The 115,343-nt window shown below is 42.4% G+C and carries 106 protein-coding genes, 1 other RNA gene and 2 pseudogenes (2 of these 109 cut by a window edge); 42 read left to right on the top strand and 67 right to left on the bottom strand.

Features of this window, described 5'->3' with window-relative positions; all coding sequences use genetic code 11:
- The 4 genes from V7L01_RS33850 to V7L01_RS33835 form a co-directional block, all read right to left on the bottom strand.
- Nucleotides 1–983, bottom strand: the 5' portion of a protein-coding gene (locus V7L01_RS33850; RefSeq protein ID WP_335042685.1) for a peptidoglycan-binding domain-containing protein. Its footprint begins 487 nt before the window's first position; the window shows 983 of its 1,470 coding nt (coding positions 1–983); its start codon is at nucleotides 981–983; its stop codon lies beyond the left edge, outside the window.
- Between the two features lie 119 nt (nucleotides 984–1,102).
- Complete coding sequence (locus V7L01_RS33845; protein ID WP_335042684.1) at nucleotides 1,103–2,290, bottom strand: RNA-guided endonuclease InsQ/TnpB family protein; 1,188 nt, start codon at nucleotides 2,288–2,290, stop codon at nucleotides 1,103–1,105.
- A gap of 210 nt (nucleotides 2,291–2,500) precedes the next feature.
- Nucleotides 2,501–3,049, bottom strand: a complete 549-nt coding sequence (locus V7L01_RS33840; protein ID WP_335042683.1) for an SH3 domain-containing protein — start codon at nucleotides 3,047–3,049, stop codon at nucleotides 2,501–2,503.
- 119 nt (nucleotides 3,050–3,168) lie between these two features.
- The gene (locus V7L01_RS33835; protein WP_335042682.1) at nucleotides 3,169–4,680 is read right to left on the bottom strand and encodes an AAA family ATPase; all 1,512 of its coding nucleotides are present in this window, start codon (nucleotides 4,678–4,680) and stop codon (nucleotides 3,169–3,171) included.
- A gap of 145 nt (nucleotides 4,681–4,825) precedes the next feature.
- On the opposite strand from V7L01_RS33835, the pseudogene V7L01_RS33830 reads away from it, so the two are divergent.
- A pseudogene (locus V7L01_RS33830) lies at nucleotides 4,826–5,329 on the top strand (HEAT repeat domain-containing protein); the annotation flags it as partial.
- Between the two features lie 317 nt (nucleotides 5,330–5,646).
- Here the strand turns inward: V7L01_RS33830 and V7L01_RS33825 are convergent.
- From V7L01_RS33825 to V7L01_RS33795, 7 genes are all read right to left on the bottom strand, one after another.
- Entirely contained in the window at nucleotides 5,647–6,174 is a 528-nt protein-coding gene (locus V7L01_RS33825; RefSeq protein ID WP_335042681.1) for a YceD family protein, read from the bottom strand.
- 124 nt (nucleotides 6,175–6,298) lie between these two features.
- A complete protein-coding gene (locus tag V7L01_RS33820; RefSeq protein WP_335042680.1) occupies nucleotides 6,299–6,826 on the bottom strand; it encodes a Jag family protein in 528 nt (175 codons plus the stop codon).
- Nucleotides 6,823–7,974: a membrane protein insertase YidC gene (yidC, locus tag V7L01_RS33815; RefSeq protein WP_335042678.1), complete on the bottom strand. Its 1,152-nt coding sequence runs from the start codon at nucleotides 7,972–7,974 to the stop codon at nucleotides 6,823–6,825. Before yidC ends, V7L01_RS33820 begins: the two co-directional genes overlap by 4 nt.
- Nucleotides 7,975–8,221: 247 nt before the next feature.
- Nucleotides 8,222–8,614: a PH domain-containing protein gene (locus V7L01_RS33810; RefSeq protein ID WP_335042676.1), complete on the bottom strand. Its 393-nt coding sequence runs from the start codon at nucleotides 8,612–8,614 to the stop codon at nucleotides 8,222–8,224.
- The gene (gene rnpA / locus V7L01_RS33805; protein ID WP_335042674.1) at nucleotides 8,601–9,023 is read right to left on the bottom strand and encodes a ribonuclease P protein component; all 423 of its coding nucleotides are present in this window, start codon (nucleotides 9,021–9,023) and stop codon (nucleotides 8,601–8,603) included. The genes V7L01_RS33810 and rnpA overlap by 14 nt, the downstream gene beginning before the upstream one ends.
- A 26-nt stretch (nucleotides 9,024–9,049) precedes the next feature.
- On the bottom strand, nucleotides 9,050–9,184 hold the full coding sequence (rpmH, locus tag V7L01_RS33800; RefSeq protein ID WP_099102484.1) for a 50S ribosomal protein L34: 135 nt from the start codon (nucleotides 9,182–9,184) through the stop codon (nucleotides 9,050–9,052).
- 127 nt (nucleotides 9,185–9,311) lie between these two features.
- Nucleotides 9,312–9,824: a DUF2808 domain-containing protein gene (locus V7L01_RS33795; RefSeq protein WP_335042673.1), complete on the bottom strand. Its 513-nt coding sequence runs from the start codon at nucleotides 9,822–9,824 to the stop codon at nucleotides 9,312–9,314.
- 760 nt (nucleotides 9,825–10,584) lie between these two features.
- Between V7L01_RS33795 and V7L01_RS33790 the strand changes: the two genes are divergently transcribed.
- The 7 genes from V7L01_RS33790 (at nucleotide 10,585) to V7L01_RS33760 (ending at nucleotide 15,601) form a co-directional block, all read left to right on the top strand.
- Nucleotides 10,585–11,751, top strand: coding sequence for a Re/Si-specific NAD(P)(+) transhydrogenase subunit alpha (locus V7L01_RS33790; RefSeq protein WP_335042672.1), 1,167 nt, complete (start codon nucleotides 10,585–10,587; stop codon nucleotides 11,749–11,751).
- A gap of 185 nt (nucleotides 11,752–11,936) precedes the next feature.
- Nucleotides 11,937–12,230 carry an NAD(P) transhydrogenase subunit alpha gene (locus V7L01_RS33785; protein ID WP_012408294.1) on the top strand — a complete coding sequence of 98 codons (294 nt, stop codon included), beginning with the start codon at nucleotides 11,937–11,939 and terminating at the stop codon, nucleotides 12,228–12,230.
- A complete protein-coding gene (locus tag V7L01_RS33780) occupies nucleotides 12,227–13,633 on the top strand; it encodes an NAD(P)(+) transhydrogenase (Re/Si-specific) subunit beta (RefSeq protein ID WP_335042671.1) in 1,407 nt (468 codons plus the stop codon). Before V7L01_RS33785 ends, V7L01_RS33780 begins: the two co-directional genes overlap by 4 nt.
- Nucleotides 13,634–13,864: 231 nt before the next feature.
- A complete protein-coding gene (locus V7L01_RS33775) occupies nucleotides 13,865–14,152 on the top strand; it encodes a hypothetical protein (RefSeq protein WP_335042669.1) in 288 nt (95 codons plus the stop codon).
- Complete coding sequence (locus V7L01_RS33770; RefSeq protein WP_335042668.1) at nucleotides 14,142–14,756, top strand: ankyrin repeat domain-containing protein; 615 nt, start codon at nucleotides 14,142–14,144, stop codon at nucleotides 14,754–14,756. The genes V7L01_RS33775 and V7L01_RS33770 overlap by 11 nt, the downstream gene beginning before the upstream one ends.
- A gap of 409 nt (nucleotides 14,757–15,165) precedes the next feature.
- On the top strand, nucleotides 15,166–15,396 hold the full coding sequence (locus V7L01_RS33765; protein WP_335042726.1) for a type II toxin-antitoxin system HicA family toxin: 231 nt from the start codon (nucleotides 15,166–15,168) through the stop codon (nucleotides 15,394–15,396).
- Nucleotides 15,383–15,601 (top strand): type II toxin-antitoxin system HicB family antitoxin, encoded by a 219-nt coding sequence (locus V7L01_RS33760; RefSeq protein ID WP_335042667.1) that lies wholly within the window; start codon nucleotides 15,383–15,385, stop codon nucleotides 15,599–15,601. Before V7L01_RS33765 ends, V7L01_RS33760 begins: the two co-directional genes overlap by 14 nt.
- A 759-nt stretch (nucleotides 15,602–16,360) precedes the next feature.
- On the opposite strand, the gene V7L01_RS33755 is transcribed toward V7L01_RS33760, so the two are convergent.
- The 3 genes from V7L01_RS33755 to petN all read right to left on the bottom strand — a co-directional run bounded on the left by V7L01_RS33755 (nucleotide 16,361) and on the right by petN (nucleotide 19,922).
- A complete protein-coding gene (locus V7L01_RS33755; protein ID WP_335042665.1) occupies nucleotides 16,361–19,510 on the bottom strand; it encodes a GAF domain-containing protein in 3,150 nt (1,049 codons plus the stop codon).
- Nucleotides 19,511–19,663: 153 nt separating this feature from the next.
- Entirely contained in the window at nucleotides 19,664–19,825 is a 162-nt protein-coding gene (locus tag V7L01_RS33750) for a hypothetical protein (RefSeq protein ID WP_335042664.1), read from the bottom strand.
- 7 nt (nucleotides 19,826–19,832) lie between these two features.
- Nucleotides 19,833–19,922 carry a cytochrome b6-f complex subunit PetN gene (petN, locus tag V7L01_RS33745; protein ID WP_012408302.1) on the bottom strand — a complete coding sequence of 30 codons (90 nt, stop codon included), beginning with the start codon at nucleotides 19,920–19,922 and terminating at the stop codon, nucleotides 19,833–19,835.
- A 459-nt stretch (nucleotides 19,923–20,381) separates the two neighbouring features.
- Between petN and V7L01_RS33740 the strand changes: the two genes are divergently transcribed.
- From V7L01_RS33740 to V7L01_RS33725, 4 genes are all read left to right on the top strand, one after another.
- On the top strand, nucleotides 20,382–22,268 hold the full coding sequence (locus V7L01_RS33740; protein ID WP_335042662.1) for an ATP-binding protein: 1,887 nt from the start codon (nucleotides 20,382–20,384) through the stop codon (nucleotides 22,266–22,268).
- A gap of 30 nt (nucleotides 22,269–22,298) precedes the next feature.
- Nucleotides 22,299–23,573: a sensor histidine kinase gene (locus V7L01_RS33735; RefSeq protein ID WP_335042661.1), complete on the top strand. Its 1,275-nt coding sequence runs from the start codon at nucleotides 22,299–22,301 to the stop codon at nucleotides 23,571–23,573.
- A 112-nt stretch (nucleotides 23,574–23,685) separates the two neighbouring features.
- On the top strand, nucleotides 23,686–24,120 hold the full coding sequence (locus V7L01_RS33730) for a hypothetical protein (protein WP_335042725.1): 435 nt from the start codon (nucleotides 23,686–23,688) through the stop codon (nucleotides 24,118–24,120).
- Nucleotides 24,121–24,367: 247 nt separating this feature from the next.
- The gene (locus V7L01_RS33725; RefSeq protein WP_335042660.1) at nucleotides 24,368–24,931 is read left to right on the top strand and encodes a 3'-5' exonuclease; all 564 of its coding nucleotides are present in this window, start codon (nucleotides 24,368–24,370) and stop codon (nucleotides 24,929–24,931) included.
- Here V7L01_RS33725 and V7L01_RS33720 read toward each other — a convergent pair.
- Nucleotides 24,928–25,317: a hypothetical protein gene (locus V7L01_RS33720; protein WP_335042659.1), complete on the bottom strand. Its 390-nt coding sequence runs from the start codon at nucleotides 25,315–25,317 to the stop codon at nucleotides 24,928–24,930. The two genes, V7L01_RS33725 and V7L01_RS33720, sit on opposite strands and share 4 nt — an antisense overlap.
- 790 nt (nucleotides 25,318–26,107) lie before the next feature.
- Between V7L01_RS33720 and V7L01_RS33715 the strand changes: the two are divergent.
- Nucleotides 26,108–26,625, top strand: a pseudogene (locus tag V7L01_RS33715) (superoxide dismutase); the annotation flags it as partial.
- Between the two features lie 154 nt (nucleotides 26,626–26,779).
- On the opposite strand, the gene V7L01_RS33710 reads toward V7L01_RS33715, so the two are convergent.
- Nucleotides 26,780–28,216, bottom strand: coding sequence for a hypothetical protein (locus V7L01_RS33710; RefSeq protein WP_335042658.1), 1,437 nt, complete (start codon nucleotides 28,214–28,216; stop codon nucleotides 26,780–26,782).
- A 113-nt stretch (nucleotides 28,217–28,329) separates the two neighbouring features.
- Nucleotides 28,330–28,974: a hypothetical protein gene (locus V7L01_RS33705; protein ID WP_335042657.1), complete on the bottom strand. Its 645-nt coding sequence runs from the start codon at nucleotides 28,972–28,974 to the stop codon at nucleotides 28,330–28,332.
- Between the two features lie 1,111 nt (nucleotides 28,975–30,085).
- On the opposite strand from V7L01_RS33705, the gene V7L01_RS33700 reads away from it, so the two are divergent.
- From V7L01_RS33700 to V7L01_RS33670, 7 genes are all read left to right on the top strand, one after another.
- Entirely contained in the window at nucleotides 30,086–30,514 is a 429-nt protein-coding gene (locus V7L01_RS33700) for a hypothetical protein (RefSeq protein WP_335042656.1), read from the top strand.
- Nucleotides 30,515–31,065: 551 nt separating this feature from the next.
- Nucleotides 31,066–32,424 carry an APC family permease gene (locus V7L01_RS33695; RefSeq protein WP_335042655.1) on the top strand — a complete coding sequence of 453 codons (1,359 nt, stop codon included), beginning with the start codon at nucleotides 31,066–31,068 and terminating at the stop codon, nucleotides 32,422–32,424.
- 113 nt (nucleotides 32,425–32,537) lie between these two features.
- Nucleotides 32,538–33,239: a class I SAM-dependent methyltransferase gene (locus V7L01_RS33690; RefSeq protein WP_335042654.1), complete on the top strand. Its 702-nt coding sequence runs from the start codon at nucleotides 32,538–32,540 to the stop codon at nucleotides 33,237–33,239.
- A 355-nt stretch (nucleotides 33,240–33,594) separates the two neighbouring features.
- Nucleotides 33,595–34,404: an SDR family oxidoreductase gene (locus tag V7L01_RS33685; protein ID WP_335042653.1), complete on the top strand. Its 810-nt coding sequence runs from the start codon at nucleotides 33,595–33,597 to the stop codon at nucleotides 34,402–34,404.
- Between the two features lie 331 nt (nucleotides 34,405–34,735).
- Entirely contained in the window at nucleotides 34,736–36,139 is a 1,404-nt protein-coding gene (locus V7L01_RS33680) for a glycoside hydrolase 100 family protein (RefSeq protein WP_335042652.1), read from the top strand.
- Between the two features lie 337 nt (nucleotides 36,140–36,476).
- On the top strand, nucleotides 36,477–36,779 hold the full coding sequence (locus V7L01_RS33675; RefSeq protein ID WP_335042651.1) for a hypothetical protein: 303 nt from the start codon (nucleotides 36,477–36,479) through the stop codon (nucleotides 36,777–36,779).
- Nucleotides 36,780–36,882: 103 nt separating this feature from the next.
- Entirely contained in the window at nucleotides 36,883–37,356 is a 474-nt protein-coding gene (locus V7L01_RS33670) for a hypothetical protein (protein ID WP_335042649.1), read from the top strand.
- Between the two features lie 56 nt (nucleotides 37,357–37,412).
- Here the strand turns inward: V7L01_RS33670 and V7L01_RS33665 are convergent, their stop codons facing one another.
- The 3 genes from V7L01_RS33665 to fxsT form a co-directional block, all read right to left on the bottom strand.
- The gene (locus V7L01_RS33665) at nucleotides 37,413–37,589 is read right to left on the bottom strand and encodes a hypothetical protein (RefSeq protein ID WP_442937065.1); all 177 of its coding nucleotides are present in this window, start codon (nucleotides 37,587–37,589) and stop codon (nucleotides 37,413–37,415) included.
- A gap of 177 nt (nucleotides 37,590–37,766) precedes the next feature.
- A complete protein-coding gene (locus V7L01_RS33660; RefSeq protein ID WP_335042648.1) occupies nucleotides 37,767–40,760 on the bottom strand; it encodes a UPF0182 family protein in 2,994 nt (997 codons plus the stop codon).
- A gap of 275 nt (nucleotides 40,761–41,035) precedes the next feature.
- Entirely contained in the window at nucleotides 41,036–43,549 is a 2,514-nt protein-coding gene (gene fxsT / locus V7L01_RS33655) for an FxSxx-COOH system tetratricopeptide repeat protein (RefSeq protein WP_335042647.1), read from the bottom strand.
- Between the two features lie 134 nt (nucleotides 43,550–43,683).
- Here fxsT and V7L01_RS33650 point away from each other — a divergent pair, with 134 nt between their 5' ends.
- Nucleotides 43,684–43,944 carry a hypothetical protein gene (locus V7L01_RS33650; protein ID WP_335042645.1) on the top strand — a complete coding sequence of 87 codons (261 nt, stop codon included), beginning with the start codon at nucleotides 43,684–43,686 and terminating at the stop codon, nucleotides 43,942–43,944.
- 641 nt (nucleotides 43,945–44,585) lie between these two features.
- On the opposite strand, the gene V7L01_RS33645 is transcribed toward V7L01_RS33650, so the two are convergent.
- The 3 genes from V7L01_RS33645 to nfi all read right to left on the bottom strand — a co-directional run bounded on the left by V7L01_RS33645 (nucleotide 44,586) and on the right by nfi (nucleotide 48,263).
- Nucleotides 44,586–46,544, bottom strand: a complete 1,959-nt coding sequence (locus V7L01_RS33645) for an FHA domain-containing protein (protein WP_335042643.1) — start codon at nucleotides 46,542–46,544, stop codon at nucleotides 44,586–44,588.
- 271 nt (nucleotides 46,545–46,815) lie between these two features.
- Nucleotides 46,816–47,367: an FHA domain-containing protein gene (locus V7L01_RS33640; RefSeq protein ID WP_335042641.1), complete on the bottom strand. Its 552-nt coding sequence runs from the start codon at nucleotides 47,365–47,367 to the stop codon at nucleotides 46,816–46,818.
- Nucleotides 47,368–47,597: 230 nt separating this feature from the next.
- Nucleotides 47,598–48,263 carry a deoxyribonuclease V gene (gene nfi / locus V7L01_RS33635; protein ID WP_335042640.1) on the bottom strand — a complete coding sequence of 222 codons (666 nt, stop codon included), beginning with the start codon at nucleotides 48,261–48,263 and terminating at the stop codon, nucleotides 47,598–47,600.
- Between the two features lie 242 nt (nucleotides 48,264–48,505).
- On the opposite strand from nfi, the gene V7L01_RS33630 reads away from it, so the two are divergent.
- The 5 genes from V7L01_RS33630 (at nucleotide 48,506) to V7L01_RS33610 (ending at nucleotide 51,217) form a co-directional block, all read left to right on the top strand.
- Nucleotides 48,506–49,027, top strand: coding sequence for a hypothetical protein (locus V7L01_RS33630; RefSeq protein WP_335042639.1), 522 nt, complete (start codon nucleotides 48,506–48,508; stop codon nucleotides 49,025–49,027).
- Between the two features lie 251 nt (nucleotides 49,028–49,278).
- A complete protein-coding gene (locus tag V7L01_RS33625; protein WP_335042638.1) occupies nucleotides 49,279–49,419 on the top strand; it encodes a hypothetical protein in 141 nt (46 codons plus the stop codon).
- A 122-nt stretch (nucleotides 49,420–49,541) separates the two neighbouring features.
- Nucleotides 49,542–49,775, top strand: a complete 234-nt coding sequence (locus V7L01_RS33620; RefSeq protein WP_335042637.1) for a hypothetical protein — start codon at nucleotides 49,542–49,544, stop codon at nucleotides 49,773–49,775.
- On the top strand, nucleotides 49,763–50,209 hold the full coding sequence (locus tag V7L01_RS33615; protein WP_335042636.1) for a type II toxin-antitoxin system VapC family toxin: 447 nt from the start codon (nucleotides 49,763–49,765) through the stop codon (nucleotides 50,207–50,209). Before V7L01_RS33620 ends, V7L01_RS33615 begins: the two co-directional genes overlap by 13 nt.
- 42 nt (nucleotides 50,210–50,251) lie before the next feature.
- Nucleotides 50,252–51,217 (top strand): aldo/keto reductase, encoded by a 966-nt coding sequence (locus V7L01_RS33610; RefSeq protein WP_335042635.1) that lies wholly within the window; start codon nucleotides 50,252–50,254, stop codon nucleotides 51,215–51,217.
- Between the two features lie 31 nt (nucleotides 51,218–51,248).
- Here V7L01_RS33610 and V7L01_RS33605 read toward each other — a convergent pair whose 3' ends face one another.
- The 7 genes from V7L01_RS33605 to purC form a co-directional block, all read right to left on the bottom strand.
- Entirely contained in the window at nucleotides 51,249–52,505 is a 1,257-nt protein-coding gene (locus V7L01_RS33605) for a DNA cytosine methyltransferase (protein WP_442937064.1), read from the bottom strand.
- Nucleotide 52,506: 1 nt separating this feature from the next.
- Nucleotides 52,507–53,688 carry a lipid-A-disaccharide synthase gene (lpxB, locus tag V7L01_RS33600; RefSeq protein ID WP_335042633.1) on the bottom strand — a complete coding sequence of 394 codons (1,182 nt, stop codon included), beginning with the start codon at nucleotides 53,686–53,688 and terminating at the stop codon, nucleotides 52,507–52,509.
- A gap of 225 nt (nucleotides 53,689–53,913) precedes the next feature.
- Nucleotides 53,914–54,732, bottom strand: coding sequence for an acyl-ACP--UDP-N-acetylglucosamine O-acyltransferase (gene lpxA, locus V7L01_RS33595; protein WP_335042632.1), 819 nt, complete (start codon nucleotides 54,730–54,732; stop codon nucleotides 53,914–53,916).
- 312 nt (nucleotides 54,733–55,044) lie between these two features.
- On the bottom strand, nucleotides 55,045–55,575 hold the full coding sequence (fabZ, locus tag V7L01_RS33590) for a 3-hydroxyacyl-ACP dehydratase FabZ (protein WP_335042631.1): 531 nt from the start codon (nucleotides 55,573–55,575) through the stop codon (nucleotides 55,045–55,047).
- Nucleotides 55,576–55,674: 99 nt separating this feature from the next.
- A complete protein-coding gene (lpxC, locus tag V7L01_RS33585) occupies nucleotides 55,675–56,523 on the bottom strand; it encodes a UDP-3-O-acyl-N-acetylglucosamine deacetylase (protein ID WP_335042629.1) in 849 nt (282 codons plus the stop codon).
- A gap of 213 nt (nucleotides 56,524–56,736) precedes the next feature.
- Nucleotides 56,737–59,214, bottom strand: a complete 2,478-nt coding sequence (locus V7L01_RS33580; RefSeq protein WP_335042628.1) for a BamA/TamA family outer membrane protein — start codon at nucleotides 59,212–59,214, stop codon at nucleotides 56,737–56,739.
- Between the two features lie 341 nt (nucleotides 59,215–59,555).
- On the bottom strand, nucleotides 59,556–60,293 hold the full coding sequence (gene purC, locus V7L01_RS33575; protein WP_335042724.1) for a phosphoribosylaminoimidazolesuccinocarboxamide synthase: 738 nt from the start codon (nucleotides 60,291–60,293) through the stop codon (nucleotides 59,556–59,558).
- A gap of 655 nt (nucleotides 60,294–60,948) precedes the next feature.
- On the opposite strand from purC, the gene V7L01_RS33570 reads away from it, so the two are divergent.
- Nucleotides 60,949–61,224, top strand: a complete 276-nt coding sequence (locus V7L01_RS33570; RefSeq protein WP_335042627.1) for a DUF7219 family protein — start codon at nucleotides 60,949–60,951, stop codon at nucleotides 61,222–61,224.
- A gap of 26 nt (nucleotides 61,225–61,250) precedes the next feature.
- Here V7L01_RS33570 and V7L01_RS33565 read toward each other — a convergent pair whose 3' ends face one another.
- From V7L01_RS33565 to V7L01_RS33545, 5 genes are all read right to left on the bottom strand, one after another.
- A complete protein-coding gene (locus V7L01_RS33565) occupies nucleotides 61,251–63,848 on the bottom strand; it encodes a GAF domain-containing protein (protein WP_335042626.1) in 2,598 nt (865 codons plus the stop codon).
- A gap of 188 nt (nucleotides 63,849–64,036) precedes the next feature.
- The gene (locus V7L01_RS33560) at nucleotides 64,037–65,167 is read right to left on the bottom strand and encodes a glycosyltransferase family 4 protein (RefSeq protein ID WP_335042625.1); all 1,131 of its coding nucleotides are present in this window, start codon (nucleotides 65,165–65,167) and stop codon (nucleotides 64,037–64,039) included.
- 6 nt (nucleotides 65,168–65,173) lie between these two features.
- Nucleotides 65,174–65,818 (bottom strand): DUF4291 domain-containing protein, encoded by a 645-nt coding sequence (locus V7L01_RS33555; RefSeq protein WP_335042624.1) that lies wholly within the window; start codon nucleotides 65,816–65,818, stop codon nucleotides 65,174–65,176.
- Between the two features lie 12 nt (nucleotides 65,819–65,830).
- Nucleotides 65,831–66,985, bottom strand: coding sequence for an NAD-dependent epimerase/dehydratase family protein (locus V7L01_RS33550; RefSeq protein WP_335042723.1), 1,155 nt, complete (start codon nucleotides 66,983–66,985; stop codon nucleotides 65,831–65,833).
- Between the two features lie 227 nt (nucleotides 66,986–67,212).
- Nucleotides 67,213–67,743: a hypothetical protein gene (locus V7L01_RS33545; RefSeq protein ID WP_335042622.1), complete on the bottom strand. Its 531-nt coding sequence runs from the start codon at nucleotides 67,741–67,743 to the stop codon at nucleotides 67,213–67,215.
- 400 nt (nucleotides 67,744–68,143) lie between these two features.
- On the opposite strand from V7L01_RS33545, the gene V7L01_RS33540 reads away from it, so the two are divergent.
- From V7L01_RS33540 to V7L01_RS33520, 5 genes are all read left to right on the top strand, one after another.
- The gene (locus V7L01_RS33540; RefSeq protein WP_335042621.1) at nucleotides 68,144–68,953 is read left to right on the top strand and encodes an FHA domain-containing protein; all 810 of its coding nucleotides are present in this window, start codon (nucleotides 68,144–68,146) and stop codon (nucleotides 68,951–68,953) included.
- Nucleotides 68,954–69,179: 226 nt separating this feature from the next.
- Entirely contained in the window at nucleotides 69,180–69,533 is a 354-nt protein-coding gene (locus V7L01_RS33535; protein ID WP_335042619.1) for a hypothetical protein, read from the top strand.
- 96 nt (nucleotides 69,534–69,629) lie between these two features.
- The gene (gene ycf46 / locus V7L01_RS33530) at nucleotides 69,630–71,141 is read left to right on the top strand and encodes a stress-responsive protein Ycf46 (RefSeq protein ID WP_335042618.1); all 1,512 of its coding nucleotides are present in this window, start codon (nucleotides 69,630–69,632) and stop codon (nucleotides 71,139–71,141) included.
- A gap of 142 nt (nucleotides 71,142–71,283) precedes the next feature.
- Nucleotides 71,284–71,634 (top strand): DUF1257 domain-containing protein, encoded by a 351-nt coding sequence (locus V7L01_RS33525; RefSeq protein ID WP_012407317.1) that lies wholly within the window; start codon nucleotides 71,284–71,286, stop codon nucleotides 71,632–71,634.
- 137 nt (nucleotides 71,635–71,771) lie between these two features.
- Nucleotides 71,772–73,352, top strand: coding sequence for an endonuclease NucS domain-containing protein (locus tag V7L01_RS33520; RefSeq protein WP_335042616.1), 1,581 nt, complete (start codon nucleotides 71,772–71,774; stop codon nucleotides 73,350–73,352).
- Nucleotides 73,353–73,523: 171 nt separating this feature from the next.
- On the opposite strand, the gene V7L01_RS33515 is transcribed toward V7L01_RS33520, so the two are convergent.
- The 6 genes from V7L01_RS33515 to thrB form a co-directional block, all read right to left on the bottom strand.
- Entirely contained in the window at nucleotides 73,524–73,859 is a 336-nt protein-coding gene (locus tag V7L01_RS33515) for a XisI protein (protein WP_190913376.1), read from the bottom strand.
- Nucleotides 73,847–74,263, bottom strand: a complete 417-nt coding sequence (locus V7L01_RS33510; RefSeq protein ID WP_335042615.1) for a XisH family protein — start codon at nucleotides 74,261–74,263, stop codon at nucleotides 73,847–73,849. The genes V7L01_RS33515 and V7L01_RS33510 overlap by 13 nt, the downstream gene beginning before the upstream one ends.
- 46 nt (nucleotides 74,264–74,309) lie before the next feature.
- A complete protein-coding gene (locus V7L01_RS33505) occupies nucleotides 74,310–74,915 on the bottom strand; it encodes a Uma2 family endonuclease (RefSeq protein ID WP_335042613.1) in 606 nt (201 codons plus the stop codon).
- 131 nt (nucleotides 74,916–75,046) lie between these two features.
- Nucleotides 75,047–76,660 (bottom strand): NAD(P)H-quinone oxidoreductase subunit 4, encoded by a 1,614-nt coding sequence (locus tag V7L01_RS33500; RefSeq protein ID WP_335042611.1) that lies wholly within the window; start codon nucleotides 76,658–76,660, stop codon nucleotides 75,047–75,049.
- 416 nt (nucleotides 76,661–77,076) lie between these two features.
- Nucleotides 77,077–77,586 carry a hypothetical protein gene (locus V7L01_RS33495; protein WP_335042610.1) on the bottom strand — a complete coding sequence of 170 codons (510 nt, stop codon included), beginning with the start codon at nucleotides 77,584–77,586 and terminating at the stop codon, nucleotides 77,077–77,079.
- Nucleotides 77,587–77,628: 42 nt separating this feature from the next.
- Complete coding sequence (gene thrB / locus V7L01_RS33490; protein ID WP_335042609.1) at nucleotides 77,629–78,543, bottom strand: homoserine kinase; 915 nt, start codon at nucleotides 78,541–78,543, stop codon at nucleotides 77,629–77,631.
- A 198-nt stretch (nucleotides 78,544–78,741) separates the two neighbouring features.
- On the opposite strand from thrB, the gene V7L01_RS33485 reads away from it, so the two are divergent.
- Together V7L01_RS33485 and V7L01_RS33480 are read left to right on the top strand one after the other, a co-directional pair.
- Nucleotides 78,742–79,113 carry a hypothetical protein gene (locus V7L01_RS33485; protein WP_335042608.1) on the top strand — a complete coding sequence of 124 codons (372 nt, stop codon included), beginning with the start codon at nucleotides 78,742–78,744 and terminating at the stop codon, nucleotides 79,111–79,113.
- A 60-nt stretch (nucleotides 79,114–79,173) separates the two neighbouring features.
- Nucleotides 79,174–79,413, top strand: a complete 240-nt coding sequence (locus V7L01_RS33480) for a hypothetical protein (RefSeq protein WP_094342344.1) — start codon at nucleotides 79,174–79,176, stop codon at nucleotides 79,411–79,413.
- A gap of 115 nt (nucleotides 79,414–79,528) precedes the next feature.
- Here the strand turns inward: V7L01_RS33480 and V7L01_RS33475 are convergent, their stop codons facing one another.
- Nucleotides 79,529–81,217 (bottom strand): NAD(P)H-quinone oxidoreductase subunit 4, encoded by a 1,689-nt coding sequence (locus V7L01_RS33475; RefSeq protein ID WP_335042607.1) that lies wholly within the window; start codon nucleotides 81,215–81,217, stop codon nucleotides 79,529–79,531.
- Between the two features lie 181 nt (nucleotides 81,218–81,398).
- Nucleotides 81,399–82,118, bottom strand: coding sequence for a response regulator transcription factor (locus V7L01_RS33470; RefSeq protein ID WP_335042606.1), 720 nt, complete (start codon nucleotides 82,116–82,118; stop codon nucleotides 81,399–81,401).
- Nucleotides 82,119–82,488: 370 nt separating this feature from the next.
- On the opposite strand from V7L01_RS33470, the gene V7L01_RS33465 reads away from it, so the two are divergent.
- Nucleotides 82,489–83,583: a hybrid sensor histidine kinase/response regulator gene (locus V7L01_RS33465; RefSeq protein WP_335042605.1), complete on the top strand. Its 1,095-nt coding sequence runs from the start codon at nucleotides 82,489–82,491 to the stop codon at nucleotides 83,581–83,583.
- A 249-nt stretch (nucleotides 83,584–83,832) separates the two neighbouring features.
- Here the strand turns inward: V7L01_RS33465 and psb35 are convergent, their stop codons facing one another.
- The 5 genes from psb35 to V7L01_RS33440 form a co-directional block, all read right to left on the bottom strand.
- A complete protein-coding gene (psb35, locus tag V7L01_RS33460) occupies nucleotides 83,833–84,042 on the bottom strand; it encodes a photosystem II assembly protein Psb35 (protein ID WP_335042603.1) in 210 nt (69 codons plus the stop codon).
- Nucleotides 84,043–84,200: 158 nt separating this feature from the next.
- Entirely contained in the window at nucleotides 84,201–84,383 is a 183-nt protein-coding gene (locus tag V7L01_RS33455) for a CsbD family protein (RefSeq protein WP_322675236.1), read from the bottom strand.
- Nucleotides 84,384–85,061: 678 nt separating this feature from the next.
- Complete coding sequence (locus V7L01_RS33450) at nucleotides 85,062–86,021, bottom strand: glycosyltransferase family 2 protein (protein ID WP_442937066.1); 960 nt, start codon at nucleotides 86,019–86,021, stop codon at nucleotides 85,062–85,064.
- 360 nt (nucleotides 86,022–86,381) lie between these two features.
- Complete coding sequence (locus tag V7L01_RS33445; protein ID WP_335042601.1) at nucleotides 86,382–87,101, bottom strand: hypothetical protein; 720 nt, start codon at nucleotides 87,099–87,101, stop codon at nucleotides 86,382–86,384.
- A 39-nt stretch (nucleotides 87,102–87,140) separates the two neighbouring features.
- Nucleotides 87,141–87,263 carry a hypothetical protein gene (locus V7L01_RS33440; RefSeq protein WP_335042600.1) on the bottom strand — a complete coding sequence of 41 codons (123 nt, stop codon included), beginning with the start codon at nucleotides 87,261–87,263 and terminating at the stop codon, nucleotides 87,141–87,143.
- A 410-nt stretch (nucleotides 87,264–87,673) separates the two neighbouring features.
- Between V7L01_RS33440 and V7L01_RS33435 the strand changes: the two genes are divergently transcribed.
- On the top strand, nucleotides 87,674–89,992 hold the full coding sequence (locus V7L01_RS33435) for a PhoX family protein (protein WP_335042599.1): 2,319 nt from the start codon (nucleotides 87,674–87,676) through the stop codon (nucleotides 89,990–89,992).
- A 194-nt stretch (nucleotides 89,993–90,186) separates the two neighbouring features.
- Here the strand turns inward: V7L01_RS33435 and V7L01_RS33430 are convergent, their stop codons facing one another.
- Nucleotides 90,187–90,732, bottom strand: a complete 546-nt coding sequence (locus V7L01_RS33430; protein ID WP_335042598.1) for a PEP-CTERM sorting domain-containing protein — start codon at nucleotides 90,730–90,732, stop codon at nucleotides 90,187–90,189.
- A 549-nt stretch (nucleotides 90,733–91,281) separates the two neighbouring features.
- Here V7L01_RS33430 and V7L01_RS33425 point away from each other — a divergent pair.
- Nucleotides 91,282–92,484, top strand: coding sequence for an argininosuccinate synthase (locus V7L01_RS33425; RefSeq protein ID WP_335042597.1), 1,203 nt, complete (start codon nucleotides 91,282–91,284; stop codon nucleotides 92,482–92,484).
- Nucleotides 92,485–92,572: 88 nt separating this feature from the next.
- Here V7L01_RS33425 and V7L01_RS33420 read toward each other — a convergent pair whose 3' ends face one another.
- Nucleotides 92,573–93,205: a DedA family protein gene (locus tag V7L01_RS33420; RefSeq protein WP_335042596.1), complete on the bottom strand. Its 633-nt coding sequence runs from the start codon at nucleotides 93,203–93,205 to the stop codon at nucleotides 92,573–92,575.
- A gap of 499 nt (nucleotides 93,206–93,704) precedes the next feature.
- On the opposite strand from V7L01_RS33420, the gene V7L01_RS33415 reads away from it, so the two are divergent.
- Entirely contained in the window at nucleotides 93,705–94,058 is a 354-nt protein-coding gene (locus tag V7L01_RS33415; RefSeq protein WP_335042595.1) for an STAS domain-containing protein, read from the top strand.
- 715 nt (nucleotides 94,059–94,773) lie between these two features.
- On the opposite strand, the gene V7L01_RS33410 is transcribed toward V7L01_RS33415, so the two are convergent.
- The gene (locus V7L01_RS33410) at nucleotides 94,774–96,486 is read right to left on the bottom strand and encodes a diflavin flavoprotein (protein WP_335042594.1); all 1,713 of its coding nucleotides are present in this window, start codon (nucleotides 96,484–96,486) and stop codon (nucleotides 94,774–94,776) included.
- A 120-nt stretch (nucleotides 96,487–96,606) separates the two neighbouring features.
- A complete protein-coding gene (locus V7L01_RS33405) occupies nucleotides 96,607–98,325 on the bottom strand; it encodes a diflavin flavoprotein (RefSeq protein ID WP_335042593.1) in 1,719 nt (572 codons plus the stop codon).
- Between the two features lie 1,181 nt (nucleotides 98,326–99,506).
- Here V7L01_RS33405 and V7L01_RS33400 point away from each other — a divergent pair.
- On the top strand, nucleotides 99,507–99,962 hold the full coding sequence (locus tag V7L01_RS33400; protein ID WP_335042592.1) for a helix-turn-helix domain-containing protein: 456 nt from the start codon (nucleotides 99,507–99,509) through the stop codon (nucleotides 99,960–99,962).
- A 92-nt stretch (nucleotides 99,963–100,054) separates the two neighbouring features.
- Here the strand turns inward: V7L01_RS33400 and ssrA are convergent.
- The 12 genes from ssrA to V7L01_RS33340 all read right to left on the bottom strand — a co-directional run bounded on the left by ssrA (nucleotide 100,055) and on the right by V7L01_RS33340 (nucleotide 109,550).
- Nucleotides 100,055–100,445: a transfer-messenger RNA gene (gene ssrA / locus V7L01_RS33395) on the bottom strand.
- A 156-nt stretch (nucleotides 100,446–100,601) separates the two neighbouring features.
- Nucleotides 100,602–101,549 carry a F0F1 ATP synthase subunit gamma gene (locus V7L01_RS33390; protein ID WP_335042591.1) on the bottom strand — a complete coding sequence of 316 codons (948 nt, stop codon included), beginning with the start codon at nucleotides 101,547–101,549 and terminating at the stop codon, nucleotides 100,602–100,604.
- A 167-nt stretch (nucleotides 101,550–101,716) separates the two neighbouring features.
- On the bottom strand, nucleotides 101,717–103,237 hold the full coding sequence (atpA, locus tag V7L01_RS33385) for a F0F1 ATP synthase subunit alpha (RefSeq protein WP_335042590.1): 1,521 nt from the start codon (nucleotides 103,235–103,237) through the stop codon (nucleotides 101,717–101,719).
- A gap of 208 nt (nucleotides 103,238–103,445) precedes the next feature.
- Nucleotides 103,446–104,000 carry an ATP synthase F1 subunit delta gene (atpH, locus tag V7L01_RS33380; RefSeq protein ID WP_163936145.1) on the bottom strand — a complete coding sequence of 185 codons (555 nt, stop codon included), beginning with the start codon at nucleotides 103,998–104,000 and terminating at the stop codon, nucleotides 103,446–103,448.
- Nucleotides 103,997–104,569 carry a F0F1 ATP synthase subunit B gene (locus V7L01_RS33375; RefSeq protein ID WP_174712790.1) on the bottom strand — a complete coding sequence of 191 codons (573 nt, stop codon included), beginning with the start codon at nucleotides 104,567–104,569 and terminating at the stop codon, nucleotides 103,997–103,999. Before V7L01_RS33375 ends, atpH begins: the two co-directional genes overlap by 4 nt.
- A gap of 194 nt (nucleotides 104,570–104,763) precedes the next feature.
- Nucleotides 104,764–105,195, bottom strand: coding sequence for a F0F1 ATP synthase subunit B' (locus tag V7L01_RS33370; RefSeq protein WP_118167294.1), 432 nt, complete (start codon nucleotides 105,193–105,195; stop codon nucleotides 104,764–104,766).
- Nucleotides 105,196–105,375: 180 nt separating this feature from the next.
- On the bottom strand, nucleotides 105,376–105,621 hold the full coding sequence (gene atpE / locus V7L01_RS33365) for an ATP synthase F0 subunit C (protein ID WP_013192016.1): 246 nt from the start codon (nucleotides 105,619–105,621) through the stop codon (nucleotides 105,376–105,378).
- A gap of 149 nt (nucleotides 105,622–105,770) precedes the next feature.
- Complete coding sequence (gene atpB, locus V7L01_RS33360; protein WP_335042588.1) at nucleotides 105,771–106,532, bottom strand: F0F1 ATP synthase subunit A; 762 nt, start codon at nucleotides 106,530–106,532, stop codon at nucleotides 105,771–105,773.
- A gap of 60 nt (nucleotides 106,533–106,592) precedes the next feature.
- Entirely contained in the window at nucleotides 106,593–107,033 is a 441-nt protein-coding gene (locus V7L01_RS33355) for an ATP synthase subunit I (RefSeq protein WP_335042587.1), read from the bottom strand.
- Between the two features lie 527 nt (nucleotides 107,034–107,560).
- The gene (locus V7L01_RS33350) at nucleotides 107,561–108,742 is read right to left on the bottom strand and encodes a class I SAM-dependent methyltransferase (protein ID WP_335042586.1); all 1,182 of its coding nucleotides are present in this window, start codon (nucleotides 108,740–108,742) and stop codon (nucleotides 107,561–107,563) included.
- 74 nt (nucleotides 108,743–108,816) lie between these two features.
- A complete protein-coding gene (locus V7L01_RS33345; protein ID WP_335042585.1) occupies nucleotides 108,817–109,146 on the bottom strand; it encodes a XisI protein in 330 nt (109 codons plus the stop codon).
- Complete coding sequence (locus V7L01_RS33340; RefSeq protein ID WP_335042584.1) at nucleotides 109,134–109,550, bottom strand: XisH family protein; 417 nt, start codon at nucleotides 109,548–109,550, stop codon at nucleotides 109,134–109,136. The genes V7L01_RS33345 and V7L01_RS33340 overlap by 13 nt, the downstream gene beginning before the upstream one ends.
- Before the next feature lie 271 nt (nucleotides 109,551–109,821).
- Here V7L01_RS33340 and V7L01_RS33335 point away from each other — a divergent pair, with 271 nt between their 5' ends.
- From V7L01_RS33335 to V7L01_RS33325, 3 genes are read left to right on the top strand one after another with little or no spacing between them, the layout of a single operon-like run.
- Complete coding sequence (locus tag V7L01_RS33335) at nucleotides 109,822–110,481, top strand: vWA domain-containing protein (RefSeq protein WP_335042583.1); 660 nt, start codon at nucleotides 109,822–109,824, stop codon at nucleotides 110,479–110,481.
- 10 nt (nucleotides 110,482–110,491) lie between these two features.
- Entirely contained in the window at nucleotides 110,492–111,262 is a 771-nt protein-coding gene (locus tag V7L01_RS33330) for a PP2C family serine/threonine-protein phosphatase (protein ID WP_335042582.1), read from the top strand.
- 6 nt (nucleotides 111,263–111,268) lie between these two features.
- Complete coding sequence (locus V7L01_RS33325; RefSeq protein ID WP_335042581.1) at nucleotides 111,269–114,007, top strand: GUN4 domain-containing protein; 2,739 nt, start codon at nucleotides 111,269–111,271, stop codon at nucleotides 114,005–114,007.
- Nucleotides 114,008–114,136: 129 nt separating this feature from the next.
- Here the strand turns inward: V7L01_RS33325 and V7L01_RS33320 are convergent, their stop codons facing one another.
- The 3 genes from V7L01_RS33320 to V7L01_RS33310 all read right to left on the bottom strand — a co-directional run.
- Nucleotides 114,137–114,580 carry a type II toxin-antitoxin system VapC family toxin gene (locus V7L01_RS33320; protein ID WP_335042580.1) on the bottom strand — a complete coding sequence of 148 codons (444 nt, stop codon included), beginning with the start codon at nucleotides 114,578–114,580 and terminating at the stop codon, nucleotides 114,137–114,139.
- On the bottom strand, nucleotides 114,573–115,031 hold the full coding sequence (locus V7L01_RS33315) for a hypothetical protein (RefSeq protein ID WP_335042579.1): 459 nt from the start codon (nucleotides 115,029–115,031) through the stop codon (nucleotides 114,573–114,575). The genes V7L01_RS33320 and V7L01_RS33315 overlap by 8 nt, the downstream gene beginning before the upstream one ends.
- 88 nt (nucleotides 115,032–115,119) lie before the next feature.
- Nucleotides 115,120–115,343: the 3' portion of a type II toxin-antitoxin system VapC family toxin gene (locus tag V7L01_RS33310; RefSeq protein ID WP_335042578.1), read on the bottom strand. 190 nt of this gene lie beyond the right edge of the window; the window shows 224 of its 414 coding nt (coding positions 191–414); its start codon lies beyond the right edge, outside the window; its stop codon occupies nucleotides 115,120–115,122.

The following is a 115,343-nucleotide window of genomic DNA, read 5'->3' as shown; positions in this document are numbered from 1 at the left end:
TGCGACAAACGCTCTTGAACTAATCTGACATTCTCTCCGCGATCGCCTACAGTCAGATAATTTCTAATTGGTTGTTGAGTAGTAGATCCACCTGTGGAGGCTCTACGCACTGACTCTAAGATTTGGGCATTGGCGATGCCATCAACAGGTAAGCGATAATTTCGCTGGAATTGCATCACAGCTTCTCTAGTCATTGGGCCAACATTCCCAGTGGCATCAGTATTAAAATAACCTAGCTGCCGCAAACGCACTTGGAGTTCTCTCACTTGTTGAGTAGAGAGACTCGATCTGGCTTGAGTCGGAGAGGAACCTACCAGTGCATTCCAAGTTTGTCGATTCACAATCCCGTTAGCAGAAAGACGATACTTTCGCTGGAATGCAATTACAGCATCTTTGGTCATTGGGCCAAAATTCCCAGTAGGATTAGCATTCAAATAGCCTAACTGCCGCAGACGCTGTTGCAATCTTGTCACGGCTGCACCAGTTTTGCCTTGAGAGAGAACAGGATATTGACCACTTGGCGATGCCTGCTGCGGGCTGCGCCTACCCAATGCGCTACTGGTATTTCTACTAGAAGTTTTAGCCTGACATGCTCGTTGCAAGGCTCGTTGCGTATTAGTACCCACAACCCCATCAGCAGGTATTCTTTTGGCTTGCTGGAATTTGATTACAGCATTTTCAGTCAAGCTAGCAAACTTACCACTCACTGGCCCGTTAAAGTAGCCTAACTTTTTTAAACACCTCTGGCTACTGCTAACTTCAGACCCATTACTTCCTATTTTCTGAAGTCCTAAAGCTTGCCCAGCTATACTCAGAAGCCCCATAGTCAGTGCCACAGACAAGAGACGCATCGCTGCACCACTAGATAACTTTTTCCAATTCAAAAATTTGAAATTAGCTACGGTAGGAACAACCTTGACGCTTTCGGATGCCTCATAGACTGAGGCAAGCTTGGTTAAAGAGCTATCTACCCCTGTTTTCACTTGCTTTTTTTCAAGTTATGGCTATACAGAATTATACTGCTTCCTCTGTGTTGTGCTTGTTTTGTGTATGGTTGTTTTTGACATCCTCCCCGCCGTGAACGGTCGGGGATTCCTAAGACTCACGACTTAGGTTTCTGTTTCTTTCCCAAAAGGGTTTTTTGCAACTGCCCTTCAGCCTTAAGGCTGTCAGGTCTTATGTTCGCTCCACAGACTGAAACTGCGAGTCCCGCAGCCAAAATATTCTTACTTGCGTTAATATCCCTATCGTGATGTGTACTGCATTTTGGGCAATCCCACTCTCTGATATTTAAAGGCAGTTTATCTACAATGTGTCCACAATGTCCACATCGCTTAGAACTGGGAAACCATCGATCAATTTTGACGAAAGTACGACCATACCAATCACACTTATATTCAAGCTGCCTAACTAGTTCACCCCAGCTAGCATCACTAATCGAGAGAGCGAGTTTTTTATTTTTTACCATATTCTTCACAGCTAAGTCCTCGACAGCAATCGTTTGGTTTTCACGCACCAATCGAGTCGTTAACTTATGAAGAAAATCGTTTCGGGCATCACTTATTTGGGCATGAACCTTGGCTACTTTCCTACGTGCTTTATGGCGATTCTTAGACCCTTTTTGCTTACGACTTAAGGCTTTTTGCGCTTTACTTAATTTCGCTTTTTTTGCCTTAAAGCTTTTAGGATTAGCAATTTTTTCACCTGTACTCAAGGCAACTAAGCACATGATACCCAAGTCAATGCCAACTTGGGTTAAAGATTCAGGTAATTTTTGAATTTCGACATCTACCAACATTGAAACAGTCCAGCGTCCAGAGGGCGACAGTTTTACCGTAATAGTAGATGGTTCTATACCTTGGGGTAGCTGTCGGCTCCAACGAATGTCTAACGCTGTAGGACTTTTAGCAAGAAATATTTGCCCATCTCTAAATTTAAAAGCTGCCTTGGTAAATTCAGCATTGCCCCCGTTGTGTTTCTTCTTGAAGTTTGGATATTTAGCCCGTCCTGCAAAAAAGTTGCTAAATGCTGTTTGCAGATGTCGCAAGCCCTGCTGTAATGGCACACTACTAACATCATTAAGAAATTGCAAGTCCGAAAGCTTTTTCCAATTAGTCAGCATTGCTGAAGTTTCAATGTAACCAACTCGTTTTTGGTCTTCATACCATGCTTGTGTCCTTGCGGCGAGAGCGCGGTTATAGACTAAACGAGTACATCCCATCGTTTGCCGAAGCAAAGTTTCTTGCTCAGGTGTTGGATAGAATCGGTATTTGAAAGCTTTTTGTGTCATTCTTACATTATATCCGGTATTCTGTAAGAACACACATTAATTAAAGCACTGACCGTAAACGGCGGGGTTTTAAACCCATTTTTCTGATAAGTAATTAACCAGAAGAGGCAGACGGGATTGGGATCTATTCTTGCAAGGGAGAAAGAATCATCAGAGGTATCGTGGTTTCAGAGCAACTAAATTGATTTATGGGAAAGTTGTAAATTATTGTTATTGCTCTGGTTGTTGTGTCTCCTCTGGTTTTTCAGGCTGTTTTTCATCAGCTTTTTCAGTATTACCTGCTTTCACCCAACCTTCTTGTTCGCTATCTTCCAAACGGATCTTTTGCCAGAGTTTGTCGTCGCTTTCTTGCAAAATAATAACTTTTTGATTAAAACCAACCCCACCAATCTTTTCAGCTTCTTGATTTGGTTGCGATCGCAAACTCAAGCCTTCAGCCCAACTAACACGCCCTCGGTAAGCTCCCGATGGCAATGGTTTTGGTGATGGGGTAGCCTTTGGTGATTCTGTGGGAGTAGAGGTTGGGTTTGGAGACGATTCAGCCTTTGTCCCAGGTGTAAGAGTAGGTTTACCTCCGCCAGGCTCAGTTGCTTTGGGAGCTTGGGCTTTCACCGAAGGACTATCGTTGGAAAAAACGGGTTTGGCAGGGGGTATGCCGGTGCGATTCATAAAATAGAGTGCAACTGCAACGCCGCCACCTATTAGCACAGCGATCGCTAAGAAAAACCCAAGTAGAAATTTTGTTACGCCAGACAACATAGTTAAAACCCGATCGCCAGTGGTAAATAGTCAATAGTCAATAGTAATTCATGATTAACTTTTGACTATTGACTAGCAATTATTAACTAATCAATTATTGTAGCTAGTGCTGAATGCGTTCACGTAGTGCGCCGGAGACGTTCGCTCAAAGGACTGTGTTTAGATGCTAAACGCGCTCTCCCAGCAGCAGCCCATTCTTGGAGTTGTTGAATTTGCTCTACAGCAGTTCGCGCCAAGGGGATAATCTGACTGGCTGCTTCTAAAATGTCGTCGGTAGCAAAGTCGCGGTTTTGGCTAAATCCAATATGCATCGCTTCAATTAAAGTTTGCTCAATCTCTGCCCCAGAAAAATCGGGCGTTTCGTATGCTAACCTTTCAATGTCATAACTTTTTAAGTTATGGGGGCGCAATCGGGATAAATGAACATCATAAATTGCTTTTCTCTCTTCTTGGGTGGGCAATCCCACAAAGAAAATTTCATCAAATCGCCCCTTACGGAGCATTTCTGGCGGTAAGGCTTGGATGTCGTTGGCGGTGGCGACGACAAACACGGGTGAGCTTTTTTCGGCTAGCCAGTTTATAAAAGTACCAAACACACGGCTGGCTGTTCCGGCATCACCTTTGCTACCAAGTCCGGCAAAGGCTTTATCTATTTCATCAATCCACAAAATACAGGGAGCGAGGGCTTCAGCAACTTGGATCATTTGCCGAGTCCGAGATTCTGATTCACCCACCAAACCACCAAATAACCTTCCCACATCCAGACGTAGCAAGGGTAAATGCCAGTGATGAGCGATCGCTTTTGCCGTTAACGATTTACCAGTTCCCTGAATACCCACCAACATTAAACCACGGGGGTGCGGTAATCCGTACTGTCGCGCCTTATCAGTAAATGAACCTCCCCGCCGAATCAGCCAGTCTTTCAAGTTATCAAGTCCGCCAATATCAGAAATTTGCTCAGTGGCGGGGTAGAAGTCCAGGATTTGGGTTTGGCGGATAGTTTGGCGCTTTTCTTCCAAAACGAGATCCACGTCTTCTGGTTGCAATTCTCCGTGGGTAGCGATCGCTTTTGCCAAAACCCGGCGAATCCTTTCCATCGAAAGTCCTTGACAAGAGCGCACCAAATCATCTAAAACTTTGCCAGAAAGGGAGTTACCTGTACTTTGCAGTAAGCGTTCCACCTCAGTTTTAATTTCCGGGGCGGCGGGTAAGGGAAACTCGACGACTGTCAGCACTTCGGTTAAATCGTCAGGGATGGCGATGCGCGGCGACAGTAATACAATATTTTTTGGTTGCGACTTGAGGAGTCTGGCGAGATTGCGGAGTTTGCGAGCGATCGCTACATCATCTAAAAAGCGATGATAATCTCGGAGAATCAATACCGCAGGTGCGGAAGCTGGTAATTTTTCGATGAATTCTAAAGCTTGCAACGGGTTACGTCGTCCAAACCCAACATCATTGGGGTTTCCTTGGTAGCCATCGACAAAATCCCAAGTATACACTGGGCGATTACCCTGGTTGGTTGCTTCTTCCCGGATAGCTGCTTCTACCCGTTCTTCCTCATAGGTGGGAATATAAATTAAGGGGTAGCGGGCGCGTAGCAGCAGTTTAAACTCGTCACGGAAGTTCATATATAGCTGTTATTGGTTAGTTTCTCTTGAACGCAATGTACAACTTTCTTGGTTGAGATAGCCAATGAGTAACCAGCAAGAACAAGACAATATTGCTTTTCTCGTTCAGCGGCTAATGACAAGTTAAGATAACGCTGTTCTCAAACAGACTGCTAAACATTTGGGGTTTCTTGGTGTTAATAGCCCAGATACAATAGCTGCCTTGATTCATGTAGTACGTACCACAATTGATGAACCAACACGCTGGGCAGTAATTCAAAGTTTGAGCGAAATTGGTACTGATAATAATGATGTTATCCAAACTCTGATTGAGAAACTCAACACTGCTCGTATACCTACCCGCAGGATAGCAGCTCAAAACTTGGCGAAAATTGCTGTTGGTAATCAATATGCAATTACTAATCTAATAAGTTTGGCACAAATAGCTGAACAAGAACATACTCGCCAGTATGTTGCTTATAGTTTAGGATTTATTGCAAAAGGTAATAGAGAGGCTGTTAATACTTTAATTTATTTAATATATAAAAGTTCAGATGAATATACTCACAACTTGTGCATTGATTCTTTTAGAAATGTTAGTGAGTGGAATAAAAATATAATTAATGCCTTAATATATGTAGACAAAACAAGCTTTAATAGTATTGACTGATAAATTTTTAATTTAAAAACTAAAGACAATCTGACCAATTCTAAATTTAAAAAAGTAGCGATCGCATATAAATAATCAATATTTTTTTATTACACAACAATTAATAAATGGCTGAATTAATATTAATTTTATTTACTGCAACAATTCCCAAATATTTCGGATTTACTTAGCTTTAGGAATTGACAAAATACAACAATTATAGATATTACTTTTAGTTCATAAAATATAAGACAATTAGCCTGCGTGGTGCGGCAAGCGCGATAAGCAGGCTAAGTTCGTGTAGCCGCAGGCTTCAGCGCGACTGAATTAGCAAATTACTACCCCGGAAGTTGCTTTTTCAAAGCTTCCAGAGAAGCCCAACGGTTATCAACTGGAGTATCAGAACTCTCAGAATCATCAGAACTATCAACAGTACTACTTACAGGAATACCTGGACAATTGCGATTGCATAACTGTCGCTGGGGAATTGCCAAGCACATCTGTTCGTACAACCATTCGTTGGGATAAAAATAACCATCGGGCGGTAGGGTTTCAAGCAAATCTTCCATAACTACTTCCCTTTCTAAAGGCAAGTCATTTGGCTGATTTGCACTTTCGTCTAACCAGATGATTTCCTTTGTATCAAGCCCTAAACGCCGATTGTATTGCTGCAAACAGCGGTTGCAGGTACAAGTAATAATTGTTTCTGCCTGACCGGACACTTCCAAGTAATTGCCATGATGTTGTACGCGCACATGACCGCGAACAGGTGTCAACGTTTCCAGACCAGGCAGAAATTCCTGAACCTGAACTTCCTCTGTCCGCTCCGATGCTCTAGTTAGCTGCGGAATATAAATTGCGTCCATAGGATTTGTGAGACATCCTCACTAAAATTTATCTTCATTATCAGCATAATTGCTGATATTACATCTTTATTTTCTCTCTTCAGAACAAGAGAAATTTTGAACTTATATAGTTATGAGTTTTCAATTAACTCCTAACTTCTTCCAACGAAGCTGGCCGCACAACTAGATGACGATGAGGCTCTTTGCCGCGACTGAAGGTTTCCAAATCTCCAAATTCTTTCAAGAATGTATGGATTTGACGCCGTTCAGCAGAACTGAGGGATTTGATTTCCACTTCTCTACCAGAAAAGCGCACTTCATCAGCTGCTGCTTCTGCTAATGCGCGAATTTCGGCTTCTCTTTTGACCCGGTAGCCATTTAACTCAATAGTGTAAGAGGCTTGTTCCTCAGACGGTTGGCTGAGGTTTAAAACCGAATTTGCTAGATACTGAATCGCATCTAACACAGAACCATCGGCACCAATTAATACCTGGATTTGTTCTGATGTCAAGTTGGTTTGGTCAATTGTCAACCAGTAGTTATCTGGTTCTGGAGAATCGCTGTCTTGAGATTGGGCAGTTTCTAAATGACCTTGAATCTCAGCAGGTATTCCAGTGAGTTCCAGCAGTGTTTTTAACCACTGCTGACCTCGCTGCATCGGAATGTTGCTCATGATCCCCCTGCTGCCTTTTTCTTAGAACTTTTTGGTTCAAACGGCAATGCCTTTTGTTCTACGACTGCTGCTTCTTTTTCCTGGGTTTCTACCATTTTTTGTAATTCTTCTGGTAGAGGTTCGCGGGAGAGAAGATAAGTTTGTGCGGTTTGGAAAATATTACCAATCACCATATACATCAGCACCCCAGCTGGTAAGGGGAAGAACAAAAACATCCCAGAAAATATAACTGGCGTGATTTTGTTAACTGTATCCTGGTTCGGATTGCCACCACTAGAATTTTGCCCAGAAAGCATTTGGCTAACATAAAGGCTGATTCCAAAGAAGACTATCATGGCGACGATATCCCAGTGGATTGTGCCATCTGGATCTTGTGCGCCAACCCTGCCTAAGGCATCAATAAATAGAAAGCCTTTTTCTGCTGCTAGTCCAGGAATTGTTCCTTGAATAGTTACTTCTCCAGGCTGCAAGGCTTCTACATTGCCTTGGGCATCGATTTTTACTCTATCTTCCCCTTTGGTGACTTTCCAATCGGGAATGAGCTTATTTTCTGGGTGTTCTGCTAAGAGAACCTGAAATGGTTTGCCGTCAATGGTCTGATACTGTATCTTGGTTTGTTCTCCCACCGCTAGTTTATTTCCGCTGGGAAGGATTGCAGCTACTTTAACGTGTTCCCCATCCGCAACGTAAATATTTTGAGGCGCAGTAGCAAAGGCTTGAGGTTGAATTTGTTCGATTTGTTCTGCGGGAAAAATTTGCAGATTAACGCTGTAGTTTGCACTTGCAAAAGGCGAACCCCGCAAAGTCGCAAACAACGCTAACAAGACTGGCATTTGCACTAGTAATGGAAAACAGCCTGCCAAGGGATTGCCAAATTCTTTTTGGACATTGACCATTTCCTCCTGCTGCTTTTGCGGTTCATCTTTATAGCGCTCTTTGATTTCTGCCATCCGCTTTTGCATCAGAGGTTGTACAATTCGCATTTTCCGCATGTTGCGAATTGAGCCAGCACTCAGGGGATAGAGCGCAAAGCGGACTATCAGTGTCAAAGCAACGATCGCTAATCCGTAGCTAGGCACAATACCATAGAAAAAATCTATGATTGGCAGCATCACGTTGTTCGAGAGAAAGCCGATACCAAAATCCATTATTCTGAATTCAACCTGAGGTACTGTAAACTGACTGAATCTAATTTATCCAAATCATCAATTATCTGCGACTATCCTTCGCTACGGATAGCCGCACATCTCAAAAAAAGGGAGTAGAGAGACGCGATTAATCGCGTCTGTACTGGGGAGTGGTATGTAATTTTGGTAAGTGGGAAGTTCTGAATTTTGTATTTTATTTGAGCAAATTTTGCATTCACTATTCCCTACTCCCTACTTCTTACTCCCATCACTTGTTGGCAGCGCTGCTAAATTCGGGATTTTTCGCAGCAATTTTTTCATTGATGTAGTCATAGACTTCCCGAAATTTGGGAATTGCCCGCAATTCGAGACGACTGCCGTTTTTTAGGGTTATCGCCATATCTCCCCACAAACCAATGCCACGGGGGACTTTGACGATTTTGACAATTTCTGAGTAAATTACGTCGGTGCGATCGCGCCCCTGCCAACCTCCTGTCACGGTAATTCGGCGATCGGTGATGCGGAAACGCAGCCACAATGCCCTGACAATTGCCCCGACTGTTAATGGTATCCCGACAATGGTTAGCCCAATCAGCAGGTTGATAATTAAATCCCCAATATGGGGGCCACCTTCATAATATACGTCTTCACGAATTCCCATCGAACACCTCAGTTTGTGCCAACAACTGCTCTAATTCTTGCAGAAATTGTGGGCTTACGCACTTAGATTCTGCTGCTGTGGGTTTGACAATAAATACTAGCCGCCATCCTGGTGATAATTTTGGCAGCAAGCTGTGCAAAGCAGCAGTAATTTGCCGTTTGATTCGGTTACGAACCACTGCCCTTTTGCTAACTTTTGTGCTAATGGAAATGCCAATTCGCGTGCTGGCAAGATGTACTGAGTTAGTTGCTTGTATATTCTGAGCGGCAGCGTCCAAAGAAGGTTTTGTTGAACACAACGGCTTTAAGGCTCTCAATGTTAAATAAGAGCCATGACGCCGAATTCCTTCCCGGAAAACTGCCTGAAAATCCTTGCGGGATTTTAGCCGATTTGCTTTAGGCAAAGCCACAGATGCTCTTTTAGCTTAAATATGCCCTAAACGCTCAGACGGTGACGTCCCTTTTTTCTCCTAGCGCTAATTACGTTTCTGCCGTCTGGTGTCCGCATCCTGGCGCGAAAACCAGAGGTTCTTTTTCTCTTACGGCTAGTACCGCCCAGTGTTCTTTTCATACTGTTCTCCTCTTAGGTGATTTTTATAAAAACTCACAATCTCTAATTGTATCACTTTACTAGTGAATTGGGAATTGGTTATTATTCTTCTCCCCCTGCCTCCCCTGCTCCCTCATCTCCCCCACTCTTAATTGATGCTCAAAATCCATGTTCCCATGTAGCGCAATAATGGCACATCACCAGGGGAAAGCACTTGACAGTTAAAATAGTAAACTCCGCCGAAGGCTGGGTTTTTCACGTTAGATAACACCACCTCGACTGCGCTACCTGCTGGCACTGGTTCTTGAGGAAAAATATTAATCAGCTTACCTTCTTTGTCCCACTTCACCTCAGAAAGCGGAACTGCTTTGCCTTTGACTCGGACTTCAATTTTTTTCTGGTCAAAAGTTCCTTTGTAGTAATCAGGGTAGTTAATGGCAAATTGACCAACTGCCAATTTCATTCTTTTGGCTGGAATCCTCAATATGTATCGATCCCAACCATTAGCTTGTCCACCAAAATCTAATCGGAAGGGCAGTTGATTTTCGGATTTAACACCACTAAACAGGGTAAATCCTGGTAGGCTATCTGCCCACGTCATAGCTGGAAATCCAGTCAGCAAGCAGCTAGTCACAGCTAAAGCAGAAAGTAAACGTCGCATAATTGAGCCTCCTCTACCAAAATATAAATCAGTTATCTAAAAAACTGTGTGTTAGTATTCGTTACTAAACTTTACTACCGACTTCTTGACAATTGACGTTCAATAACAACAAAAGGTGCCATCTTCCCTGAGTTTTGGGCGACAGCAAAATTACTTAGTTATTAATTTACCATATACGCGATTTAGTTCATTAGCCTTACAGAGTGCTGATTTGATGACTAGCTGGTCAAATTTTGAACTAAATAGAAACACAGTTGGGATTAGATTGTGTTTCTAAATATGTATAAGTGTATCTAAATTTGAGAATTTTGTTATAAAAATTGAGCCGTGCCATCAGCGATCGCCAGTTAATTTGGGCTAAATTGATTAAAATAAGTTGGAATCTAAAGTCGTAATCATTAAAATTTGATTGGGAAATTATAAAGCTTTCAAAATTTGGTCAATATTACTCTATAAGAAAGGAATACCAAAATTTCTCAATCCCGAAAATAAGCTGAAGATAAAGATGCAAAATTTGGGAATCAATTTAGGATGTGCAATACGTAACCCTGTTTGCAACTATCTGAAAATATGACATCTGCGAGCGGCAAAGTGAGGCTTTGCCTGGAGAGCTAAGAGTGGGAGAGGAAAGATTCAAGGTTCAATCTACAAGTAAAATTGATGGCTGATGTTCCTGTCTAAGTACTATGAGTGCGGAACACGCCTCATCTGGACAATTGCTTACTTAGCAGAGATTAGGTATTTATCTTCAGGAGATTTCATGAGAATAGCAGTTGCTAAAGAAATTGAAGTTTGTGAACGTCGTGTGGCATTAATTCCTGACATCGTTGCCCGATTGGTAAAACAAGGTTTGGAAGTGTGGGTAGAAACGGGTGCGGGAGAGCGAGCCTTTTTTGGCGATTCTGACTATGAAGCCGCAGGAGCTACAATAATCAGCGATACTGCCAAATTATGGGGCGAAACAGATATTCTGCTAAAAGTTAGCCCACCGCAAGAACGAGAAGATGGACGCTCAGAAATTGATTTGTTAAAGGAAGGGGCTGTTTTACTCAGTTTTCTCAATCCTTTGGGAAATCCTGTTGTAGCACAGCAACTAGCAAATCGGAAAGTCACAGCCTTGAGTATGGAAATGATTCCCCGTACTACCAGGGCGCAAAGTATGGATGCTTTGTCCTCGCAAGCTTCATTAGCAGGTTACAAAGCAGTATTAATTGCGGCAGCTGCATTACCGAAATATTTCCCGATGTTAACCACAGCCGCAGGTACGATCGCTCCAGCGAAAGTATTTATTATGGGCGCTGGTGTAGCCGGATTGCAAGCGATCGCTACCGCGAGACGTTTGGGCGCAGTGGTAGAAGCCTTTGATATCCGTCCCGCCGTCAAAGAAGAAGTGCAAAGCTTAGGGGCAAAATTCGTTGAAGTCAAATTAGACGAAGAAACCGTTGCTGCTGGCGGTTACGCCAAGGAAATTTCTGAGGCTAGCAAACAACGTACCCAAGAAGTTGTCGCCGAACACGTCAAGAATTCTGATGTGGTAATTACCACCGCCCAAGTTCCTGGGAGACAAGCACCACGGCTGGTTACAGAAGAAATGGTGGCACAAATGAAACCCGGTTCAGTAATTGTAGATTTGGCTGCCGATCAGGGTGGTAACTGCGCCTGCACCGAACCCGGTAAAGATATTGTCTGGAACGGCGTGACAATTATCGGCCCCATCAATCTCCCATCATCGATGCCAATTCACGCCAGCCAATTGTATGCCAAGAACGTCACATCGTTGATGCAATTGCTAATTAAAGACAAAGCTTTGCAGGTGGACTTTAGCGACGACATCGTTGATGCAGCTTGTGTTACCCACGCTGGTGAAATTCGCAATCAACGAGTGCGAGATGCGCTACAAGCTTTGAGCGGCGTTGGAGCAGGTTAGTAGGGGCATAACAAACATGTTCATAAGTGTCAACTTAGAGCCAGGGCGAATGGAATTCGCGGCTACACAAACCAAGCCCACCTCCGTGGGCTAATGAAAAATCAAAAGTTTGAAACCTACGGAGGTAGGTTTTGCCTGTGTAGACGCGGTTTCTAACCGCCCTTTTAACTAGGAGTTTTTCAAGCATGACAGAGGCATTACTTGCTGCTTTGTTTGTATTCGTTTTGGCATCTTTTATCGGCTTTGAAGTCATCAACAAAATCCCACCGACTTTACACACGCCCTTAATGTCAGGCTCAAACGCGATTTCTGGAATTGCAGTACTTGGAGCAATAGTTGCTGCTGGTGCGAGAGATACGAGTGTGTCAGTAATTCTCGGTTTGATTGCTGTAGTATTAGCAACAATTAACGTTGTGGGTGGTTTTTTAGTCACAGACAGAATGTTGCAAATGTTCAAGAAGAAGGAGATTAAGGCGTGAGCGACTTTTTACCAACTGGCATTCAGCTGACGTACTTAGTCGCTGCATCGTTATTTATCTTGGGCTTGAAAAAGCTGGGATCGCCTGCTACTGCGAGAAACGGTAATATCGTAGCGGCTGTGGGGATGCTACTGGCAATTGTGGCAACAATGCTCGATCAACATGTGTTGAACTACGAGATGATATTGTTGGGCTTGGCGATTGGATCGGGAATTGGTGCGATCGTTGCCTACAAAGTCCAAATGACCGAAATGCCCCAAATGGTGGGTTTACTCAACGGTTTGGGCGGTGCAGCTTCGGCATTAGTAGCTGTTGCCGAATTCTGGCGGTTATTAGATAGTTCTCAGCCGATACCCCTAGATGTCAACATTTCCATCTTATTGGACGTGTTAATCGGTGGTATTACCTTCACGGGTAGTTTTTTAGCCTTTGCCAAATTGCAAGGTTTAATCAGCGGTTCCCCGATTACATTTCCTTTCCAGCAACCATTTAACCTTTTGCTTCTGGGTGCTTATATAGTAGGTAGTGCCTATTTAATCATCACACCAGATAGCTTACCCATATTCTTGGGAGTGGTTGGCGTTTCATTGCTGCTGGGCGTGATGTTCGTCCTCCCCATTGGTGGCGGCGATATGCCAGTGGTAATCTCGCTGTTGAACTCGTTGTCAGGTGTGGCGGCGGCGGCGGCTGGGTTCGTGGTGATGAACAATATGTTAATCATCGCTGGTGCTTTGGTAGGAGCATCTGGCTTAATCCTTACCGAAATTATGTGTAAGGCGATGAACCGCTCCTTATTTAGTGTGCTGTTCAGCGCTTTTGGTACAGGATCTAGTTCTGGTGGTGCTGCTGCTAGTGGTGGTGCGATCGATCAAACCGTCCGCAGTATCGATCCTGAAGAAGGGGCGATGATGTTGGGTTATGCCCGTTCTGTGGTAATCGTACCTGGTTATGGTATGGCAGTTGCCCAAGCGCAACATAGCGTTCGGGAATTGTCGGATCAGTTAGAAAAAATGGGCGTTGATGTCAAGTATGCCATTCACCCTGTTGCTGGTAGAATGCCGGGACACATGAATGTGTTACTTGCAGAGGCAAATGTGCCTTATACCCAGTTGTATGACATGGATGATATTAATCCCCAGTTCGATCAAGCGGATGTGGCTTTAGTAATTGGGGCAAATGATGTGGTAAATCCGGCGGCGCGGAGTGATACAAATAGCCCGATTTATGGTATGCCGATTTTGGAAGTAGATCGGGCGAAGCAGACGATTGTAATTAAGCGCGGGATGAGTACGGGTTTTGCCGGTGTAGATAATGAGTTGTTCTACAAGGATAAAACTACGATGCTTTTTGGTAGCGCGAAGGATATGGTGGCGAAGTTGGTTTCGGAAGTGAAGCAACTGTAAAAGATTGGAGAATCCCGACTTCTTCAATAAGTCGGGATTCTCATATTAGGGAATAGTATTATTTAATTAATTTCAATATTGCGCTTTGAATCCAGTTAATACACAGTGTTAGCTGGTTTTTTAATTTGGGAATAATAGAAAAAATAGGTTTTGATTTAGATGTTTGCTCGTGCCATAGGTAACGAGTGAATTTGTCTTAAAAAGTTTTGTAATCCAAGATTTGCAGTAATTATGAGCGGAACAACACAGGTGCAGAAACAAGGGGTTATTGATTTTCTGAGTATGATTTATAATGGACACCCCGAATATTCGCTGTTTGCTGTAAAAGCACCAATTGATGAAGTTGTGCAAGCGTGGATGGAATTACGCCAAGGTTTATCCAAGCGTGATAGACGCGATTATCAGACAATGAAATACAAAGAATATCGCGTCAAAAATCGCCAGATGCAATGGGAGAAAAATATTTTGCTGAAGTTTGTTAAACCCTCTAGAGAACTAAATTATTCAATTGTTAGTTGATGCAGGATGCAACGTTAACACAAGAAAACTTGGTCAAGACACACCTTTAACAGCAGCATGTCGAATTGCCCATGTTAAAAATGTCCAAGCATTAATTAGCGCAGGTGCTAATGTTAACAAAGTTGGAAGGCATGACATGGCTCCACTTGTTACCGTTTTCCTTTCATCACGAATGAATACAGCTTTAGCGGAACATGGACTTGCAGAAAAAGAAAATAATATCGTTTCTAAAATTACACAAATTGTTCAAGCATTAACCGAGGCAGGTGCAGATTTAAACGTTTATGAAGTTAACGGCAAAACAGCACTTATGCTCGCTGGTGAACAGAGTTATTTCGATATTGTCAAAATGCTGATTGTCGGAGGAGCAAATATTAATGCATTAATGCAACCTGACGAGCAAAGTATCTTTGTTCGAGGAAGAAATATTGTTTGTAAAACAGCTTTACATTTAGCAGTGGAAGCGGAAAATATTCAAGCAATCAAAATGTTGTTGGAAGCTGGTGCAAATGTCAATATTCCCGACAGCGAAGGGAAAACACCACTTGATATTGCGATTGAGAAGAATTTGACAGAAATAGTCGAGCTTATTACTTATAAGTAGGTTGCAAAATGCAATCGCCTAATTGCACCTTCCAAAAGCGATCGCCTGTAAAATCTCTATTGTGCGATCGCCTCTTCTTCCTCTGTGTTCTCTGCGCCTCTGTGGTTCTTTAAAAAGAGCGATCGCCTAGCAAAATCTCCAGCGTGCATAGGCGTTCTAGATTTTTCCAGTGAAGCTGATTTAGTGGTTTGATTGCAACAGCAGTAATAAGATATGTATTCCACAATGTGAGCGATCGCCCTTTCTTTTCTCTGCGCCTATGTGGTTCATTAAAAAAGAGCGATCGCCTGCAAAATCTTCACCGTCTTCATTGGAAATGCGATCGCCCTGGACTCATCTTGGAGTATTGCATTCTCCAATTTGCTGTAAGTGCGATATTTTGGGATTAATTAAGCGTTTAGACCTGACAATGCCCAAGAAAATCAGGGAACTCAAACAAATGTTGCTAAGAGCGAATTTTACAGAAATCCCAGGTAAAGGAAGTCATACAAACTGGATACATCCATTTTATGCAGGAAAACTCACGGTTTCTGGTAAAGACAGTTCAGACGCAAAACGCTATCAAGAGAAAGATGTTCAACAAGCAATTCAAGAAGTAGAAAAAAAACAGCAAGAGAATCAAGAAGATGAGCAAATTTAAATATCAAATGCTAATTCAATGGTCTGATGAAGACAACTGCTTTTTAGTCGGATTTCCCGATTTCCCTGGACAGCCTTTTCGGACGCATGGCGACACTTATGAGGAAGCTGTTGCAAATGGTGCTGAAGCGTTGGAGTCACTGATAATGGCTTATGAAGCCACCGGAGAAGCACTTCCAAAACCGACCGTTTGTAAGATAGCTTAAATGGGTAGCGCGTTGACAAAGTGACTCGCTTCTTCTGTATAGGCTAACCTGGCTTTATAAGCTTGGATAGCCGCAAAAGCCTTCTCCCTCTAAGTCAAAAAATATATCTAATTCACTACCAGGTGCATAATCTGTAATAGCAGTGATTGCAGCTAGTGCTAATTGACGTTTTTGCTCATCTTTTGTAAGTGAGTTTTTTTTCTTGAAGAACCAATTGCAGAGCTGATTCAGCTATTTTCAGGCGATCGCTTATGCTCAGGTTTGGGAGTGCTTGAAGAATTTCTTTAGTTTCCATATTAATTCATATAGCAACTTATATTACTAATGCTAGTGAAATTATAATAAGCGATCGCCTAAATATCTCCACAGTGCGTAGGCAAAGCCCACCTAAGGCATCGCTCTCTTTTTCCTCTGTGTTCTCTGCGCCTCTGTGGTTTGTTAAAAAGAGCGCTCACCTGCAAAACCTTCAGCGTGCGATCGCTCGGTTTATTTTCTAAATTTCTTGCCATTCTCTAGCATCAATAAAAATAGATAGATGTTTTTTATTGCTTGTGGCAATAATAACCTCATGCCCATAAATAGCAACTAAAATCGAGTGTGCCTATTGCGTGACATAAAAAAGCGATCGCTCTCTTTTTGCTCTGTGTCCTCTGCGCCTCTGTGGTTTGTTGAAAAAAGCGTAGACAGATGGCGTAGCCTCTCCAAGAGTTGCCCATCGTTCGCGTAGCGTCTCGTAGAGAAAGCACCGCCCATTTTTTATTAACTAACTGTCCGTTTTAGCGGGATTTCTATCCATAACTCACAGCCTTTACCAGGTTCAGAAACACACTTGATATTACCGCCGTGTTTTTCCACAATAATTTGGTAGCTAATAGATAATCCTAAGCCAGTACCTTGGCCTGGTTGTTTGGTGGTAAAGAAAGGTTCAAAAATGCGCGATCGCATCATCTCTGGAATTCCACAACCATTATCGGCAATGCAAATCAGAATAGTATTCCCTTCGATGACTTCTGTACGAATCCAAATTTTAGGATTGTCAATGATTTTTCCACTAGTTGCTGAGTGTTCCAGTGCATCGATCGCATTGTTGAGAATATTCATAAATACCTGATTCATCTGCGCTGCATAGCATACTACTAGGGGCAATTCACCATATTGCTTAACTACCTCAATAGCAAAAGAATTAGTCTCTGGTTGCAGTCGATGTTGTAAAATTAGCAAAGTACTGTCGATACCTTCATGAAGGTCAATGGGCTTCATTCCTGCTTGGTCAAGTCGAGAAAAAATTCGTAACGACAAAACTAATTGAGAGATCCGCTCTGCCCCCATCTTCATTGAAATAAGAATTTTGGGCAAGTCGTCACTAATGAAATCTATATCCACTCCTGATGCTTGCTTTTGAATTTCCCCTGTTGCCTTAGGATACTGTTTCTGATAAACGCGCAGTAATTTAAATAAATTTTCGGTATGTTCCGTAACATAAGTGATGTTGCCATAAATGAAACTAATCGGGTTGTTAATTTCATGTGCTACACCAGCAACTAACTGCCCTAAGCCTGCCATTTTCTCACTTTGAATCAACTGGCTCTGAGTGTGCTGTAATTCTTTAAGAGTCTGGGCAATCTCTTGTTTTTGACGTTGAGTTTGTTCGAGTAATTCTGCTTGCTGAAGCCCTACTCCTAACTGAGTACCAATCTGCATCAGCAAATCTACCTCATCTTCTTGCCAATCACGGGGTTTGATATTTTGATAAGCTGCTAGTAATCCCCAGAGTTTCTTACCTTGAAAAATTGGCACAATTATATATGCTCTAGCCTCCATTAGCTCAAGCAGGGCAATATGAGAGATAGAATAATTGGCGCTGTAAATATCTTTAATGACAATACTTTTACCATTAGCAAAGTTTCTGCTTTGGGTTTTTTGCAAGTAATCATCTGCGTAGGCGTAGCCCGTCGTAGACATCGCAGGTACAATTTCCCTTATTGGTTTCCAACCTTGGGCTAACGACTCAGCAACAAATTCGCCACTCCAATCAGTCCGAAATCGATAGATTGTCACTCTTTCAACTTCCAATAGCCGCCGGACTTCTTCTGTACTGGTGGCAAAGATGGTGTCAATATCAAGAGACTGGCGAATTTTCTCCACCGTTGCGGCTAGGGCCTTCTCTCTTTCGGCTGCTTTCCGTTCTCGTTCGGCGGCTTGAGCTAGTTTCTGGGCTTGCACCTGCATCTGTTTCAATGACTCAGCTTGCTGTAATGCTACCCCCAATTGGACGCCAACTTGTGCTAGCAAATTGATTTCCTCATCTTGCCAATAACGGGGCTGGGAGTTTTGATAAGCTACTAGCAATCCCCACAGCTTCTCGCCTTGAGAAATTGGTACAAAAACTTCATTACGTGCATACTTACCCGCTTGCTTTTCTTGTACAAGCAGGCGTTCCGTCACAGGCTGCGGCTTAACCATTGGTGTCCAGCCATCAACAATGGAGTCAGCCACAAATTCGCCACTCCAGTCAGGATAGAAGCGGTAAATTGCGACTCGTTCTACTTCTAATAGCCGACGAACTTCTTGAGTTGTGGTTTTAAAGATGGCTTCAATTTCCAGTGACTGACGAATTTTTTCTACGGTGTTCGCCAACGCCCTTTGCCTTTCAGCAGCTTTGCCGATCTCTGCTGCTTGGATTTGCATTTGTTGGATAAATTCGGCTTGCTGCAAAGCTACACCTAATTGGGTGCCCACTTGAGTAAGCAAGTAAACCTCATCTTTTTGCCAATCACGGGTTCTGGCGTTCTGGTACACTGCTAGCAAGCCCCAGAGCTTCTGACCGTGGTAAATGGCAATAATCGCATAGGCTCTTGCCTGATAAATCTCTAAGATTTTAATGTAGCAGTCGCTAAAGCCGGAATTGTAAATATCATTACAAACCCGATAGACTTCACACCGACTGAAGCTACCACCCTCTGTATCTTGTAAGTAGGTATCAGCGACTGGAGGTGTAGCTAAATCTTTGGCGCTACATTCACTGACGTTTTCACTCAATTCCGGCCGCTGCGACTGTTCGTGGATGAGAGAAGTCCAACCTTCTGCCACTGATTCAAACACGAATTCACCACTCCAATCGTGATTGAAGCGATAAATAGCCACGCGATCGGCATTTAGCAGCTGCCTAAGTTCTGCGGTGGTTGTGCGGAAAATGCTTTCCAGGTCTAGAAATTGACGAATTTTCTCAATGGTTATGGCTATAGTTCTTTGCCATTGGGCTGCTTTTTCTCTGGCTTTTGCTTGTGCTAGTTCTGCCGATTGGAGTTTTACTTGTTCCAGGTAATCTGCTTGCTGTAAAGCAACTGCTAGATGTTCGGCGATTAATTGCACAAACTCAATTTCTGATGCTTCCCATTGCCGAGGATTACTACACTGATGAATACACAGCAATCCCCATAAATCTTTACCCTTTATTAAAGGGGCAGTTATGTTGGCACGGACTTGGAATCTTTCTAGCATTTGGACGTGGCAATCACTGACACCAGCTTGATATATATCGGACATTGCTTTAATCCGACCTTGCTGATACAATCCTGCAAACTCCGCAGCAAAGCAGCGATCGTGCAGTTTGGCTGCTAATGCCGAACCCCATTCTGCTGCCACATCTTCATAGATAAATTCCCCTTCCCATCCCAATTGGGGATAAAAACGAAACACACTAACCCGATCGGTTTTCAGAAGCTGACGTACTTCAGTGACTGTAATTTTGAAGATGGCGTCTGTGTCTAGAGACTCGCGAATGCGGGCAATAACTCCAGACAAGGTTTTTTGTCGATCGTTCTGACCCAGAGAGAATGTCACATCTGAATGAGATTCTTGCTGTTCTGAATTTGGTTGTATGGGTTGAGTAGTAGAGGAGTTTTCCATTCCCAATGGGACTTTAAATATTGAAAGTCTTCTATCTTATGATTCCCCTAGCGATCGCAAAGTTAACAGCTCTTTGCTGGGAATGCCAATAAAATAGTGTAGGGACACGATATTATCATGTCCCTACTAAAACATTTTTCAACCACGATAGAATTATCGCCGCTTGGGAGTGGCGCTGCGGGTGGTGCGCTTTTCTTCATCTCGGCGACGGCGATCGCGCCAGTCTGCCAGCGTTAAATAACCAATACCACCAGTGACTACTACGAGTAGCACCACGGCTACTATTGTTAAAATACTCAAAAATGGACTTTCCACGATGCCTCTACAGTCCGTTACGTCCCCACACTACCATTGCAATTGACCAAGTGAACACAACTAACAATGATACCCAACCTAGTGTCAAAATCTCCATAGTCCCACTTTTCAAATAATTACAAATGGTTTCTAATATTTATCATACAAGGATTGGGGAGGCTCAGATTTTTTTTAGAAATGACATTGTAAGTTTTGCGTGCGATGTCCAGGGCTATTTCGTTCTAGACATAAACCGCCCAGAACTAAAGTTCCGCGGCTCATAGCCCAAGTCCACTAAGCGTGGACTAAAAGCCTTTCTAGTCGTCTTTAGACGAATGAGTGCTATTAGCCTCAGAATAAATTCTGAGGCGGGCTAGATGAGAATGAAATAGCCCTGGTGCGATGTCTACGACGGGCTACGCCTACGCAAAGGAAACACTATATTTTATTGGTACGCTAGTACTTGAAGCAATAATGAAAACTAATATAAAAAATTTGCGATCGCGCTTTCCTACTTAATGCTTTGGGAATACTAGGGTTATGCGTATATATTTCCAATCCAGCAACCGCTAGTATTATGCCGACATTTTTCAACTATCCTTTCCAGTCCAACGGTTTTATTCCCCACGGACATTGTTATCTTTGGCAAACTGGATTAGTTTGGCTGCACATTATTTCTGATGCCACGATCGCTCTTGCCTATTATTCTATTCCCTTCTTACTGATTTACTTCATTTCTAAGCGCAGAGACGTTCCTTTCAATGGAGTCTTTTTGTTATTTGGTGCTTTTATCATTGCCTGCGGTACTGGACATTTGATGGATATTTGGACGCTTTGGCATCCAGACTATTGGGTTGCAGGTGCTTTAAAAGCTGTAACTGCCATTATTTCGATATATACGGCATTTGCGTTATTTTATCTCATGCCTCAAGCTCTAACACTACCTAGCCCTGCCCAGTTAGAAGTTATCAATCGAGTGCTTTCAACTGAAATTGTAGAGCGCAAGCGCATCGAGAAAGAACTACGCTTTGCAGAAGAAGTCGCTCAAAACTCCAGCCAAGCCAAGAGTGAATTTCTCGCCAATATGAGTCATGAACTACGCACACCTCTCAACGGCATCCTGGGCTATACACAAATCCTGCAACGCACAGAATCTTTGACTGAAAAAGGCCGCAAAGGAGTCGGCATCATTTATCAATGTGGTTCCCACCTTTTAACCCTAATTAATGATGTCCTGGATCTCTCCAAAATAGAAGCCCGGAAGTTGGAATTGTATCCTGTTGATTTCTACCTACCTGCCTTTATAGATAGCGTGACTGAAATTTGCCGCATCCGGGCAGAACAAAAGGTCATCGGATTTCACGTAGAACTCGATCCTGATTTGCCAACGGGCATTCATGCTGATGAAAAACGCTTGCGACAAGTACTGATTAACTTGCTTAGTAATGCGATTAAATTTACTAACCAAGGCAGTGTTACCTTCAAAGTTCAGGTCATTGGTCAAGAATTAAACGCCAATGGACAAACTAGCTATAAAATCCGCTTTCAGGTAATAGATACTGGCACGGGTATAAGCCCCGAACAAGCCGACAAAATCTTTCAGCCCTTTGAGCAAGTGGGAAGTCAGAAACGACAAACTGAAGGTACAGGCTTGGGATTAGCAATCAGCCAAAAAATTGTTTTGTTGATGGGTGGTCAAATTCAGGTGGAAAGTAGCTTATCTAAAGGTAGCACTTTCTGGTTTGAGGCAAAATTGCCAGAATCTAAAGACTGGGCAAAGGTTTCTAGAGTGGTTGAGCAGGGAACCATTATTGGTTATCAAGGACAAAGGTGTACCATTTTGATTGCGGATGACAAATGGGAAAACCGATCGGTAATTGTAAATTTACTAGAGCCTGTTGGGTTTACTGTTGTAGAAGCTAATAACGGTCAAGAAGCATGGGAACAGGCTCTAATCTACAAACCAGATATGATTATCACTGACCTAGTGATGCCTATATTGAATGGATTTGAGTTGATCGAACGTTTGCGTCAGTCTGGGCCATTTAAAGAGATTGCTGTCATTGCTTCCTCTGCCAGCGTGTTTGCAATCGACCAGCACAAGAGTATTGATATAGGTGCAGATGCATTTCTACCAAAGCCTATAGAAGCTGAAACACTGCTAGAAATGCTACGACAATTTTTGAAACTGGAATGGATATTTGACATTAAGGTAGAGGCAAATAAAAAAACCTATACAGGTGGTTTGGAACAACCAAATGAAATGATTCCTCCTACGAAAGAGGTTTTACAACAGTTACTAGAACTGACACAAGACGGCGATATTCAAAAAATTTTAGAACTGGCTCAGAAACTTCCTGCATCTGACGAACGCTTAAGCATTTTTACCCTGCAAATCGTTCAGCTTGCTAGTAATTTCCAACTCAAACGTTTGGAAACTTTTATTCAACAATACATCAATTAATTTGAGTTAAATTATAATTTAAAATTCATCATGAGCAAAACTCAAAATAACGGATTTATTTTGATTGTAGATGATAATCCGACAAATTTATCTGTCCTGTGTGAAGCACTCAATAGTGAGGGTTTTCGTTTTCGTGTTGCAGTCGATGGAGAAAGTGCGATCGCTCAAGCCGAACGCAATCAACCAGAGTTGATTTTGCTGGATGTACAAATGCCTGGTATTGACGGATTTGAAACTTGTCGTCGCCTCAAAGCCAATCCTGTTACCCAAAACATTCCGATTATTTTCACGACTGCCTTAGCAGATACGGAAAGCAAAACGAAGGGATTTTCCCTTGGTGCAGTAGACTATATTCCTAAACCGTTTGCACAAGAGGAAGTCATTGCTAGAGTGCGCGTGCATTTACAACTCAAACAATTGACTGAATCTTTGGAACAACAAGTTAGCGATCGCACCAGGGCTTTGCAACAAGCCCAAGTCAAACTGGTACAGCAAGAGAAATTATCAACACTCGGAGAGCTAATCGCTGGTATTGGCCATGAAATCAACAACCCCATCAACTTTATTTCCAGCAATATTCCACCCTTGCAAGAATACATTGCAGGAGTAACCAAGTTGCTCCTACTGTATGAACAAGAGTATCCAAACCCAACAGCCAAAATTACCACTGCTATTGAGGAATTGGATCTAAACTTCGTTCTCGAAGATATGGCAAAAATCTTGAACTCACTCCAGCTAGGAAGCGAACGAATTCGGAACCTTTCTAATTCACTCCGTAGCTTCTGCCGCTCGGATAGCGATGCCAAAATATTTGCTGATTTGCACCAAGGGCTAGATAGTACACTAATGATTTTGCAACACCGCCTCAATGCTAATAGCGATCGTCCCCGCATTGAAGTTATTAAAAACTACGGAGTATTACCACAGGTAAACTGCTATCTAGGGCAGATGAATCAAGTATTTATGAATATTCTAGCAAATGCAGTTGATGCCCTTGATGAAGCTATGATGCTAGGCAAAATGAGCAATCTAATTCCTCAGATTCAAATTGCAACAGAAATAGATTCTAAACAAATGGTTGTAATTCGGATTGCGGACAATGGGATTGGTGTTCCGGAACGGCTCAAAAAACGCTTGTTTGAGCCGTTGTTTACCACAAAAAACGTTGGTAAAGGCACTGGGCTTGGCTTGTCGATCGCCTATGAAATAGTTGTAGAGAAACATGAAGGTGTATTAGATGTAAATTCTCAACCAGGTGCAGGAACCGAGTTTATAATCAAAATTCCCCATGAAAGCAGCATTTAATTAATTACAAAACCGCTCTAGCATTTATCATACTAAAGACAGGAGAAAGATTTTCCCAATACCTAATCCCTAATTTTTATATAGAGTGAATGAAACTTTAGATCCTCAATTAATGGCAGAACGCATAGAATCCCTCAAAGCTGGAATAATTGGGGGATTATCTGTGTGTTTTGCTTTTGCGATCGCTAATCTTTTAAATACTTTAGTACTGGCAAAGTATGTTCAGACACTCGCATGTCTGCAAAATGATGTTAATTGGCACTTGTGGGTGAGTGGTGCAGTTGCTAGTTTTACTGGTTTCCTATTTGGTGTCACCTACCGCTATATCATCCGCTCAGATCAAAATCCCCAGCTCAAAGCCGGTGGTGTGCTCGCCTTTGGCTTGGTGCGGGGATTAACTCAGATAGAAATTGGCTGGAATTCTCACAGCACAATCTGGCCTTTTTTTGTGTTGGCTTTTGAAAGTGTATTGTGGTTTGCGTTGGCTGCGATCGCTCTTAATATCGCGATTCAACTCCGTTGGGTTAAACCTTTTTCATCAATCTAAATTCCCTTTCCCTAAATTCTTGTTTAGTGAAGTGGAGAAAATGACTATAAAATTTGTCTTTTCAGCATAGTAGGGACGCACATTTGTGCGCTTTTATAGAGGGTTGTGGTTCAAATAGATGAAAAAGGCTGTAAGTATTGCGCTTATGTAGTGTAAATGTTACAATATTATTACAAGTTTAATTGAATAAGTGTAAAAATACGTATAAATAATTACTAATACTAATTGCAAATCTCTATTACCTAATATGAAAATTAAAAGATCCCACTATTATCTGATAGTCGATTTGGAGGCTACGTGCTGTGACAGTAAGACTATTCCTCGTCACGAAATGGAAATCATCGAAATTGGTGGGGTGATGCTCAATCGAGCAACATGGGAAATTGATTCTGAGTTTCAGCAATTCATTCAACCTGTGAGACATCCGCAACTGACAGGTTTTTGCACCGAATTGACTAGTATTCGGCAGCAAGATGTTGACGAAGCGCCAAAATTTATAGAGGCAATTTCTCGCTTTAAAGAATGGATTTATTCATTTCCCAATCATATTTTTTGTTCTTGGGGCAATTACGACAAAAAGCAATTTATTCAAGATTGCGCGTTTCATAATTTCCCTTATCCTTTTAGTTCCGAACACATAAATATCAAAGAGGAATTTTCAGAATATCTTGGCGTGTCTAAAAAATTCGGTATGGCACAGGCTCTCAATGAGTTGGGAATAGAATTAAAAGGCACACACCATCGTGGCATTGATGATGCCCGCAATATTGCAGTTATCTACAGACAGATTAAAACTAAAAAAATAAGCTAGTCTAAAGGATTCTTGGAGGGGAGTTTTTTATTGTTGGATGAATATTCAGAGCAATTCATTGCTTCTTCAGTGAGAACAATAGAAGGGTTAACAGCACATTTTAAATAATTATTATTGGAATAAAATTGACAGTTTTTGCAGGGAAGTTTATGTAAGCTTTTACTGGGAAAAACCATCTTTTCATCTAAATATGCCCTGACTTTCCGCAAAATCACTAAAAAAATTAACCAACCACTTATAAAGCCAATAGGAGATAAATATATCGCTATATCAGGAATAGTTGATTCATGCGTTTTTACCTGCTCTTTTTTTACTTCGCTCAGGATTACTTGATGTAAATTATTATTGGCTGCTACAGATTTTTGCAAGTTTTGATCGTGATACATATTATTTACCTTTTACTATTTATATGTCTTTATTATCTTGATTTTTGCTAGTCGCTTAACTAACTATTCATTTGGAAAAAGTTCCGACGTATTCCTGTTTCATCAGATTACGTTGATAATTCTGTTTGATTTGGAATACATAGACAATTTTGAAAAAACTCAGCAATTATTTAGAAATAAGACTTGATTTTCCGTTAATCATAGCAAACTTATAAATTGCCCATATTAGAGATATAGATATTACAGCATCGGATAGAATAAGGGTAATTATGAATTAGGTTTATTTCTCTATATCTTAATAAAATAAAAATAACCGCACAGTCGCCAGCAACTCAAGTTTTAATGTTTACAAGGGTTTAATTATAGGTTTAGCAAAATAAAGCTTTTGCTATATCTGTCAAGGGTTTTGCTTGTAATTTTAAGTTATATACCCAAGGGAATAAATTAGATAATCGGCTTATAAGTAGATACTTTTATGTTAAAATATGCAGCAAGATATTCTTAAAAGTTTCTAGGCATTAAATCTATGTCACTTTGAAGTTATTTTTTTACAAAACTTTTGAATGCAATTATTCTTGAATTGGCAGCTTCTCTAGTAGAGAGTTTTCACTGTAATGGGGATTTTAAAATCCGTTAAGCGGCCCCATGCATTAGCAGAGATTAATTATATTATTTTGAGTATTTTAGCTCGAATTACTTGACAAATAAGATAAAATAGATACTTATTAGCTTGATTGGACTGCAAAATAACAGTACATGCTCGGATTACAAGCCAAATAATATTGATTTTGAGGCTACAATTGACGCCGAAACGATAGAAATTGCATCGCGATGCACACCATGCTATCTACGTCAAGAACTTAAATGATGCATTGAAGCAGTATCCAGATTAGTAAAAAAGAAGTGTTGAAGCTTTACTAGTGGATCTGAACAGCGTACCTGTAGATATTAGGACAAAGGTACGTAATAATGGTGGTTGACACCTCAACCATACGATTTTTTGGCAACTTATGAGTCCTGAAGGTGGTGGACAACCATCGAGAGCGATCGCTCAAAAAATTAATCAAACTTTTGGCAGTTTTAATACCTTTAAAAAACAGTTTAACGCAGCAGGTACCACTCGCTTCGGTAGTGGTTGGGTTTGGCTAGTACGCAATCCTCAAAATCAACTCCAGATTGCGATCGCAGCAAATCAGTATAACCCGATTACGGAAGGTTCATATCCGAATCGTGGGTAACGATCTATGGGAACATGCTTATTACCTGAAATATCGCAACCGTCGTCCTGAATATTTGGCTAATTGGTGAAATGTGGTGAATTGGCCTCAGATTAATAGGCGATCGCAACTTTCATCACAACAGCCTCGGTAGCAATACTATCAGTCAAACCGCTCATATAAAAAAGTCAGAGCGCCGGAAATCGGCGCTCTGACTTTGTGTTAAATACCCCTATGTAACATAATTACGAATTACGGATTTTTAAAGTTCGGTGTTTGTAACGGACTATGGATAGTAAAACAATTAGTAATACAAGCGCTTTGATCGTTGATGGCTCTACTACCTTCTTCACTTCCGTAGGGGTTTTAGGAATAACATTACATGGAACCTCAATGATTTGTGTGTGATTAGAACCATTACCACGGGGAGTCAGATCGCATTCGCCTTTGCTGGTGAGAGACAAAGGTGTAGGAGTATTTCCTGGAGGTGTAGGAGTATTTCCTAAAGGTGTAGGAGTATTTCCTGGAGGTGTAGGAGTATTTCCTAAAGGTGTAAGAGTATTTCCTAAAGGCGTGGGTGTATCTCCTGGAGGTGTAGGAGTATTTCCTGAAGGTGTGGGTGTATCTACTAAAGGTGCAAGTGTATTACCTGAAGAAACAGATGCTTGAGCTGAAGAACTATCCCCACCCAGTAGTAAAAGCAGAAGTAAACCAAGACCTCCAACTCCGATGATTGGCCAGAGTGGAAAGGAATCAGGATTGTCTTGTACCAAAACATCTCCCATAGAGCCAGGGAAACTATCGAGTCCCATAGTTTCTCCCTCCAACGCTATTGGATTGTCACTCAGCAAAATATCTCCTGCGAAATCTTCTCCCAAGAGCTGATTCAATCCCTGTGGAATCGCATTATTGGGGCGTCCGAGTTCCCCACCATCTTCGGAGTATGGAAAGGATAGCACTTCAAAAATCCTCTGTTGGAGTTGGTTCCGATCTCCAGAATCCAACGCATTCAAGCCTGTTGAGATTTTATCTACATAAAAATTCGTCATCTCTGGCGACAGACCTAGAGACTGAATCTGCTCCCTGATGTTAGGAATTTTTGAGGCCTCTTCAAACAGCAGTCGTCCGTATGACAACTTCAAGTCTAGTAATCCATTACGGAGACTGACCGAGTTATTGTCTCCTGAGTATGGTGACCAGTAGAACTGCTTGGTTACGAGTCCGAGTCCTTCTACTGGACTGCGACTAATAGGTTGCCCAAGAAGGTATTGAGATCCATCCATGATTCCGGGGGATTCGTTTCTCCAAAATGAGGCGTAAGGTACCTCAGAAAGATTGGGATTGTTACCGTAAAAGCTAGCGAAATTCTGGAAGTTTTTCTCCCCACCGGCTGCTCGTATCAAGAGGTTTTGATAGCTAGTCCCCTCATTTAAATCCAGTAATCGCTGGATTACCGATCCAGTTTTATTGCAGGTTAGACCAAATCCGACATCACATCCAGGAATGACTCGCATCTGGCTCAGATTCTGGTTATTGATTTGATATTGGAGATACTCATACTCCAGTCCTTGTTGGATACCATAGCGTCCAATATTAAGCTGTGCAAAAGCAGACTGACACGTAGTGAGTACTACTGCAACAGATGAGAATGCGATGGTCGCGAAGCGAGCCGCTTTCGGCATCGTAATTTTTTGAACAATTGATTTAAGCAAGATGCACCTCCACTAGACAACAGCAATGAAATTGAGCATTGGAACAGACGGGAAAGGCTTACTGCGCCTTCCCTCCTGCTCCCTCATCCCCCCTTAGATAAATAAATATTGATTGTGATTCCGGTACCTTTGAGATTTCCTGATGAGAGTGTGTGATATAAGACCAATGCCCGGTTTGGCTGGTCAAAAAGAAACCCGCGACGCGTGGGTTTGATCTTCCCTTGCTTTACTAAGGAAACAAAGGCTTCTAAATACCTACGTATACCTTGACGGTTCTGTGGACTAGTACTCATATGACGTTCAACTAGCATCATAAAGAAGTCCAAGCTACGATTTTCCTGTCCCTGAATCAGACTGCCGTTATCTAGGAAAGAACTTGCTATGAGCCTGCCATCAACTTGTTTAACCTTAAACAAAGTAAAGTAACGCCCTTCTTTTTTAGGATCGTTTGCATAACAGACCCAAGAACCCTCTTTATTCTGTGTAAAACCCTGTTCAGCAAGGTAAGAAAGCAAAGAATTACTTGTCTTTACCTGTGGTGGAGGTAATAAATCCTCAATGGGATCTAAAGAGCAAATCCTCTGCATTGTTTTACGTTGAGAAACAGCAGGAGTCTCCTGGGTATAGACACGTAGAGGCTTGTCATCAGACATTGCCATGCTAGACATCGCAACCAATGCAGATATTTGGAGAACGATCGCTCCAAATGAACGAACAATGATATTCATATTTTTCCTGTTACTCTTGCTTACATTGTTAATAATCGAGTCGTTGCTAAATCGGGATTGATCTAGCAGTCCTAAATCATTTGTTAAATTTAAGAGTTTGCCTCATTTGGTCGAGGTTAGCTTAAGCTTTCACCTATCAAATAGGGCTTGTATATATAGATAACTAAGCACAACGAGAATCAATATCTAAATAAACACAAAATATTGATGTCTTATTGACAATACAAATTGGGCTTTTTGATATTTTATATATACAAAAAACTATTGACATTGTGTCAAAACTTTTCTATTTACTATTGTCTATTTTTTGCCATTGCAAAAGGGTTTTATACCTTTATTGCTGGCTGTCTTGATTCCTCAAAAAGGGTTTTGTTAGTTATTTAGTACCTTATATAGGCAGACTTTCAAAAGCTCTGTGCTTTGCACATTGGCGCTTTTGCTGATTTCCTGGATGGATTGAATAAATTTTTGTTTTTTGGAAGCAGCACACCTAACTAGCTGTTTCAGCATGGTTGCAATTTAATGTATAAAATAATATCTCCTAACAGTAAGATAATATTACCATGAGCTTGATACATGCAACAGCATTGTGGACAGTTATCAAAGTTGTACACAGTGAATTGTAACTACCTCTTCATTAAATTTCATGGCAAATAGCACAGAGGCAAAGTCAATCTATCTACACATCACTAGTATTTGAGAACTTAATACTATTGTTCTTAAATTAAGAGGATAAAGTCTCAAAAATAACTAACTTGAAAATTAAAACACGTACACAAAATCTACTCCGATCGCTAACCCAACTTGCTATTTATGCTACCGAGCGATGTCTACGACGGGCTACGCCTACGCATCAAACAGATATACTAAGTATAGAACGATTTAGCTAGCTGTTGTTGCCACAGCCTAGATTCCCCACTTGTCTAAGTGTTGTGCAGAAATGATTAAGTAGGGCTATTATATATTGTCACGACGAAAGAGTATGTCCTTAAGTTGACCCTGTAGATAGAGAAATATCCTGAGCAAAGCTGGTATATTTAAAAGTTTGAGCAGTTACAATTTTTGACTAAAATTAAGAGATTGACTTGGTATTTTTACAAGCCTTGGCAGTATGAATGTGGAATTTTTTAACCGGATTCCTTTGATGCCTTTAGTGTACCTATTATTGGCTTACACTCTCCTGGGATGGTATCTTGCTGCTAATCATATTATTTGGTTAGCGGGAGCTTTTGTTGCTGCTATGGTTATAGCTGTAGTGCGAAAGAGTATTTCTTGGTTAGAGCGTTTAGTTGAATTTGGCTCTCAAACCTTAGTTGTCATATTATTTTTAAGTGTATCAATTGCTTTAATAGCAGCTTGGTCATTATTATTTAGGCTTTTTCTTATACCCTTAGCAACTACACTTTTAGCTGATTTGGAAATGCGCTTTTCTGGCTTCAACAAGCTAGATTCCTTTTGGGTTTTAACAGTCATAGCAGTATTGGGTTTGGTAATGGGCGAAGTAATAGATATCCTACTTTTTCCTAGTAACAGATACTAAAGGATTACAGATTAACGATAAGAATAGATTTGTCTGATTAGGAATAGGTGCATAGATGTGCTCCATTTTTAATCTGAATTTTTAGGCGATCGCTGTCTCTAGCTGCTCGATAAAATAAAGCACGATTACGCACTATTAGTCAATCATTCTCTAGATTACTATAAATCTCACTCACGGAAGAGGTTTTATTGAATCATATTTTCTAGCCTATTACCAGAATTAAGGCGAGCAATGTAAATACTTCTGAAATAAATCGGAGGCAGATGGCGGTTGGGTCTTAACAGCGAACTAGGACATAGTTTCCTGTTCAAAATTGAGTTGCCATTGTTCTGAAAAACATACATGTTGTCTAGCAAGAGAAATTAAAGCGATCGCTCTAGGGAGATTGCTCTGAATGTGGCGAGATGGATATTACCGTTTGCAGGCATATGACTAAATGATTGTCATTTTTGAGTCACATTTGTTTTGAACCATAGAGATATAGGTAAAACAGTGCAAAAAAAGATGAAACAAAGCGGCGAGTCCACACTCAACACTGATAAGGAAGTAATGTGAGTAGACGTAAAGACTACGATTTGCTTCAGCAGACAGCAACAACTGAAGTAGCAGCACCCAAGCCATCGCTCACATTACCAGACGCAGTGGCTGTTATTGTCGGTATTGTCATCGGGGCGGGGATTTTTGAAACCCCGGCTCTAGTGGCAAATCAAGCAGGTAGCGATCTCGCTGTACTACTTTTTTGGCTAATTGGTGGTGTGGTATCTCTGGTAGGAGCGCTGTGCTATGCAGAGTTGGCGACTGTGTATCCCGACGTTGGTGGTGCTTACTATTATTTGAAACGTGCATTCGGGCGGGGAGTCGCCTTTTTATTTGCCTGGGCGCGGATGACAGTGATTCAAACTGGTTCCATTGCGCTGTTGGCATTTGTTTTTGGCGATTATATTTCTCAGATATGGCGGCTAGGTACATTTTCGTCTTCTATTTATGCAGCCATAGCGATCGCACTTTTAACTGCTTTGAACATCATCGGTTTGCAGCAGGGTAAGTGGACACAAAACTTGCTGAGTGCTGCAAAAGTTCTGGGTTTGTTGCTGGTAGTAATTATTGGGCTTACCGCCATTCCTAATTCTGCCACCCCTGTAGAATCTGCATCATCAGGAACGTGGGGACTGGCGATGGTGTTTGTGCTGCTGTCTTACGGCGGTTGGAATGAAGCGGCTTACATCTCGGCGGAAATTCAAGATGGACGACGTAATATTGTGCGATCGCTAATCTGGAGTATTGGGATCATCACTGCCATTTACTTACTAATCAATCTGGCTTACCTGCGGGGATTGGGATTAGCAAACATGGCCCAGTCAGAAGCAGTAGCCGCAGATTTAATGCGCTCTCTTTGGGGCGCACCAGGAGCCTTGTTCATCAGTGTATTGATTGCGATCGCTACCTTGGGAGCAACCAACGCCACAATTTTTACTGGAGCGCGTACCAATTTCGCACTAGGACAGGATTTTTCGCTATTTGGTTTTATGGGACGCTGGCAACAACGCCCTAGTAGTCCTACCCATGCCTTATTGTTGCAAGCTGCGATCGCCTTAGGGCTGGTGTTTTTAGGCACGCTTACCCGCAAAGGCTTTGAAACAATGGTGGATTATACCGCCCCGATATTTTGGTTCTTCTTTTTGCTTTCCGGCATATCACTGCTAGTGTTGCGAATCCGCGAACCCCACATAGTTCGTCCGTTCCGCGTGCCATTTTATCCTTTCACACCGCTGCTCTTTTGTGCCGTCTGCGGTTACTTGCTTTATTCCAGCTTAGTTTATACAGGTGTAGGGGCAGTTGCAGGTGTTTTGGTTGTGACAGCAGGTATCCCACTATTGTTCTGGAATAACTATCGCCAAGGTAGGACTTAATCCAATTTTGGATTGTGCAACCCAAACCTCACGCTATAAACAATTCAAAATTCCATGACTATCAGTTGTTTTACTAACTACTAACCACAAGTTACTGAATCAAGGAGAAATTCATGAACCTCAAAAAAATTCTGTTTTTACTGGTTACAGGGGTTAGTATTACCAGCTTGGGATTTGCTGGGTGTACGCCACAACAGCCAGACTTAGAAGCCGGGACGCAACCTTCTACTTTGACAGGTCAGACCGAAACCGAAACACCCGCTGCGACAACTCCCAGAACTCAAGCACAAGCCGAAACCCCTGCTGCAACAACTCCCACAACTCAACCACAAGAACGTCCTGGCGATGTTCCCTATGTGCCTACACCACAGCCAGTGGTAGATGCAATGTTGAATGTGGCAAAAGTGGGTAAAAATGATGTGCTTTACGACCTTGGCAGTGGTGATGGGAGAATTGTGAATACTGCGGCGCAAAAATATGGTACGCGCGGCGTTGGCATAGATATTAGCCCCGAACGCATCAAAGAAGCTAATGAGAATGCTAAGAAGGCAGGAGTAAGCGATCGCGTGCGGTTTGTGCAGCAAGACTTGTTCAACACTGATTTTAGTAAAGCAACAGTAGTTACACTTTACTTGCTGCCTGAAATCAACCTCAAACTCCGTCCCAAGCTATTGAGTGAATTAAAACCTGGGACTCGCATTGTCTCCCACGCCTTCGATATGGGCGATTGGAAACCAGATCGGACGCTGAATGTAGAGGGCAAAACTATTTACTATTGGGTAGTTCCTGAAAAGGTGCCAGCGAATTTGCGCTAGAGACTAGTACCATTTTCAACAATGTTTGGAACCAATAAATCGGTTGTAGGGGCATACAGGTGTATGCCTCTACACATTTAAGCTAATCGTCATTCATTTTTCCAGAATAATTCGCTTGTAGTAAGGGCTTCAGCCCTGCTTTTATGCAACTTAAATGCCGAGATTAGCTTATCTGTAGCAGGGATTTCGTCAAACAGGATCGGGAATTCAAAATCATGAAAGACCGATTTTATAATTTTGAATTATCTCCATTGGGGGTTGACAATACTAGATTTAGATGCACAAAAGAAAAATCTAAAATTCAAAATAGTTTAACTGAGTGCAAATTCAAGCCAGGGCAGCTTAGGAAGGAAATATGATAGGGTTAAAAGGGAAGAATGCTTTAATTACAGGTGCAACTTCAGGTATTGGTCAGGCGATCGCAATCAGACTCGCCGAAGAAGGGTGTAACATCGCCATCAATTACCGCAAAGACCCAGATGCTGCGGCAGACACGGAAGAGATGGCATTGCAAAAAGCCTGCGGAAATATCGAAAATTGTGGTGTGAAGTCGCTGCTGGTTCAGGGAGATGTCTCCCATGAATCAGACATTGTTGAGATGGTTAACACCGTAGTCAAGGAATTTGGCAGTTTAGATATTCTAGTTAACAATGCTGGCATTCAAACAGAAAGTCCATCCCACGAAGTTACCACAGCAGACTTTGACCGGGTAATTGCAGTCAATCTCCGGGGTGCTTATCTTTGCGCCCGTGAAACTATTAAACACCTCCTGTCTATTAATCGTCCGGGGGTGATTATTAATATTTCCAGCGTTCACGAAATTATTCCGCGACCGATGTATATCAGTTATTCCATTAGCAAAGGCGGTATGGAAAACCTGACTAAATCCTTAGCATTGGAATATGCCAGCCGACGTATTCGTGTCAACGCCATTGCCCCCGGAGCAACAATCACGCCAATAAATCAAGCCTGGATTGATGACCCCGAAAAAAAGGCGATCGTGGAAAGTCACATCCCAATGGGGCGTGCTGGCACCTGTGAGGAGATGGCAGCCGCAGTAGCTTTTTTAGCTTCGGATGAAGCCGCCTACATCACCGGACAAACCCTATTTGTAGATGGTGGATTGACTCTGTATGCTGACTTCCGGGAATCCTGGTCAGCTTGAAAAAGAGGCAAGGGAGCAGGGTGCAGGGAGCAAGGGGGATAGAGCAGAGAGGGGATTCAACACTTCGACCCAACTTTTAGAGAGGCTGCGCCCTAAGCGTAGCCATGCCGCAGGCTTTACGGCAGAGCTACGTTGACCACCCCGCCTGTTTCGTTAGCTTCCCGTAGGGTACGAGAACCGCGCTTGGTTGTTCTAAAGGACTCAGACCCATGTTGTGATCTGCCCCCTGCCCCCTGCCCCCTGCCCCCTGCCCCCTGCCCCTCCCTTGATGTAGGGCTTGCGTACTTTCCACAATTGAGCCGATACATACCATTAGTGGAATTAAACGCCCATGACTAGCGCGATCGATAAGAACAGTCTGCTGGAAGCAGAAGCCTGGGAATTGTTGGAAGAGTCGATAATTTATTACCAAGGAAGACCCATTGGGACTGTAGCCGCCCACGATCCGGAGTCAGATGCACTCAATTATGACCAGTGCTTCCTCCGCGATTTTGTCCCTTCTGCTTTGGTGTTTCTCATGCACGGCAAAGCAGAGATTGTGCGTAACTTCTTAGTAGAAACACTGAAATTACAAAGTCATGAAAAGCAGATAGACTGCTTTGAACCGGGAGCGGGATTAATGCCTGCAAGTTTCAAAGTCCATTCTAAAGGGAATGAGGAATTTTTGGTCGCTGATTTTGGTGAACTGGCGATCGCTCGCGTTCCCCCAATTGATTCTTGTATGTGGTGGATTCTCTTGCTACGCGCTTATGAAAAAACTACAGGCGATTTATCCCTAGCGCGTCAGCCAGATTTTCAAGCCGGAATCAAGTTAATTTTGGATCTTTGCTTGGTACATCGCTTTTCCATGTACCCAACAATGTTAGTTCCCGATGGCGCGTTTATGATTGACCGTCGCATGGGAGTCTACGAACATCCTCTAGAAATTCAAGTATTATTCTATGCATCTCTCAGGGCTGCTAATGAATTGCTTTTACCAGATGGGGATGGCGATAGCTACATTGGCAAAGTCAATAGGCGATTGGGATCTTTGAAATATCATATCCGCAACTATTACTGGCTAGACCTGAAGCGATTGGGGGAAATCTATCGTTACAAGGATAACGAATTTGGTAAAGAAATTGTTAATAAATTCAACATCAACTCAGAATCAATCCCCACTTGGTTGACCGAGTGGTTGCCCGAAACTGGAGGATATTTAGCGGGAAATCTGGGGCCGGGACGGATAGATTTTCGCTTTTTTGCTTTGGGAAATCTGATGGCAATTTTAGCTTCCTTAGCAAGCGAAAAAGAATCTCAAAGCATTATGAATTTATTTGCCCAACGTTGGCAAGACTTGATCGGCTATATGCCTGTTAAAATCTGCTTTCCAGCAATGGAAGGTTTAGAGTGGAGAATTGTTACAGGATGTGATTCTAAGAACAGGGCTTGGTCTTATCACAACGGCGGTAACTGGCCTGTTTTACTGTGGTTATTTACCGCAGCAGCCCTGAAAGCAGGTCGAACAGAACTTGCCCAAGCAGCTGTAGCCATTGCCGAAAGGCGCTTATTTAAGGATAAATTCCCAGAATACTACGATGGCAACAATGGCCGTTTGATTGGCAAAGAAGCTAGAATTTATCAAACCTGGAGCATTGCCGGATTGTTAGCAGCCAAAAAGTTGCTGGAAAATCCAGAGCACTTGGAATTAATCAGCTTTGCAGAGGGTCTTGAAGTACCGGGATGTAGCTTGTAGGTACTTATTGCCCTGTAAGGCTTTAAAGAGAATATGATTTAGTAGTGTAATTATCAGGGTGCCTTTACTAATTAGCTACACTGACAGAGTATAATAAGCGATGCCTCATGGCAAGCCGCTGTTGTGCTAAGTAAAATCACGATCTACAGGTTACGGCGATCGCATACCCTCTTTTCTAAGAGAGCCTGCGTCAATCAGTTATTACCCTGTGTCTGAATCCCCTTCTCAAATACCCGATAACTGATACACTATATTGTAAGAGGTATCTGAAATATCATACTTAGTAATATCACCAGATAGTCTTTGCATAATTAACACGTTTTAACGTGTGTAAACCATGAAAACTACTTCAGATTTAATTCCAGAATTTGAAAAACTATTCAGACAAAAATTACAACTAAATAATTGTAAACTCAGAAAGAAAAGACAAGAGAATAATTATGAAATTATTACTCCAGCTAAAGACATTTTTTTGATGTATTGGTCTGAATTCCCAGAAGTTAACTTAATATATCAGGCTGTAGGGGTACGCACTCAGCAGACTAGTGTTTATGAACGAGCTATCCGCTCCCACATTAGTTCTTGTGTGAGCAGTATCCAGGAGAATCCTACTTCTGAATCACCATTATTGGTGAAATAACAAATACTCAAATAACACAGATAATTTTTACTAAACTCTCGGCAGTTTTATCTTATAACTGCCGAGAGTTTATCGCCGAAAATATGTCGATCGAGAGATAAAAATGCAATCCGAAAAAAATCAAGATCGAGATCAACTAGATTATAAAACCTTGTTAGCTAATGCAAAGCAAGCCTTAAAACTTGAATACCATAAATCAGCCGCTTTAGCATCCCAACTGCAAGCCACAAAAACTCAGTTAGAGCAAGTTTTGGCTGAAAATAAAACTCTGAGGGAGAGTGCTTATGAAGATGTAATTAAGCACTTTGAAGCCCGTACTCAAGCAGCAGAAGCACTAGCACTAAAAACAGAAGTGCGCCAAAGATTCCTTGAAGCTAATGGTTGCAAGGACGATCCGAGCTTCGATACTCTATGGGATAGCATTAAAAATAAGATTCAGATCCAAGAGGGTGAAGTGAGAATCGTTGCTCAAAATGGCACTCCTAAGTTCACCTTAACAGGCAGCATGATGACTTTGAGGGATTTTATTCAATCCCTCAAACAAGACCCAATTTATGGAAAATTTTTCTACAACTAAAGAGCCAATTAATGAAAGCTTCTTGCTAGAAGTGGACTAAAGATTGTAGTAGAAAGCTATTCATCTTCGTCTCCTGGCGGTCGTTCGCTCTCGCTTTGTTGGGCGTTCCACTCTAAAACAATGCGTTCCAACATCTCAGGTTGCGTACAGTTATTAACATCTGCGTACATTTGAATCAACTGCCTCACTTTAGGACTAATGTGGCGAATCTCTAGTTGGTTACTTTGCACCATGTTGATTAACTTTTAGTGTCTATTACATTATGTTGAATCATTAAACTATGTCTGTTGTAATAAATTTTGTTAATGGCGATGTTTGACGACAAGTTAGGAGTTCCACATTCTCCGGTTTTGCGCTGCGCGTCTACGCTCACTGTCGCCTGGTATGTAATTATTTAGTCTTAAAATTACCTAACCTGGCGGGGCTGCTTCCTCTACTGGACGAATAATCGCAGGGGCTGGTGTAACATCTGGTTTAAAAATTGCCTGCAATGCTTGTTCCAAGGTTTGTGCCATGACAATCCGGTTTTCGTAAGCCACAACTACCCGCACCAAAGTTGGCAGACTATTCTGTGTGGCTTCTAGATAGATTGGCTCAACGTACAGCAGCGATTGCTCAATGGGAATTACTAGGAGATTACCTTGAATGGCTCTCGATCCCTGGCGATTCCACAGGGAAATTTGCTGAGAAATTACTGGGTCTTGGTTGATCCGCGCCTCGATTTGCTCTGGGCCGTAAACCAGGCGTTCCTTGGGAAAGACATATAGCACCAGCTTACCGTAGTTCTTGCCATCCGATCGCGCCGCTAACCAAGCGATTAAATTAGTCCGTTGTTTGGGAGTATAGGGTAGAAGTAGAATAAATTCTTCAAAGGTTACAGTGGGTAGACTAGTAATCAAATAGTACGGCTCTACTGGACGGGGTTCACTGCCATAGATTTCATTGGGGATTTGCCACTGGTCTTCCCGATTGTAAAATACCTGGGGATCGGTCATGTGGTAGGTCATCAACCGCTCAGATTGAATTTTAAAAAAGTCCACCGGATACCGCGTATGACTGCGGAGATTAACTGGCATTGTACTGAGTGGTTTGAACATGTTGGGAAATATCGCTGACCAAGTGGCAATGAGCGGATCGTTTGGATCGGCAATATAAAAGTTAACAGTACCGTGATAGGCATCAATCACTACTTTGATAGAATTGCGAATGTAGTTGATCCCATCGCTACCAGTATCTGAGTAAGGATAGCGATCGCTCGTCGTGTAACCATCAATAATCCAGTAAAGATAACTGGGATTGCTTGGGAAATCTTGATTAGCAGCAGCAGCTACTAAATAGGGGTCGCTGTCAAATTTCAAAAAAGGTGCGATCGCTTGAATTCTTTGCTTGACATTTCGCCGCAGTAGCACTTTTGTCTCTGGCAAAAAGTCCCGCGTTAGCACCATCTGCCAATCCTTCAAATACATCGCAAATAGCCAGCGACGCCATGCCGAACCAATTTCAACGCCACCCACACCATCGTAAGAGTTGTAAACATTGTCGCTACCACTGGGGTAGTCTAACTCTCTAACTCTTGTGCCAGTCATCACATAAGTATTAGTGATTTCACCGTAATAAATTCGGGGTTGCCCAATGGGAATACTGTCACGAATGGCTTCATTAGAAGTTGTGAGGGCGCTACTATCACCGCTAATATCTTTGACAAAATATTCTGGCAGCCCACCCGGCCCAACTGTATTAACTGGGCTAACAGTAAACCCAAAACCGTGGGTATAAATAAGGCGACGGTTAACCCATGTTTGAGCTTCCTCTGGTACAGCACTGTAGTCTAATTCTCGTGCGGCAATCAGTACCTGCCGCCGTTCTGTTGATTCAACTGGTTTTGGTGGCTGGGGCGCAGATGGTTGGCGGGAAGTTACATCTGTTTTCAGAGTGTAGCGGTCAATATCGGCATCAAGGAACCGATAGTAGGGGCGAATTTGTTGCAGTTGACGGTTAGTTTCTAACAGTGGCCGCTCATCCCACAGGCGAATATTCCGAATTGTCAAGGCATTCTTTTGAATATCAGCTTCAGTCAGTGTTCCTTGTGGATTGAAAGTTCTGGCATCGATCGCCTCTAAATCAAATGCTTGGCGAGTCAAGGCGATAGTCCGCTGAATGTAGGGTTGCTCTCGTTGCAACTCATTAGGTTGGACAATTAAATATTGCACCACAGTTGGGAGAACAATGTCAGCAGCTGCAACTAGTACTAGATAAACCCCTAACCCGTAAAATACCAAGGGACGATACCGAGATTTGGGTTTCCAGAAAAACGTTCGCCAAAGTAGGTAACAGGCGATCGCTACTGCCAGAATGCACAACAGGGTGTAAGCTGGCAACTGGGCTGTCACATCGGTATAGCTGGCACCATAACTTACTCCACGGGTAGAATACACCAGTTCATAGCGACTCAGCCAATAACTTAGAACTACTACCAGCATCAACAAGCCACCCATACCGAATAAATGACGCTGCTGCTGGGGCGAAAAACCGGGGAAAATTCCCTGACTCAAACTGTCCCCTGACAGGAGATAAGTGAGACTAACGGCGACGAAGCCATACAAACATAATCCCATCAGCCAGAGTTCTAGCAGTTCCCAAACGGGTAAGGAAAATACATAAAAGCTGATATTTCGACCAAATAAAGGCTCAGTGCTGTTGAAAAGCGTCGGGTGGAAATATTGCAGCACCTTTGGCCAGTGTCGGAATATGATGAACGCAAAAATGGGACTGAGCAAAACTGCGATCGCAGTTAGTAAAACTTGGTGATAAATTAAGATTGCGATCGCTACTCCCACAATTAAACCGAGATACCAGACTTGAGAGACAATCTGCTTCAAGAGTTGCCAGATTGTCTGAGGTCGGAATAAAGCGGGGATGGGTAGACTAGCGTTATGAACTGGAGAATGCCAGTAGAAAAGAGCAATTTGACCATAGTGAGCCAGCATCAACCCGATTAACAAGCTCAGTACCAGAGTTATGGGTAATAACCAGCGCAATTTTAATGGTTGAAAGCGTTGCGGCGCAATTATCCGGGTTTCGTTACCTCTTGGATAATTAGGACTGAGAAAATTTGTTAATTCACTCCCCAGTTGTGCTTCTTCACGCCTGACTTCTTCAATCTTCAAAGACTGGGGATATTTTAGCCGTTGTGCTAGAGCCAGGTTTAGCAGTAGATAGGCAGCAGTTATCCCAGCCACGACTACCCACAAAACACCACGAGTTAGCACCCTCAACAGAAATACTTGGAGGTAGCCGACTTCCTGAAACCAAAAAATCTCTGCTCCCAGGCGGGAACCCAGATCCAGCAGTAGCCACAGCCCCAAGAATACAATTAATAGTCTAAAGTTCCATTTCCAGAACATTCCGTGGCAGCCAAACTATCTGCAAAGCCAACCTTACTGCATTAAGGAAAGTATTTGATACTTTTCCCAAAATTATTACTACTTTCCACAATAGCTGAATTCAGCAACGCCTCAAAGTTTATAGCCGAAACTTAGATTTAATTGTACTTTGAGCTAACTAAACCCAGGCTACGCTTACGCACCATTCAAGACAAAATCAATTATTGGTTGCAGTTCGGTAAAGATTTTTACAAATGAAGGGTTATGGGGTGATTTTGGGAGAAAGGGTGCGATCGTTAGCGATATGCTTCTCTTAAAAAACTGGCATAGTTTCTCCGCACCGTGATTGTATCGGGATGACCTACACCTAAAGTCTGCTCAAAAATTGCCAAAGCTTGCTGATAAAGGGGTTCAGCTTCGCTGTAGCGTCCTATAGATTCATAGAGTCCTGCAAGATTGTTCAGGTTAGTGGCGACATGAGGATGGTTGTCTCCCAGTAAGCATTTTATCAATTCCAAAGCTTGCTGAAAGAAGGGTTCAGCTTCGCTGTAGCGTCCTATAGATTTATAGAGTCCTGCAAGATTGTTCAAGCTAATGGCGACATGGGGATGGTTGTCTCCCAACCGTTTTGTCAGTTCCAAAGCTTGCTGATACAGGGGTTCGGCTTCGCTGTAGCGTCCTGTATATTGGTAGAGTAATGCAAGATTGTTTAGGCTATTGGCGACATCGGGATGGTTGTCTCCCAGTAAGCGTTTTATCAGTTCCAAAGCTTGCTGATAAAGGAGTTCGGCTTCGCTGTAGCGTCCTGTATATCGGTAGAGTTCTGCGAGATTGTTCAGGCTACTGGCGACAGCGGGATGGTTGTCTCCCAGTAAGCATTTTCTCAGTTCTAAAGCTTGCAGATGCAGGGGTTCGGCTTCGCTGTAGCGTCCTGTAGATTCGTAGAGTTCTGCGAGATTGTTCCAGCTAGTGGCAACATCGGGATGATTGTTTCCCAGTAAACGTTTTATCAGTTCCAAAGTTTGCTGAAACAAGGGTTCAGCTTCGCTGTAGCGTCCTGTAGATTCGTAGAGTGCTGCAAGATTGTTCAGGCTACTGGCGACATCGTGATGGTTGTCTCCCAGTAAGCGTTTTCTCAGTTCCAAAGCTTGCAGATGCAGGGGTTCGGCTTCACTGTAGCGTCCTGTAGAACGGTAGAGTTCTGCAAGATTGTTCAAGCTAGCGGCGACATCGGGATGTTCTAAACCAAGACGATTTTCAGCTACCTCTACACATAGTTTGTACCAAGGTTCTGCTTGCTGATAAAGTACTTGACTGTGATAAAAATAGCCTAAGCCTGTGAAAGGCCAAATTAAATCCTCGTCACTGAAATATTGGGATAAGTGGGTTGCAACTTCTGCAATATGAGAAATAAAGGGAGTAAGGATGAGAATCCCTTCAGGGTTAAGCTCTCGAGGAATTTGCTTTGCTAACTCTACCATCTGCGCTACAAAAGCACTTTTCACCTTATCCGCCTCACTTGACTCATCCAACTTCATTTGGAAAAATTGCCGAATTAGTGGATGTAGACGATATATTCCTTTACTTTGCCATTGTATTAAATGCAGTTTCCGCAAGTCAGCTATAGCTTTCTCGTTGAGTTCTTGTTCTTCGTCATCTTTTATCCCCTCAACAGAAAAAGGAATATCAGCTAAGGCATACAAACTCAGCCAACAGCCTAAGCGTTGTGCATTTTCATCCAACTGTTCCCAACTCAATGCAAAAGCTTCAGCAACACCATATTCATAACGCATCAATGGGTTAGTCTTGACTATTGCTTCGTGTTCCAATCGCTTTTTCTTTAGCCGCTTCAGCAGTTTTTCCAGAGACAAATCTGGCATTGTATCAAGATATCGCCCCACTAACTCTAACGCCAAAGGCAAATATCCCAAGAATTTACAAATTTTTCTCGCAACCCAAGGTTCGCTTTTCAGTCGTTCTCTGTCAACCAACGATTTTAATAATTTCATCGCCGCCAATGGTTTGAGAACACCCAAAGGTAATTGCGACAAAGTTCTATCAAACCCCAGGCGCGTTGTCAGCAATACTTTAAACCGAGGTGATTCTGGGGGTAGATAACGCTGAACCTGTTTTTTGTAGTCGGTGACATCATCAAACACCAGCAGTACTTCACCTTGTTGCCAATTTTGCCAGCAGTATCTCAGCCTATCTGGTAATTCCCAATCGTCCGGTGCAATGAGTTTAAATTTCAATTCCGCAAATCTGAGAATCTGAATTCCGACATCTATTCCCTGTGCAGATAACCAGCAAACCCCACCTTGATATTTCTGCAAATGCTGTCTGGCGTATTGGGTAGCGAGTTCTGTTTTGCCAACTCCACCCATACCCGCCACAGCTACAATGGCAACTTGCCGAGATGTTTGTAATTGCTGGTGCAGGTTTTGTAGTTCCGCCTCACGTCCCACAAATTTTTCAAATGGAACAGCAGGAGGAATATTTTGATGAATCTCTTTAATTGTGGGGTGGGCATCTTGCCCGCCATTATATTTCGCTGTGAGGCAAGCCCGTAACTTTTCTAGTTTTCCCCGGCTTTCAGAATTGGCTAACTCAGGATAACTCTGGGCGAACTTGTCATAAACATCAGTCATCCGCTTTTTTAACGCAGCCGCACTGATGTTCAACTCGCTGGCAAGTTTTGCCTCACTCTTTCCTGAGTTTTCAGTCTTCAACCGCTCTACAAAAGCTACCGTTTGCTCTGAGGATAAGCCATAAATAGCAGCTTCGTTGGCTAGAAAATCAGCCCATTGCATAGACAGCTTATGAGATTTATTCTCGATTCTACTTAATTTCTACCTTCTCTCTACTTTGTCTCTATTTCTAGGGAATCTCCTCTTCTTCTGGCAGAAATACCATTTGCATAGAAACATTTAGAAGAGGTTCAGCCATGAAAACTCCCTTAACAACTCCAGCCAACTCCAATCAAACCACCCAAACTTCGCAATTAATCCCCGCCTCGCCAACATCGGTAGAGAATCCATCTACCTGGATGCGAGATGGATACAGCCCGACTGAAATTATTCTGGCGGCGGCAATTTTAACTTCATTGTCGATTGGGGGAATTGCCTCTGTGATTGTGGCGATTACGGGTTTAGTTAAAACTTTAGTGCCTTTAATGGTAAACCCGATAAGAGAAAAAAAGAAGTAGTCAACTTAGAGCCAGGGCGAATGGAATTCGCGGCTACACAAACAAAGTCCGCCTGCGCGGACTGAGGAAAAATTGAAGGTTTGAAACCCACCTCTGTGGGTTTTGCCTGTGTAGACGCGGTTTCTAACCGCCAATTTCACTCAGCATATCAGAGAGTAAGAATTCTGCGTAGGCGTAGCCCGTCGTAGACATCGCCACTTGAACCTCTGAACCTCAACGTTGAGCCTTTTAACCTCGACGTTGCACCTTTTAACTTCGACGTTGCACCTTTTATCCTCGACGTTGAGCCTTTTATCCTCGAAGTTGCACCTTTTATCCTCAACGTTGCACCTTTTATCCTCGACGTTGAGCCTTTTATCCTCAACGTTGAGCCTTTTATCCTCGAAGTTGCACCTTTTGTCCTCGAAGTTGCACCTTTTATCCTCGAAGTTGGGATTTGCTACTCAAAACAGCCAGATAAATACTCTATTTCCCCTGCCTACTCGCCTCCCAATACGGTTCGGTTAAGGCAAGAGACGCGATAAATCGTCGTCTCTACAATAATCAATCCTTTGTAGAGACGGCGATTTATCGCGTCTTTGCGATTAGCGGCGTGTCATCAAAAAACCTTATCCGAACCGTATTGTCCCGCCTCCTAAATACTAAGGTGACTGATTTAACACCCACTTCAACCACTGACTAAAGGAACTTATAGTATTTAACCTTTGAACTCCAGGCGCATGGGCAGCGGCGAGTCCATCAACGGCGACTAATGCGGCGTACTGCAAGCCCAAGAAACTATCAACTGCTGCATAAGGGCCACCTAAAGTAATAGCCCCAGCAGCATACATTTGACCTCGATCGCTACGCATTTCTACTAATTCAAAATTGTTCGCTACAGTCAATCGTCCCAAGTGATTCACTGGTAGGTTGTAATGTTTCACCAAATCTGCTATGAGGGGATTGGCATCTACCTTGGCATCCAGCCCAGTAGCATCAATAATAAAGTCAGCTAGCAATTTCATTTCCCCAAAGCTTTGTTCTCGGATACGGGTAATAGTCCGGTTTTGGGCATCTCGTTCCACATCCAGAACCTCACCAAAGGTAATTTGATACCAGCCTTCGCTTAACCCTTGGGCAGTAATTTGCTGCCAGTCTTGGCGGTCGGCGGTGGTAGTTCCACCCCAGTCTGCTAGTAAACCCTTGCGTTCATCGGGCGTGGCTTTTTCTAACATTGCCCGGAGTTCGCCGCCCCAACAGGCTTTAGGCCAGTTAAAGGGTTGAAATTCGTAATGATTTTTGACTAGGCGCGTGGCTTTTTGAAATTTGTTACCTTGAGGTTTAGGCGATCGCATTAAATGCAAAACTGCAATATTCCGATTTCGTTTTCTAGCTTCATAAATCCGCTGCACAATCCGCGAAGCCACAATTCCCCGCCCCCGAATCAATACCGTACCACCTTGTTGCTCTAGTTGTTCATAAACGCGATCGTGAGCTTCATAAGCATTAACTACAGATTTAAAATCTTGATATTTTTCCCTATAAGCTTGCAAATCTGGGAGAAACTGAATTGCTGGATACCCAGTTGCCAAATGTAAATAACGACTAACTAAAAAAGCATAATTTCCTGGGCCGCGAGAATAGGCTACGCAATATCTACCGTCATCGGTTTTGCGAATTCCCCTAACTCGCCCATAGCGATAAATTTGATTCCAGCCAATGCGCTTCGCCTCCCTATCTATGGAATCAAAGACATTACCCGCACGGGGTGTATAAGTTTCGGCAAATGTTGGTTCAGCAAACACTTGCCATAAATACTTGAATGCTGATTTTATCTCACCCTTGCTGAAATCGTGCCAAGCCTCACGCAAGGCATAACTAGGCCAGCCCCAAATATTATCAGGACAAGAGTCAGAATTAGAACGCAGTCTTTCATATAAGGGAATCTGCGAATTCAAACAAAGGCGCTTGTAACGAGCATAAGGTTCCGCTTCTAATCCTAAAGCCATAATTTTTTCAGCACGCACACCACTAATTCGCAGCAAATCAGTCCATAAAAAGCTACCCAGTCCCGCCCCGATCGCTAGATAATCAGATTCATCTACTGGCAATCCGGTAGCATGAAGTGCTTGCACAGCAACTTTTTCCGCCTGAAACGCTAATGGCGGGAAATTACTTGCCAAAGGCGTTGGCGACTGGACTACAGGCAACGTCGGGTCTGGAACATTGGTATTTGCGTTGAAGTGAATCGTTGAAGGGGGGCTGGTAGCTGGTGCGGGTACGTTAACAGCAAATGTCACTGTTATTAAATAAGGGCCAATTTGCAACGTATCACCATTAGCCAGGACACTACGCGTTTGTGATTGACCGTTAACATACACACCGTTAACGCTACCTTGGTCAATCACCACCAGATGGTCTTGTTCCCAGTCAATTAGGGCATGGTAGCGAGAAACTTCGTTACTGTTAAGCAGCATCCGAGAAACGCGCACCCCTCTGAGTTCAGCAGGTAAACGAGCGAATTCTCGACCAAAAGCGATCGGCATATTCAACCTTGGTTCTCGCCGTTCCCCCGTCGCTGGTTCTTCCCAACTCAATTGGATTTGTAAGTCATTAGTCATTGGTCATTAGTCATTGGTCATTGGTCATTGGTCATTGGTCATTGGTCATTGGTCATTAGTCATTAGTCATTGGTCATTAGACCTCTTCCAAAAGTCCCTAACAACCCCACCCCCAACCCCTCCTCGCTTGCGGGGAGGGGAGACAAAGCGTAGCTTTGGCGGGGTGGGGTTCTTATTTTTGATTTATGCAAGAGGTCTATTAGTCATTAGTCAAGAGTTAGAAATTCTTCCCCTGCCTCCCATGCCTCCCCTGCTCCCCCTGCCCTTCTCCTCAACTACCCGGTGCTACTAATACACTCACAGCCGCAGCTAAAGATGTCCCACACCAATGACAGCCAATTTGTAGATTCTCTCCTGGGGAAACTTTATGACATTTGGGGCATTCTAAGCCATAAACTCCTGGCGGTGGTGCGGAAGGTTTTGATGGATGGTGGTGATGTCCGATATGGACTGGTGGATGTGGTGGCAGCAAAATTGTTGCTGGAATGCTACCCGTGGAAACGCTAGTAACATTGAGTTTTATTTGTCCCAAAGAGATACTAGTGCCCTCAGTTAAAGGCATTTCACCTTGGACTAGTTGCCGTCCATCGATAAGGGGGGGATTTTGCGATCGCAAATTCCTGATATAAAAGCGCTGTTGCTGGTGATGAAAAAATATTTCAACGTGTAAACCAGAGACAGTAGGGTGACTCAGAACGATATCGCACCGGAGTGGGTCGCGACCGATGCGGACAGTGCCATGATTGTGACTTGGCTGTTGCTCGTAAATGTTCTGAGTTTTATCTTGGCCTGCATCGTGCCACTGTAAAGTTAGTGCGTTCATTGGTCTAACTTTGTAAATCGTATTTAGCTACTTCAACTTCTTTCTGTGCGATTCCTAACACGATTGAGTAGGAGCAGGCAAGTATTTAGAAAAAACTTCAACAAGCTTTATAAGAGGCAGGGGAAAAGGTACAAACCAAGCCAAATTGTGGGCAAAAGCTCCCTTGCTCCAATTCTTTTGAGGGTTGAGAGCAACACCTGCAAGTGGCGTGGTTTTTCTCCCCTGCTTTTTCACTTCGCCGATGCTAATCTATCAGCAATGCGCGTAGTTTCTGGCAGCCGATATTTTGGCGTGCAGCGTAATACATAGTCAATTGCCGTCGGTAAACTAATTCGATGACCGCTGGAGATGTACAGAGGTTTTACTCCTGTGCGCGTGCGTAGAACGACCCCAATGGTTTCACCGTTATATATCAGTGGTTGTCTGCTACCTTTGGTTTCTGGCAATTCCTCATACTTGCCTATCAACCTGGACTTGGCTACACCAATTGTTGGCATATCTATAAGTAACCCTAAATGGCTAGCGATACCTAATCGGCGGGGATGAGCAATTCCCTGACCATCACACAGGATAATATCTGGTGTTGTTTTAATCTTCTCCAAGGCATCGAGGACAGCTGGAATTTCCCGAAACGAGAGGAATCCAGGAACATAAGGAAAGGTCGTAGGACGGTGTGCTAGGCTTGTTTCGATTACTTGCAAATCAGGAAAACTCAGTACTGCGACAGCTGCACGGCTAATGGTTCCATCAGCTTCAAAACCCATATCTACTCCAGCAACGTACTGGATAGGTTCTTGCAGTCGATCCTCAGTAATTACTCGATCTCGCAGCGTTTCTTGAATAAGTATGGCTTCTTCCAGCGTCGAGGGCCAAGCATGATCTCGATAAAACTTCATATTTGAAATTGGAATTAAACTGATTAATATTAATCCTGCTAATTTGGCAAGCACAAAAACAAAAGTTTTTGATGTTGATACAGAAAAAATATATTTTTTGTAAAAGTCTGTGAAAGACTATCTTTATACTAGACATTTTAGCCCAGATTAACTGATATCTTGCATCATAATGTTACTTAAGGCTGTCAAGAGGGAATCCTGAGAATATAGTTTATTTTCCTAAATTTTCTCTTTTACTGGTTATGACACAGCCAAATATTCTAAAGCTTGCAAAACAGGGAGATGCAGAAGCGATCGCATTTCTGATGAACCGCCACCTACACCCCAAAGGGATCGCTGCAAAGGTTGCCTTCAAAGATGCTTACTTAGAGGTAATGCTAGAATCTGCCCAAGTCCCAAATCAGCAAATTTTAGTTGCATTTATCCGTAAAGGGTTAACTGCATTAGGGGCTGCATCTATTGAACAAGTGAAAGTTTATGGACAACAAACGGGTAAGAAGTTTCCAGCTTGGAGTAAAGAGTTTGATTTAGGCATAGCAGAAGCTGAACTTGAAGCAGCAGATAATGAAGAGTCTTCCAGCGAACCTCAACTGCTAACTATTTTTATTAACTTAAGTGGCGATACTGCACGAGAATTAACAAACCAAGATTTTGAATTTATTGCTAATCAAATAAGCGCCGATATTTTATCATCTTGTACTGATGTTTTTATTCAAAAAGTGAGTATTACTAATGGTAGCTCCGTGATTACAAAAGAACGTTAGTATTTGATTTACCTTAAATAAATGTGCAGAGAAAGAGTCTAAAATTGTGGCATTTACAAAAAATATAATTAAACTAAATTTTAAATATAGTGCTATAAAGATTTTCAAATATTGTCTTTTCCTGGAAATGGGGAATCCAAAGATAGAGGGTAATTTATCATTTTTTAGCATTTATTAGGTATGAAACAGCCGAACATTCCGGAAGCTACTAAGCAAAATCTACAAAAGCTCCAGATGAGTGGAAAACAGTTGTGAGTCAGTGGGAAGCTGCGATCGCACTTATGAAAACTGTGCCATCTTCTAGCCCAAATTATGTAGTAGCTCAACAAAAAATCATAGAATATCAGAAAAATCTCAACTACGCTGAGAAAAATGCCGTCGGTGGCAAGTAATGCGATCGCACCTCAAAGCTAGACTAGAAAAAGCAGTGTGTAGCTTGCCGCCTTCAGCATCGCTCTGATTTACATCTATCCTGATGAAATGGGATGTTCGACACTAATGAGGATAAATTATTATGCTTAATGGACTCAGGCAAAAGGCGATCGTCAAACCTGGTGGTGTAGTAGAAATCTGTTCTCCAGAACTTCCAACAGGTGCAACTGTCGAGGTGATAGTACTTCTGGAGTCACCCGCAAAGCATTCTGGAAAGTCTCTAACTAGCTTTATCGGATCTGCTAGAGGCAGTTTTGCTACACCAGAAGAAGTGGATCGTTTTATTCGCCAAGAACGAGATGCATGGGAATTCTAGATGCTATTCAAGGCACAAAGGTATACCTCGATACCAATATTTGGATCTATGCTTTAGAAGGATATCCAGCATTTGTCCAAGATTTAACTCAGTTATTCCAAAGTATTGATCGAGGTAACTTGAGTGTAGTAACTAGTGAATTATCACTTGCTGAAGTATTGGTAAAACCTTTCCAAAATCATGACTTAGCTCAACAGACAGCTTACCAACAACTGATTATAAATTCACAGAATTTAACAGTGATTCCTATCAGTCGTCAGGTTTTAATTGAAGCTGCTCAACTTTGTGCCAGTATTAACATCAAATTACCAGATGCTATCCATGCAGCAACAGCACTGTTGACTCAATGCTCTACTTTTCTAACCAACGCTCGGCGCTTTCGTAGTGTTCGTAAACTATCAGCAATTTTGCTCTCTGAGATTAATTCTCCCTAGCTAGATTTTATAATAAAAGTAATTTCGCCCCTAAAGCCAATCATGACAGAAGGAAAAACGCGGCGTAATTTCCTAATTACCAGCATTGCTGTGACTGGAGGTATTGTGGCAACTAATGCTTTTGAGCAAAATACTACCAACACCGCAACACCGCCAGCAACTATGCCAGAACGGGTACTGGGACGCACAGAAGTAAAACTCCCGATCTTTGGGTTAGGAGGAGCAGGACAAACGCCGCTATCCTGGGAAGGAAAAGAGGGTGATGCTAGAGCAATTATTCAAAGAGCGGTGGAACTTGGCATCCGCTACTTTGATACGGCCGCTAGTTATGGGCCGAGTGAAGATTATTTAGGTAAAGTGCTACCACCCCATCGCTCAAAGGTGTTTTTAACAAGCAAGACCGATCGAAGAGATCGGGATGGTGCATGGCGAGAATTGGAGCGATCGCTTAAACGTCTCAATACAGATTATCTCGATTTGTGGCAGTTGCATCGCGTTTCTTTTTCTGAAGAACTCGACACCATCTTTAGTCCATCTGGCGCAATTAAAGCTTTAGAAGAAGCCATACAACAAAAAGTGGTGCGCTTTGCAGGTATTACCGGACATCACGACCCTCAAGTCATTGCCGAAGGGTTGCGTCGCTATCCTTTCCACACTACACTGATTCCTGTGAATGCCGCCGACAAACACCACCCACACCCATTTATCCCGGTGGTTCTGCCAGTTGCTCAAGAAAAAAATGTCGGTGTGATTGCGATGAAAGTCCCGGCTTATGGTCGGCTGTTTAAATCAGGTGGGTTGGCAGGTATGGAGCAAGCTTTAGGTTACACAATGTCTCAGCCTGGAGTTCATTGTTGTGTAATTGCAGCAGAGACGGTTGCACAATTAGAGAATAATGTCAAGATAGCGCGGGCTTTTGTGCCTCTTAAAAAGGAAGAATTAACAGCGATCGCTGAACGAACTGCTAATATCTGGGAAGATAGTACATTCTTCCGTAGCTGGACTTAGCCCAACTTTGCACATATTACAGAGTGTATTCTTAGTAGTCACGCTGATAATATTGTGCAGCTTGCGACATATTAAATTGTAATAGCTTCTCCTCTAGCAACTTATATCGGAAACTCGGCTTAAAAGGTGAAATATTCAAACTGCGAATAATTTCTGACGCTACAGCCTTTGCTAGTAACGGAGGTACAGAGTTACCAACTTGCCGAAATCCGTGCCATTTAGTTACATGAAATCTAAACCAATCTGGGTAAGAATGCAATCTCGCCGCTTCCCTGACGGTGATACAGCGCGGCGTAGATGGATGAATCGGTCTAGGAGATGTGAAAGAACCCCTATACTTATCTGTTCCGGCTCTTAAAGTATTACAGACACCAGCAGGATGTAGCTTATAAAAACGACTAATTTTTTCTCTCTCGCCTTGTTGAGTCTCCTGAAAACGTTGAATCGTTTCCGCAGAATGTTTTGTCCTTAAACTTGAAGAAAGTATTCGCAAATCATATTCTCGTTTGTAAGAATAATCATCGTCTAGGTATTTGATTCCGCGAAGGACAAGAGCATAGTTACTAGGTTTTTCGTATTCTGCTACAACCCAATCTCTTGTTAGTAACTCTGGATACTTTTCTATTTCAGGTAAATCTCCAATTGCATCCAATACTGTAGGACTCAATGGGATATCAGATATTTTTTTAGAAGTTAAATTATTTGGCAATGCTTGTTTAGTAATCGGCTGAGGATATTTTGGTAACTCTACATCCTCCCTTGCACCTATAAGAAATAATCTCTCACGGGACTGTGGTACTCCGTAATTTGCAGCGTTGAGAATTTTATAATTTTCTTCTACTTTATAGCCGTGAATTCTAAACTCGCTAATTAATGTTTGGAGGATTTGTTTGTGTTCGCCAACCGTTATTCCCCGGACATTTTCCATCACAAAGAATTTCGGTTTTAGCTCAAAAACCAGTCGATGAAAATGAAATACCAAAGAGTTTCGGGGATCGTCAACAGCCCGTTTACCAATTAGGGAAAATCCTTGACATGGTGAGCCACAAATTACCACATCAATTTCGCGATCGCCAATCTTAGACCGATTCCTAATTTCTTCCCCGGTTGTATCCACAACACTTTTACATAACACTGAGCAATAAGGGAAATTAAACTCATGTGTTGCACAGTGGATCGGGTCAATTTCCACAGACGCCAGCACATCAAAACCAGCTTGTTCAAAGCCAAGAGTCATACCGCCCGCGCCAGCGAATAAATCAACTGCGATCGCTCTTTGTTTTTTCATCTCATAAGCCATGACACCTCAATATTTTTGGTCGCATTTGCAAAATTTCTTGAGCAGCGCGATCGCACACCCCAACTTCTCCTAAACTTTGCCGCATTTCTTCATAATCTAACAAAGTTTGCTCTCTGCGACTGGGATTGAGTAGCAGTTCCATCGCTGCTTGGATAATATTCTCTGGTGTGGCTTGCTCTTGTAAAAATTCTGGCACAATCGGCTTCATCACTACTAAATTAGGTGGCGATGCGAAGGTTACAGAACCTTTGAGGATTTTACGAGCAATCCAAGCAGTCAGGGAACTTAGACGGTAAACTACAACTTGCGGCACATTTAACAAAGCAAGTTCCAGGTTGACAGTACCAGATTTGCTAATGGCTAAATCAGCAGCAGCAAAAACTTCCATTTGTTGACCTGATAGAACTGTAGCCCGCAAACCGTAACGCTCAATAGCCTTTTCAATTGGCTGTCTATAGACTTCCAGAGATAGGGGAATCCAAAAATGAGCTTCAGGTAATTTAGCTTGAATAGTTTGGGCGGCTTGAAAAATAATTGGTAAAAGATATTTTAGTTCTTGGCGGCGAGAAGCGGGGAGGAGTGCGATCGCAATCTGTTCTGGTGCAATCCCTAGCGTTGCACGAGCTGCTTGGCGACTGGGAGCCTCTTGCATTCGGTCAACTAAGGGATGCCCTACCCAACTAACTTCTGCCCCTTTCTCGCGAAAGTAACGGGCTTCTTGTGGGAAAATTGCCAACAGCTTATCTGTAAAACCAACAATCCGGTTAGTTCTACGCAAACTTATTGACCAAGCCCACTCTTGGGGAGCAATGTAATACACCACAGGCACATCTGGCAGATGCTGTTTCATATAAGTCCCAATTTCCAGATTGGGAGTCATATAATCGATCAGCACCACTAAATCCGGTGGATTTTGCTTTAGGGAAGCGATCGCCTGTCGTTGCACCTGGAGAGTCGGCAAAATATAAGGTAGCCCTTCTAGAATACCCATTGAGCCAATACTACTGGTATTGCCCAGCAGAATTGCCCCAGCCTCTACCATTTTTTCGCCACCCAACGCCACAATTTCTAATTCCAACCCTATCGCCACAGCTTGACGCTTCAGCGCTGTAATTAGCAGCGACCCTTGCAAATCGCCAGATACTTCGCCAGTGCTGATAAATATCCGCATTTGATAATTGGTAATTAGTAAAAATTAGGAGTGAGGAGTTAGGAGTTAGACATTGTAAGTCATCAACTCATAACTCATAAATTATGATGTCTGGCCAATTAACCACAATTCTTTAGAACCCCTCCCCCCAACTACACTCTTGCCCCCCTCCTCGCTTGCGGGGAGGGGTTGGGGGTGGGGTGCTTTGATTATGGCTAATTCGACAGACATGATACATCTGACATCTCACGATTCATCACTCGCGCCTTTTTTCCCCTTACCGGGAATCAAGCCACGCCTTCCTGGCATCTGAGAAAGTAGCAGGAAGCGGCGCAGATGCTGCAATTCTTCGCTATCCCCTAACAGTTCCAGTTGTTCCAAGGCATCCTTAAATGACAAATCAGAACGGTAGAGAATGCGGAAGGCTTTTTTCAGCATTTGCAAATCTGCTGAGTCCATACCAGACCGTTTAAGTCCAACAAGGTTGAGGGTTCGCACCCGCGCCGGATTTCCCTCCACTAGCATATATGGGGCCACATCCCGGTCAATCCGTGCCATGCCTCCCACCATTGCCTGTCTACCAATATGCACAAATTGATGGACACCTAAAACTCCACTCAGCCTAGCGCGTGACTCTATATGAACATGACCTGCTAACGCCACAGAGTTAGCAATCACTACCTGGTCTTCAATCACGCAGTTATGAGCCACATGGACATAAGCCATCAGCAGGTTACCATCACCAATTACCGTTGCTTCACCAGCACCAGTAGCGCGGTTAATAGTAACGTACTCACGAATCAAGTTGTTATTACCAATTTTGACCCAGGTTGGTTCTCCCACAAACTTGAGATCCTGGGGTTCCATACCGATAGCTGCACCTGTAAAAATCTGATTTTGCGCCCCAATTTCACAAGGCCCCTCTAGCACGGCATGAGCGCCGATTATTGTTTCAGGGCCCACTTTGACATGCGCTCCAATCACAGCATAGGCACCGACTTGCACTGTATGGTGGAGTTCCGATTTCGGATGAATTACAGCAGTTGGATGAATTAGCGTTTTCAAGGGTGAATCTCCAGAACTGTCTTGATAAGCCAGCGCCGGGCGAGGTTTTTGAGGCAGTACGTTACTCTGGTTAAAAGAGTTATACAGACTGCCGTTCCATCGAGGCTACTGGCATTGTTGAGGGTGAAGTATTTCAGTGAACGAAAATGTCGGGCAAAGCAAGTTAAGTGTGTTCGTGAGTGCGTCTCGTAAAGAGGGCGTCGAAAATCAAGAAATTATCAGATGCTGTTGTGGATTTTTTTTAACTGTTATCCTTTTTCAGGATTCAGTAGAGGCATTTCACGGCTATGCCTAAACCACGAAAGCAAACTTTTAGTTAACTAGAGAAAACATTAATTCCCCTTCAGAAGCAAGTTGACCATCAACTTCGGCACGACCATGCATCTTACCGAAACGACGTTGTTTTACCCATAACAGTTCCAACGTCATTACTAGTTGATCCCCCGGTACGACCTGGCGGCGAAAGCGGACTTTATCGATACCAGCAAAGACGAACAGCCCGTCTTCTTCCGGAGACATTTGAGTCAGGACAATACCCCCGACTTGTGCCATTGCTTCCACAATTAGCACCCCTGGCATCAGTGGACGTCCAGGGAAATGTCCTTGGAAATGGGGTTCATTGATAGTGATATTTTTAACGCCAACAGCTTTTTTACCTGGAACGTAGTCAATTATTTTGTCTACTAGCAAAAATGGGTAGCGGTGGGGTAGCAATTTCTGAATTTCTTCAGAAGTAAAAGTTGTTTTAATCTCAGAGCTAATTGTAGTCTCATTTATAGCCTGTGGTTCGGTAGATGTAGGTGTAGTCGTATCGATGATATTCACTTCAGTGAGGATTGACATTGGCCGTGTAGTTGATTTTTAATCTGAAAGTTGGCTAGGCAGGCGTATATCGAAAGCCTTAATAAACCTGGATTTTAAGCTTTAGATCCAATCCAAAATCTAAAATCCCAAATCTAAAATTCTTTGAGCCAGTTGAATGTGTAAATAGTGGCTGGCTTTATACGCTAAGAAATGAGCACTAGGAAAAGTTCCTAGTAAACTTAAATCTCCTACTAAATCCAAGATTTTATGACGGACTGGCTCATTTGCAAATCTCAATGGTGGATTTAGCCAGCCTTCTGGTCCACAAATGAGTGCATTATCCAAACTGCCACCTTTAATTAAACCTGTTTTTTGTAAGTGTTCAATTTGATGCAGTAACCCAAAAGTACGGGCAGGAGCGATTTCCGTAGCAAAGCTAGCAGAAGCTTTTCCTAGTTCAGTAGTTGGCGACCAACTATGCCATTGATTACCAATGGCGGGCAGGTCAAAATCAATACCGTAACTAAAGCGGGTTTCTGGTGCTGGGAGAGCAGATACAAAGGCATCCCCTTGAGAGACCCATATTGGTTCTGTAATAGCTTTGGGAACTTGGTTACGAACGGGTTGCGATACTAAGCCAACTTGGGCGATGTTGGCTGTCCACACACTTGCTGAACCATCCAAAAGTGGGACTTCTGACCCATCAATTTCAATCCGGGCATTATCTACGCCCATACCCGAAAGCGCTGCCAACAAATGCTCTACCGTGCGAACAGATACCTCACCCTTACCCAACTGAGTTGAGAGAACTGTGTGGCTAACTGCCGCAACTTGGGCTGGAACGATCGGCAAATCCGGTAAATCCACCCGCACAAAGTAGCGTCCACTTCCCGCCTCAGCTGGTAGTATCCGCACCTGGGTACTCACACCGCTATGCAGTCCCACCCCAATTTGGGTGATTTCGGCTGCTAGAGTGTGCTGTTGCATAGCCGAAAAGTCAATATATTTCGTTTAGTATTATTCATCGTCTGTTTTGGTAAAATCCCTGATATTCCCCTAAAAATGTCATTAATCCCCTTATCGGAACAGTATTGAGGTAAATGTAAAAATTAGCAAGCTAATTAGCAAAAGAGAGTTGTCATTAGTCCTTTGTTATTTATGTTATTTACCAATGACCGATGACTAATGACTAATGACAATTTAAAATCTTTCGCCAATACCGAAATTAATCCGGCTATCACCATCATCGTTGATACCGTAGTCAATCCGAATTGGCCCCAGTGGAGACTGGACGCGAACGCCAAGACCATAGCCGAAGCCACTGCCATTTTTGTTCAAAACTTCAGCCGCCCTTGTACTAGTTCCTAGATCGCTGCCGAGATCAAAAAATAGTGCGCCGCTGACTACTGAAAAAACTGGGAACCGATACTCAACTGATGCTTGCACATAAGAGCGTCCACTACCTAATGTTCCTTCTTCATAACCCCGGACGGAGTTGCTACCCCCAAGGGTAAAAGCTTCGTAGGGGGGCAAGTCACCGAGGATGGTTCCTGCTTGCAGGTTAAATGCTAAGGTTTGTGCCCCTTTGCTGAGGCTAATCAACTTGATGGGTAAATACTGGCTGTAGCTACCCCGGAATCTGGTGAGGAAAATGTTGCCTAGTCCGATGGGAACTGACTGATCGACTCCAAAGCGGAGATAAGAACCGCTAGTGGGTTGCAAGGGGTTATTACGAAGATCGCGCTGTGCCCCTAGTTGCAGCAGTAGTAAATCGTCTTGACCGCTGTTAGATAAGGTCAGTGGAATTTCATCACTAATGCGGTTTCCATTATCATCAAATACCGCTCCTGTTTTTCTGAGATTGCCATCAGCATCACGGGCAGAAACTCGTTGATACTGTAAACCCGCTGAGGCAGTCCAGACGGAAGCTTTGTAAGGATTCCCGGACAGGGGACGGGTAAAGGTGACACCACCACCTAGACGGAGAATCCGGGGGCGATCCTGATCGTCTGTATTAGTAGGATTACCTGGGTCAAACGTCCTAATATCTTCATCTTTGCCATCAAAAATCAACGAAATGGAACTGCGGCGGAAAATATTGGTTGTATAAGAAGTCCGGTAACGATCTCCCGCGATCCAGGGGTCTGTGAACCGCAAGTCAAACAGCAGTTCCCGTTCTCCCACCTGTACTTCTGCCCCCAGTTTTTGGTTCCTACCGTTCAGGTTTTGCTGTTGATAGCTTACTGTTCCAAAAAGTCCGCTAGCAGAACTAATCCCTGCCCCAGCTGCAATAGAACCGCTGCTGCGTTCAGCTACATTCACTACTACATCCACTTTGCTGGGGTCAGTACCAGGGTCAAGGGAGACATTTACATCTTCAAACAGTCCTAGTCCATACACGCGCTGTAGGTCTTTTTGCACTGTGTTGCGGTTGAATATTTGTCCTGGCTTCAACTCTAATTCTCGTGTAATGATGTAATCTTGCGTCCGTCCCCGAATCGGTTGTCCCTTCTCGTCTGTCTCCTGACCATCTTTATTCCGGAACCGAACTCTAATGTTTTCTACTACACCTTCTGCTATTTGCAAGGTAACAACTCCGTTTTCAGAGACTTGTGGCGCTCCAATCACGTTGGCTAGTACGTAACCTCGATCTTGATACTGCTTGTTTAACTTCTTGATGCCTTCTTGCAAGTCACGCAAGTTGAGGATTTTGCCATACTGATCGCGAAAGACTTCATCTACAGTATTAGGTGGTAGTACGGAAGCAACACCAGTGCCAGGATTGGCTTGCACTTCTACCTTGCTGAGGACGGGGTTAGGCTGGACAACAAAGCTCACCCGCACTCCCAAGGGTGTATCTTCTGGCGCTGCTTGGACGTTGGAGAAGAAGCCAGTACCAAAGATGGCGTTAATATCTTCTTGCAGTTGGCTGCGGGTTGTCGTTCGTCCTGGTTGGGTACGAATTACTTTGTAAACTTGCTCTTCTAGTTCTGGTGGTAGTTGTCCAGCCTGCGATCTAACTACTACTTCCGACACTAATACGCGAGGGTCATTGGCTTCTGGGGCTGCGTTGGGTTGAGTATTTCCCGGAGTTGTCGTCGGCGGGTTAACATTCTGCGGACTTGGAGTAGCGCCTGGGCTTGGGGTAGGTATTCGTTGTTGACTAGCTGGGGGTGCAATGTCTGGAGCGGTTGATGGTTCTGGAGTTGTGGGTAATAAAGGTTCCGTTGTCGGCGGATTGACATTCTCTGGGGCTGGAGTAGTCTCAGGAGTTGGGGAAAGTGTTGGTTGTTGAATTTCTGGCGGTGGAATGTCTGGAGAGGGAGACGGCTGTTGAGTGGGGTTGGGATTGATTTGAGGGGTTTGTGCAGTTGTTGGCGTTGTGGAGGTTGGTACTATTACCTCTGGGGTCGCGGCGGCGGCTGGATTGGCAGGGTAAATTGCGACAACACGGGATTGAAGATGCTCCGCTTCTGTAACCCTTGTGGAATTAGATCGAAATTTTAAATTACTAGAGACATTCTGAGCAGTTTCCTTTTCTGGCTGCTGATTTGTTCCTAGTGTCAAAACTTCTGTTGTCTGTTTTGAACTCTTGGCAGTTTGTGCATTTGCACTCAGTGAGCCACCCAAAGGGACTGCAATGGCTACTGTTGCCAGCAATAAGGGAGATAAACGCATTTTACTTATAATTCCTCTTCACGACCACACACACCATCAAAAATTAGTCATTCGTCATTAGTCATTTGTCATTAGTTATTGCCTATAGCAATTCTATTTGAGTTATGAAAATTATCGTAGACGCGCAGCGGCTTGCCGTAGGCTACCGCCATCGCGCAGCGTCTTGCAGAGAAGCCGCCAACAGGAAGACACTTCTGCGCTAAGAAAACCCCCGTTGAGGAAAGTATCCGTCGCCAAAAGGAGAAACAGAAAAGTTCATAAATCATTTAGGACTGCTATATCAGTTACAAAGCATAAGTGACAAAGGACAATCCAAACGAGTTTAATTGATTTTTACTCACTTAACTATTACTCTCTACTGCTTTTAGCACTCTTTGTAAAACCTCCTGGTAGGCATCCTCTATATTCCCTAAATCCCGGCGAAAGCGGTCTTTGTCCATTACGCGGCGGTTTGAGTCCTCTTCTCTGGTATCCCACAAACGGCAGGTGTCGGGGCTAATTTCGTCTGCCAAGAGCAACTGCTGTTGTGAGTCCAAACCAAACTCTAGTTTGAAATCTACTAGGGTAATGCCGCACCGTTGCCAAAAGTTAGTGAGAAATTCGTTGATTTGCAATGCTAGATGTGTAATTGCGTCTACTTGTTCCGGAGTAGCTAGTTCTAACAGGTACAGGCGATCGCGTGTCAACAAAGGATCTCCTAATGGGTCGTTTTTGTAATAAAACTCAACCAGTGGCTGTTTTAGAATTGTACCCACTGGTAACCCTGTTTGCTGACACAGACTGCCAGCAGCAATATTTCTGATAACTACTTCTAAGGGTAAAATCTTTACTGCCTTCACCCGCATTTGATTCGGGGCAGGGCTGTCAATAAAGTGAGTTTTTATACCATTTGCCTCCAACTGTTTAAAAAGCTGGCTGGAAATGCTACAATTAATTTTTCCCTTCCCTTGGATGCTGCCACGCTTTTGGGCGTTAAACGCCGTGGCGTCGTCCTTAAAATCAGCCAACAAGACTTCCGGATCGTCCGTTGTATAAAGAATTTTAGCTTTGCCTTCGTATAACTTGGAATTAACAGACATGGTGGCAGGTAAGGTTCTAGGCGATGGACAAAAGTTGTCCTTTTCAGGCTTCACCATTTTATCTTTAGTTATTAACTATTAGCCATTGGTGATTATTGAAGAGGATGCGGGTAAACGGTTAATTGGGTAGAAGGGAAAATCTTTCTCCTCTGCCCTGCTTATCCCTTGCCTCTTTTTGGTCACTGGTCAGTAGAAACTAACTAAAAATTTACTTGTAAACCTCCAACTTTTAACAGAGGACAATTGGCTTTGGTATATAGTATTTTTATCTAAGTAGTTTTACTTTCAGGTTTGTAATTATTCTTGCAAACAAAATTTTACTTAAGACATCCGGTTATGTTTTAAAAGTTTGTAACTCAGGGTTTAAACTGAAGTTAGTTACAATCCGAACCTCATAAATTAAGATGAGAAAAATTAACAACCAGGAGGAAAATCAAATATTCTCTCTAGTTACTTTAGCAAAAAGTTTTTTGTAACATTTATAACAAAAGTATTTTAAGCTTTATCCTCTAGTCTCAAAATCTGAATCAACCAATTCCTGCATCACCAATGGGAAAAGGAGTTGGATGATTTGATTTCCTCAGTCTGACAAAAGAAAGATTAGGTTAGCTAGTGATTCAGCTTCAAGGATTCAAATACAAGGTGAATTGGATAAATGGAGAAAAAAATAGTGAACAAGGATGATTTTCTCTACCCTCGTGGTCGCTACTACGGGCAGGTCAAGCCAGAAAACTTGGTTTTTAATGCAAATCTACAGGAATTTGCCCAACGTGTCAGCTACATTTGCAACTTAGAAACAGGTGGAAAAGTCCCTCCGGATGCAGCTTACGAACAAATAAAGGATCTATGGAAACAGTTGAAACGCTCAAAAAAAGAGCTAAGAATTGGTGAAGACCCATTTCAGGATAATCAGGGAGAGGGTGAAGTTTGAATGGGAGAATGATTAATGAGTAATGACTACTTAGTAAGCATTGTCCAGACACCATCCCAAGACTCTGGGGGCGGCGTTTGTTGATAATTACGCGCACGTTCTAGGTGGATATCAACAGCTTGGTCTTGGGGTTGGATGCATTTGGCGGCTTCAAAACAGGCGATCGCTTGTGAGAAGTTGCGCGATAAATAAGCCGAGCGTCCAGTATGATAGTGAAACAAAAACTCTTGAGTGTTGGCATCTAGGGCAGTAGTGCGATCGCCAATTAACTCATAGATATTTACAGCCTGGTGTTTCCCTTTGACTCGAATTTTATCTAACTGGCGCACCCAAATGCGATCGCTGCAAAGCTGGTATGTAAATTCACTTAAAACTATATCACAACCATAATCTTTAGTTACCGCTTCCAAGCGCGAACTCAAATTTACGCCATCTCCAATTACGGTGTAATCCATCCGTTTGCGGGAACCAATATTACCCGAAACCACATCCCCAGAACTAATTCCAATCCCAATATGAATTTGTGGCTGCGCCTGGATAATTCGTCGCTGGTTAAATTCCTCTAAGCGTTGTCGCATATCTAAGGCTGACTGCACAGCCCTCCAAGCATGATTTTCTGTCAGCGGTAGCGGCGCACCAAATACCGCCATTAAGGCATCACCAATAAATTTATCGAGAGTGCCTTCGTGGTTAAAAACCGCCTCCACCATCGTTTCAAAATACTGATTCAGCAGCAATACCACTTCAGCTGCACCGAGATTTTCTGTAAGTGTTGTGTAGCCCCGGATATCAGAAAATAAGATAGTTACTTCCTTACGCTCACCTACCATTAAAGCATCTTCCCCCAGAGCCATGACTTGTTCGGCGACATGAGGCGTTAGGTAGCGGGACATAGTAGTTTTCATCCGTTTTTCCTGGCTGATATCTTCCAATACCACCAAACCACCCCGGACACCGCCTTCTGGGTTAGTTAGGGGATTAACAGTAAGATTTGTACTACGTTCTAATTTTTGCACCTCATCAGCGGCGAGGAACTCAGATTGGGGAGTAAGGGGTAGATTCCAGGGAATGAAAACATCGGGGTTAGTGCGATCGCGCACTGCTAAGATTGAGTCATGAGTCCGGAATTTTGATTGTTGAGTCTCACTTTTAACTCCTAACTCCTCACTCTTAACTTGAGAAATTCCTACCATCAAACTTTGCTCTGGCACATAATGTTTCGCTCCAGTTTTTAAACTATCTTCTAGGCGCATTTGGAGATTTTCAATTGGCACAACTTCCCAAACTAGGCGGCCAGTCAAATTTTGTTCCCACAAAAGCTTGTTGTTTTTGCTATTAGCATCTCCTATCGGACAACCCAGTAATTCAAGGGCTGCATCATTAATCGTGACAATCCGTCCTGCCATATCTGTAGAAATCACAGCATCTGACAGACTTTGCAAAATGTCTTTTTGATATTGTTTTTCTAACAGCACATTTTCAAATAGACGAGCATTTTCTAAAGCAACTCCGGCTTGGATATTAAAAGCCCGCATAAACTCTTCATCAGAAGCAGTAAAACTGTTTTGTTGCTTATTAATTAATTGTGTAACGCCAATTAATTCATTTGCAGAATTAAATACTGGCAAACACAGAATATTGCGAGTTACATACCCAGTTTTTCTATCTGTAGTTGGGTCAAAGCGGGGGTCTTTATAGGCATCGGAAATATTTAAAGCTTCACCAGTAGAAGCCACATAGCCAGCAATGCCACGGTTAGTAGGAATGCGAATTTCTATCAAGTTTGTGCCATCTGCCGCCGCTGCAACTTTCGTCCAGAGTTCGCTCATCTCTTTACGATATAAAAACAGTGTGCTGCGGTCTGCTTGCATTAAAATTCGAGCTTGCTCCATGACTATTTGCAAAGTTGCTTCTAAATCCAGACTTTGCCCCAGTGTCTGAGTTGCCCGCAATAAAGCCGTTGCGCCTCGTTGATTACGAGCTGCTACATAAAAAGATTGGCAGCTTTCCAGAATAATACCAATAGAAGCGGCGAAGTCTCGAAAACGTTCTTCATCATCAGAATTAAACGGAATATTCCCGGTTTTATTAGCTAGTTGAACTACCGCTACAGTCTGGTTTTTGCTACTGATAACAGGCATACATAAAATATTGTGGATTTTGTAGCCCATCTGTTTTTCAAGTTCTGGGCTAAATAAGGGATGAGTATAAGTTTCAGATATATTTAAATATTGACCTGTACTGGCAACATGACCGGGAATACCCACTGTAATGGGAGTCCGAATTTCTAAGAACTTTTGGGTATTATCTTGGGGAACTTTTGACCACAGTTGACCTTTGTCATAGTCAACTAAAAAAATAGCTGTGTGTTCTGCTTGCAGGATTTGACCAATTTTGAGTGTGATAGCTTCTAGCACCTTCTCCAACATAGTTTCTAGAGCTTCATTATTAATCAGTTCAATGGCTCTAAGAAATTGCTGGAACTCAGCAGTTATGAAGTCAAGTAAGCAAACAAATTCATTAACAGATAAGTCTTTAACGCGACGCAGTAGGGCGTGAGTACGATTAACTTGAGTCAGTTCAGTTAATGCAGCCAAGACGCTACCAGGGTTGGGGAGTGTCACGTCGCTTCGCTCCGAATTAAAAATTCAAAATTCAAAATTAATAATCCCCATAATATAAATGGGCTTGTATCATGAGTCTGTTTCGGTCATGGGAATTTTTGATTTTGGGCATAGGGCATAAGGCATAGGGCATAGTTATTCTTTTTCCCCAGTCTCCCCTGCTCCCTTATCTCCCCACTTCCTACCTTCTATTTTGCCAACTGTTGAGAAAATATCACCTTTTGGTAGTAATCTTGTAGCTGCCTGGTAGCAGATGGCCAACCCCAACTTTCTGCTTCCTGCCGAGCATTTTGACGGATGATGTCTCGTTGTTGTTTTTGTTCTAAGAGACGAACAGTAGCAGCGATCGCTCCTTGAACATCTGCTGTTGGCTCAAAAAGATATCCATTTACCCCATCTGTGACAATATCGGGAATTCCCCCGGAACGGGCTGCTACCACTGGACAACCAGCTGCCATTGCTTCTAGTAGTACTAAGCCTAGTGTTTCTGTACGGGAAGGAAAGATAAAGGCATCAGCACTCGCAAAGGCAGAACCTAACTCTTGCCCCATGAGATATCCAACAAAATAAGTGTTTGTGCCAGCAAAGTGTTTTTCCAATGCTTGACGGTGAGGCCCATCCCCAACCAATGCTAACCGCGCTTCGGGAATTGCTTCTAAAATTGGTTTGATACGCTCAATTTCTTTTTCAGCTGAAAGACGCCCAACGTAAAGTAGTAATGGACTTTCTGGATGATTTTTTGATAGGCGCGATCGCATCTCCACACTAACCAAATCTGGGTGAAATAATTCCGTATCCACCCCGCGCTGCCATAAATCTACACGTTCAATGCCATGTGCTGTCAGTTCCTCCACCATTGCTGTGGAGGTACACAGATTTAGAGCTGCTTGATTATGAGCGCCTTTCAGCAGTTCCCAAAGAAAACCTTCCAGCATCCCCAAGCCGTAATGCTGGAGATATTGGGGTAAATGCGTGTGGTAAGACGCTACTAAGGGTATTTTGAGGATTTTGCTATAAAATATCCCAGATAAACCCAAAACTGCTGGATTCACGACATGAATAATATCTGGCTTAAATTTTTCTAAAACATAACCAATGGCTGGGCGGGGAAGTGCCATTTTCAATTCTGGATACAATGGCAGAGGAAAGCCAGTAACGCCGTAAACTTTAGCACCTTTGTGTTCAGTTATGCCTCCATCAGGGGCAATCACCAGCACTTGATTACCACTACGCTGTAAATGGTCAACAGTATGACGCAGGCGCGTTACAATGCCGTCAACCTTGGGTAAAAAGGTTTCGGTAAATAAAGCAATTCTCATATAAAACTATTCAGTACAGGCAGATAATCCCAGCTTTGCTTGCGTTTCCCTATCAAACTCAGAGTAAACTGTCTCCCGTGGTGTAATCAACTCTGCACAGTCAGATTTAATGTTTTGCCGCTGTTTTTCTACAAAGTCCGAGATGTCCTCAATGTTCACAATCCAATCTTTGGCGTAAGCAGCTAGGACTTGACCGCGTAACCCTAACTGAATAGCGCGTCGTTCTAATTTTGTCCTAGATGGGTGATGGTCTGGGTCCCATTGCAAGCGAACTTGTGATTGCTTGAGTGCTGTTTGCCACGCACTTTTATTGGGATAAAGTTCTGGAACGTAGCTAGAATGAACAGCTGCCGCTAAAATTTCTTCAATTGCCGAACGCTTAAGCCAAATAGCTAACACTACCTCTTGCCCACTTTTTTTACCCCATCCGGAACGATACATTATCCAGAGGAAGTTAGGTTTGATCCAACTCATGCGGTCAAAACTAAACTCACCACCAAAATAACCGTAGGTGGCGGCGAAGTTACCAATAGCTGGACGATACGCCTGATAAACAACAATTGAATGGTCGTCATATTGTGCTAATATATGACGACCATTTTTTGGCCAATTACTGACTTGAGTTAAATAAGGTTCTGTTATCAGCCGCACGCAGAGTTTACCCTAATTTCTGTGCCAGGAGACTTTGGGCAGAATTTGTTTGCGATCGACTCGTTGCTGATACTTGATGGCAAAGTTTAACAGAGAATCGAGTAAAGAATCAGAAAGCAAGTGAGGCTGTAAACCTAAATCGAGCAATTTAGTGTTTTTAGCGTTGAAGTAATGTTCTTCTTTCTCGACTCTGGGATTATCTAGGTGATTGATTTCTACGTTCAATCCCATAGTATTACCAGCTTTTTTCACCATCAATGCCAAGTCGCCGACGCTGAATTGTTCGGTAAATTGGTTAAATACGCGGAATTCACCAGCCTCGGCAGGGTTAGCGATCGCTAATTCCACACATCGTACTGTATCCCGAATATCCAAAAATCCGCGAGTTTGTCCACCTTTACCGTAGACAGTTAACGGATGTCCAATTGCTGCTTGAATACAAAAGCGGTTCAGTGCTGTACCAAACACACCATCGTAATCCAACCGATTAATCAATAGTTCGTCCATCCCCGTTTCTTCGGTTAAGACGCCATAAACTACACCCTGATTTAAATCAGTTGCCCGCAATCCCCAAATCCGGCAAGCAAAGTGGATGTTATGACTATCATGCACTTTGCTTAAATGATACATTGAACCAGGCTGCTTGGGATAAGGTAAGGTATCCTTGCGTCCATTGTGTTCAATAGTGATATACCCTTCTTCGATGTCGATGTTAGGTGTACCGTATTCACCCATCGTCCCCAGCTTTACCAAATGACAATCTGGGAAATCTTCCCGCATGGCGTACAACAAGTTCAAGGTACCAACTACATTATTGACCTGGGTAAGAACTGCATGTTCGCGGTCAATCATGGAAAATGGAGCTGAACGTTGTTCGCCAAAATGCACTAGAGCATTTGGCTGAAATTGATGTAATGTTTTCTGGAGAAATTCGTAATTAGTAATATCGCCGATGAACAGGTCGATAGTTTTACCCGTCAAATCTTGCCAGCGCTGGAGACGTTGTTGAATTAGTGCGATCGGAGTAAGAGTTTCGACACCTAGTTCATTATCCCAGTGCCGCCGCACCAAACTATCTAAAATTCCAACTTCATAACCTCGATTGGAAAGGTAAAGAGCAGTTGCCCAACCGCAATATCCATCACCACCAATAACCAGGACTTTCATCTTCACCAGTTTTTACTCGCTGATAGCTAAATCTATCAGGTTTCTGTCCCCTCTCAATCATCATTCTGGGGGAGATGTGGATTTTGGGGGAGTGGGAGTAAAGGAGATGAGGGAGCAGGGGGAGCAGGGGAGGCAGGGGGAGCAGGGAGTAAAGAAGGGAATAGGGTACTGACTATTTCCTAAAATCTGTCACCTCTTCTTTAATACCCATGCCCAATACCCATCTTTCAAGGCTTCGGAATGCGATACTGCTGGGCAATGTAATAAAACAAACGATAGTAATCTGGAAAATCTTGGCTCTTGCTTCGTCCCTGCCAATAGTATTTCACTTGACTCTGAGTTAGTGTCAGTGTCATCGAACCTACTCCTCGCTCGACTTCTACAACCAGCACCCCGGATACTCCTTGGGCGGTTTTAAAGTTGGGATTTATCTTTTTCACCGACTCTTGTTCTGTAATAATCGAATTTGGTAGCTGCTGACTTGCCCACCCCCGAATTTCCACAGTGTTATTCTGTAGTGGAATGAACGCAATTCCATCATCATTTTCTGGGGCTGCTAAAGAAGTCCAGTTACTCGGATATGGAAATTCAAAGCCGTAACGGGAATTAGTGTAGGTTTTCCAGGCGATCGCTCCGGCGTTAAAATAATTTGCAGTACAACCCCACACGATTATTAACGGGGCAATGGCTCCGCTAACGCTGGCGGCAATCCGATAAATTCTTCGCCCCAAACTACAGGTTTTATTAGCAGTAGCCATTTAAATTACACATTTTGCCAAAGTCACTGATTTTATAGAAATCCCAGAAACTCAGATCGATACCTTCGCCAATTTACTAGTTATTCCCGAATCCGTAAACTGCTGAATAAACTGCACCAAAATAGTGCTCAGTGAAGAAGCAGGAGGGAGGTTGGAATTTAGGTTGGAATTTTTAGATGAGGCTTCAACCCCATCTAACTTCCAGTCCACCAAATCGGAGATTTTTGTGGGGGACTTAACCCGCAAGCTCGCTTTGCTCGTGGCAAGAGGTAGAGGGCACTATACCTCCAGCAAAAACTGCCTCTTTTGTTAAAAATTCAATATTTTTTCAGGATATTTACCATTCTCTTTTGAGTTCCCGGTAGAGGAAGCTCAGAGAAAGTGTTTTATCACACAACTCATGTACAGTGCATCCCAGACAGCCGAGCTAACTTTGGAGCTTTTTCACTTCCAAACCAACACATCTTTACAATTTCCAGCAAATCTTTCTGTAATTTGCATCGGTAAGCCAAACGACCAAAAACCACCAGATATTGACATTTCTGGCTTACCAGATTCGGATGTGGTATCTCGCATCCACGCGCAAATTTGGGTAAATGGAGATGAATACCATATCACCGATTTGGGCAGTTCTAATGGTACCTATGTTAACGGTGCGAAACTTCAACCTAAAGTTTTTTGTCCACTGCATCCAGGAGACAGAGTTTCCTTTGGGCAGGGAGACAAAATAACTTTCATGTTTAGGGTGCAGCAGCACTCTGCATCTGCCACAACAAATCCTACACCAAACTCCGCGCCCACAAAAATTACAGCGCCTACCATCGGCAAAGAAGAGGAACAAGTAATCCTTGCTAGCAAGCTTATCGGCTTAGGGCTAATCCTAGCAGGCGTTACATTTTTAAGTACAAGTATTTATGTGAGCGTCTACTTACGCAGCACACCTGGAATTTTGCTGTGTATGGGAGGTCTAGTAGCTCTAAATTGGGCTGGGCGCGATAATCGGATACTGGGATGGGTGTTGATTGGCATAGGAATTGCTCTATTCCTTGCCAGTGGTGTTGTAATCGGCTCTGTGTCACTTTTTTCTCTGCTGGTGTCATTCGCTGGCATCTCTTGTGGATATCAGTTGTTTACAACCGGAAAGGTATTCAACTTTAATCCGCTTACGCTCCAAATAGTTAAAAAATCAGCCAACTCAGGCAATCATTAAATTAGCGATCGCTAATTACCATTAAGGTCTCAGGTTTTGAATGCGTAAGTCCTGATTACTTCTGAGAGGTTCATAATCAGCTATTTATCATTCAATAAACAGCATTTCAGCCTCAAATGTAAACAAATGTAACAAATGTGGCGTTAAAACGTTTTGCTGTCTTGACAACCAATAGAAGAACCGATAACTTGATATACATACCCGGGTAAGACCGTTAAAGAGTTATATGCAAACGCAAACTAAGCAAAAGGTCACTTTGTATTTGTCGCCAGAGTTGCACAAAAAACTGAAGATTCGTTCAGCAGTCGATTCAGAACCAATGTCAGAACTTGCGGAACGTGCCCTCGTTTTTTACCTATCTAATTCAGAATTGGTTGATGAGGTAGAAGATTCTTCTTATGGGCGGACTCATAGAGTTTATTCATGCCCAACTTGTGATAGCTCACTAGTATTACGTGATGGGGAACTGGTTGCATTAGGCAATCAACCAGGAGTAGTTGGTCAACAACATCTTTCGATTGATGAGATGGATGAAGATGCAACCCATCCCAAGGGTGAGGAAGAGTTAGTTCCTTGCTAGATAGATAGGAATTATGAATTATTCATTCATGATTCGGTTGTCTTTACCAGAAGCAATGTCTCTACTGTCTTTATAAGGTCTCAAGTAGGTCGATGTATGAAAGAAGAGCTCAATATCCTAATTCAAGCTCAATACCCTTTAATCTACCTTGTGACCTCCGAGGAAGAGCGGGCCGAGCAAGCAGTTTCCACGATCGCTCAGTCGTTAAAGCCCCAGCGCCGAGTATTTGTTTGGACAGTAACACACGGCATTGTGGAGTATGGTCAACCCCGGAATGTCACGCAACACAACACCGTGTCTCCAGAGGCGGCCATTGAGTGGATAATCCGGCAGAAAGAACCTAGTATATTTATTCTTAAAGATTTACACCCCTTTATTGATGCGCCTGCAACAAACAGATCGTTACGTGATGCGATCGCTAGCTTTAAAGGTACGCAAAAGAACATCATTTTGATGTCCCCAATGCAACAAGTACCTATAGAGTTGGAAAAAGAAGTTGTTGTTATCGATTTTACACTGCCAGATATGGCGGAGTTAAATAAAGTACTGACTCAGCACGTAGACCAAAATCGTGGTCGGCGGTTGACAACAGAGGCTAGAGAAAAGCTTCTCAGAGCAGCTTTAGGTCTAACTAAAGATGAAGCTGAAAAAGTCTACCGAAAGGCGCAGGTAACTACAGGGCGTTTGACGGAAGATGAAGTAGATATCGTTTTATCTGAGAAAAAGCAACTAATTCGGCGCAATGGAATCTTAGAATACATTGAAGAAGATGAAACCATTGATGCTGTAGGTGGCTTAGAAGAGTTAAAAAGATGGCTCAAGCAACGCTCTAACGCTTTTACAGAAAGAGCGAGAGAGTATGGTTTGCCTCAACCAAAGGGGATGTTAATTCTCGGAGTTCCTGGTTGTGGTAAGTCATTAATTGCCAAAACTACTTCCCGACTGTGGGGTTTACCACTGTTGCGGTTAGATATGGGGCGAGTGTACGACGGCTCAATGGTGGGACGAAGTGAAGCAAACTTGCGAAACGCCCTGAAAACAGCAGAATCTATTTCTCCAGCGATTTTGTTTATCGATGAATTGGATAAATCCTTTGCTGGTAGTGGAGGTTCTTCTGATTCTGATGGGGGAACTTCAAGTAGAATCTTCGGTTCTTTCCTGACATGGATGCAAGATAAGAAATCACCAGTGTTCGTGATGGCAACCGCCAACAGAGTAGAACGCTTACCTGGGGAGTTCTTGAGGAAAGGACGCTTTGATGAAATTTTCTTTGTCGATCTGCCAACACCGGAAGAACGGCAACACATTTTTAATATTCATCTGACCAAGCGCCGTGAAGACATCTCTAGATTCGATCTAGAGCAATTAGCCAAGATGTCTGATGGCTTTTCTGGGGCAGAAGTTGAGCAAGCGATCGTTGCGGCAATGTATGAAGCTTTTGCCCAAGATCGGGAGTTCACCCAACTAGATATTATTGCTGCACTGAAGGCAACATTGCCGCTGTCTCGAACGATGCAAGAACAAGTAACGGCTCTGAGAGATTGGGCCAGACAGCGTGCACGCCCCGCAGCATCCTCCGTAGCTGAATATCAGCGAATGGAGTTCTAAAAGCTTTCCTCTGCCATCCCAGGGGGAAAGGCTAGCTCTGAATGCTAGCAGTTATAAGAAAAAGCCGCATCCTGCTAAGAGCGGCTTCGCCCGAAACAAACCGTTGTCGTTTTTCTCAATCTTCTCATTGGAGGAAACCCAAATGTCTCACTTTAGCACCCTGCGTACCAAGATCACCGATGCCGAAATCCTCAAGGCTTCCTTGCGCGACCTCGGTATCAGCGTAAAGACTGAAGCTGATGTCCGTGGTTATAACGGTCAGCGTGTCCGTTCTGACATCGTTGCTATGTTGGATGGCGAATATGACCTCGGCTGGTCTCGCAACAGCGATGGTTCTTTTGACCTAATCGCTGACCTGTGGGGCGTTGCTAAGAAGCACAACCAAACCGAGTTGATCAACTCAATCAACCAAAAGTATGCCGTTAACAAAACTTTGGCTGAAGTAAAACAACGCGGTCTGCAAAACGCCAATGTGAAGTTGGTATTGCAATAACAATTTCTCTGCGCGTTCCCAAAGCTGCACGGGTTAACCATATAAATAGCGGTTAGCCCGCTTTTTTATCGGGACTGAGATGTATTTCTCAGTCCCTATTTTTTTAGTAATCCAAAATGTAATGTAGGTAGGTAATCATGATAAATGAAGCAGATATTCGAGACTTTTTAACACAGCATTTAGATATTGTAGAACCTAATTTGAAATTTATTAAGAAGGAGTTTAGCCTTGAAAATAGTCTTGGTGCTGGTGGTCGTATAGACATTTTGGCAAAAGATAAATTTGGATTTTTTGTCATTATTGAAATTAAAAAAAATGACAAAACTACTAGGCAGGCTCTACATGAACTTCAAAAATACATGGCTTTATTTAAAACGAATTATGGTCTGGCTACTCACAAGTGTAGATGTATTCTACTTTCTACTGATTGGCATGAATTACTTGTGCCATTTTCGGAATTTTCAAGGGTTGTTGATTATCAAATAGATGGCTATCAACTCATAGTTAATGAAGAAGGGATACCTATAGGTAAAAAATCTGTACAGTTGGCTCCAGAGGGGGAAGAAAAATTTATCTTTCCAATACACAATATTTTCTTGTATGAAATCATTGAGAATAGAAAGATAGCAATAGAAAAGCTAGAAGATATTTTAAGAGAGCTAGAGATAACAAATTATTATGTTTCGATCATAAATTACGAGGGTGATTCTGAAAATGTAATATATCTTTTTGCTATATACTTAGTTCTTGATATATTTAAAGCTTCAGAAAAAGAGAGGATTCAAAAAAATCTAAATATCCTTAATGATGATAGTTATGAGTTTGATAATGAAGATGAAGATGAAGATATAAATATTAAACCTTTATTTGAAGAAGAGGCTTTGTCTGAAATTACTAATAGGCTAATAGGTTTAATAGACACTATGGAAGTAGGCACATCTGAAAAGCTTCAAGGTATGATGTCTAATGGTTGGCATATTAATAAAATATATCAAGGTAATCAATTATTTCAAAATTTATTAATAAATGATGAGGAAATTATCAAAGAAATTATCAGTTTTGAAGGTGGTAATTCTGTTGTCTATACATCAGTTACCACACCTAAAATTCAACCTTCATGGAAAGCAATTTCTGAAGGGTTAAAGCATTTTTTATATGGGAATGATTTATGGCAAATTGGGTATGACTGGTTTTTTAAAAAAGTAGAATCTATAAGCAGAGAAGCTACCGTAAATTTTAGGATTTATTATGGATCTGATATATTATTTAGCCTATATAACTATTTCTGTAGAGGTGTTTCTTACTTGCCAACTCTTGAAATAGTGGCTCAAATTCCAGGAGAACCAAACAAAACTATTATTCTAGTCGGTTCTGTAGAATGGGATGGACATACTTTTCCTAACGCAGGTTCAATTTTTCATGAACATAATCCTTCAGAGCTTTTTTATAAACAAAAACTTTACTTTAAAGAAGAAGCATTATATGAACTTCTGATGATGAACAAACATGGTATCGAATACTCCTTGTTTGAAATAACTATAGAGCAAAATACTCAGACTCTTATTAAACGTCTAGAGTTAGAAGAAGATGACACTGTAATTTTATTACCAATAACAGATGAAGTAGGATTAAGCTTAGAAGATTTCTTTATACACAATCGTGGCTATATTGAAGAGCTTTGTTATATTGGAGGTTCATGTTTTCACTTCGTAAGCTGAATAAATAGGTCTTGGTGCTGACCGAACTACTACTATTGCTCAAGCTGAGGCAAGTGTAATTGTTAGCACAGCCGTGGCTTTTAGTTAAAATGAAGGCGATGTCTACGACGGGCTACGCCTATGCACCGCGATTTATGTGAGTGATTGGGTTCCTTTCAACCTTCAGCCATCTTAACCAACAGCGAACTCAGTAAATTGTCGTTTAAAGGGGGAATGAAAAGCTAAAACGATGTCTTTTTTGGGTATGCCTCTACTAATAAGTTCATTGGCGATACCTCCTTCAGTACCATCGTGTTGAATCCAAATTTTTTCGTTTTTAATATCTAAATGCAAAACACAGCCATATACACGGCGCTTATTTGACCACCCCGCATGAACAACTTGGTAGCGATCGCGCTCTCTATCAAAAATGACTTCTGCTTCGACTTCTTCGTTACTGGCTTTGATTTCGCTGTAAGCTAGCAGCAGTTCTTGAATAAGTTGACGGTACTGTTCTACTTTTGCCATTTTACGATCGCCTCCTCTTCTGGGTCGAAAACAATCAGCCGAACTTGGTAGCGTTGGATTAATAAACGTGGCAGTTCTAAGGTAAAAAAAGAACGATACGTGTCTAAGGGAACTGCTAAATATAGAAGTCTCTCAGGTTGTTCTTCTTCAAGTGCTAATTGATATTTGAGATACTGTCCTAAAGCAGTACTAAATTCAGTTGTAGTAGATGGAGCAACAAAGCTTTTAACTTCAACCGCAATTTTTTCTTGATTTCGTTCAGCTGCTAAAACTTTCTCTGCACCAAGGTCGATGTACATATCCAAACCACCAAAACGCAGGAAAAGCGGGTCATTAGTGATGAGCCAACCCTCTTTCTCCAAAGCGCGTTTTACTGCATCATGGAATATGTCTCTCGCCGCCATAGATTCCTAGAATTTTGATTTCGGTACTATAAAACTAGCTTACTCCCTACCAAACCTGACTTAAATCCAAAACAAACCCAGGTAGCAACGGTTCACCATAAAGTGTCTTAGGATTATCTAATACCTCAACCGCAATATTAGGACGATAAATAAAAACTCGGCGTTGTTTTCTATCAATTAACCAACCAAGTTGTGTCCCATTATCAATATACTCTTGCATCTTGTCTTGCAAAATTCGTAAGTTATCGCTCTCAGAACGCAATTCAATCACAAACTCAGGACAAATCGGCGCAAACTTTTTTCGCAGTTCTGCTGGTATCGCTTCCCAGCGATCGCGTTTTATCCACGCTGCATCTGGCGATCGCACTGCACCATTAGGCAAAGTAAACCCACCACTAGAACCAAATCCTACACCTGTACCATCTTGCTTTGTCCATACCCACAACTGCCCAACTAAGTTAAAGTTGCGTTCATCAGTTTCGGAACCAGTAGGGGGCATAATGACTAATTCTCCAGCAGCATTACGTTCGATGCGAAAGTCGTGGTTTAACTGGCAAAATTCGTAAAACTGATCTTCAGTTAGTGCGATCGCAGGTTGCAATTGCAAGACCATTGGTATAATTTCTGTGGCTATAGGTAAGTTAATGGTCATAATTCATATTTGGGAGTTTCACCTGTCTTTAGGATATATCTTGGCAAAATTTTAGGGGTGGTTTCGTAACCACCCCTTTATTGCCCTAATAATTTAGAATTTACTTGCAGACCCCTTAATGGGAAGTTAATTTACTCAGAAATGTTAATCAAACTTTCAACTTGAGAATTAGCCAATGTTGGCGCAGAGAAAATCCGCGAGTACAGACTTGATGGTTGTTGATGAGCAACGACTGGTAGAACTTCACGAGCATGGGCGGCTAATTCTACTGCCTTCACATCATAAGTCTGCGTTGCTAACTTGGGATAAAATCCGATACCGATGATTGGCAGCAGCAAACAAGCGGTAATAAATATTTCGCGGGGTTTGACATCAGATATTACAGCATCCAAGTGCAACTCTTGACTTTGCTCGCCATAGAACACTTGACGCAGCATCGATAGTAAATAAATTGGTGTCAAAATCACGCCAACTGCTGACAGCAGCACGACTACAATTTTGAAGCTGGAACTGTAAACATCACTGGTGGCGATACCAAGAAATACCATTAACTCACCTACAAAGCCACTCATTCCGGGTAAGGCGAGAGAAGCCATTGAACCAATGGTAAACAGAGCAAAGGTTTTGGGCATTACCTTGGCCATACCGCCCATTTTATCCATCATCAAGGTGTGGGTGCGATCGTAAGTCACGCCAGACAGGAAGAACAAGCTAGCAGCAATCAAGCCGTGGGAAACCATCTGTAGCACTGCACCACTAATACCTAATTCTGTGTAGGAGGCAATTCCAATCAACACAAACCCCATGTGGGCAATTGAAGAGTAAGCCAAGCGGCGTTTGAGATTGGTTTGAGCAAAGGCACAGCAAGCACCGTAGACAATGTTCACTACACCCAAAATTGCTAACACTGGGGCAAAAGTCACATGGGCATTGGGCAACATTTCCACATTGAAGCGGATCAGAGCATAACCACCCATTTTTAACAACACACCAGCCAAAATCATTGAACCGGGTGCTGATGCTTCACCGTGGGCATCAGGTAGCCAAGTGTGTAAGGGAAAAATCGGTAACTTTACACCAAAAGCTATTAAGAAACCTGCATAAACCAACAATTCCAAGGTTTTGGGGTATTCTTTCATTCCCAGAGTCGCCATATCGAAGGTGACGGTATCTCCAGAGAATGCCATTGCAAAACCGGCAATCAAGATAAATATTGATGCGGCGGCGGTGTAGAGAATGAATTTAGTAGCCGCATAACGGCGGTTTTGTCCTCCCCAGATGGAAATCAGCAGGTAAACTGGCACTAACTCGATTTCCCACATTAGGAAGAACAGCAGCAAATCTTGGGCGACAAATACGCCAAGCTGGGCGCTGTACATCGCTAACATCAAACCATAAAATAATCGCGGCTTGGTGGTAACTTTCCAAGCCGCGAATATTGCGAGGGTATTTATTAAGCCTGTCAGAAGCAGCAAGGGCATCGATAAACCATCAACCCCCACAGCCCAATGCAAACCTAATTGCGGTATCCAAGGATAGTTTTCTACAAATTGGAGTCTTGAACTCTGAAAGTCGTACTTATACCAAAAGGCATAAATCATCAGTGCAAAGTCAGCGATCGCAACTCCCAGACCATACCACCGCACAGTTCTACCTTCTTTGTCTGGGATCAGGGGGATGGCTAAGGCAGCCACCAAGGGTAAGAGGATTATGGCTGTTAGCCAGGGAAATTCAATAGCATTCATCACTTCTGACAATCAATTTGCCTTCTCGCTTTTGGTTTCATTATATTAAGTAATTTATAGTTTTGTAAATATTCTTTAAGTATAGAAGATTAAATTTTTAATATTGACAAGAATATATACTCATCGAATGTCAAAGTTTCAGGATGGATAAGAATAAATACTTATCGGATTTTGCCGATTCCATTCTAAATGTAAACTTTTGCAACGTCAATAAAAAACGGCAGCTCAAGCCACCGTTACAAAACCGTCATATTTTCTAGCCTAATTGTCAGGGCTATTTAGTCTACGCTTCTAAGTTGAGTCATAGACCTAACCCCCAGCCCCTTCCCTATAAGGGAAGGGGAGTAAGATTCAAAGCCTCTCTCTTCTTAGGAGAGAGGTTTGGAGAGAGGCCAAAAGTACTTGGGGCTAAAGCATTAAACAATCCGGTTGACAATTGTCCACACTTCCCCATCAGAGCGGACATAAGGGACGGAGATTGTCTTAAACCCAGTGATGAAGGGCTTGTAATAAATCCGCCAATACATTGGACTCAATTCATTGGCACAACGTTTAAGGAGGCGGACTTCTGTTGCCAGTTCACTTGCTAGTTGATTAATGCGTTGAGCATGAACCTGTGCCACTTCTTTGGCTTCTTCTAGCTCTTGTTGTTGGATAAGTTCTTTTGATACAACTTGCGATCGCACTAATTTACCTTGTCTTTGTTTTATCTGTCCTTCCAAAGCAGCGATCGCTGCATCTATGCCTTGGAGTTCAACTGATAATTGGGCATTTTCCCTGGCTTGACGGCGATACGCTTCCACCATTGCCTGGGGTGAATCATTCTCGCCAGAGATTACATTATTAATAGTGAGTGCAGCGCGTTCTTCTAGGAGAATCTGAATTTGAGATTTAAGCGCCGCCATTTCAGCCTGAATTTGCTCCATAAATCGAGTTTTAAGTGCTGAGTAAAATAGTTATCTGATTTTTTAAAAGCTTTTTGCGCCTTGGGTATCGAGAGAAAGCGATCGCACCTCGGCTGTAATTCCTTCTTCTTGCCAAGCAGCTAACATTGCCGCCTCCACAGCCTCTGAGTGTAACCGATCCGCCAAAGCTAACAGTGTCGGGCCCGCACCACTAATCACCATACCATAAGCACCAGCACTAACAGCTGCGATGTTGAGGGCATCGTAACCAGGAATCAAAGCTTTGCGATAGGGCTGATGCAACTTATCTTGCAAAGCTGTCTTTAACCATTGTCCGTTACCAGTTTCCAAGCCCCGTAACAATAACCCCAAATGTGCCGTATTGAAAATCGCATCGGCGCGACTCACCTCAGTTGGAAGAACGCCTCGCGCTTCTGAAGTGGAAAGTTCAAAATTAGGAATAGCCACAACTGGTACAACATCTTTATGCCAGGGAACATCACAAATTTCCCAACCTGCACCACTGGTAGCAGCGAGACGACATCCTCCCAATAAAGCTGGAACTACATTATCTGGATGTCCTTCCATTGCGATCGCTAACTCCATCACCTGCGACTGAGAAAGAGTAGCACCCTCAAGCTGATTAGCCGCAACCAACCCACCAACAATTGCTGTCGCCGAACTACCCAAACCCCTCGCCAGTGGGACACCTAACTTAATCTCTATTTTCACAGTTGGCGGTGTCTGCTCTATATGTTGATAGAACTTGACAAACGCTTGGTAGAGGAGATTGCTCTCATCAGTTTGGACTCGTTCAGCTTCTGTACCAGTGACATTAATAGTTAGTCCACCCTCTTCTAGGCGAGTGAACTTGAACTCGTTGTACAGCTTTAAAGCTGCACCGATGCAATCAAAACCAGGCCCCAAATTCGCAGTTGTGGCGGGAACAGTAACAGTGACACCAGAAACAACAGACATTGGCAAAACTCACTAATCATCAACCAGCATCCCATGTAAAGGGTTGATTTGTTTACTAGTGAGCTAATTATCTGTTGTGGTAGTTTGCATACCCATCTGAGTGTTTACATTTTATTAATATATTTTTTTACCTAATGATTTAAAAATAATGTTATTATTCGGTTATATATTGACTATTTATATTAACTAATTTATTAAATGGAATATTTAAAGCGCTTTCTTGAGTATGCTCCTGAGGCGTATGATGCTATTCGTAATGCTGACGATGTAGCAGTGATTGCACGTAATACTGGATGGGCAGAGTTTCGCATTCGACGAATCAAAAAACATTTATTTTATGATGAACACCAGTTGGATTACGATCTCGGATTTAACCGCTTTAGTCCTGATCCAGATATAGCAGATGCCTGGATTAGGTTACAGCGAGGTAATTTTAATCCTGAAGATTTGAGACTACTGGAACATGAATACTTTGAGTCGAGGTTTGAAGGCATTTTCTATACTAACTACCGTACAGCTCATGACGCTACTGAGCGCTCTGGCCGTTTGTGGAGTCCCCCAGTAACATGAGCATAACTCAAATGAGTTAAAACTGAAGTATCTAACTTTTACAGACCACATTAATCTGTTATGGCTTTTTACGTATTGATTCTAAAAGAAAAGGAGGATGAGACTGGCGTTACTTACCGCTTTGGGCCACATGAAGATCGTCTCGGCTCTTTGTGGATAGATAAATTGAGTGGAGAAATTAAGGAACTTCAAGAAACACCAGAGCAAAACTCGCAGGCATTTTTTCAACGAGCAGCAGTAAAGGTTTGGCAAAATTGGAAAAAAGGAGCTTTTCCAGAAAAAACATCTTGGGCATCCTGAGAATGATTTGGGATTGATAGCCTATCTATAGCGATCGGCTATCAATCCTCTGTTCTTCCTCAGAAAAATACCTAACGATCGCTCTTTTCCCCAGAAGAAATAGATTTCAAGAAGCTTACTTCAAAGTTCCCAAAACGGGCGCTACCTCAACCTCTGAAATTTGCGGAACTAAAAGTCCTTTAGCGTAAATCTGGGGATTGGTTTGCGAGACTATGGCATAAGACTGGCGAAGATTAGCATTGACTGCAACCGTCTTCACATCGTACATCTGCATCGCCATCTTGGGATAGAAACCAATACCAATAATCATCAGCAGAAAACAGGCAGCGATAAATACCTCACGCGGTCTAGCATCGTCGTAGACTGCTTCTTCTGGCACGATGCAGTCTGTACCAAAACAAACTGTTCCGTCATCTTCTTGATTTTCCAAGCCTGCATTATTAATGTCGCATAGCAGCGCTGCATCTTTACCATAAAACACCTCTCTCAGCATGGAAAGTAGATAAATAGGTGTGAGGATGACTCCAACTGCGGCGAGAAAAACCGTTACGGTGCAGAAAGTCGAACTGTAAACATCACTGCTTGTCATCCCAACAAATACCGAGAGTTCGCCAGCAAAGCCACTCATGCCGGGAAGTGCTAAGGATGCCATCGCGGAGATTGTAAACAGGGCGAAGACTTTGGGCATGGCTTGACCAACACCGCCCATATCTTTCATTACCATTGTGTGGGTGCGATCGTAAGTAACGCCTGCCAAAAAGAACAGCACCGATGCAATCAAACCATGTGAAATCATTTGCAACATCGCGCCGTTGATTCCCAAATCAGTGAACGACGCAATCCCAAGCAATACAAACCCCATGTGAGAAATCGACGAATAAGCTAAACGCCGCTTCATATTCGTCTGAGCAAAGGAGTTCAATGCACCATAGACAATGTTGACAACACCCAGAATGGCTAGAACCGGTGCAAAGTAAATGTGTGCATCGGGGAGCAGTTCAAGATTCAGGCGAATTAGTCCATATCCACCCATCTTCAGCAATACACCAGCCAAAATCATCGATACAGGAGAGGATGCTTCGCCGTGGGCATCGGGCAACCAGGTATGCATCGGGAAAACAGCAAGCTTGACGCCAAATGCAATCAGCAACCCTGCATAAAGTAGCAGCTGTAGTCCAATGGGATATTCCTTCTTAGCGAGGGCGGTTATATCAAATGTCATATCACCGCCGCCGTATAGCCCCATTGCCAGGGCTGCCACCAAAATAAAAATTGAAGCCGCTGCGGTATACAATAAAAATTTCGTAGCCGCATAACGACGCCTTTGTCCACCCCAAATGCAGACTAGTAGGTAGACGGGAATCAGCTCTACTTCCCACATAATGAAAAATAGCAGCAAGTCTTTGGCAACGAATACCCCTACCTGTGCGGAATACAGCACCAGCATCAGGAAATAGAATAGGCGAGGTCGGCGATCGACTTGCCAAGCCGAAAATATCGAGAGTGTGGTGACAAATCCTGCTAGAAGCACAAGTGGCGCTGAAAGTCCATCTACTGATACTGCCCAGTTAAAACCTAACTGAGGCACCCAAGCATAATTTTCCACCATTTGAAAACTAGCACTGCTGGCATCGTAATGCTTCCAAAAGGCGTAGCACATCAGGGCAAAGTCTGCGATACCTACACCCAATGCATACCACCGCACGCGCTTGCCATCTTTATCAGGCAGCACAGGGATGAGCAGAGAAGCAACGAGTGGCAGCAAGACAATTGCGGTAAGCCAGGGAAATTGATCCGCTATCATGTATATAAAAATACTTATTTAGTCAATTATGTCATTCTACTAAACTTTGTAACAATTTCTTAATAAATCTTTGTCCCAGTTAACCGCTTTGACTAAAAAACAATTGATTGAAAATGGTGACTGGGGAAGAAAGATCGTTATGTGTTCTTGTGTACGCAGTTTATGATGGCTATTAACTTGTTTAAGGTACTAAACCAGCCCGCAAAGCACGGACAGCAGCTTGTGTACGGTCAGCAACACAGAGTTTATTGAGAATACCTCGAACATGAGTTTTTACAGTACCGACTGTTAAATAGAGCCTTTTAGCAATTTCTGCATTGTCACACCCAGCGACAATCAACTCTAAAACATCCATCTCTCTATGAGTTAAAGGATAAGTAACTATACTTTTCTCAACATCTGGGTCAATACCTTCAATCAAGACTCTTTTTCCAGATGCCCCTCTGCTACCATCGGGGAAATCTTGACGTATTTGTTGTAGTACAAGGTCTGCGATCGCTGGATCGATCCATGAGCTACCTGCATAGGTGGTTCGCACAGCCTCAACTAGTCTCTCAGTTTCGATATCCTTCATGCAATAAGAATCTGCACCTGCTGCAAAAGCTGCTAAAACTGCCTGTTCGCTATTCTGCATCGTTAAAATCAGCAGCTTTGTTGTATAATCTTCATTCTCTGCTTGATATTGTCTAAATGTACGTGTTAGCTCAATACCATCCATGTCAGGCAAACCAATGTCAATAGTAGCAACATCAGGCTTGAGAGTTTTTAGAAGCTTTATGCCATCAGCTGCATTGGCTGCTTCACCAACAATGTTTAACTCTGGCTGGGTTTGCAAGGCAGCCCGTAAGCCGATTCTTGTAAGGTTGTGATCTTCAATCACGAGGATCTTGATTTCACTCATAGTTGCTTAACTTTACTTTTATTTATCTTAAGTACAGATTAAAATAATCTCGTTCTTCTATTCGGGATTTTATACAAAAAGCAATGCACTTCGTATTGTTCCCTGAACTTCATCTACCATTAGACATAAATAACCTTATCTCGGAAGTTTTTCTAAAGCAAGAGTTTCGATCTGACAAAAAGTAAGATATTTTAATTAAATAATACCTATTCTAGATAAAAGCACAGTGTAATTACTTAAAAAGGTTAGAGATATTTAATTCAGGAAACTTGAAAGAAAAATGTGAATCCTTAATAATCTCAGCGCTAGTGAAGTAAGCTATTACTAGATTTGCGAGGGATAGCCAAGCACTTCTTTTTTTTATTTAGCCATGTCTTTAACTAAAACTGTCAAAAAAGATAAAATTCTCGTTGTCGATGATATTTTTGACAATTTACTGGTCTTAGAAGCAGTCCTAGAAGATAACGACTATGAAATTAACCTGGTGGAAGATAGCAAACTTGCTCTAACTATGGTTGAAGAGTCGCCGCCAGACTTAATTCTCTTAGATGTAATGATGCCGGAGATAGATGGCTATGAATTTACTCGACGTATTCGACAGAATCCGGCGTTGCCATTTATCCCGATTCTGCTGCTCACGGCTCACTATGAGTCTAGCGTTGTTGAAGGACTCGACGCTGGTGCAGATGACTTCATCCGTAAACCATTCGATCCTGATGAACTACATGCACGAGTGCGATCGCTCCTGCGCCTCAAACATAGCATCGACGAACGAGATCAGATGGCTAACCTGCGGGCAGATTTTGTCTCGCGTTTTACTCACGATTTACGCATACCACTCGTGGCCTCCAACCGCGTATTAAAATTATTGCTGGAAGGCAGGTTTTGCGAAGTTTCGCCACAATTGCAAGAAATAATTGATACCATGATTGGCAGTAATCAAGACCTGCTGGAAATGGTAAATACCTTGCTAGAAGTTTATCGTCATGAAGCGGGCTGTAAAACCCTAAAAATTTCTCCCTGCAATATTCAGGAATTAGTTAGTGAAGTTTCCCAAGAATTAACTCCCCTGGCTGAAGAAAAAGGATTAGCTCTAAACCTTGATAAGGGTGAAACTGCAACCACAGTGATGGGCGATCGCGTAGAACTGCGGCGAGTTTTGACAAATATCATCGGCAATGCAATCAAATTTACAGACAAAGGTTCTGTAGATATTCACTGCTATCTCACTCCCGTAGCTGTGACTATTGATATCCAAGATACAGGGCCGGGAATTTCTAAACCAGATCAGGCAATATTGTTCGAGCGATTTCGTCAAGGTAAACATCAGCGTTCTGGTAGTGGTTTGGGGCTATATTTATCTCGCTACATTATCGAAGCACATCAAGGCACAATCGATGTGACATCTGAACCAGGGCAGGGTAGTACATTCACCATACGTCTACCTGTAGCTAGTGAAAATTAAAAGTAGGGATTCATCGGAAAAGCCAATCTGGGCTAAAAGTCTCCCTTGTTAAAGTAAATTTAGCGGCATCTGTGTATGTCTGGCATTCTTTTTTTAGGTCGATCCAATGCAAGTATATCTATGTGCCCTAACTATACCAAATGGGTGTTTTGCAATTCAAAAATACAAAAATAGTGTTCACAGGCAAAATCCGCGAACACTAAGATAGAAAACTAAGATATAGGAAGAAGCAGACAAAAATAAATATTTTTACCGATCGATTTCTGGAACAATATCGGGACGATTTTTATCTTCCCAACCTACAGGACGTTTGGAATTGTACCAGGCAATTGACCCTATAGTCACAGCAGCGAAAAAGCCCAATCCTAATAACGCTGTCAGCACAATAGAATAACTAGAATTACCTTGTAATGTTACAGGTATATCTGTTAAAAGATAGGTAAATAAAAGATTAATCATGAATCTACACTTTTAAAAAAATCAGTGATTTGAGTAAATATTTTGTAACCGATATTTAGAAAAAGCCTATAACCCAACGTAAAACTCACATTTTATAAAGGGAGAAGGTTCAGTAAATAATTATTTTACCTACACCTTTTCCCTAAATAAACTTCATCTTAGTCTAAAGTTTTTTTAACTTCATCTTTGATATTTTCAGTCGTGTGGCGGACTTGGGCTTCAGCTTGTTTAGCTTTACCTTCAGCTTTATCTTTAGGATCGCCAGTTACTTCACCAATTGCTTCTTGTACTTTTCCTTCGACGTTTTTAGCGAAAGCTTTTGCTTTATCTTCGATACTCATATTTTTTGTTCCTAAACTAAGTTAATAGCGATTAGTTGTTGCTTGCTTGAAAAGCGCTGCAATGTTTATAGATTACTTTTAAACAAGTTTTAATTCTTCTATCTGACGATGTTTTTATGAAGAATATTTGTGTCCGTTGTACATAGTTATTTAAAGGTTGAATTCATCTTGGAGAAATTAAATAATATCCAAAAGGGGGAAAAGCATCATCATATTCTTCTATCTTGCGACAAAATCATTTATAGCTTCAGATAAATAGCGATGATGAGAACTGCAACTTGGCGTATAACTACTGGATATGGTAAATACAGCAGTTTTCTTTTCCATGAAGTAAATAGCCACGGGTTTTGAGGCAGGAGGCAGAAACTCTTTATATTTGATACGTGAGTCCTGAGTTTTGTACTCCACTTACTTGCAAAAAGCTGTATGTCGCTTCTTAGGCTTTGACTACTTATAGCGGTTCTCAGTTGAGTGAAGTAGAAGAACCCCACCCCCAACCCCTCCCCGCTCTTCGAGAGGGGACTATGATGTACTTCATTTAGGAAAAGCTATAAGCGGTAATTAGAAACAAATGGCGCAAGTCCAACGACTCTGCTCTTTTGGTTTAGACACACTCAAACAACTTTTGAGAATGAAATAGCCCTGACTAAACCGTATTGCCCTATCATCTAATTTAAATCAGGATGCTTGCTGCATTTGAGTATAGGCTTCATAGACGCCCTTCACGTTGTACCAGTTGAGAAAAATTCGGGCAATTTCTAAAGCCAATTGAGGTTTACCTAAATTAATTAGCCATTGCAAAAATGGAGCCATTGTTCGTTCATTAAGTGCGCCATTGAGTGAAAGAATGCCCCAAAGTAAGCGATGCAGCCAAGTCATTTGAATCATCATTCGCACTTCCCATGTGGGATGCTTTTGATAAAACAAAACTCCCATACGTCCGCGTTGTATTTCTTGGTCAATCAATCGGGGAATTTGCTCTAAGTTAAATGGTGGATGCCAGTGATAGCCGACGGCTTCGGGACATTTAATTAGTGTCAAACCTAGTTTTTTCAGCCGCACACCTAATTCTAAATCTTCCCAGCCATAGAGTTGAAAGCTAGTGTCAAAAAGTCCCGCTTTTTCAAGCCAATGTTTCGGAATTGCTACATTTCCTGTAGCAAAAAAAGCTGCTGAAAAATCTGTTACTTTGTAGGGTTCAGCAGTTGGATTATCGAAATTGCAAGTATTAATAACTGCACCGTAAGTGAAAAAGCGATCGCTTCTCAATTTCTCCTTTCCCTGCACTAGCGCATCCACGTGAGCTTGCAGGAAATTTTTCAGCACTACTAAATCACTATCAATAAAGATAATTGTGTCTCCGTGCGCCTGTTCTACCCCCAAATTCCGAGCCGCAGCTGGGCCAGCATGATCTTGCTGAAACCAGCGTACATGGGGAAACTCGTTTTTATGCACTGCCAACCATTCCAAAGTGCCATCAGTAGAACCATCATCTACTAAGACAATCTCGTAACCAGAAACTGGACTTGGCTTACTCAACTCCTGCACCTCCAAGGCGCGGAGGCACTTTTCTAAAATCGGTTGGCGATTATAAGTCGGTATCACAACGCTGAAAAACACGGTATCACCCACACACAACACTATCTACCCATCTCCAGGATAGGACAGATGCGACGCTGACACTGTTCCTTACTTGATTCTAGTTACGGAAATGCTGAATCTGCTGATGATGCAATACTTACTAGGCATTTAATAACAAGCACAGGACTTACGCAACTGGCACAAGCAATGGTGCGCGAAGCGCACCGAGCGCCCAAAAACTACACACTCCAGTCTTAAACTTAAGAGTCTTTGCCAAGCCAAAGAAATAAGTTAGTGGTACTTGCTCCTAAAAATCTTTCCTTTCGCGTTTGATTATTTTTTAAGCCCCAAAGCGATGCCTGCGGCGGGCGACGCCAACGCCTAAATTTTTCGCAATAAGCAAGAGTTAACGCTAATTCAGCCAGATTCTTCAAACAGAGAATCGTCCCAATAATTTCCTCCGGGCAGCCAAAGTCTTGCTTCGGCACTTCCTGGAGCTAGGCTTCTGTTGCCTACATAAGATTCGAGATAAAATTCCTGATTTTCTGTTTCAGGCAAACCAATGTTGAGAAGTAATTCCGCAAAGTGCGTTGCTCCCGATGGTGTTCCAAAGCCACGTATAACAGAACGATTTTTCCAGTCTTCCTCAGTTGTACAACAGTCCCCTTCATCCGTTAACAATAGTTCTGGCAGATCCCAATCGGGGACTTGCAAGTTATGAAGAGGATGAAGACAGCTTTGAACTTCAGGCCAATATTTAAAAGCGAAAGGTTTTGTATAAAATCCTCCTGTAAGTGTGTCAATGTCAAGATTCTGGGACTCCACAATAATTTTCTTTATATCGCTCTGTTGGTGAGTGAGTAGGAGTTCAAGCTCACCGATATGGGGGGAAAATATACACGCTAAAATCAAAAGACTCAACTGGCGATAGGTTTGTTTATGGGCAAAAAACCAAAGTTGATCGATCTGGTACCAAGAGCCATACTGATGCACGCCTTTTTTGACTACTAATTTAGCAGTCGAGATAAGTTGCTGTGGACAAGGTAAAGAGTTCTCAGTAACAATGAACGGTTCACTATCTGACGTGGTAGGCAAGCTAGAAGCTATCTTTCCAAAAAAATTTTGTAGTTTGTCCATTCACCATACTTCCTAACTTATTATTTAACTACCTATTCCTTACAATTCTGTATCCATCACATTCCCCGCATTTATGCCATATCTCCCTGTATAAATAATCTTGCCCACGGCAGTTGGCATCACCGTGCCAGAAAAGGTTTTTTGTCGGTGCGCTTCGCGCACTATTGCTTGTGCCAGTTACGTAGGTACTAAGGCATATAAACTTACCATGTCTTAAACCTGAAAATATACATTTTTCTATATCTGTTAAACATTATTTTACTTTTACAGTTACAGGTATTTATGCTTAACTCACATCACTTTTTTCAAGATTAATTATTAGTAAAGAATAACACTTGATAAATTCTCATTAATCAGGATATAACCTGTTGTTAATTTTTAGTGATTATATTTTAGGACAAACTTAGGAAATTTCATGTATTTAGATAACTTGAATAGCAAATATTCTATTTTTGATAGCAAGTTATTTCAAGTTTAAAACATAGGAAGTTTCACGTAAATACTAATGGCTTTTTGTCAATAAGTAGAGTTTGTCTGTATTAAATTTTTCCGAGCGGAATAGAGGAAATTTGATGTCTACATTGAGCCGGAGACAACTTTTAATATTTTTTGCAGGCAGTGCTGGTGCTGCTGTGTTGGGAGACAAAATCCTAGATGGTTTTACTAGCATTGCGGAAGCAAAAACTAAGCTACTAAGCTTTACACCAGTGCGCTTACCCCATCCCCTACCAATTTATAAATACCAAAAGAATTTCTTGCCCACAGGAATCGGTCAGGGAAAAGTAGAAAATGCATCTACGGATGTTAAGTTAAGTAGCTACAACGTCATTGATGATGTGGTAGTGCCGCCGGAGTACGAACGTTATGTAATTGTAAGTTGGGGCGATCGCGTGTTTCCCAATCAGGATGATTATTTCGGCTACAACTGCGATTACACTGGTTTTGTTCCGATTGGTAGAAGCAACGATGTCGGCTATTTGTGGGTAAATCACGAATATGTTAGTTTCCCTTTTTCTGTCTTAGCACCAGGAACTCCCTCTGATGTGAAAGCATCACCTGACGCATTCAGGCAAGTAATTGGGTGGGCTTTACCCTCTGCCAAAAATATTGAAGTTGAAGGGGAATTTTTATATAACCAAGGCGGATCGATCGTTCGCGTCTCTCGCCGTAACGCCAAGAAGCGTTTTGCTGTGGTTAGGGATGATGCGAAAAATCGCCGGATTCATGGTCTTTCTGGTTTGGGAATTAATAGCCAACGGAATGATAACTACAAAAACATTACTTCTTGGGGAAGCCGCAGCCACCAGCAAGGTGACCAAAACTATTTAACTAGTACTGGCCCAGCCGCAACTGAAGTATTTAATCTGAGTTCCGATAAACTGGGTAAGAAAATTATTGGTACTGCCTATAACTGTTCTGGTGGTACAACTCCTTGGGGAACTATTTTATCTGCTGAAGAAAACTTCCAAAGTAGTGTTACAGAAGCAGTTAAGCCTGATGGAACTCAGACAGATTATACCAAGGATACTATAGGTAAGACTTTTGGTTTAGTTGGCGAAAAATACGGTTGGATTGTCGAAATTGACCTCGTAAATCCAAATTTCCGCCCTCGAAAACACACTTGGTTGGGTCGTTTCCGCCATGAAAACGTCGCCATCCGGGCTGAAGCAGGCAAGAAATTAGTTGCCTACATGGGTGATGACAGACGTGGTGGACATACCTGGAAATTTATCAGTAAAGGTACTATTTCCTCGCCAACTAGTAAAGCCAACAGCAGTTTGTGGGAAAGCGGTACTTTATACGTTGCCCGTTACAACCCAGACAAAACAGGTCAATGGATACCTTTACTCTTAAATACTGCTACCAATCCTATTCCACCATCAGTTATTTCTTCTCAAGAAGGTAACGTGTTGGAGGAGAAAGTGAAATTTTTACCATTACCGAAACGTAGTGGCGTTGCAGGTCAAACTGAAGATGGTGGTATTTTTAAATGCGATCGCATCAACGAAGCGACAGTACTACCTAATTATCAGAATAAAAAGCTATCTGACTTCTACCCCACCCAAGGCGCTGTTCTTAGTGATGCTTTCTTAGCGGCGAACTTGTCCGGAGGAACGCCTACAGCCCGTCCAGAAGATTTAGAAGTACATCCCTTCACCAAAGAGGTGTTCATCTCCTATACCGATGGTGCGCCAGGAAGCGACGGTTATCCAGATTCGCGGATTTTTCAGGTTGCCAAGGTAAGTACCGATGTCAATGCTACACAGCAGTCAGGCGGACTATACAAAATTATTGAAGATAGTGCCGATGGTACAGGTTTAACCTTCCGCTGGGAAAGATTTGCCCAAGGTGGAGAAGCCGGATCAATTGATGGTGCTGGTTTTGCTAATGTCGATAACCAAGTTTTCGACAATCAAGGTAATGTTTGGGGTGTTACGGATATGTCTACCAACACTCACAACGGTTTCGACATCGGTGCAGCTGGTACTCCAACCACCATAGATCGCAAAATTAGTGGTGATGTTTCCAAGCTTACAGGAGTTTTTGGTAATAACTGGCTGTTCTTTATCCCCACCAGTGGCGCTAATGCTGGACATGTAGTACCGTTTGCCTATGGGCCAGTGCGTTGCGAGATGACTGGGCCAACTTTTGTGGAAGATACGCTAATTCTTTCAGTACAGCATCCTGGTGAAGATTGTCCAATTAATGATGGCACGATCCTGAGTCGTAGCATTGAATTACTGGATTTGAATGGTACAACATTCAATCAAACTCGCACTGTACCTCGTGGTAGTAGTTGGCCCAGTAACATCAATGGTCAACCTACAGGTGTCCCCCGTCCATCTGTAATTGCTATCCAGCGGAAAAACCGGACTGGCAGTTTTGTTTAGCATTCCCTGTGCGTGTAAAGAAGCTGGATGAAAACTTCTTTACATCAAGTTTCTATGTAAAATCGGTGCTTTATAATTTTTAACCACAAATGCACACAGATAATTTATTTGTGTGCATAATTTGTCCGATCGCCAAGCTAAACCGTTTAGTTGAAAGCTGTTTACAACTTCACACACTGACTAAGTACAGCATTTCATTTTTTCTTGCGTTTCAGCGATAACCCCATCATACCAGCGATCGCTGTCCCACCAAGAGTCATAGGTTCTGGTACAGGCTGACCCTTAGAGTAACTTATTGTACCCACCTCTGTTGCAGACAATAAGTCGGCACTAAGAATGCTAGAAAATTTTGTTCCTCCTCTATTTGGATTACTTGGATCGTCCCCAATGAAAAATCGATCTTCAACTAAGTAGCTTAGTCCTAACAGGTTGCCATTTGTAAAGCTGACTACAGGAGATAATGGATAGTCAAAATCATTGGCCTCTGTATACTGAGTACCCAAGTAGTTAAAGGAAATGGATAATCCATTGCTAACACCTAAAGTTTCCTCACCTATCCCAGTTAAGGTTGAGTCTTCATATTGAAAAGAACCATAATACTTACCTGGGTTGTCGCCAGATGTTGCATTTACGGTAAAACCATTATTAATTAAAGCAGCCTGCGTTGGTTTAGCACCAACAGCAGCCACAGAGATAGCAACCGCAAAAGTAGCAATACCAAAATATGAAGCTAATTTCATCAGAAAATACTCCAAAGCTAAAAAATGAATAGTTCTGTAATTTCACTTAAATAAGCTTTGAAGCAAGGTATAGAGGTTAAGGAATAACAAACAAAAGAGTATCTTCATTAAATCTTCATGATTGCCAGCGATATATAAATTTTGTGTTAAGTTGTTTCCTATTTGAAGCTTTGTTGTCAACACTTGTTGAAAGATATCAGGACTTACGCAAGAACTCTCTGAAACTCTTATTCCTTTGTGTCCTTTGCGTCCTTTGTGGTTCGTTTTATCATGGTTTTGCGTAAGTCCTAGATATATTGCATCTTGCTACAAATTTTTTTTGCATTGAAAATATTGATATATTCAAACCCATATCAAATCAAAAGTATTTATATACAAGCGATCGCTCTATTTGCATTCCATTGGAGTTAACCACAAATTAGCCTATACAGATTGTCCTGTCTGAGTTTGCTGACAATCTGCCTATAGGTTATTGCATGAAGAAAATATACATGCATCAGTTTAGATATAATAATGACTCATTGTTTGTTTTCCTAACTGGAGAAATTAATGGGTCGCGCCAAAAAGGTTGTCCTGGCATATTCTGGCGGAGTGGATACCTCAGTTTGCATCCCCTACCTCAAACAGGAGTGGGGTGTGGAAGAGGTGATTACCCTAGCAGCAGATTTAGGACAGGGAGATGAATTAGAGCCAATTCGAGAAAAAGCTCTGAAATCGGGTGCAAGTGAATCCCTAGTGGCGGATGTCAAAGACAGCTTCGTTAAAGATTACGCCTTTGGAGCGATTCAAGCCAACGCCCTCTATGAAAATCGTTATCCTCTAGGAACTGCCCTTGCCCGGCCGCTGATTGCCAAGGTATTAGTAGAAACGGCTGAAAAATATGGTGCTGATGCGATCGCTCACGGTTGCACCGGTAAAGGTAACGATCAGGTTCGCTTTGATGTCTCTGTCACTGCCCTCAACCCCAACCTGAAGATCCTCGCACCAGCCAGAGAATGGGGAATGAGCCGCGAGCAAACGATCGCCTATGGGGAAAAGTTTGGTATTCCCTCACCAGTCAAAAAATCTTCTCCCTATAGCATTGACAAGAATTTGCTCGGTCGTAGCATTGAAGCTGGTTTACTCGAAGATCCGTCATTTGAGCCACCAGAAGAAATTTATGAGATGACCAAAGCGATCGCTGACACTCCCAACCAGCCAGAGTATATTGAAATTGGTTTCCACGGTGGCATTCCTACAACCCTCAACGGTATAGCCAAAAAGCCAGTTGAGCTAATTGAAGAACTCAATCAGGCGATCGGTAATCACGGTATCGGACGGATCGACATGATAGAAAACCGTCTGGTGGGGATCAAATCGCGGGAAATCTATGAATCACCCGCGATGTTAGTCCTAATTCAGGCACATAGGGATTTAGAAAGCTTGACATTAACGGCAGATGTTACCCATTACAAGCGTGGGATTGAAGAAACTTACAGCCAAATCGTTTACAACGGCCTGTGGTACAGTCCACTCAAAGTTGCACTGGATGCCTTTATTCAAAAAACCCAAGAGCGAGTCTCTGGAACTGTGCGCGTGAAGTTGTTCAAGGGCAACTCTACGATAGTTGGGCGTTCAAGCGATAATTCCCTCTATACTCCCGATTTGGCAACCTACGGAGCCGAAGACAAATTTGACCACAAAGCTGCTGAAGGCTTTATCTACGTTTGGGGGCTACCAACTCGCATTTGGTCGCAGCAAGTTAGAGGTTAGGAGTTAAAAGTTAGGAGTTAGGAGTTAAAAATGCAAAATACAAGAAGTGAAGTTAAAAATTATTTCTTTTAACTTCACTCCTGACTCCTCACTTTTCACTACTAATTTCTTTAACTTGTCGGGACTCCAGCCACAGTGGGACAAAAATTAAGGCAGCGAGGATTAGTAAGGCTGCGATCGCAAATTGACCCACCCAAGCAACCAATTGTTCTAAAGAGACAATTTTGCCAGCAAAAAAAGCTAAGGTCACCATCAAACTAGCCCAAGCAACTGCTCCTAAAAAGTTGTATAAAGAGAATTTTCCAAAGGGCATTTCGGCTATACCAGCTAGTGGTGCAGCAAAAACTCGCAACAACGCCAAAAAACGTCCAAAAAATACTCCTTTAGCAGCATTTTGGCTAAATTGTTCTTTAATATTTAGCAGCCGCACTTCAGAAATCCGAAATATGCTACCAACTTTTACTAGAAAAGACCAACCGCTAAGTCTACCAACCCAATACCCACAAGTGCCGCCAATTACAGCACCCATAATTGCGTCACCGAGAACCAGCCAGAAATTTAGTTCATCGCTGCCAGCTAGAAACCCGCCCACTAAGGTCACGGTTTCACCAGGAAGGGGAATGCCTAAATTTTCTAGCAAAATGCCCAAAAAAATTGCCCAATAGCCATAACTGTGGGCGATTTCCTGGATATTTTCTAGTGAAATCAGCTCTAAAGACATTCCGCACCGCCGCCTTTACAAATTTTTACTTTAATTTTTACTTTTATTATATCTTTGCTTGTCTTTGCGTGGGGTGTCAATGAAACCAATACATAGAGTCATTAAGCCATTAGTTTAATATTGAATAATCCATAGCTTATAGTCTATGGTAACTATTAATTTTTGATTATTAACTATGCAAATTTTTATAATTTAATATCACAATTTCATACTTTTTCAACAAAAATTAAAAAGTTTATAAAAAATTTATAATTATCCAGTTAAATTATAAAAATCTTGTAAAAGATACGGTTGATACCGAAATTGTTAGGCGCTTATGCCTATATTGATGAAAGTTATCACAAATTATACGACATGAATACTGAAATAATCCCTCTCAGCTGCACGAATGCAATTGCCCAAATATCTGGGTAAAACAGTCATTTTGCCGTTGAAAGAGAAGAGGTATTGATGTCTTTTTTCGATTTTTGTCACGTGTTCCAACTACCCTGTTAAATTTATGACTCTTACACAAGAACTTCAAGTGATTTTGTTTAAACCCCAAGCAAGCATAGATTTGGAAGGCGGTAAGGCTTTGAGTCAACAGATGGCTGGAGTAGTACCCCAAGCTCATCAACTCTGGGTTATCGACCTAGCAGAAGTTACTTTCATGGATAGTTCTGGATTAGTCCCTTTGGTAAAAGGGCTGAAAGCTGCACGTCAGAGTGGTTGCCGCTTGGTTTTATGCAACGTACAAGCTCCTGTACGGTTAATTTTGGAACTTACCCAACTAGATTCAGTGTTTGAAATTTTTCACACTTATGAAGATATTTTTACCACCGTCAAAGATAACAGTCTGGTGCTAGCAGGCTAACTAAAATAAATCTACCTATAGAAGGATGGTGGAGTCAAGCAGTATTTGCATTATTTCACATTTCCCAATGTATCATCACACCGTCAAAGATAACAGTCTGGTGCTAGCAGACTGATTTTCTATTTTGTTTAGAGAAGAATGTTGAGGAAAACTTATGGCTTTGAGCTAGGTAATATCAATGGCAGATGAATGAATCTGTTTGTTGGAAGCCAATCTATCTAAGCCAATAAAGTAGTAACCCTTGCAGGTTATTGAATTCTGGGTACTTAGTAACCGCCAATTCAGGCGATGCTTGGGGTTATTGCTAGCCTACGCGCACGACAAGTTGACGGTAGCGCTAGGCGCTACCGAGACTCAGACTCAATCAAAAGTACAAGTGTTAAATAAGGTCACAGTATCACATTTAACTTAGTGATAGCTGCCGCTCATAACTAGTAACTTGGGTTATTAGTGCCAAACACAACGTAGCTGTTATAAGCGGCTATCGAGTACTCGTGCTTGGAAAAAGTTGCCCGAATAATCATGTCTTGATATCTCCGACAGTACTAACAGAGTAGCCCCAGCGATCGCGCTCATTAATGCCGTCGATCGCAAAAGCATGAAAACTGGGACGGGCAAGATGCCCATCCCACAAGACAAAAGAGAATTTTTGTCGTAAAACGCCTTGGCTATATTTGAGCTAAAGCGGTTTTTGTTAGGTTAAATTTCTCACTATCTAATAATGAGTGCCGGTTTTGCGATGGTTAATGGCAGTAACAGCATCAGGCTTGAGTAATTTACCTTCATCCACAGTTGCATACACAACCCAATGATCGCCACATTCCAGACGTTGGTTGACTGAGCATTCCAGATATGCTAATGCGTCAGTGAGAACGGTACAACCGTTATCCGCAACCGCTGTACTAAAGTTGGCAAATCTATCTTCTCCAGGTGCGAAAGATTTACGGAAATGCTTCATGTAGTCTTGATGATTGCCTTCAGGTAGAATGTTTAAGGCAAACTTACCGCCTGGATACATCAAAGATTCGATCGCTCGATCTTTAGCGATCGCAACAGTTAATCCAGGTGGGTTGAAAGTGGCTTGAGAAACCCAAGCACCTAGCATTGCGGTAGATACTTCTCCAAGTTTCGCTGTAACCACGCAGACGGAACCAACGATCCGACCAACAGCCTGTTCTACTGGAGTAGCCGCTTGTTGTGGTACGCGTACCTTTTTAGCCTTTTTCAGTGCTTGGGCAAAGTCTGTACCGAGTTCTTCACAGAATTTGAGAGTGACATCATCAGGTTTAAACTTCACCTTCAGAGTGTCAAAGCCAAAGCGATATCCAGCATCTCGGAGTTTACCTTCGATTAAGTCAAAGGCTTCACCACTCCAGCCATAAGAACCAAAGACCCCAGCGAGTTTGCTGTTGTCACCGCTCGATAAGACGATACCTAAAGCAGTATGAATGGGAGTTGGCGCATGACCACCGATGGTAGGAGAACCAATGATAAAACCCTCTGACTGTGCTAGGTTGATGCGAATTTCATCAGGGGTAGCAAATTCGCAGTTGATTGATTTGACTGCGACTCCACCTTTAGTTAATCCCAGAGCGATCGCTTGTGCTAAAGTCGCCGTATTGCCGTAAGCTGAAGCGTAAAGTAGGGCAACAGAAATCTCGCGATCGTTGTGAGAACGGCTCCACTCTGCATAAGCTTTGGTGAGTTCGATTAAGCTGGTGCGTACCAAGGGCCCGTGACCCACAGCATACATTCTCACCTGCAAATCTGATATTTTCTCCAAAGCTGCTTGCACATGAGGAATTTGGGGAGCCATCAGGCAGTTAAAGTAATAACGCTGGTCTTCTTTAAGCGCTTCCCAGTTATCATCAAACACTTCATCACCACAGAGATGAGTTGCAAATAACTTATCTGTGTAGAGAATTTGGGTTTGCCCATCGTAGGTACAAAGTCCTTCCGGCCAGCGTGGACTGGGAGTAGGGAAGAATTTTAAAACATGACCCTTGCCTAAATCCAGAGTTTCTTTCCCCCGCATCACCAAGACTTTCAGATCGCGATCTAGGAAAGCAGCACGCAAATTGTTCGCACCGGGAAGAGAACAGACAAAAGTTACCTGTGGTGCCAGTTCTAAAATTGCTTTGAGGGTTGCAACTCGATTGGGACTAAAATGACCCAGAATTATATAATCCAAATGTTGCAAATCTAAAGTCTGCCGCAATGCTTCTAAATAAATTTCGGTAAAGCTTTCTGGCGGTGGATCGATAAGTGCGGTTTTATCAGCTTCAATTAAATAGCAATTGGAGGTAGTACCTCTTTCAAGTGCGTATTCAATTTCAAACCGCAGACGTGACCAACTACGTGCTCTGATCGCCTTAGTATTTGTAGCAATTGGTAGAACTTGTACGTCGCGTGGCTTGGAATTGGTCATAGCTGTTGGGTAAAGTTGGGGAACAAAGTTATAGGTTATAGGGCATAGGGTATAGATCGTAGGAAACAGGGGATAGTTTTCTTTGCTGTCCCCTGTCACCTGTTACCTCTTCCCTATTTATTAGTAGTAATTACCTACTTTGCGATGGCGAACGGCTGTCAATCCATCGTTTTTGGAGACACGGCCTTCTTGGACGGTGCAGTATAAAATCCAGTGGTCGCTGCATTCCATGCTGCTCTGTATTTCACATTCCATGTATGCTAGAGCATCAGTTAGAATCGGCGAACCGTTTTTTGCAGGTTGAGTTTTCACCCCAGCAAAGCGGTCAGCACCAGGATGCAAGCGCTTGAGGAAATGTTTCTTGAGTTCTTGATAATTGCCTTCTTCCAAAACGTTGAGGACGAAGCGATCGCCTACTTGCATTAAGGAATCAATGGCGCGGTCTTTGGCAACGGCAATTGTCAATCCTAAGGGTTGCAAACTCGCTTGCGTTACCCAAGACGCCAGCATTGCACTTGAGGCATTATCTTTTTTCGTGGTGACTATATATAGTCCGCTACTAATGCGACCTAATGCCTTTTCCATGTTGACATCAAGGGACTTGATTTGCTTGATGTTGCGATCGCGCACTAGCAATTGTCCGATGTCTTTACCCGCTTCTTCACACAACTGGAAAGTTGATGCGCTGGGAACCTCTCTAATCCGAATCGCTGGGAAGGCTTCTTTGATGCCAGAGTTGAGAAATTGTCTGCGGATTGTATCAATGGGTTCATCATCCCCACCGTAACATTCAAATAGCCCAATCAATTGCTTGTTCTTGGCGACAGCTAGCACCGAACTGATACTAGCTTGGGCGGCGGCAGAAGTAGTCGGAGGCATACCAATAATAATGCCAGCTGCTCTCCCGGCTAGTTCTTGAATTTCTTGGCTCTCAGCAGTACTCAGATCCAGTACTTCTACGCCAATGCCAGTTTTCAGTATACCTTCGGCAATTGCGTGGCCAAGGCGTTCGCCATACCCGTAATCTGAGACAAAAAACAAGCCGACGGTGGTTTCTGCTTTAGCTTGTTTTTGGCTCCAATTTTCGTAGCACCCGGTTAGAACATCTAAATGGTGGTATAATAATGGCCCGTGACCGTTGGCGATAATATTAATCTTCCCAAGATCGCCCATCCGCTTCATCGCATTCAGCAGCGAACGAGCGTTAGGGCCCATCAAGCAGTCGTAGTAAAATCTAAAGTCAGCTTCGATCGCTTCTAAATCTTCATCGAAGGTGCGATCGTCACAGAAGTGCATCCCAAAAGCATCGCAGGTGTAGAGAATTTGGGTTTTGCGGTCAAAGCTAAAGATTGTATCCGGCCAGTGCAGGTTAGGCGCACTCACGAATTCCATTTCGTGTCCTTTGCCGATATCTATGCGATCGCCGGTTTTCACAACCCGCTTGGAAAAAGGATCGTGTACCAAGCCTTCCAAAAACTGAAGCGCAACTTTTGATGCTAAAACGGTAGCTCTAGGAGCTAACTGAAGAACATCTTCCACCAAGCCGCTATGGTCTGGTTCTGTGTGGCTGACAATTATGTAATCAATTGTTTTGGGGTTGACAAGACCTTTGAGAGTCTCTAAATACAGATCGCGAAACTTCTGGTGAGAAGTATCGATCAAAACTGTTTGTTCGCCCCGAATTAGATATGAATTGTAGGTTGTGCCGTTTTGCAGTCCGAATTCGATATCGAAGCGATCGCGATCCCAATCAAGAGAGCGAATCGCTGTTGTGTTAGGGGCAATTTCTACAGTTTGTATAGTTAACCGATGCTGAACGTTCTCTGCGATCGCTACCATTATTCGTCTCCGAGCGCAAATTAACAGGTTTTTCTTCTGCCCCCATTGTCCCTATTATTTTTTTATTAAGTTGTAATGAATATCAGTTTTTGAAAAATTTAACTTGTATCAATTATTGCTGTTTTTTAGCAAAAAATATGACTCAACAAATCTACTAAATATTAATTTATTATTCAAGATTTACTGAGTATTTAATTTTGCTATTTTTCTATTTTAATCCTAATTCAAAAATATCATGCTCATCATATTTTTTTACAAAAAACCTTAGAAATTAAAAAGATCGCGTATCAAGGACTGTTAGATTAACCTTTATTTTTCAGAATAATGTATGAATGCTAAAGACATACGAGGATTTATAAAGAGACTTTGTATTTTTGGTACAAAATTTTGGGCGATCGCAAAATAAATGTCTTAAGACAATAGATTTAGATATCAATCATAAAAAGTTAGTTTTTTTTAAGATGCTCTATTCTAACTAAGTAGAAAAGTGGGAAAGGTGGGAAAAGCAGGAAAGGTAGGAAAAGTAAGACTAATTTTCTCTCCGTTTTCAATCCGTAACAAATAAACTGTTAACACTGTTTTTCCCAATTAGTATTGAATATATTTTTGTCTCAAGCAATAACCTTGTTACATCAAATATAAACTTTATGTAAAGTTGAGAAGATAGAAATTTTTTCAGAGTAATCAAAGCCAACTTCTAGAGACGAGTTGAATAAAAAGGAACTAGGCTTGTATACGTTTTTCCGCTCATCTAAACGGAAAGTAGCGTAAAAATGATTTTTAAAGTTTCGATAAATATGCGTAACTATACGAATAATCTAAGAATTTTAATGATACAGTCCTTTATTATCGGCTTTAGACATTAATCAGGACAACGCCAACAAATTCTTATTGTTATAGCCAGAAGCTTTAGCTTATAGCTATTGAATAAATTTGCCTATACAGGCTAATGGTGTCATTTCTGATGTACCTAACTTTTATAAAAATCCATTGTCGATAATAAATTACAAATTTTGATAGTGTTCTCAAGCCAATACTTCTCACGTAGGAGCCTTCTAGATGCAGGCATCTTTAATACTTGTAGTTCAGCTTTTTAGAGCGTGCTATTAAATACGTAAGTAATAAGTATATAGGCTAGAAATAAAAATGGCAAAAATTGACTATGTAAAAGGTTATTGTTTATGGGATGCCGATTAAAAGTCTTTCTAACGATAGAGGAAAAGCAGACTTTAGAAGAGTTAAGAAAAGCCAAAGATGTTCCTCAACGTACAAAGGATCGCGCTCAAGTTTTACTGCTGAATGCTCGCGGCTTAAAAAATGAGCATATTGCTAAAGGCTTAAACTGGGCAATTTCAACAGTACGTCAAACCCTTCATCGCTGGCAAAAGATGGGTTTAGTAGGTCTGTGGGATGCTCCTGGTAGAGGGGGAAAACCTCGATATTCAGAATCAGATTTGGTTTATCTAGAAAATTGTTTAGCTCAAGAGTCAGAAACTTATAACTCTAAACAATTAGCAAAAAAACTGGCATCTGAGCGTCAAGTAAACTTGAGTGCAGATCGATTACGACGAGTACTAAAAAAAAGGGGAAGGAGGTTTGGAACCGCACGCAAACAACCTCAGGAACAGAATAATTAACTGATTGAGAAATATTGATTGCTGAATAACTGATAAAACAAAACAAAATCCACCTAAACATTAAACTGTTTGGTGGATTTGTTAGTTATTCTTAGTGGATCCGAGCAGAGTCGAACTGCTGTCCAAATTGGGTATTGACCCCCCGCTCATTCACAGGTTTAGCCTTTCTGACCCTCAAGGCGGGAATCGTTCATTATCCCGAACGTAGGATGCTCTGATTTAATCTTAGCTAGACAAGCCAACCAGAGAACGCTTGCTAGAGCATCCGTTGGGGTTTGGTCTTCAGTCCTTAACGGAGTCAAACCGAAGACGCTCGAACCTATAAGAGGTGTTTAGGCTGCTACTGGAGCGGCTTTACGAGCAAAGCTAACGATGTTATTCGCATTTACTTTTTGTTTGAGCCTTTGATTTGCGAGAGGAGACTCACTCTCGACCTGAATCACAGAGCAGCGTTCGCCAACCTGTCGAAACCGTGACGGACCCATGCGCTTTATATTTCAATTATAATACGCGATTCTGGAAATGTGTTATTGACAAAAAATTTTGCCCAAATATTAAAAATAGCCAATTGCTAATCTTAAAATAATTAGCAATTGACTATATATTACAACGCACTACAAATAAATAATTAGCTATACCCTAAGTTAGTGCTTCAGCACCACCAACAACCTCTAGGAGTTCTTGGGTAATTGCAGCTTGTCGGGCTTTGTTGTAAGACAGCGTGAGGGTGTTAATCAGTTCGCCGGCATTTTCACTAGCATTACTCATGGCTGTCATCCGCGCTGCTAGTTCACTAGCCGCCGATTCTTGCAGCGCTCGCAATAGCTGGTTACTTAGATACAGGGGCAACAAAGAATCGAGAATCTGCACTGGATCTTGCTCGAAAATCATGTCAGGAGCCAACGGGCGGGCTTGGCTAGCTACTTTCTCCCGTTCTACTTCAAATTTACCGCCACGGGTTGTCAAGCGGAAGATTTCGTCATCGCTTGCTTCTAGTCCTTGCGGATCGAGGGGCAGTAAGGTTTGGATTACAGGGCGGGAGCTAACTAAGGAAAGGAATCTGGTGTAGATTAATTCGATGCGGTCTACTTCTTCGGAAAGGAACAAGGAAAGTAGTTGGTCGGCAATCTGATTGGCTTCTGCTGCGGTGGGAATTTGCTCTAAGCCGCTGTAAGTAGCATCAATAGGCTGATCGCGGCGTTGAAAGTACTGTGTAGATTTGCGTCCGACTAACACAAATTGATAGTTTAAACCTTCTGCTTTGATTTCTTTGGCGCGGTTTTCTGCACGACGGATAACGTTATTATTGTAGCCGCCGCATAGACCGCGATCGCCTGAAATTACCAACAGCCCGACTGACTTAACTTCTCTTTTCTTCAGCAGTGGTAGGTTTGCTTCTTCAAAGCGCAGACGGCTTTGCAAACCATACAATACTTGTGCCAAGCGATCGGCAAAGGGGCGAGTCGCTAGCACTTGTTCTTGCGCCCGGCGCACTCTAGCCGCAGCTACAAGACGCATGGCTTCTGTGATTTTTTTGGTGTTTTTGACCGACTGAATGCGATCGCGTATTGCTTTTAGATTGGCCATATTCTTGTCCTTAGTCCTTAGTCATTTGTCATTTTTCCTCTCTTACAAAGTTCTGATGCCTGCGGCAACCCCTTCGGGGAACGGAGGAAACCTCCGCTCAGACTTTGCGCTTTGTCACTAGTCATTAGTTCTTTACCAATGACTAATGACTAATGACTGATGACTAATTACGCTGCTGCTTTGAAGGTCTTCTTGTATTCGGCAAGTGCTTCTTTCAAGGCAGTTTCTTCTGCATCACCTAGTGCTTTGGAGGCTTTTACTCCTTCGGCATACTGGGTTTTACCAGTCTTTAAGTACTCCCGCAGACCTTGAGTAAAGGTGGTGACTTTATCAACAGGCACATCATCCAAGTATCCATTAATACCAGCGTAAAGAATTGCTACTTGCTCGTATACTGAGAGTGGCGAATTTTGTGGTTGCTTGAGAAGTTCGCGCAACCGTTGACCTCGTGCCAACTGGTCTTGAGTGGCTTTATCTAAGTCAGAAGCAAATTGAGCGAAGGCTTGCAGGTCGTCAAATTGAGCTAGTTCCAATTTAATCTTACCGGCAACTTTTTTCATTGCCTTGGTTTGCGCCGCAGAACCCACGCGGGATACAGAAATACCTGGGTTCACAGCCGGACGGATACCAGCGTTGAACAAGTCAGAAGATAGGAATATCTGACCATCGGTAATAGAAATTACGTTGGTGGGGATGTATGCTGAAACGTCACCAGCTTGGGTTTCGATGATTGGTAGGGCGGTCATACTGCCTTTACCTAATTCATCACTCAGCTTTGCTGCTCTTTCTAACAAACGAGAGTGAATGTAGAATACATCTCCAGGGTAAGCTTCGCGTCCGGGCGGACGACGCAGCAAGAGGGACATTTGGCGATAAGCTTGGGCTTGCTTGGAGAGGTCATCATAAATTACCAGGGTAGCTTTGCCTTTGTACATAAAGTACTCAGCAATAGTTGCGCCTGTGTAAGGAGCTAGGTATTGTAGTGTTGCTGGTTCGCTGGCACTAGCAAAGACAACGACGGTGTAATCCATCGCGCCTTTTTCTTGCAATGTCTGCACCACGTTAGCTACGGTGGAAGCCTTTTGACCGATCGCAACGTAGACACAAACTACATCTTCTTCTTTTTGGTTGATGATGGTGTCGATCGCGATCGCAGTTTTACCGGTTTGACGGTCACCGATAATCAATTCCCGTTGACCACGACCGATAGGAATCATTGAGTCAATAGCTGTAATACCCGTTTGCATGGGTTCGTGTACTGACCGACGAGCAATGATACCAGGCGCTGGAGATTCAATCAAACGGCTTTCTGAGGACTTGATGTCTCCCTTACCATCAATGGGAAGACCCAAAGCGTTTACAACTCGTCCAATTAAGGCTTCTCCCACGGGTACTTGGGCAATTCTACCAGTAGCGGTTACAGAACTACCTTCTTGAATTTCCAGCCCTTCACCCATGAGCACCGCGCCCACGTTGTCTTCTTCCAAGTTCTGAGCGATGCCAATTGTGCCATCTTCAAATTCTAAGAGTTCCCCAGACATAGCCTTTTCCAGACCATAGATCCGGGCAATACCGTCACCTACTTGTAGGACGGTACCAACGTTAGCAACTTTGACTTCTTGGTCGTATTGCTCGATTTGTTGTTGGATAATGCTGCTAATTTCGTCAGGTCTAATTGATATGCTCATGTGTCTATCTTGTTTGCTTTCGAGACGGGAAAATTCAAGAGTTAAGAGTGATGAGTTAAGAGTGAGGAGTTAAGAGGGATGAGTTAAAAAAGCAAAGCTTAAAAGTTAAAAGTCAAAATAAATTACTATTTACTTAACTCCTAACTCCTAACTCCTAACTCCTAACTCCTGTACAGACGCGATTAATCGCGTCTCTACTCCTAACTTTCTAGCTATTAGTTAAGCGCAATGAAAGGCGACGCAATTGACCCCGGATACTGGCATCAATTACCTGCGAACCTACTTTAATGATTACACCACCAATTAACTCGCTGTCTACCTTGGTTTCTAGTTCTACCTGGCGAGCATTACTGATGGCAATCACTTTTTCGGTGATTGCTTGCTGTTGAGCTTCTGTGAGGGGAACGGCTGAAATTACTTCCGCTAATACGGTTTGATTCAGCTGCCGCAACAGCGCCAGATATTGTTGAAAAATCGATTCCAAGAATGCAATGCGGCGTTTGTCTACTAATATCAACAAAAAGTTGCGTAAGTAGGGGTTAGAACCTTCACCGAGTATTTGTTTGATGAGAGCTTTTTTGTTCTCAGCCTGAATAAACGGGTTGCTGAAGAAGTTGTGTAGCTGTTTGTCTGCTCTGAGCAGTCCCAGGAAAGTCCGCGCATCTTCCCCGAACTCTTCTGTCAAATTTTTCGATTGCGCTATTGACAAAAGTGCCTGTGCGTAGGGTTGGGCTACTTCGGCTGCCGCTACCTGACTTGTCATACATTGCCTCCCAGTTGTGCGATGCTACGGTCAATTAAACTTTGTTGAGCATCGTCGGCAATCCCGCCTTTGAGTTGCGATTCGACTTTTTGCAATGCTAGTGTAGCAACTCTTTGCCGTAGTTGAGCGATCGCTCGCTCGGTTTCGGTGTTTAAATCTGCTGCTGCTGTTTGTTTCAAGCGTTCTACGTCTTGCGCTGCCTTTGCTAACAAGGCTTCTTTCGATTTTTGGGCGTTTTCTACAGCCGATTGGCGGATACGTTCTGCTTCTGCCTGAGATTGCTTCAACTGCTCTTGCGCTTGGGAAAGGGCAGTCTTTGCCTCTTTTAAGCGCCCTTCTGCTTCCTGAATTGCGGTGGCAATATTGGATTGTCGCTCGTTCAGGATATTGCTTAAAACTTTACGTCCGAAGTAGAATAGTATGCCAACCAGAATCGCTAGATTGATCAGATTGGTTTCAAAAATGTCTAGGTTTAGACCGAAACCACCTTCTGCTGCGCCTTCTGCCAATTCAGAGTGAACAGCGTTCGCTTCTGCGGCAAGTAATAAGAATGTCCCCATGATACCCATTTACAAGTGCGCTGCTCGCTTGCTAATACGTTGTATTTTCCTCTAGGGAAATGAAATTAAGTATCTTTTCACCGTAGAGAAATTTAAGTATCTTTCCCCAGAAGGGAAAAAGTGCCTTTTTTTGACACTTAAATTTTGCGCTCTGGACTAGGGCCCAGCTGCGCGTATGCTTTCACGGAACCAGTCTGGTTAGCTTATCTAACTGGAGTTGGCCCCAATAGTTTTTCTAGAATCTGCCTGCTTAGAGCATCAACTTGTTGCTCTAAGGTACGAAAAGCTTCTTGCTTTTGTTGTTCTATTTCAACAGAAGCTTGTTCTCGTTGAGACTGAGCTTCCTTTTGAGCCTCGGCAATTTTCTCGGCAGTAATTTTCTTAGCTTCAAGTTGAGCTGCTTCTACGGTAGCTTGCGATTGTCTGCGAGCGTCTGCGAGTTGTTGCTCATATTCGGTAGCCAAGCGCTCGGCTTTAGCCAAGCTCTCTTTCGCCTCAAGGGTATTCGTTCGGATATAATTATCGCGATCGTCTAGTACCTTGGTCAGTGGCTTATAGAAAATTGCATTCAACAAAGCTGCCAATAGCAGGAATTGCAATGCCATGAAGGGCAAGGTAGCATCGAAATCAAACATTTCTCTCCTCTTTGGCTGGAGTAGCAGTTTTCATGGCTAGCAACATCATCCAACCTTTCATATTTTAAAGACCCATAGCCAACAAGGGTCAACTGAACATTAGAAATATTACGATACCCAAAAGATTTGGTTGTAGAGGCGTGATGATTCACGTCTCCACACTCACAAAATTTTCAGGTATTAAGCGAAGGGGTTAGCAAACAGCAATACCAGGGCAATTACTAGACCATAGATAGTCAAGGATTCCATGAATGCCAAGGTTAATAGCAGAGTACCGCGAATTTTTCCTTCTGCTTCAGGTTGACGAGCAATACCTTCTACTGCTTGTCCAGCAGCGTTTCCTTGACCGATACCAGGGCCAATTGCAGCTAAACCAATCGCTAAAGCAGCAGCGAGAACTGAAGCAGCCTGAACTAATGGATCCATGTTGATTTTCCTTGCTTTGATTACAAAACTAACAGACTTTACGTTAACGATTAGAAACGTGGTTTTCACGCTGCACCGGGTTCTTTAGATCGCGCTTTGCGATGTTTTGAGCGAACATGCTCTTGGAACTGTGCCATCACCTGAGAAGTTTAATGCTCCTCATGTTCTTCTCCACCATGCCCCTCCATTGCCTCATGAATGTATGCTCCGGCTAGGGTGGCAAAAACCAGGGCTTGAATGGCACTAGTAAATAAACCCAAGGCCATTACAGGCAGAGGTACAAATAGAGGAACTAGCAGCACCAACACCGCTACTACCAATTCATCCGCCAAAATATTACCAAATAGCCGGAAGCTTAGGGAGAGGGGTTTGGTGAAATCTTCTAGGATTGCGATCGGCAACAAAACAGGTGTTGGCTCTATATATTTCTTAAAGTAGCCTAAACCCCGTTTGCTAAAACCTGCGTAAAAGTACGCTAGGGAGGTAAGCAATGCCAATGCAACAGTCGTATTGATGTCATTGGTGGGAGCTGCCAATTCGCCCGAAGGTAGCCTGATGAGCTTCCAGGGAATTAGTGCGCCTGACCAGTTCGATACGAAAATAAACAAGAACAGTGTGCCAATAAATGGCACCCAAGGGCGGTACTCTTTCTCACCAAGTTGGTTTTTTGCCAGATCGCGAATAAATTCTAGGGCATATTCCATCAAATTCTGGATGCCCTTGGGAATTCTTTGTGCGTTGCGAGTAGCAGCTATTGAAGCCACTACTAGAATACTAATCACAAACCATGAGGTAAGAAAAACTTGCCCATGAATTTTAAGATTGCCCAACTGCCAGTAGAAATGATGACCTACTTCTAATGCGGCGAGGGGAAAAGAATTAAAGGCGTTTAAGACACTAAGCATTTGCATTCTTCAAGCATTTTCCCCAACGAGCGAGGATGGGATTACTATCTTTGTGAGCCTGACTTTTTAAGAATCAGGAATGAACGCAATTTGCACCATATAGACGAAGAGCGTGGCTTTGTAAGTTAGAAACCCCAAAAATATGGGCAAAATCTGTAGCTCACGCCATTGAGTTGCCACGATCATCACTCCAATAAATAGAGCAAAACGAGTTTTGCTCAGACTGGTTTTCTCACTACCGAGCTGCTCAACGTCTCTAGCCAACATTTTTAAGTAAACCACACCTGTACACGCCCCAATTAAATAATTTAGGGCAATGTTTAAGGAATAAAAAATCCACACAGAGATAAAAATAACCCCCGTCAAGACAAGCGTGATTACCAACAATCGCTGGAAGAGTTGATGGAACTCTTGCATGGAGTTACCTGATTCTGTGTCTCCAGAACCAGTTTTAGCATCTTGTTGCGTTGTCGGAGTGGGCGCAATTGATTCGTCTGACAAGCTCACGGGACTTGAAACCAGTACAGTTAAATATGATGACTGCACATTCAGTCAGCTGAATCATATCACGATCCGGTAACAATACTTTAGGAAAAAACAATTAACTTCTTGGCAACGTTACACATTCAGTAATGTCGCGCTCACAGAAGCGAGAGAGCGGCCGATCGTGTGAGGGAGCGTGTGGATGAATAATCAATAAATGTTGCCTGAAAATTCAAAATTTCTTCCAATTTCAGTTTTTTGAGCGAATAATTATCCTCCAAAGTTTGAATTAAGTTGGTGTCAATAAAATCAACTGGTGCTTGAGGAGTGTATGAACGTACCGCAAATCAGAAATTGTAGAGTAGCGGCAAGTCATTAAAGATCGCACCACTGCTGAATTCCAGAAAGCTCCAACTTTTGGGATGTACAATACCCTGTTTCTTAGGCACTTTCCTAATTTACATTAATTTGCCAAAAGTGGTGATGGGCGATCGCTCATCACCACGAGTATAAATTGACAAATCTTAACTTAGTATCAACGTCAAGTGTAATTAAATAGGTGTCAATAAAATCAGCTGCTGCTGAAGAAGCGTTCTTACCCCATCCAATCCCAGTTGCACACCTGCTAAAATATCTGCCACTGTTGAATTAGAATCACACTTTTGCATAAACTCAAACTCTGCTACAGATAAATTAACAATCTGGTAATCGTAATTAAAGAAACACTGACTGGGAAATCCTTCAATACAAGGATTAAGTTCGGGAATCGCTGCCAATAGGGCGTTATCGTCTGACCAGTCAGCTTTAATAAGGGGAGGACGACCGAGGAAAAATTCGTAATGAGTTACTTCTGGATCTAGTAATTCTATCAGGCGGTAAACCTGGCGATCGCTCAGTTCTTTTGCTCGTTCTATCAAGTCTGGTGCTTTAGCCAAAAGTCTCTCTAAATCCCAGAAACTCGGATTCGAGAAACCAATAAACTCCAATCCCGAAGCATCAATTAATTCAAACAGCGTCTCAATGTTGTAATCAATTTCTTGGGGATGAACGTACATATCAGCAAAGTGTTCATCCTTGTGGTTTTCTAATGACCAACGCTGTTTATCGTATTTGACAATCCGGTTGTTTTCTGGTAAAGAAGAAAATATTTGTCGCCCGACTTGAACACCATCGCGGTAGTCGCCTTTTTTGTCACCTTGAATAAGTGCGATCGCTTTTTGCATGAGTTGAATTTCCCAACGTCCCAACTCTCCGTACACAAAAATGTGCATTAAACCGCCTGGGGCTAACTTCTTCGCCAAAGCTTGAATACCGCGAATTGGATCGGAGGTATGATGCAAAACGCCAACACAGTTGATTAAATCAAACTCACCCGGTAACTGTTCCACATCAAACAAGCTGAGGTGATCAAATTCAACGCGGTTAGCCCCTGAACGCTGACAACGTTCTTTGGCTACAGCTAAAGCACCTGTACTGAGGTCAATTCCCACAACAGAAGCCTGGGGATTGAGGTGAACTAAGTACTCTGTACTTACCCCTGTACCGCAACCTGCATCTAAAATCCGAATATCTTGCTTTTGGGGTTTTTCACCTGTGCAGAAGTTATGAGCAGCTAGCCAATTCCAGCGCCAGTTATAGCCTGGAGGTGGTTCATCCAACAAGGCTTCTGGCGGAAAGGGATAGGTATTGTAGAGTTTGGCAACAGCAGCACTAACGGTTTGGGAATCGGACATGATGAGGAATAACGCAGCATTTCTGAGTTTAGCGGATAGTGGATCATTAGGGCAAAGACTACTATTCTTACTAATTATCCAACAGCAAAGTCAGTAAATTCACGTTTATAAGGAGCGTGAAATCCTAATACAATATCTTCTTTAGGTACACCAGCAGCAATTAATTCATTAGCGATACCGATTTCTGTACCATCTCTTTGTATCCAAATTTTTTTGTCTTTGATATCAACATGAATGATGACTCCATAAATTCTCCGTTGTTCTTTCCAGCCAATATTTAAGACTTGATAATGATGGCGTTCTGCGTCAAACAACAATTGAACCTCTGTCCCGTTAGCCACATCATTAGCTGAATGGTTACTTAAAATATTTTGAATCATTTGAGAGTAATTTATTCCTTCCATAAAACAATGTCCTGACTTAAGGAATTAAATATTAAAAGTTTAATTTGATATTCTTTTAAAGAATCTTGAATAAATTGACGTGAGAAAAAGTCTTGGTATGTATCTTGGCTAATAGCTAGATATAGAATGCGTTCTGGTTGTTCTTTTTTCAATGCTAGCCGATAATTCAAGGTTTGACCTAAAGCGAGATGAAATTCCCTTACTTCAGATGCACCTATAAAGGATTTAATTTCTACAGCTATTTTTTGACCTTGTTTTTGTGCTGCTAATAATCTTTCTGCTCCTAAATCCACAAAAAATTCAATATCATCAACTTGCAGATGCAGTGGATCGTGGGTAATCATCCAACCATCTTTTTCTAAAGCAGTGCGAACAGATTGATGAAATATATCTTTAGAAGGCATAGGTATCGTAAAGTCTGACAACAGCAGCGCTAACAGTTTGGGAGTCTGACATTTCAGGAGCAATATTGCAGCAATTATGAGTTTAGCGAATGCTGAACACTTCAGGTAGATAAATAATTGCGTAGGCGCAGCCCGTCGTAGACATCGCCATCAGCCCATATATTTTAAGTGGGGAAGTTGTTTCAGTAATAACACTACTGTTTAAGTATCTCTTAGCTAATAAAATTTAATTATAATTTTGTATAAAAATTTACTTAGCTAGGAGCATTAAATGGCTGTAGGAATGCCTGAATTCGTTGAAAATCCAGAAAATCGTTGCCCTGTAATTCTTTTACTCGATACTTCTGGCTCTATGTCAGGTCAGCCTATCCAAGAGTTAAATCGAGGACTTGCTGCTTTCAAAGCAGATGTACTAAAAGATTCCCAAGCATCGCTGAGTGTGGAAGTGGCCATGATTACATTTGGCCCCATTGTTAAACTTACGCAAGACTTTGTGACGATTGACCAATTTACACCGCCTACATTAGAAGTAGATGGTGTTACCCCAATGGGTGCGGCAATTGAGTATGCTTTGGATTTTCTAGAAAGCCGGAAACAGACTTATAAAGACAACGGTATTCTCTATTATCGCCCGTGGGTGTTTTTGATTACAGACGGAGCGCCAACTGACTCCTGGCAATCAGCCGCGCAAAGATTGAGAGAAGCAGAAGCACAAAGCCGACTTTCATTTTTTGCGGTTGGTGTAAAGGATGCTGATATGAATATCCTCAAACAAATTTCTCCTCCTGAACGTCCACCAGTCACGCTAAACGGCTTAGATTTTCGTGAGATGTTTGTCTGGCTTTCTGCTTCAATGAAACGGGTTTCTAGTGGCAAAGTGGGGCAAGCTGTAGCTTTACCGGCTATGGGATGGGGTCAAATTACCAGTTAGAGGGAATTTTGTGAATTGGAAAGCTGTTGCACGTTCTGCGAGCGGAACGAGTCATCAAAAACAGGAGATAGATTGTCAAGATTATGGGGATTATCGCATCTTTGATGATGTGATTGTAGGCACTGTTGCTGATGGTGCTGGTAGTGCTAAACATTCTGATGTTGGTGCTAAGTTGGCGGTAGAAACGGTACTCAAATGCTTTTCTGAAATTAATGAATTTCCTCAGAAGCAAGATTTTCAACCACTATCCAAAGAAGAAGCTCAGAAAGTGTTTGCTGAGATTGTGAACAAAGTTATTACAAAATTAGAGAAGCAAGCAGATGAAGGAGATTATTCTGTCAATGATTTAGCTTGTACGTTGCTGGTTTTCGTGGCAACTCCTGACTGCATTGCAGCTATGCAAATCGGGGATGGATTTATTGTAATGCGTTCCCAAGAGTCAGAATATCAACTGTTGTTTCAGCCAGATAAAGGTGAGTTTGCTAATGAAACAACTTTTATTACCTCAACAAATGCACTAAAAGAAATGCAGGTAAAGGTCATTACCGAAAAGCAAGAGTTTGTTTGCGCTTCTACTGATGGACTAGAAAAAGTAGCAATTCGCTTGAGTGACTGGGAACCCTTCTCGCCTTTCTTTAAACCTTTGGAGGAATACTTACACGAACCTGTTAATGGAGAGGATGAAGATAAATATCTGATAGAATTCCTCAACTCTGAACGGCTAAATTCTCGCACTGACGATGATAAAACCTTACTTTTGTGCTTGTTTGATAGAGAGTAAAATTCAATGACAGTTCTCACCTGTGCTAGTACGGGAAAATCAATTACTCTGCTGGGTGAACCGATCGTTAGTGGTGAAGGTAAGGTTTGGCGAACTAATCACAATGGTTACTTAGCGAAAATTTACCACTCGCAAACTCCTGAGCGTGTGCAAAAGTTGGCAGTGATGATAGCGCACCGACCCAAAGAGCCAAACTCTCACCTCAATCATGTTTCTTTTGCTTGGCCTAAGTCGGTATTGAAAGATGCTCAAGGTGATTGTGTGGGCTTTTTGATGCCGGAAATTAAGGAAGGGAAAGAACTTATTGATGTATATAACCCTAAGAAAAGAAAGGATTTAAAACTTGAGGTTGATTGGCGTTTTCTCCACACAACGGCACTGAATATCGCCTCAATTATTGAAGCAATTCATATTTCTGGCTATGTTTTAGGTGACATCAAGCCGCAAAATATTCTTGTAAACGATCGCGCCTTACCTTCTATTATTGATACTGACTCCTTTCAGGTTCGGAATCCGAAAAATAATAAGGTTTATCGTTGTTCAGTTGGTTCAGATGGCTTTACACCACCGGAACTGATTGGCAAAGATTTTGATACCATTGATCAAACGGAAGTACACGATCGCTTCCGGTTAGCAGTCATTATCTATCAGTTGTTGTTTGGTGGTCAAACTCCTTTTGCGGGAAAGTGGATAGGTACGGGGGAAACTCCAGAAACTAATGAACTTATCCGTCAGGGTTTATGGCTGTATGCACCAAACCGTTTGATTCAACCTGTAGAAAGGACAATTCCTCTTGAGATTATTCACCCAGAGGTTCAGCGATGTTTTCTCAGATGCTTTAACGATGGTTATAAAAATCCTAACTTGCGCCCAACTGCTGGGGATTGGGTAAAGGTCCTGAGACTTGCTGTTAATGAGTTAACTATCTGTGGAAAGGTAGACAGCCACTACTACAGCCGAACTTATGGTAAGTGTTATTGGTGCGATCGGTCTACAAAACTTAGTGTTGATATTTTTCCAGGTGTTGTTAAAGCAAAAGCATCTGCTGTTGTGGAATCAACATCACAACCGTCAGTTATTAACAATGACGTAATAGGAAAGCTACTACAAACCCTCACTGGTCATTCTAAATATGTTAGTTCTGTAGCATTCAGCCCCGATGGTCAAACCCTTGCTAGCGGGAGCGGGGACGAGACTATTAAGATATGGAATGTCAGTACAGGAAGGCTACTGCAAACCCTCACTGGTCATTCTAAATATGTTAGTTCTGTAGCATTCAGCCCCGATGGTCAAACCCTTGCTAGTGGAAGTCAGGACAAAACGATCAAGCTTTGGAATGTCACTACAGGAAAGTTACTGCAAAGCCTCACTGATCATTCTCACTCAGTTAATTCTGTAGTATTCAGCCCGGATGGTCACACTCTTGCTAGTGGAAGTTATGACAACACTATCAAGATATGGAATGTCAGTACAGGAAGGTTGCTTCAGAGTTTTTCAGGTCATTCTAACTGGGTTCGTTATGTAGCATTCAGCCCCAATGGTCAAACCTTGGCTAGTGGAAGTGATGACAACACTGTCAAACTATGGGATGTGAACAGGGGAAACTTACGGCAAACCCTCACTGGTCATTCTAACTGGGTTCGTTATGTAGCATTCAGCCCCGATGGTCAAACCCTTGCTAGTGGGAGTCAGGACGAAACAATCAAACTGTGGAATGTCACTACAGGAAAACTACTGCAAAGCCTCACTGATCATTCTCACTCAGTTAATTCTGTAGCATTCAGCCCAGATGGTCACACTATTGCTAGTGGAAGTGGAGATAAAAGTATCAAGATATGGAATGTAACTACAGGAGAGCTACTCCAAACTCTGACTGCTCATTCTAGGTGGGTTACTTCTGTAATATACAGCCCCGATGGTCAAACTCTTGCCAGTGGGAGTGATGACGGGACTATCAAGATATGGCAAGCTGGGACATCTATCAATAGAATGCCAGTTCAACAAACTCAATATCAGGTTTCACAATCAGCATTTTCTAAACCTCAGAATCAAGCTGTAATAAGTCAACCAACTGCCACATCTACTACTACAAATAATTCATCTTCAGTTAAGCAAACCCAATCCCAATTATCACAAACTAATCAGCCTGCAAATTTGTCAGGAGTTTCCCGGCGGGGTTTTTTGCAAGCTGCTGGAGGATTTTTAACAGTTGTAGTGATGCAAAATATATTCAGCTACATACAAGATGGGGAATTTAGATCATCTTCAGGTATGGATTATACTAAGCTACGAGATTTACTTGCTGAGGGTAAATGGAAAGAAGCAAACGAATTTACAACATTGGCAATGCTTGCAGTAATCAAAAAGACACTAAGAGGGCGTTTATATCTTGAATTTGTTGATAGTTTTCCTTGTGAAGATATCCATATTATTGACAATTTATGGGTTAAGTATAGTAATGGTAGCTTTGGATTTTCTGTACAGAAGCGTATTTATCAGAGTTTGGGAGGAACAAACGACGAAGATCACAAAATATGGCTTGAATTTGGAAAAAAGGTTGGATGGATACCTAAGAATTTCTGGTTGTATTACTATGGCGACTTAACTTTTGATATAATAGCACCTGAAGGCCACTTGCCGATTGGTTTGGTTTGGGGAAATGGTGGGGTTTTGACTCTTAGTGGAATTTGGGAATACAATGGAGGAAGAGGTTGGAAGATTCTTTTTTCTTGTTCAGAATTGTAAGTTTCAGTAACTTCATTTACTCAATACCAAGAAGTAAGAGATAGGATAATGCAAACCCATAAAAATCTATTATCATAAAATATAGCATTTATTGTTTAAAATGCAGAAAATAAAATACTAAGACATTTTTTATGTAGGCAGCTTAACAGTCCAATCTTCTAAAAGTAAGTATGCTTTTTCAAAATCCTGATTTCTGGTTACTAAAATTCCATCAACTGATTCTGCGATTGCAGCAATGCGTAAATCTTGTGTACCAATTGTTACACGTTCCTTCATGATTAATAACTCATAATTTTCAAAAGCACGATTATCAAAATCAAGAATTCTGATATTTTTGAAAAATTCAATTTCATCAGCCAATCTTTTATAAGCTGCTATCAATTTATCTGATTTCAATGGTTTATTGTTATATTCGTTAATATTTTTAAGCCTTCCTCGAAGTTTCTCCTCCAATGTAATCACAGTAACAGCAAGATTTTCAGGGTTTTTTCTTTTTATACGCTGTGTAACCTCTGGATGTCCTTGTTGAAAAAGTGATAGATGATCTGTATCTAATATCCACAACTTATTCACTGTATTGATCCTCTACATTTTTATTTGCTTTTATACTGTCATCAAAAAGCTTCATCTGAATTATGGCAGCACTACGAGATCCTCCTGTGAATTTTTTTGCATATTCATCTATCTCAGCATCAATTTGTTTATAATAATCCTCCATTTCTGCATCTAATTCACGCCGATGTTCTTCTATGTGGTTCATCACTTCATCAAATTGAGTATCATCTTTGAACATTCCCGCAAATTTCATCCAAGGATGTTCAGCTTCTTCGGCGTATTCAATTTCTAATGTAACTATTTCTGGTTTTCGTTGTTGCATAATCTGAATGAGATTATTTAAAGCTTCTTCTTCAGTCGCACCAACACTTTGATAGTTTGGTAAACCTAACAATGTGGCTTTCACTGTACCATCTGGTTGATTGTCAATTAACACATCATAATTTAACTGAGGTGCTGCCTTCTTCACCGTGATTTTTCTACATAAACTCATGATATTTTTAACCCTTAAGTTAAATATTGCTTATACCCATCAACAAAAATGTTTGTAAATTTTATTATGACCTTAATAAAGCTACAAACCTAGCTTGTACAAAATGAATATCGGCCGTGACTGCATAAATTAAACCCTGCTCCTTCATAACAATAAATGATATACAATCAGTCAAACCCCAACTTTTATCTTGACGACTGTGATAAAGTTCCAGCGCACGCATGAGAAGCTGTGTATCTACACTGACAACCTTGATATTATCTGTTTGATAACACTGATTAATAAACT

Source organism: Nostoc sp. (assembly GCF_036917095.1).
Taxonomy (GTDB): domain Bacteria; phylum Cyanobacteriota; class Cyanobacteriia; order Cyanobacteriales; family Nostocaceae; genus Nostoc.
Note: the sequence above shows the minus strand (reverse complement) of the source record. Positions and strands in the feature narration are given on the sequence as shown.

Excerpts from the sequence above, each read along its gene's own strand:
- V7L01_RS33470 (WP_335042606.1), bottom strand. The coding sequence starts at position 82,118 with ATGAGTGAAATCAAGATCCTCGTGATTGAAGATCACAACCTTACAAGA.
- V7L01_RS33705 (WP_335042657.1), bottom strand. The coding sequence starts at position 28,974 with ATGAATATCATTGTTCGTTCATTTGGAGCGATCGTTCTCCAAATATCT.
- V7L01_RS33415 (WP_335042595.1), top strand. The coding sequence starts at position 93,705 with ATGACTCTTACACAAGAACTTCAAGTGATTTTGTTTAAACCCCAAGCA.
- V7L01_RS33520 (WP_335042616.1), top strand. The coding sequence starts at position 71,772 with ATGATAAATGAAGCAGATATTCGAGACTTTTTAACACAGCATTTAGAT.
- V7L01_RS33500 (WP_335042611.1), bottom strand. The coding sequence starts at position 76,660 with ATGAATGCTATTGAATTTCCCTGGCTAACAGCCATAATCCTCTTACCC.
- V7L01_RS33680 (WP_335042652.1), top strand. The coding sequence starts at position 34,736 with ATGACTAGCGCGATCGATAAGAACAGTCTGCTGGAAGCAGAAGCCTGG.
- V7L01_RS33505 (WP_335042613.1), bottom strand. The coding sequence starts at position 74,915 with ATGACCATTAACTTACCTATAGCCACAGAAATTATACCAATGGTCTTG.
- V7L01_RS33785 (WP_012408294.1), top strand. The coding sequence starts at position 11,937 with ATGACAGAGGCATTACTTGCTGCTTTGTTTGTATTCGTTTTGGCATCT.
- V7L01_RS33660 (WP_335042648.1), bottom strand. The coding sequence starts at position 40,760 with ATGTTCTGGAAATGGAACTTTAGACTATTAATTGTATTCTTGGGGCTG.
- V7L01_RS33485 (WP_335042608.1), top strand. The coding sequence starts at position 78,742 with ATGGAATATTTAAAGCGCTTTCTTGAGTATGCTCCTGAGGCGTATGAT.
- V7L01_RS33615 (WP_335042636.1), top strand. The coding sequence starts at position 49,763 with ATGGGAATTCTAGATGCTATTCAAGGCACAAAGGTATACCTCGATACC.
- atpB (WP_335042588.1), bottom strand. The coding sequence starts at position 106,532 with ATGCAAATGCTTAGTGTCTTAAACGCCTTTAATTCTTTTCCCCTCGCC.
- V7L01_RS33630 (WP_335042639.1), top strand. The coding sequence starts at position 48,506 with ATGACACAGCCAAATATTCTAAAGCTTGCAAAACAGGGAGATGCAGAA.
- V7L01_RS33820 (WP_335042680.1), bottom strand. The coding sequence starts at position 6,826 with ATGAGCAACATTCCGATGCAGCGAGGTCAGCAGTGGTTAAAAACACTG.
- V7L01_RS33645 (WP_335042643.1), bottom strand. The coding sequence starts at position 46,544 with ATGACTAATGACTTACAAATCCAATTGAGTTGGGAAGAACCAGCGACG.
- V7L01_RS33775 (WP_335042669.1), top strand. The coding sequence starts at position 13,865 with ATGAGCGGAACAACACAGGTGCAGAAACAAGGGGTTATTGATTTTCTG.
- V7L01_RS33620 (WP_335042637.1), top strand. The coding sequence starts at position 49,542 with ATGCTTAATGGACTCAGGCAAAAGGCGATCGTCAAACCTGGTGGTGTA.
- V7L01_RS33790 (WP_335042672.1), top strand. The coding sequence starts at position 10,585 with ATGAGAATAGCAGTTGCTAAAGAAATTGAAGTTTGTGAACGTCGTGTG.
- V7L01_RS33510 (WP_335042615.1), bottom strand. The coding sequence starts at position 74,263 with ATGGCGGCGAGAGACATATTCCATGATGCAGTAAAACGCGCTTTGGAG.
- V7L01_RS33455 (WP_322675236.1), bottom strand. The coding sequence starts at position 84,383 with ATGAGTATCGAAGATAAAGCAAAAGCTTTCGCTAAAAACGTCGAAGGA.
- V7L01_RS33350 (WP_335042586.1), bottom strand. The coding sequence starts at position 108,742 with ATGTCCGATTCCCAAACCGTTAGTGCTGCTGTTGCCAAACTCTACAAT.
- V7L01_RS33725 (WP_335042660.1), top strand. The coding sequence starts at position 24,368 with ATGAAAATTAAAAGATCCCACTATTATCTGATAGTCGATTTGGAGGCT.
- V7L01_RS33670 (WP_335042649.1), top strand. The coding sequence starts at position 36,883 with ATGCAATCCGAAAAAAATCAAGATCGAGATCAACTAGATTATAAAACC.
- lpxB (WP_335042633.1), bottom strand. The coding sequence starts at position 53,688 with ATGCGGATATTTATCAGCACTGGCGAAGTATCTGGCGATTTGCAAGGG.
- V7L01_RS33390 (WP_335042591.1), bottom strand. The coding sequence starts at position 101,549 with ATGGCCAATCTAAAAGCAATACGCGATCGCATTCAGTCGGTCAAAAAC.
- purC (WP_335042724.1), bottom strand. The coding sequence starts at position 60,293 with ATGTCTGTTAATTCCAAGTTATACGAAGGCAAAGCTAAAATTCTTTAT.
- V7L01_RS33580 (WP_335042628.1), bottom strand. The coding sequence starts at position 59,214 with ATGCGTTTATCTCCCTTATTGCTGGCAACAGTAGCCATTGCAGTCCCT.
- atpE (WP_013192016.1), bottom strand. The coding sequence starts at position 105,621 with ATGGATCCATTAGTTCAGGCTGCTTCAGTTCTCGCTGCTGCTTTAGCG.
- V7L01_RS33410 (WP_335042594.1), bottom strand. The coding sequence starts at position 96,486 with ATGACCAATTCCAAGCCACGCGACGTACAAGTTCTACCAATTGCTACA.
- rpmH (WP_099102484.1), bottom strand. The coding sequence starts at position 9,184 with ATGAAAAGAACACTGGGCGGTACTAGCCGTAAGAGAAAAAGAACCTCT.
- yidC (WP_335042678.1), bottom strand. The coding sequence starts at position 7,974 with ATGGATTTTGGTATCGGCTTTCTCTCGAACAACGTGATGCTGCCAATC.
- V7L01_RS33690 (WP_335042654.1), top strand. The coding sequence starts at position 32,538 with ATGAACCTCAAAAAAATTCTGTTTTTACTGGTTACAGGGGTTAGTATT.
- V7L01_RS33345 (WP_335042585.1), bottom strand. The coding sequence starts at position 109,146 with ATGGAAGGAATAAATTACTCTCAAATGATTCAAAATATTTTAAGTAAC.
- V7L01_RS33755 (WP_335042665.1), bottom strand. The coding sequence starts at position 19,510 with ATGGAAAACTCCTCTACTACTCAACCCATACAACCAAATTCAGAACAG.
- lpxC (WP_335042629.1), bottom strand. The coding sequence starts at position 56,523 with ATGCAACAGCACACTCTAGCAGCCGAAATCACCCAAATTGGGGTGGGA.
- V7L01_RS33435 (WP_335042599.1), top strand. The coding sequence starts at position 87,674 with ATGTCTACATTGAGCCGGAGACAACTTTTAATATTTTTTGCAGGCAGT.
- V7L01_RS33325 (WP_335042581.1), top strand. The coding sequence starts at position 111,269 with ATGACAGTTCTCACCTGTGCTAGTACGGGAAAATCAATTACTCTGCTG.
- nfi (WP_335042640.1), bottom strand. The coding sequence starts at position 48,263 with ATGAAGTTTTATCGAGATCATGCTTGGCCCTCGACGCTGGAAGAAGCC.
- V7L01_RS33475 (WP_335042607.1), bottom strand. The coding sequence starts at position 81,217 with ATGATAGCGGATCAATTTCCCTGGCTTACCGCAATTGTCTTGCTGCCA.
- petN (WP_012408302.1), bottom strand. The coding sequence starts at position 19,922 with ATGGAGATTTTGACACTAGGTTGGGTATCATTGTTAGTTGTGTTCACT.
- V7L01_RS33370 (WP_118167294.1), bottom strand. The coding sequence starts at position 105,195 with ATGTTTGATTTCGATGCTACCTTGCCCTTCATGGCATTGCAATTCCTG.
- V7L01_RS33375 (WP_174712790.1), bottom strand. The coding sequence starts at position 104,569 with ATGGGTATCATGGGGACATTCTTATTACTTGCCGCAGAAGCGAACGCT.
- atpH (WP_163936145.1), bottom strand. The coding sequence starts at position 104,000 with ATGACAAGTCAGGTAGCGGCAGCCGAAGTAGCCCAACCCTACGCACAG.
- thrB (WP_335042609.1), bottom strand. The coding sequence starts at position 78,543 with ATGTCTGTTGTTTCTGGTGTCACTGTTACTGTTCCCGCCACAACTGCG.
- V7L01_RS33730 (WP_335042725.1), top strand. The coding sequence starts at position 23,686 with ATGGCAGAACGCATAGAATCCCTCAAAGCTGGAATAATTGGGGGATTA.
- V7L01_RS33795 (WP_335042673.1), bottom strand. The coding sequence starts at position 9,824 with ATGCGACGTTTACTTTCTGCTTTAGCTGTGACTAGCTGCTTGCTGACT.
- V7L01_RS33340 (WP_335042584.1), bottom strand. The coding sequence starts at position 109,550 with ATGCCTTCTAAAGATATATTTCATCAATCTGTTCGCACTGCTTTAGAA.
- V7L01_RS33540 (WP_335042621.1), top strand. The coding sequence starts at position 68,144 with ATGTACAGTGCATCCCAGACAGCCGAGCTAACTTTGGAGCTTTTTCAC.
- V7L01_RS33845 (WP_335042684.1), bottom strand. The coding sequence starts at position 2,290 with ATGACACAAAAAGCTTTCAAATACCGATTCTATCCAACACCTGAGCAA.
- V7L01_RS33445 (WP_335042601.1), bottom strand. The coding sequence starts at position 87,101 with ATGGACAAACTACAAAATTTTTTTGGAAAGATAGCTTCTAGCTTGCCT.
- V7L01_RS33570 (WP_335042627.1), top strand. The coding sequence starts at position 60,949 with ATGGAGAAAAAAATAGTGAACAAGGATGATTTTCTCTACCCTCGTGGT.
- V7L01_RS33610 (WP_335042635.1), top strand. The coding sequence starts at position 50,252 with ATGACAGAAGGAAAAACGCGGCGTAATTTCCTAATTACCAGCATTGCT.
- V7L01_RS33710 (WP_335042658.1), bottom strand. The coding sequence starts at position 28,216 with ATGCCGAAAGCGGCTCGCTTCGCGACCATCGCATTCTCATCTGTTGCA.
- V7L01_RS33835 (WP_335042682.1), bottom strand. The coding sequence starts at position 4,680 with ATGAACTTCCGTGACGAGTTTAAACTGCTGCTACGCGCCCGCTACCCC.
- V7L01_RS33605 (WP_442937064.1), bottom strand. The coding sequence starts at position 52,505 with ATGAAAAAACAAAGAGCGATCGCAGTTGATTTATTCGCTGGCGCGGGC.
- V7L01_RS33550 (WP_335042723.1), bottom strand. The coding sequence starts at position 66,985 with ATGAAAGTCCTGGTTATTGGTGGTGATGGATATTGCGGTTGGGCAACT.
- ycf46 (WP_335042618.1), top strand. The coding sequence starts at position 69,630 with ATGAAAGAAGAGCTCAATATCCTAATTCAAGCTCAATACCCTTTAATC.
- fxsT (WP_335042647.1), bottom strand. The coding sequence starts at position 43,549 with ATGCAATGGGCTGATTTTCTAGCCAACGAAGCTGCTATTTATGGCTTA.
- V7L01_RS33765 (WP_335042726.1), top strand. The coding sequence starts at position 15,166 with ATGCCCAAGAAAATCAGGGAACTCAAACAAATGTTGCTAAGAGCGAAT.
- V7L01_RS33420 (WP_335042596.1), bottom strand. The coding sequence starts at position 93,205 with ATGTCTTTAGAGCTGATTTCACTAGAAAATATCCAGGAAATCGCCCAC.
- V7L01_RS33400 (WP_335042592.1), top strand. The coding sequence starts at position 99,507 with ATGGGATGCCGATTAAAAGTCTTTCTAACGATAGAGGAAAAGCAGACT.
- V7L01_RS33525 (WP_012407317.1), top strand. The coding sequence starts at position 71,284 with ATGTCTCACTTTAGCACCCTGCGTACCAAGATCACCGATGCCGAAATC.
- V7L01_RS33515 (WP_190913376.1), bottom strand. The coding sequence starts at position 73,859 with ATGGCAAAAGTAGAACAGTACCGTCAACTTATTCAAGAACTGCTGCTA.
- V7L01_RS33560 (WP_335042625.1), bottom strand. The coding sequence starts at position 65,167 with ATGAGAATTGCTTTATTTACCGAAACCTTTTTACCCAAGGTTGACGGC.
- V7L01_RS33720 (WP_335042659.1), bottom strand. The coding sequence starts at position 25,317 with ATGTATCACGATCAAAACTTGCAAAAATCTGTAGCAGCCAATAATAAT.
- V7L01_RS33480 (WP_094342344.1), top strand. The coding sequence starts at position 79,174 with ATGGCTTTTTACGTATTGATTCTAAAAGAAAAGGAGGATGAGACTGGC.
- V7L01_RS33640 (WP_335042641.1), bottom strand. The coding sequence starts at position 47,367 with ATGAACGCACTAACTTTACAGTGGCACGATGCAGGCCAAGATAAAACT.
- V7L01_RS33735 (WP_335042661.1), top strand. The coding sequence starts at position 22,299 with ATGAGCAAAACTCAAAATAACGGATTTATTTTGATTGTAGATGATAAT.
- V7L01_RS33495 (WP_335042610.1), bottom strand. The coding sequence starts at position 77,586 with ATGGAGCAAATTCAGGCTGAAATGGCGGCGCTTAAATCTCAAATTCAG.
- V7L01_RS33405 (WP_335042593.1), bottom strand. The coding sequence starts at position 98,325 with ATGGTAGCGATCGCAGAGAACGTTCAGCATCGGTTAACTATACAAACT.
- V7L01_RS33545 (WP_335042622.1), bottom strand. The coding sequence starts at position 67,743 with ATGGCTACTGCTAATAAAACCTGTAGTTTGGGGCGAAGAATTTATCGG.
- V7L01_RS33810 (WP_335042676.1), bottom strand. The coding sequence starts at position 8,614 with ATGGGAATTCGTGAAGACGTATATTATGAAGGTGGCCCCCATATTGGG.
- V7L01_RS33825 (WP_335042681.1), bottom strand. The coding sequence starts at position 6,174 with ATGGACGCAATTTATATTCCGCAGCTAACTAGAGCATCGGAGCGGACA.
- fabZ (WP_335042631.1), bottom strand. The coding sequence starts at position 55,575 with ATGTCAATCCTCACTGAAGTGAATATCATCGATACGACTACACCTACA.
- atpA (WP_335042590.1), bottom strand. The coding sequence starts at position 103,237 with ATGAGCATATCAATTAGACCTGACGAAATTAGCAGCATTATCCAACAA.
- V7L01_RS33840 (WP_335042683.1), bottom strand. The coding sequence starts at position 3,049 with ATGTTGTCTGGCGTAACAAAATTTCTACTTGGGTTTTTCTTAGCGATC.
- V7L01_RS33675 (WP_335042651.1), top strand. The coding sequence starts at position 36,477 with ATGAAAACTACTTCAGATTTAATTCCAGAATTTGAAAAACTATTCAGA.
- V7L01_RS33685 (WP_335042653.1), top strand. The coding sequence starts at position 33,595 with ATGATAGGGTTAAAAGGGAAGAATGCTTTAATTACAGGTGCAACTTCA.
- V7L01_RS33335 (WP_335042583.1), top strand. The coding sequence starts at position 109,822 with ATGGCTGTAGGAATGCCTGAATTCGTTGAAAATCCAGAAAATCGTTGC.
- V7L01_RS33760 (WP_335042667.1), top strand. The coding sequence starts at position 15,383 with ATGAGCAAATTTAAATATCAAATGCTAATTCAATGGTCTGATGAAGAC.
- V7L01_RS33740 (WP_335042662.1), top strand. The coding sequence starts at position 20,382 with ATGCCGACATTTTTCAACTATCCTTTCCAGTCCAACGGTTTTATTCCC.
- V7L01_RS33700 (WP_335042656.1), top strand. The coding sequence starts at position 30,086 with ATGAATGTGGAATTTTTTAACCGGATTCCTTTGATGCCTTTAGTGTAC.
- V7L01_RS33650 (WP_335042645.1), top strand. The coding sequence starts at position 43,684 with ATGAAAACTCCCTTAACAACTCCAGCCAACTCCAATCAAACCACCCAA.
- V7L01_RS33535 (WP_335042619.1), top strand. The coding sequence starts at position 69,180 with ATGCAAACGCAAACTAAGCAAAAGGTCACTTTGTATTTGTCGCCAGAG.
- V7L01_RS33465 (WP_335042605.1), top strand. The coding sequence starts at position 82,489 with ATGTCTTTAACTAAAACTGTCAAAAAAGATAAAATTCTCGTTGTCGAT.
- V7L01_RS33430 (WP_335042598.1), bottom strand. The coding sequence starts at position 90,732 with ATGAAATTAGCTTCATATTTTGGTATTGCTACTTTTGCGGTTGCTATC.
- V7L01_RS33425 (WP_335042597.1), top strand. The coding sequence starts at position 91,282 with ATGGGTCGCGCCAAAAAGGTTGTCCTGGCATATTCTGGCGGAGTGGAT.
- psb35 (WP_335042603.1), bottom strand. The coding sequence starts at position 84,042 with ATGATTAATCTTTTATTTACCTATCTTTTAACAGATATACCTGTAACA.
- V7L01_RS33665 (WP_442937065.1), bottom strand. The coding sequence starts at position 37,589 with ATGGTGCAAAGTAACCAACTAGAGATTCGCCACATTAGTCCTAAAGTG.